Here is a 113,367-nt window from a genome sequence, read left to right as displayed (position 1 = left end):
CGGTCTTGCGCTCGATCTTCTGCGGCGGGGGCGGCGGAGGAGCCGCTACGGCATTCTCGGACTCGGGCTCCGCCAGCCAACCGCTCGCCTCGTCGGCGAAATCCGCGTCGACGCCCGCCTCGCGCCACCAGTCGAGCGCGCCTTCGAGGCTTTCGAGCGCTGCGAAATCGCGCGTTTTCGGGGTGTCGGCGTGCATCATTCCTTGGGTCCGGGTCTTGACCTCTATAGCGCCACCAATCAAGGCATTCGCAACAGTTACGCGACAAAAAGAGAGAGACATGAGCGAACGCGAATCGATGCCCTGCGACGTCGTCATCATCGGCGGAGGCGTAGCCGGCCTTGCTGCGGCGATCCGGCTGAAGCAGATCAACGAGGAACTCGAGGTCGTCGTGCTCGAAAAGGGCAGCGAAATCGGCGCTCATATCCTCTCGGGCGCGGTGGTCGATCCCAAGGCGCTCGACGAGCTGCTGCCCGACTGGCGCAACATGGATTGCCCGATGGCCGAAACGCCGGTCACCGAGAACCACCATTGGGTCCTGTCGGAGAGCGGCAAGTCCGACCTGCCCGAATTCCTCCTGCCGCCCTTTATGGGCAATCACGGCAACTATACCGGCTCGCTGGGTAATCTCGCGCGCTGGCTGGGCGAACAGGCCGAAGGGCTGGGCGTGATGGTCTTCCCGGGCTTCCCTGCTGCCGAAGTGCTGTTCGACGACGTCGGCGCGGTGACCGGCGTCGTGACGCAGGACATGGGCATCGCGGAGGATGGCTCGCAGAAGGGCGATTACCAGTCGGGCATGGAAATCCACGCGAAATACACGCTGTTCGCAGAGGGCGCGCGCGGCAATCTGACCAAGCAGATGAAGGCGAAATACGACCTCGAGGCCGATTGCCAGCCGCAAGTCTACGGCCTCGGCGTCAAGGAATTGTGGGACATCGACCCCGACAAGCACGAGCCCGGCCGTGTGATCCACACGCAGGGCTGGCCGCTTTCGGAAACCGGCACCTGGGGCGGCGGTTTCCTCTACCACCAGGCGAACGGGCAGGTCGCGCTAGGCTTCGTGACCGCACTCGATTACGCGAACCCCTATGTGTCGCCCTACCAGGAATTCCAGCGCTGGAAGCACCATCCCGAGATCGCCGCGATCCTCGAAGGGGGCAAGCGCGTGGCCTATGGCGCGCGCGTCATCAACGAAGGCGGCTGGCAGAGCGTGCCCAAGCTCGCCTTCCCGGGCGGCGCGCTGATCGGCTGCGCGGCGGGCTTCGTCAACGTGCCGCGCATCAAGGGTAGCCATACCGCGATGAAGAGCGGGATGCTCGCGGCCGAAAGCATCGCCGATGCGATCGCCGCTGGCAGCGAACACAGCGAGCTGATGGATTACGATGCGGCGGTGCGGAGCAGCTGGATCGCCGACGAACTCAAGAAGGTGAAGAACGCGCAGCCTGCCGTCGCCAAATATGGCGAGGATCTGGGCACGGTGCTGGCGGGCATCGACATGTGGATGCGGACGCTCAAGATCGGTCTGCCGATCACGATGAAGCACCACCGCGATCACGAGATGCTGCAGCGCGCAGACCTGTTCAAGCCGATCGCCTATCCCAAGCCCGACGGGAAGCTGAGCTTCGACAAGCTGACCAATGTCAGCTTCAGCTACACCAACCACGCCGAGGACCAGCCGGTCCACCTCAAGGTGCAGGACATGGAGCTGCAGAAGGCGAGCGAGCTGGGCATCTATGCCGGCCCGTCGAACCGCTATTGCCCGGCGGGCGTCTACGAGTGGCTGGAAGACGAGGATACGGGCGAGATGAAGTTCCAGATCAACTCGCAGAACTGCGTCCACTGCAAGACCTGCGACATCAAGGACCCGAACCAGAACATCGAGTGGACCACGCCCGAAGGCGGCGGCGGGCCGAATTACCCGAATATGTGAGTGCGTTCCGCGGGTCCCCACAATTTCCCGTCATCCCAGCGAAAGCTGGGATCGCTCGCGGATGATGGAAGGTCCATGATTGGGTGGCTGGGTCTACATATTGTCGAACAGGCGGGACGGTGTGCTGTACATTGGCGTGACGGCTGATCTTGCGGCCCGCATGGTTCAACACCGCAGCGGCAAGGGATCTGCATTCTGTCGTCGCTATGGCCTGACGCGCCTCATCCATGCCGAGGAGTACGAAGATATCTCCGATGCAATCGCGCGCGAAAAGGCGATGAAGGCCTGGAAACGCGCGTGGAAGATCGAACTTGTTGAGCGCGCCAACCCGGAATGGGACGACCTCTTCGAGCGATTCGGCTGAAGGACAGCGATCCCAGCTTTCGCTGGGATGACGAATGAAGGACAGAGTGCCGGCTTATCATGCGTGAAACCGCCTATGCCAAGATCAACCTTGCCCTCCATGTCCGCAATCGGCGTGAGGACGGCTATCACGAACTTGAAACGCTGTTCGCATTCGTCGATGGGGGCGATGTGCTGACGGCGAGCACAGCCACGCAGGATAGCGTGCGGGTGCTCGGCGAATTTGCCGGCGGGCTCGACGACCCGTTCGACAATCTCGTCGCGCGGGCGTTGGGCAAGCTGCCGCGCGCCGATGGCCTCGCGATCACGCTGGAAAAGAACCTCCCCGTCGCAGCGGGGCTGGGCGGGGGTTCGGCCGACGCGGGCGCCGTGTTCCGCATCGTCAAGCAGCGCTACGGCCTGCCCGAGGACTGGCACGTACGCGCCACCGCGCTTGGCGCCGATGTCCCGGCCTGCGTGGAAAGCCGCACCTGCATCGGACGCGGCACCGGGACCGAGCTGGACCCGGCCGACGACAGCCTCGCGGGCACGCCCGTGATGCTCGTCAATCCGCGCGTCCCGCTCTCCACGGGACCGGTGTTCAAACATTGGGACGGCGAGGATCGCGGCGTGCTGCCGCAGGGGGATGCCCGCACAATCGCGCTTGAAGGACGCAACGATCTCGAGGCACTCGCGATTTCGCTCTGCCCACAGATTGCGGGTGTTTTGGAAGCGCTGCGCGGAACTTCGCCCTTTCTCGCCCGTATGTCCGGTTCGGGGGCGACGTGTTTCGCGCTCTACGACAGTGCGTCCGCTCGCGACGTGGCTGCCCAGCAAATAGAAAAGCGCCACCCGGGCTGGTGGCAGATGAAAGGGTTCCTGCGATGATGATCGACAACCTCCCCTATCGCCAGGTCGGCACCGAAGACCTGCGTCCGGGAGGGCTCCTGTGCGTGGCCGATCATGCTTCCAATTACGTTCCCGAGGAAATCGAACTCGGTATCGATCCCAAGCTGCTCGAGGAGCACATCGCGCTCGATGTCGGAGTTGAAGGCATCGCCGAGCGGCTCGCACGGCGCCACAATATGCCCGCGCATATCGCCTGCGTAAGCCGCCTGGTGTGCGATATGCACCGGCGCGAGGACGAGCCCGCCGTGGTCCCGACCGAAAGCGACGGAAGGCTGATCGCGGGCAATATCGGCGCCGATGTCGAAGCCCGGCTCGCCCGGTTCCACCGACCCTATCACAACGCGCTCGCCGATCTGATCGAACAGGCGAAACCCAAGATGCTGGTCGCGCTACACAGTTTCACGCCCGCCCTCGAAACCAGCGACGAGGAGCGCCCGTGGGAAGTCGCGCTGCTTTACAATCAGGACGATACCGCCGCCCGTCATGCGATCCGCCTGTTCGGCGAGCAGGGGCTGACCGTGGGCGACAACCAGCCCTATTCGGGCAAGCAGCTCAACGCGACGATGGACCGGCATGCAGAGGCCAACGGCATTCCCTATTGCACCGTCGAGATCCGCCAGGATCAGATCGAAACCGAGGCAGGGCAGGCGCGCTGGGCGCTGCTGCTGGCCGATGTGATGGGGCGCGTGGCGCTGGAGGTCTAAAGCCCAGCTTGACCCGCCCGGCACCAATCCTCCGTTAGCGAGGGGACCTCTCTCTGCTAGGCTTCGCCCGAAGCCAAGAGAGACCCGCCATGCCCGCCTATCGTTCCCGCACCACCACCCATGGCCGCAACATGGCCGGCGCACGCGGCCTGTGGCGCGCCACAGGGATGAAGGACGACGATTTCGGCAAGCCGATCATTGCCGTGGTCAACAGCTTCACCCAGTTCGTGCCGGGCCATGTCCATCTGAAGGACCTCGGCCAGCTGGTCGCGCGCCAGATCGAGGCGGCGGGCGGGGTGGCCAAGGAATTCAACACCATTGCGGTCGATGACGGCATCGCCATGGGCCATGACGGCATGCTCTATTCGCTGCCCAGCCGCGACCTGATCGCCGACAGCGTCGAGTACATGGTCAATGCGCACTGCGCCGATGCCATGGTGTGCATCTCCAATTGCGACAAGATCACGCCCGGCATGCTGATGGCGGCCATGCGATTGAACGTGCCCGCCGTGTTCGTCTCGGGCGGGCCGATGGAAGCGGGCAAGGTCGTGGTGAAGGGCAAGGAGGTCGCGCTCGACCTCGTCGATGCCATGGTCGCCGCGGCCGACGAAAGCTACACCGACGAGGAAGTCACCGCGATCGAGCAGAATGCCTGCCCGACCTGCGGCTCTTGCAGCGGCATGTTCACCGCCAATTCGATGAACTGCCTGACCGAGGCGCTGGGCCTCTCGCTGCCGGGCAACGGCTCGACATTGGCCACGCATGCCGATCGCAAGAGCCTGTTCGAGCGCGCGGGGCGGCTCGTGGTGACGCTCGCGAAGCGGTATTACGAGGAAGACGACGAAAGCGTGCTGCCGCGCTCGATCGCCAGTTTCGCGGCGTTCGAGAATGCGATGAGCCTCGATATCGCCATGGGCGGGTCGACCAATACCGTGCTCCACCTGCTCGCCGCCGCGCATGAGGCGGGGGTCGATTTCACCATGCAGGACATCGACCGGCTCAGCCGCAAGGTTCCATGCCTCAGCAAGGTCGCCCCCGCGAAAGACGACGTGCACATGGAGGACGTCCACCGCGCGGGTGGGATCATGGCGATTCTGGGTGAGCTGGAGAAAGCGGGGCTCCTCCACACCGCGCTGCCCACCGTGCACAGTCCGACGATGGGCGATGCGCTCGACGATTGGGACATCGGTCGCACGCAGAACAATGCGGTGCGCCAGTTCTACTCGGCCGCGCCGGGCGGCGTGCCAACGCAAACCGCCTTCAGCCAGTCGGCCCGGTGGGACAGCCTCGACCTCGATCGCGAGGCAGGCGTGATCCGCAGCGCCAGCCACGCCTTCAGCCAGGATGGCGGACTGGCGGTGCTCTACGGCAATATCGCGCGTGACGGCTGCATCGTGAAAACCGCTGGCGTCGACGAGAGCATCCTGACCTTTTCGGGCCCCGCCAAGGTCTATGAAAGCCAGGACGATGCGGTGACTGCGATCCTCACCGGCCAGGTTGTCGAAGGCGACGTGGTGGTGATCCGCTACGAGGGACCGCGCGGCGGGCCGGGCATGCAGGAAATGCTCTATCCGACGAGCTATCTCAAATCGAAGGGGCTGGGCGCGGCCTGCGCGCTGGTTACCGACGGGCGCTTTTCGGGCGGTACCTCGGGCCTGTCGATCGGCCATGTCTCGCCCGAGGCGGCTCAAGGCGGCGCGATCGCGCTGGTTGAAGATGGCGACCTGATCGAGATCTCCATCCCCGAGCGCACGATCAACCTGGCCGTGCCGGACGATGTGCTCGCCGAAAGGCGTGCGGCGCAAGAAGAAAAGGGCTTTACCCCCGCCGCCCCGCGCGAGCGCCGCGTGTCGCCCGCGCTCGAAGCCTATGCGGCGATGACGACCTCGGCCGCGCGCGGCGCAATCCGCGATGTCAGCCAAGTGAAGCGACGCTGAGGCTTGCCCCCGCGCTGCGTGCGTGGCAGCGCCGAAGCATGGCACGCGCGTTTTCGTTTATCTTTGTCCCCATCCCGGTCTTGTTTGCGCTGGGAGCATGTGGGATCGCCCCCGATATCGCGTCCGAGGGAGGCACGCCCGTCGCGTGTGCCCTGAATGGCGCGAGCGATTTCGCCAGCGAATGCCGATTGGTCGAAATGGGCGAGGGCGGCTCTACCTATTTCATGATGCGCCATCCCGACGGCGGCTTCCGCAAGCTCGCCCCCGCCGCCACGCCCGCCGGTCTCGTCGAGTTCGATGGTTCGCAACAGGCCGCCAGCACGCGCGAGGGAGACCGGATCACGCTGACGATCGGTGAAGACCGCTATCGCTGGGAGGCGGGTGCCGATGACTGACGCCGTCCTCACCGTCGATCAGATGCGCGCTGCCGAGCAGGCGGCCATGGCTGGCGGGACCAGCGAATGGGCGCTGATGCAGCGCGCGGGCGAGGGGGCGGCGCAATGGGTGATGCGCGTTGCGGCGGGCAGGCCCGTCACGGTTCTGTGCGGTCCGGGCAATAATGGCGGCGACGGCTACGTGATCGCCGAGGCCGTCCATCGGAAGGGCAATCCGGTCACCGTGATCGCGCCGGTCGAACCGAAGAGCGAAACTGCGCAGCATGCAAGGACGCAATTTAGAGGCGAGGTTCTGCGCAGCGGTTCACTCGAGCATCCCGTCGTCGTGGACTGCCTCTTTGGCTACGGGTTGGATCGCGAGGTTTGTGGTGCTTTTGGCGAATTGCTCGAAGAGCTCTCTGCAACCGACTGTTACAAAATAGCAATCGACGTTCCGAGCGCGGTGCAGAGCGATAGTGGATCGGTGCTCGGACCCTTGCCGCACTATGAATTGACGCTTGCCCTCGGCGCGTGGAAACAGGCCCATTTCCTGATGCCCGCCATGGCCTCGATGGGTTTCCGAAGGCTTGTCGAGATCGGCCTCGAACTTACTGATGTTTCTGCGCGTTTCTCCAGCCGACCGCAATTTCACGCGCCTACTTCCGACGCGCACAAGTACCGCCGCGGGCTGCTCGCGATCGTGGCGGGTGCCATGCCCGGCGCGCCTTTGCTGGCAGCCGAGGCGGCGATGCGGGCGGGGGCGGGCTACGTGAAACTGTTCAGCGAGCATTCGCATCCCGATGCGCCCGCCGATCTGGTCGTCGAGCAAGGCGAATTCGCCGAGAGGATCGATGACGAGCGGATTTCCGCCTTTCTCGTCGGTCCCGGCCTTGGGCGCGACGAACTCGCGCGCGAGCGGCTCGCACAGGTTCTGGCGAGGAAGGTGCCGACGGTGCTCGATGCCGATGCGCTGCACCTGCTGGACGCGAAACTGCTCGACGATGCGGACACGGCATCACTGTGCATCACGCCGCATGAAGGCGAGCTCGCCCGGCTGTGCGAAACCTTCGGCATTGCGGGAGAGGGCAAGCTCGAGCGCGCGCGCGGCTTGCACAAGGCCACCGGCCTGACCGTTCTCGCCAAGGGGCCCGACACCATCCTGCAAAGTGACGTCATGACATCATTCTTCCCGCGCGGGTCGAGCTGGCTGTCGGTTGCCGGCACGGGCGATGTGCTTGCGGGCGTTACGGCATCGCGGCTCTCTGTTCATGGCGATCCGGCGCGCGCCTGCGAGGAAGCCGTGTGGCTCCATCACGAAGCGGCGCGGCTCGCGTCCCCGGCCTTCTCGGCGGGAGACCTTGCGCACGCAGTCAGGCCGGCCATGGCGGCATTGCTGTGAGCGGGACCGAAACCATCGAACGGATTGCGGCGCGCGGCGATGGCGTCACCGCATCGGGCAAGCACGTCGTGCGCGGCGTGCCGGGCGATAGGGTCGCAGCGGACGGGACGCTGACGCCTGGGCCGCATCATGTCGAGCCGCCGTGCCGACACTTTCCAGGATGCGGGGGCTGCCAGCTCCAGCACGCCGACGAGGAGGCGCTGCGCCAATTCGTCACCGACCGCGTTGTCCATGCAGCCGAAGCGCAGGATATCACCATGGGCGCGGTCTTGCCCACGCATCTCTCGCCGCCGCATTCGCGCCGCCGCGCGAAGTTGCACGGCCTGCGCACTGCGAAAGGCGCGGTGCTGGGCTTTCGCGAGGCTGGTTCGCATCGGATCGTCGACATGCGCGAATGTCATATTCTGGTGCCCGAATTGCTCGCGCTGATCGCACCCTTGCGCGCGCTGGTCGCGGGCCATGGCGAACGGCAGGCGATCGATATCGAACTGACGCTTGCCGACCAGGGGGCGGACTGCACGATCAAGGGAATCGCAGCCGAAGGGTTGGCGGCGACCGAAGCGATGCTCGATTTCGCGCGCGATCGGGCGCTGGCGCGGCTCTCGCTCGATCGCGGCTATGGCCCCGAAACGGTGTGGGAGCCCGAACCGTTGACCGTGACGCTCGGCGGATATGCAGTCCCTTTTCCGCACGGCAGCTTCCTCCAGCCGACGCGCGACGGCGAGAGCGTGCTTGTCGGGGACGCCGCGGATTTCCTCGAGGGCGCTTCGACCGTCGCCGATCTGTTCTCCGGTCTCGGCACCTTCGCCTTTGCGCTTGCAGGTCCGCGCAAGGTGCTGGCGGTCGAGGCGGCGCGCGATGCGCATCTTGCCTGCAAGGCAGCCGCCAATGCGCGCCAGGCATCCGTCCTGACGCTTCACCGCGACCTGTTTCGCAATCCGCTCCAGCCCGAGGAGGCGAGCCGCTTCGGTGCGCTCCTGCTCGATCCGCCGCGCGCGGGAGCGCGCGAGCAGGTGGCACAGATCGCCGCGAGCACGGCGACCCGCGTCGCCTATGTCAGCTGCAACCCGGCGAGCTGGGCGCGCGATGCGAAGGTTCTGGTGGAGGCAGGCTTTCGGCTCGAGAAGCTGCGGCCGGTGGGCCAGTTCCGCTGGTCGACGCATGTCGAACTGACGAGTTATTTCACCCGCTGAGCGCGCAGCAACTTGAGGATTTGTTGGCGCAGCCAGGCGCGTGCCTCTTCGCTCGAATAGGCATGATCGGCACCGGGGCACCGCATGATGCGCGCGTCATCCGCGTCCCAGCGCTCGACAAAGACCTGCGCGGTGCGATCGCCCTCGGCGAGCAAAATGATCGCATCACCGGCGAACTCGGCCAGTCCGGCCCGCATTCCCTCGGCCAGCGAAGAGGACGCGCTGTGCGTGCGCCCGGCCCGAAGCAGGCCGCGCGCGAGCTTCTTCAGATCGACCTTGCCTGAAACAAGGCGCATAAGCTCTCGTGGATTCTTCAGTTTTTCGGCGTAGCGCGAGCGTATCGCCGAAGGTGGCGGTGCATCGTCCTCGTCATCTTCTATGGTCCAGGGATTGCTCAGCACCAGCGCATCGCAGCCTGCGCCGCTCGCCAGCATCAGCGCGGAGGAGGCGTCGCAATTGCCGAAACCGACGACTCGCTCGACCTGCGGCGCGATCGCTCGGAATGCAAGCAGCGCGGCGGCGATATCCTTGCGGGATTTGCGAAAGCCCCGGTTCTCGCCCTCGCTGTCTCCGATCCCGCGGCGATCGAAGCGGAATACGGGAAATCCCGCCCCGGCGATCTCGGCTCCAAGGCGCGCCTGTCCGTTGAAGGCGCCCGCGCGGATCTCGTTGCCACCGCTGATCAGCAGAAGTCCGGTGGTGCCCGGCGCATTGTCGAGCGTCGCGCCGCAGCGCTTGCCCTGGCATTCGAAGGCGAGATGCAGCCGGGTCATTCGACGCCCAATCCGGCGATCAGGATGGCAGCCAAGGCATCGGCCTGCGCGGGATCGTCGTCGTTCTCCGCGCGCAGCCACAGCGGCTTGCCCCCGACTTCGCCCTGTTCGATCGGGATTGCGGCGGGAGATGCGGCGAATTCACCTTCGTCCAGTTCGCGGATCAGGGGCGCGCCGAGGTCCCATCCGGCGAGCGTGAGCCCCTTCTCGCGTCCCTCGGCCAGCAAGTCCTCGCTGCTTTCGCTGACCCCCGCCTCGCGCGCGGCGAGACTGCGGGCGCGCAACATGCCACGCAACACCTGGCGCGCCTTGACCGGCGCATAGACCCAGCCGGGGAGCGTGTCGGGGACCAGCCATCCGCCCGAGCGCACGGCGAAGACATGCGTCGCCGCGAAATGCGTCGCGGCCGCGGCAGTAGCTGCCCGCCAGCCCGCGATGGTCTGCGCGGGGAGGGGGGCGATGCTTTCGTTGCAGCCGGGCAGGTCGGGCAGAAAGCAATCGATGTCCTGCGCATCAACCCTGCGCATGATTTCAACGATTTGGTGGCGAAACTTGTTAGCTTCATCGAACAGCGGCGGGATCACCAGAACACGTTGCTGGCGGGCCCGATCGAAGCCGAGCACCATTTCCTCGCCCGCAGTGCCGTCCGGCAGCGGGCAAGGCCATGTCGCATACATGCCGGAAATCAGCCCTCGACGATCTTGGCTTCGGTGAAAGCGAGCAGGCCGCCGTAGCTTTCGAGCATCTCGCCATCGACGTCCTCGTCCTCAATGACGATGTCGAGCCGATCCTCGATCTCGGTCAACAGGCCGGCGACAGCCATGGAATCGAGTTCCGGCAGGTGCCCGAACAGCCCGGTATCGCCATCGAACACGTCGACTTGGGCCTGGTCGAGCCCGAGCACATCGCGCAGGATCGCGCGCAGCGTCTGGTCGATGGCGCTGCGGCTCGGCCCGGTCGATGCGGTGCTGGCGGTTTCGGCGGTCATTCCTTCGGCTTCCCCTGCATTTGGCCCTGCTTTCGGAGGCGATGCCCTTAGCTGGGCCGATTGTGCGGTGCAAGCTGGCGGCCCCATGCCTTCACGATGGCGGGCCAGGCGCGGGGTTGGCGCCAGTCGAGGCAGGTCAGGCGATATCGCGGCCGGTTCACCTCCATCCAGTCGCGCTTGTAGGCATCCGATCCGGTGCCGAAATCGACCAGCGCGACCCGGTCCGTTTCGATCACATGCTCGAACAGCGCGGCGCTCAGCGTGGTTCCGGCCGACAGCGGCTTGGCCGCTTCGATATGTGCGAGCTTGTGGATATAGGCGGTGCCGTTTTCGACCGTCCAGAATTGCGCGGCCACCGGCTGCCCCTCAGCGCGGGCGATGCCGAGGCGAATGCGCCCCGCTGCGCCCTCCGCCCGGGCGAAGGCCTCGAGGATGTCGGCGCGCTCCTCCCCCGGTTTCCAGCTTTCGGCATAAACCGCCTGATAATCGCGCCATGCTCGCTCGTCGAAGCGGGTCAGGATCTCGACCTCGACCCTTTTGGCCTTGCGCTTGAGCGTGGTGCGCATCTTGCCCGGGCGCTGCGCCCAATATTCGGCGAAGCTGCGGCCATCGACGGGAAGGACATGGTTCTCGTCGCAGGGCTCGCAAAAGACCAGCCATCCGCCCGAGCGCAGCGCCCGCGCCAGTGCGTCGAGGCTGCCATCCTCGCCCGGGACCGGGTCGAGCACGATGCGGTGCGCCCGATTGCGCAGGTCGCGGGCAAGCGCGGCAAGCAGGCCGGGCGAGCGACCGAGCGGGCGCCAGGTGAAGCAGAACCAGTTGGTCAGGCTGGTCAGCCCGTCGCCCGTGCGTTGCAGGGGCAGCATGGCGCGTTCGTCGCCATGTTCGGCAACGGCGAACAGCGGGTCTTCGAGCAGTGCGAACCATGCGAGCCTGTCGAAAGGGCCATCGGCAGGCCATTCCAGCCCTTGCAGTTTGGTAACCGTGTCGTGATAGCTGACCGCGATGTCCAACGGATTTCCCTCGCCCAGGAGCGTTAATGCCTGATCCCACGCCCTTTCCGCTCGATCAACTGGCCGAGCGCGGGAGTGCACAGGCGCCTGCGCTGGTGCTGCGCGACCGTGTGCTTAGCTTCGATGAGTTGAGGAAACGTGTCGCGCTGCTCGCCGGGTGGCTGGCAGGCCAGGCGCCGAAGGGCGCGCGCGTGGCCAGCTGGGCGGCCAAGGGCGAGCTGACCTGCCTGCTCCCGCTGGCGGCAGCGCGTGCGGGGCTGGTGCATGTTCCGATCAACCCGCTGCTCAAGCGCGCGCAGGTGGCGCATATCCTCACCGATAGCGGCGCGGTGCTGCTGATGGGAACCAAGGCACGCCTCGCAACGCTCGAGGCGGCGGATGTGCCGGCAGGCTGCAAGCCGATCGACGAGGCCGAGGTATTTGCCCTGACCGAAGACACGGGCGCCTCGCTTGCGCCCTCCGACCACGATCCGGAAGATCTGGCGGCGATCCTCTATACCAGCGGATCGACCGGCAAGCCCAAGGGCGTGATGCTCAGCCATGCGAATATGTGGCTCGGTGCGGTCAGCGTGGCGCATTACCTCGGCATGACAAGCGACGACGTGACGCTGGCGGTGCTGCCGCTGAGCTTCGATTACGGGCAGAACCAGCTGCTTTCGACCTGGTATGCCGGTGGGGCGGTCGTGCCTCTCGATTATCTCTTCCCACGCGATGTCGCCAAGGCCTGCGCCAGGCATGGCGTCACGACGCTAGCCGCGGTCCCGCCGCTATGGGTGCAACTGACCGAACTGGATTGGCCCGCCGAAGCGGTGGCCTCGATGCGGCGGCTGACCAATTCGGGTGGTGCGCTGACCGCGGATCTCGTCCGCGACTTGCGCTCTATCTTCCCCGAAACGCGCATCTTCCCCATGTATGGCCTGACCGAAGCTTTCCGCTCGACCTATCTCGAACCGGAGCTGGTCGAAACGCATCCGACCTCGATGGGCCGGGCCATTCCCCTTGCCGAGATCCTCGTCGTGGCCGACGACGGCTCGCTTGCCGAGCCCGGGGAGGAAGGCGAGCTGGTCCATTGCGGTCCGCTGGTGGCGCAGGGCTATTGGCAGGACGCGGAGCGCACGCGCGAGCGTTTCAAGCCGGCACCGGATGTCTCAGAATACGGCGGGACCGCGGTGTGGTCGGGCGACCGCGTGACGCGCGATGCGGATGGCCTGCTCTATTTCGTCGGTCGGCGGGACGCGATGATCAAGAGCGCGGGTAATCGCATCAGCCCGCAGGAAGTCGAAAGCGCGGCGCTCGGCACAGGGCTGGTTGCCGAGGCGGTCGCGCTCGGGGTGAGCGACGAACGCCTGGGCCACGCCATCCATCTCGTCGCGCGCCCGGCGAGCGACGCGACCGACCATGAGGCGGCGCTGCCCAAGGCGCTGCAGAAGGAGCTTCCCAATTTCATGCAACCGCATGTGATCCACTGGCGCGATGCGCTGCCGCTCAATCCCAATGGCAAAATCGATCGCACGGCCCTCGCGGCGGAGATCGGCGCATGAAGCCACTGGGTCCCATTCCCGCCGGCTACGAAGCGATCGACGGCGAACTGGCAATCGGTGGTGCGCCCGCGAGCCACTGGGTCGAAGCGATCGGGCGGACGCCGCTATTCGTTTATTCGCGTGACCGCATTGCGCAGCGCTTTGCCGATTTGCGGGCCGCAATGCCGGATAGATTGAAGATCAATTATGCGATAAAGGCCAATAGCTTCGCACCACTTCTTAAGTTCGTTTCTACACTAGCCGACGGGCTCGACATTGCCTCGGGCGGTGAGCTGGACATGGTCCGCGCCGTCGATTTCGACCTGTCGCGCGTGAGCTTTGCCGGACCCGGCAAGCGCGATTCCGAACTCGAAGCGGCCATCGGTTCCGGGGTTACGCTAAACCTCGAAAGCGAGAGCGAGGCCGAACGCGCGCTGGCGATCGCCGAACGGTTGGGCAAGACGCCCAGCCTCGCCATTCGCGTCAATCCCGATTTCGAGCTCAAGGGCTCGGGCATGAAGATGGGCGGCGGCCCCAAGCCCTTCGGCATCGATGCCGAGCGCGTTCCGGCACTGATCCGCTCGATAATCGGTGCGGGCTGCGATTTCCGCGGTCTGCACATCTTTACCGGCAGCCAGGCGCTGTCGGCCGAGGCGGTGATCGACATGCAGGCCAAGGTGCTCGATTGCGCGGACCGGCTGGCAAGCGAGGCGGGCGTGAACCTGCCCAAGCTGAACATGGGCGGCGGCTTCGGCATTCCCTATTTCCCCGGCGACAAGCCGCTCGATATCGCGGCGGTCGGTCACGCGCTCGACCGGCGTTTCGCGGAACTGCCGGACACGCTGGCCGGGGCGGAGCTGTTCCTCGAACTCGGTCGCTATCTGGTTGGCGAGGCTGGAGTTTATCTGACCCGCATCGTCGATCGCAAGGAAAGCTACGGCGAAACCTACCTAGTCACCGATGGCGGATTGCATCACCAGCTCGCCGCCTCGGGCAATTTCGGCACGGTGGTGCGGCGCAATTACCCCGTGGCGATCGCCAGCCGCTTCGATGCCGAGGCGGAAGAGACCGCGAATGTGGTCGGGTGCCTGTGTACCCCGCTCGACCGGCTTGCCGACAAGGCGCATCTGCCGCGAGCCGAAGTCGGCGATCTGGTGGCCGTGTTCTGCGCCGGAGCCTATGGTGCAAGCGCCTCTCCCAGTGCCTTTTTGGGACAGGGGCCGGCAGAGGAAATGCTGGTCTGAAAACCGCACGCTAAATGCCAAGAATCCCGAGATTTATGCGACTACGCGGCACCATGGCTAACGGTCTGTTCACCTTTTTCGGGCAATGATTGATCCAAATAGGGGATTAGCGGGCGCCTTTCGCGTCCGCGATCGCCTGCGGACGATGCCAGGGAAACCACTTATGCGCCTTACCCGAACTGCCACGCTCCTCGCCGGATGCGCTGCGTCGACCCTCGTGTTGAGCGGCTGTGCGCGCGGTGGCGGTGACGAACTCCCGCCCGCGACATTCGTCGCGATGCAGGAAGGGCCGGGCGAGGAATATGTTATCGGCCCGCTCGACGAGCTGACGATCCATGTCTGGCGCAATCCCGAACTCGGCGCGGAGAACATACAGGTCCGTCCCGATGGGCGTATCACCATCCCGCTGGTCAAGGACATGCCTGCGGTGGGCAAGACGCCCTCGATGCTGGAAGAGGATATCCGCCTCCAGCTGAGCCAGTATATCGAGGATCCGCTGGTCTCGGTTATCGTGAACGAATTTGCGGGCACGTTCAGCCAGCAGGTCCGCATCGTCGGTGCGACCGAGCAGCCCGCCTCGCTGCCCTACCGGGCCAACATGACCGTGCTCGACGCAATGATCGCGGTCGGCGGCTTGTCCGAATTCGCCGCAGGGAACCGCGCCAAGCTGATCCGCTTCGACAAGCAGCTCGGCCGGCAGCGCGAATATGCGCTGCGCCTCACCGACCTGCTCAAGCGCGGCGACAGCAAGGCCAATGTGCTCCTCCAGCCGGGCGATGTGATCATCATCCCCGAAAGCACCTTCTAAGGGAGCGCGGGGGGCATGCAGGAAGTCTTCGACGAATTGCGCAGTGCGCTGCACACGGTATGGAACCGCCGCTGGATCGCGCTCGGCGTGGCCTGGGGCGTGTGCCTGCTCGGCTGGCTTGCCGTCGGCTTCATCCCCAACAGTTACGAAAGCCGCGCGCGGATTTACGTCGAGCTCGAGGACGTGCTTTCCGAACAGCTCGATATCTCGGGCGACGGCAAGCAGGCGATCACCAAGGTCCGCCAAACGCTGGTCAGCGCGGTCAATCTCGAGCGGGTGGTGCGAAGCACAAAGCTCGGCGACAAGGTCGCGACCGACAATGAGATGCAGAATGCGGTCCAGAACCTGACCGACAGCATCGTGGTCGAGAGCGAGCAGGACAATTTGTTCACGATCACTGCCACCATCGGCAAGTCGAGCCTGAGCGATTCAGAAAATGCCACGCTGTCCAAAAATGTGGTGCAGAGCCTGATCGACATTTTCCGCGAATCCAACATTGCCGGCAATCGCGGTGACGTTGCCGATACGATCGCCTTCCTCGACCAGCAGCTCGAAGATCGCAAACGTGAACTCGAAGCGGCCGAACAGCGCCGCCTTGCGTTCGAGGCACAGCACCCCGACCTGATCGGTGGCAGCGGGACAGTGACGGGTCGTCTGCAGGGCATGCGTACGGAAATGCGCGGGATCGATGCGGATATCGCCGCCGCACAAAGCGCGCTGGCGGCCATCAACGGGCAGATTGCCAGCACTCCACCCAGCATCGTGACGGCCGGTAGCGGCGGAGCGCGCGGTGCTCTCCTGCAGGCGCAGTCGCAATTGGCGGCAATGCGCGCGCGCGGCCTGACCGACAGCCATCCCGACATACAGGCTCAGCAACGCCAGATCGCGACGCTGCGCGAACAGGCGGCCAACGAACCCGCCGGTTCGGGTGGCTCGCCCAATCCGGCCTATACCTCGCTGATGTCGATAAGGGCCGAGCGGCAGGCCAATGTCCAGGCGCTCCAGGCACGCAAGGCGGCGCTGCAATCGGATATCTCCGCGCTGATTGCGGCGCAGGCGGACGAGCCCGCCGTCGCTGCCGAAGCCAATCGCATCAGCCGCGACTATGAAGTGCTCAAGGACAAATATGACGACCTGCTCAAGGATCGCGAGGAAATGCGCCTGCGCGGCCAGGTCGAAACCGAGCGCAGCGCGTTCCAGTTCGAAGTGATCGACCCGCCCACCGCACCGCGCGCACCGGCGGCGCCCAACCGCCCGATCCTTCTCCTAGGCGTGCTGATCGTCGGGATCGGTGCGGGCGCCGGTGTGGCCTTCGTGATGGGGCAGCTGAAATCCAGCTTCACCACTGCCGACAAGCTCGAAAGGGTGCTCGATTTGCCGGTCATCGGAACGATTTCACGCTCGATGACCGAAGCGGCACGCAAGCACGAGAAGCTGCGGCTCAAGCAGTTTCTCGCCGGTGCCGGAGGGTTGGCAGGCGTCTGCTTCCTGCTGCTCGTAGTCGAAATGGTCCAGGTCGGCTCGGTGGCCTGAGGGGGGAATGTGTCAGTGAACAAGCCCACCAATATCACGCCGCCTGCGGATGGGGAAAAGAATGGCTCGCAGGATGTCGCGAAGGAGCCGAAACGCGGCTCGCTGCTCGAACGTGCCAGCGGGCTGTTCGGTCTCGACAAGCTCGTTCCGGCGGCAGTGCCGAACAAGCTTGAAGGCGACAAGGCCAAGAAATTCGCACCCAAGCGCCAAGCCGTGCAGCCTGCACCCGGGGAAACCCCGCCCCGGCGCGCCTCCGACTGGATCGGCGAAGCCGCATCCTCCTCGGCCCCGACGCCTGCGGAGCCCACCGCACCGCCCGAACCGAACGATCCTGCCATCACCTTCAGCGGTGCCAGGCACGAGGTGTCGCGTTCGCTCTTGCGCGAGCAGGGTCTGATCGATCCGGACGGCGGCGCATCCACGCTGCTCGAGGAATTCCGGATCGTTAAACGTCAGGTCTTGGCTTCGGCCAAGACCGAGGGAGGGCCGCAGGCGCGCCGCGTGCTGGTCTGTTCGCCGCATCCCAATGAGGGAAAGACCTTTTGCGCGCTCAACCTGTCCATCGCGCTGGCGGGTGAGCGCGATCTGGAAGTGCTGCTGGTCGATGCCGATTTCGGCAAGCCTTCGATCATGGGCAATCTCGGCCTCGAAAGCGGCAAGGGCTTCATGGACGTGCTTGCCGACCCCGCCGCGAATGTCGAGGATGTCGTCGTCGGCACCGATATTCCCGGCCTGTGGGTGCTTCCCGCTGGGAAACGAACGGGACGCGACAGCGAATATCTCGCCAGCGAGCGCACCTGGACGGTGCTCAACAGCCTGACGCGCGGTGCGCCGAATCGGATCATCGTGTTCGACAGCCCGCCAGCGCTCGCTGCGACGCCAGCCGCCGAACTTGCGAAGCATGTCGGCCAGGCATTGCTGGTGGCTCGCGCCGACATGACCGGGCGCGCCGCGCTCGAGGACGCGATCGACCTTCTGTCGGCCTGCCCCGACATCAAGCTTCTGCTCAACGATGCGACATTCAGCCCGAGCGGTCGCAGGTTCGGCAGCTATTACGGATATGGGGAGTAGACCCGTGGCCTATCGTCCAAGAACCCGCCGCCTCGTCGCAGTCGCACTTTCGGCTGCGTTGGTGCAGGGCGCGCCGTTGCAGGCGCAGTCCTATCAGGGCGCCGAAGCCGGCGAGAGCGAAGCCGGGGCCGAAAGCGCGTCCGCGAGCCGAGGCCGGACGAGCATCGATCCCTATATCGAGGCTAACACGATCGCGAGCTGGCAGATCTCGCCGGGCAATGACGTGCTGACCTATACCCAGCTCGCCGCAGGCGTCGATGCTTCGATCGTCGGTCGCAACAATGGCGGTAGCGTTTCACTGCGTTACGAACGCAATTTCGCGCATCAGTCGGACGGTGCGGATTCGGATTCGATCACCGGCGTCGCGCGTGGCTACGCCTCGATCGTGCCACGCGTCCTCACCGTGGAGGCGGGTGCGCTGGCCAGTAGCACGCGCGTGGACGCTCAGGGCCGATCGGTGTTCAATCCGACGGTCGACGACGATCTCTCGACCCAGACCTATTCGGTCTACGCCGGACCCAACCTGCAAACCCGCGCCGGCGACGTCGATGTCAGCGCGAATTATCGAATCGGCTATACTCGCGTCGACGGTCCCGACTTCGTGACACCTGCGGGCACCTCGGCCGACCTCTTTGACGAAAGCGTCACTCACAGCGCTACCGTGCGTGCGGGTACGCGTCCGGGTCAGCCGCTTCCCGTGGGCCTTGCCGTTGGCGCCGGTTATTATCAGGAAGACGTCTCAAATCTCGATCAGCGCGTGCGCGATGCCTATGTTCGCGGCGATGTCACCGTGCCGATCACGCCGACGCTGGCCGTGGTCGGTGGTGCGGGTGTCGAGGATGTCGAAGTATCGAGCCGCGATGCGCTGCGCGATGCAGACGGCAATCCGGTGATCGGCAGCAATGGTCGCTTCGTCACAGACGAAGCCAGCCCGCGCATTATCGCTTTCGAGGCAAGCGGGCTGATCTGGGATGTCGGCGTGGTCTGGACGCCCAGCAGCCGGACGCAGCTCGAGGCGCGTTTTGGTCATCGCTACGACAGCGAGACATTCTACGGCAATTTCAGCTGGCGCCCGAGCAGCCGCAGCAATCTCCAGATCGGCGTCTATGACAGCATCCAGGGCTTTGGTGGACGCCTCAACAACTCCCTGGCCGCGCTGCCCACCGACTTTACCGTTACGCGCGACCCGGTCACGGGTGAACTGACCGGCTGCGTCAACACGCTCGACGGTAGCGGGTGTCTCGACGGACTGCTCGGCTCGGTTCGCTCCTCCGTGTTCCGGGGCCGCGGCGTCGTTGCCAGCTATACCCGCCAGATTGGCCGCATGACGGCCGGCGTCGGCGCGGGCTACGACCGCCGCAAATTCATCGGTGCTCCAGGAACGGTGCTCGCTCTGGCCGATGGTCTGGTCGACGAAAGCTATTACCTGACCGCAGGCCTTTCGGGCCCGGTCGGACCGCGCGGTAACTTCTCGGTCAACACCTATGCCAGCTGGTTCGACAGCGGCACCGCCGGTACGGACGATGTACGCGTGATCGGCGGATCGGCGAGCTATTCGGAACAGGTCTTCCGCAACCTGTCCGCCCGCGCGGCAGTGGCGATCTCCATGCTCGACAGCGACATCGTTGCCGACGACCTGACGACCGCCTCGGCCCTGCTCGGCCTGCGCTACGATTTCTGAGAGGACCCACGCGATGTACGAACAATTCTACGGTTTCAGCGAGCGGCCCTTCCAGCTCACGCCCGATCCGGCGTTCTATTTCGAGAGCGTCACGCACAAGAAGGCCCTGAGCTATCTCGGCTACGGCCTCAACCAGGGCGAGGGCTTCGTGGTCATTACCGGTGAGGTGGGCTCGGGCAAGTCGACGCTGGTTGCGCATCTCAAGCAGAAGCTGGACGACGATCGCATGACCGTGGGCGAAGTGGTCACCAGCGCGCTCGATGGCGACGAAATGATCCATGTCGCCGCACGCAGTTTCGGCCTCGATGTCACGGGCCGCGACAAGGCGGCCGACCTCGCGGCTATCGAGCTGTTCCTGCACGAGGAAGCCCGCAATGGCCGCCGCACGCTGCTGATCGTCGACGAGGCGCAGAATCTGTCCATCGGGGCACTCGAAGAGCTGCGCATGCTGTCGAATTTCCAGCTCGGTTCGCATCCGCTCTTGCAAACGCTGCTGCTCGGTCAGCCCGAGTTCAAGCAGTTGCTCGCGCATTCCGACGAACTCGAACAGCTGCGCCAGCGCGTGATCGCCGCGCATCATCTCGAGCCGATGCAGCCCGGCGAGATCGAACCCTATGTCCTCCACCGCCTCGGTCACGTCGGATGGGACGGCAACCCCAAGCTCGACAAGGGCCTCTGGGTAAAGCTTCACAAAGCAACTGGCGGCATTCCGCGCAAGGTCAACCAGGTTATGACCCGCCTGCTCCTGCTCGGTGCGGTCGAAGAGCGCGACTTGCTCGATACCGACATGCTCGATTCTGTCATCGAGGAAATGAGCGGAGATGCCGCTCCGTCCGACGAAGCCCGGGCCAAGCCTCGCCCCGATCGCGATCTGCCCGCGGCCGAGGCGATCGCCCGCGCCAAGAACGAGGGTCAGAATGCAGCACCCGAGCCCACACTCGAATCCGGTGCGCCCCGGGGCACGGATGCGCGCGACAAGGGCCTGCTCGACCATCAGATCGAAGCGATCGAGGCGGGATTCGCCGAGCGCGACAAGCATTTGGCGGCATTGCGCCGGGAGGTCGCGAAGCTGGCCGAACAACGCGTTTCTGGCGGTCTGCCAGACGATGTCGGCCAGCGCCTCGCATCCATCGAGGCCCGGCTCGACGAACAGGAACGCTCGTTGCGCCACGTGCTGACCATGATGATCGATTATTTCGAATCGCAGGGTTCGCGCGCGGCTGCCTGAAGCCGGGGAGGGGGCGTTGAGCGACAGCAAAATCGTCAACGGCCTTTCGGTCGATGTAGAAGACTGGTTCCAGGTCGGCGCGTTCGAAACCACCATCGCGCGTCACGACTGGGACGGTCTGGAACTGCGCGTGGGCGACAATGTCGCACGGATACTCGATCTGTTCGATCGATCGGGGGTCAAGGCGACCTTTTTCACACTTGGCTGGGTGGCCGAACGCAATAAGGCCGCCATGCGCGCGATCGTCGAACGCGGGCACGAACTGGCGAGCCACGGCTATGACCACACGCGCGTGTTCACGTTCTCGCCTGCCGAATTCGCAGAAGATCTCGCCAAAGCCCGCGCAATTCTCGAGGATGCTGGCGGTCAGGCGATCACCGGTTACCGCGCGCCCAGCTTTTCGATCGATGCCCGCAATCCCTGGGCGCACGAGGTGCTGGCGGAACAGGGCTATACCTATTCTTCCAGCGTCGCTCCGGTGGTGCACGATCACTACGGCTGGCGTGAGGCACCGAGGTTTGCTTTCAATCCTGTGGTGGACAGCGAACTGGTCGAGATCCCGGTGACCACCGCCATACTGCGCGGCAAGCGGCTTGCCGCGGGTGGGGGCGGCTTTTTCCGCGTGCTGCCCTACGGCTTCAGCCGCTGGGCGATCGGCCAGGTCAATCGCGAAGGTCGTCCCGCAGTATTCTATTTCCATCCATGGGAGATCGATCCCGACCAGCCGCGGGTCGCTGGAGCGCCGCTGCGCTCGCGCCTCAGGCACTATACCAATCTTGCGAAAATGGCCGACAAGCTCTCCGTCCTGCTCGGCGATTTCGCGTGGGATCGGATGGACGCGCTTGCGGAGCGCGAAAAGCCGTTCAGCCTAGAGTGGGCAGCATGAATGCGCCTGTAAGCCATGCAGTGACTGTTCGGCAGGCCGATCTGAACGATGCGAGGGAATGCGCACGGATCGAGGAGTTCGTCGCTGAACATGACGCGACGCCGTTCCATCGCCCGGCATGGCTGGCCGCGATCGGGAAGGGCACTCGCCAGAACGCGCTAGGGCTGGTCGCCGAACGCGCGGGCGTGATAGCCGGCTGGCTGCCGCTGACCGAGGTGCGTTCGCCATTGTTTGCGCCTGCTCTTGTTTCGAGCGGTTTTGCCGTCGGTGGCGGCCCGCTGGCCGACAGCGGTGCCGCATCCGAGCTGCTGTGCCGCGCGGCGGAAGAACTGGCCCGGCGGCTGGCGGTGAGTTCGGTCGAATTGCGGGGAGGGACCGCGCCCGATGGCTGGCAGGCTATCACCGGAAAACATGCCACCTTCTCGCGACCGCTGGCAGAAGATCGCGAATCGGAACTGCTGGCTTTTCCGCGCAAGTCCCGTGCGGAAGTGCGCAAGGCGCTCAAATCCCCGCTCGAGATCGTGACCGGGCGCGATCCCGAGCATTTGGTGGCATTCTATCGTTGCTATGCCGACAGCGTCCATAATCTCGGAACGCCTGTATTCCCGCGTAAGCTGTTCGCTGCGGTGCTCGACCACTTCGGTGAGAATGCAAATATCATCACGGCAGTATACGAAGGTCGGGCAGTGTCGAGCGTGCTGTCGCTCTACCACGAGGGCGCAGTGATGCCCTATTGGGGTGGCGGGGGGATCGAGGCGCGTGCGCTCAAGGCAAACGAACGGATCTATTTCGAATTGATGGACCACGGCCGGATGCGCGGTTGCACTCGGTTCGACTACGGTCGATCGAAGGTCGATAGCGGGCCCTACAACTTCAAGAAATGGCAGGGGTTCGAGCCCGTTCCGCTCACCTACTGGACCTGGACCCCGCCCGGTCGCACGGCGCGCAACATCGATCCTACGGACGACGGCTATTCCTCCGGTATCGCCCTGTGGAAGAAGCTGCCGCTGTCGGTAGCGACGCGTATCGGACCCTGGATCGCGCGAGGGCTGGGCTGACATGGGAGGAGTGCTGTTCCTCGCGCACCGGGTGCCCTTTCCGCCAGACCGAGGGGACAAGATACGTTCGCACCATTTGCTCAAGGGCCTGGCCAAGCTCGGCCCCGTCCACGTCGGGACCTTTGGCGAGACGCCGCAGGACTTGGCGCAGAAAGCAGCCTTGGCCGAGATTGCTCGCACGCATGCGCTGATCGAGCGTAACAAGCCACTGCCGCTGGCGGGTCTCGAAGCCCTGCTCAGACGCAAGCCGGTCAGCCTGACCGCGTTCGATCATGCGGCCATGCATCGCTACGTCGCCAAGACGCTCGGCAATCATCGGATCGACACGATTTTCGTGTTTTCGGGCCAGATGGGACAATATGTGCCCGACAGTTTTGCCGGCAGGGTAATCGTCGACCTGTGCGACGTCGATAGCGCGAAGTTCGAAGCCTATGCGCAGGCTGGCCAGCGCGCGTGGATCAATCGGCGCGAAGCGCGGCTGCTGAGGCGCGAGGAAGAACGAATCGCGGCGCGTGCCGATGTCACGCTGTTGATCAGCGAGAACGAGGCCGATCTCCTTCGCTCGCGGCTCGATAGTCCCAACGCGGTTCGCTTGCGCACCTTGGGTAATGGTATCGATGCGCAGGCCTTCGATCCGGAAACTGCTGAACGCCAGCTCGATCTAGACGAGGGCGAGGATCCGCAACTCGTGTTCACCGGGCAGATGGATTACGCGCCCAATGTGGCCGCAGCCGAATGGATGATCGCGCACGTCATGCCGGCACTGCGTCGAACCTATGCCCGGGCGCGCTTCCATATTGTCGGTCGTGCTCCGGTCCGGGCGCTACGGGATCGCCATGGTGAAAATGGCACGCGGGTGTGGGGCGAAGTGCCCGACATGCGACCGTTTCTCAAATCCGCCGATCTCGTCGTGGCACCGCTGCTGATCGCGCGCGGCGTGCAGAACAAGGTGCTGGAAGCGATGGCCATGGCCCGACCGGTGGTGCTGACACCCGGTGCAGCCACCGGCATCGATGCAATCGACGGGCGCGATTTCACGGTGGCGGAAGCGGATCCCGAAGCGATGCTTGCGAAGATCGAGGCCCTGCTGAGTTCCCCCGAGCTCGCGGCCGAAATGGGTCGCTGCGCGCGGCGATACGTCGTCGAGCGGATGAGTTGGGACAGTGTCGAGACCGCGCTTGCCGAATTGGTCGGCGCGGGCGAGAATGCCCGCAATGCCGCCTGAAACCGTCCTGGAGCGGACTTCCGCTCGCCCGGGGATATCACCGGGTGCCCTGCTGACCGTGGTCGCCCTGGCGTTGTTTGCTCTCACATTCGCCGAATGGCGCGCGATGGCGCATCAGTGGTGGAACATCGATACCTACAGCCACATCCTGCTGGTTCCGCCGATCATTCTGTGGCTGGCGTGGATACGCCGCGACGATTTGGCAAAGGTCCGCGTGCCCGGTTGGTGGCCGGGGCTGCTGTGGCTTATCCTCGGCCTGTCGGCGTGGCTCCTCGGCAGGGGTCTCGAGATCAACACCATAGCGCAAGGTGGAACGATCGTCGCCATGCAGGGCGCCGTCGTCGCGATCCTGGGGTTGCGTGCCGCGCTCGTGCTCGCGTTTCCGCTGGCCTATGCGTTTCTATTGGTGCCGTTCGGCGACGAGATCATCCCGCCACTGCAGATGATCACTGCGGAAATCGCCACGGCGCTCACGATATGGAGCGGCATCGAAACCGTGGCACAGGGCATCAACATCGATACGCCCGCGGGCCTGTTCATCGTCGCCGAGGAGTGCTCGGGCGTGAAATTCCTCATCGCCATGTTGGCGCTCGGCCTGCTCGTCGCGCACACTTGCTTTTTCAGTTGGAAGCGACGCGCCTGGTTCCTGCTGGCATGCATCGTGGTGCCGATCGTCGCCAACGGCATCCGCGCCTGGGCGACCATCTTCCTCGCCCAATATGTTGGCGCGGAGGCTGCCGGGAGCTTCGACCATATCGTTTATGGCTGGGTCTTTTTCGGCATCGTCATCGCGCTGGTGCTGGGCGTCGCCTGGCGCTGGTTCGAGCGCGAACCCGAGGAGGCCGGCTGGAGCGCGGGCGAGATCGCTGGAATGCCGCTCGTCCAGCGTTTCGAGGGAACGCTGGCCAATCCGACATTGGTCTTCGGCGCGGTGCTGGTCGCCGCATTGGTCTTTGCCGTGTTGGCACGGCTGGTCTAGGCACCGTCGCCTATGTGCGGGATCGCGGGGATTTTCCATTACGAGACGGTGAAGCCGGTCGATCCCCGCAGGGTCGAGCGGATGAGCGACGCGCTTGCGCATCGCGGGCCCGACGGCAGCGGCGTCTGGACCGCGCCCGGTGTCGGCCTCGGCCATCGCCGCCTGTCGGTCATCGACCTCGAAGGATCGCCGCAGCCCATGCATTCGGCCGATGGGCGCGCGGTGATCGTCTTCAATGGCGAAATCTACAATTACCGCGAATTGCGACGCGAGCTTGAGCAGGGTGGGGCGCAACTGCGCACCGATGGCGATACCGAAACGATCCTCGCGGCGTGGCAGAAGTGGGGCCCCGATTGCTTGTCGCGGCTCGATGGCATGTTTGCCTTCGCGCTCTACGACCTCGACAGGCGTCAGCTGTTTCTAGCGCGTGACCGCTTGGGGGTTAAGCCGCTCTACCTAGCGCCGCTCGAAGGCGGAGCATTGGCCTTTGCCAGCGAACTCAAGGGCCTGCTGGCGCACCCCTTGATGCGGCGCCAGATCGATCCGCTGGCGATCGAGGATTACATGACCTGGGGCTATGTCCCCGATCATCGGGCAATCCTGAAAGGCGTCGAGAAGCTTCCGGCGGGCCACTTCCTACTGCTCGAACATGGGCGCGAGCCCGGCCCGCCGCAGCGCTGGTGGGACGTCGGCTTTACAGAGCGCGAGAAGGGACGGACCGAGGATCTTTCGGCCCAGCTCCTCCATCTGATGCGCGAGGGCGTGACCAGTCGCATGACGGCAGACGTTCCGCTGGGCGCGTTTCTCTCGGGCGGCGTCGACAGCTCGTCGGTCGTCGCTCTGATGAGCGAGGCGAGCGCCGCGCCCGTCACCAGTTGCTCGATCGGCTTCGATGTCGAGAGCGTCGACGAGACCCGCTATGCGCGCCAGGTGGCCGAGCTGTTCGCGACCGACCATCACGAGCGGATCGTTTCGGCCGACCAATTCGGCGAGATCGACCGGATCGCGCGGATCTTCGACGAGCCCTTCGCGGATGCGAGCGCACTGCCGACTTTGCGTGTCTGCGAACTGGCGCGCGAGCATGTCACCGTTACGCTGTCGGGTGACGGCGCCGACGAAGCCTTAACCGGCTATCGCCGTCAGCTTTTCCACGCGCGCGAAGAGCAGGTCCGATCGGTCCTGCCGCATGCGATGCGCAGGCCCGTGTTCGGCACGCTTGGACGGCTCTGGCCCAAGGCCGACTGGGCACCGCGCCCCCTGCGCGCCAAGACGACGCTGCTGTCGCTCGCGGAGAGCGGGGAGGCTGGGTATGCGCGGGCGCTGTCGATCCTTGCGCCCGAACAGCGCCAGGCGCTCTATGGCGAGGCCATGCTGCGCGAACGCGGCGATTACCGCGCCGAGCAGCCGTTCGAAAAGCTCATGCGCGATGCGCCCGCCCGCAGCGGTCTCGATCGCGCGCAATACGCCGATCTGAAATTCTGGTTGCCCGGCGATATCCTCACAAAGACCGACCGCACCAGCATGGCGGTGGGACTCGAAGCGCGCGAGCCGCTGCTCGATCACCGCCTGATCGGATTCGGCGCGCGTCTGCCGCATCGTCAGCGCTTTCGCGGGACGACCGGCAAGTGGCTGATGAAGCGCACGATGGAGCGCTATCTGCCCAAGGAGATCCTCTATCGCCAGAAACAGGGTTTCGTGACGCCGCTGGCAGATTGGTTCCGCGGGCCGCTGGCGAGCGAGGCGAGGGCGGTTGCCTCGAGCGAACTGCTCACCGGCAGCGGATGGTTCGCCCGCAAGGCGCTTTCGCGCCTCGCGGACGACCATATTTGGGGCCGCTCCGATCACGGCCGTGTGCTGTGGCAATTGCTGATGCTGGAACGCTCGCTCCGGCACTTGAGGCCAAGCGCCTAGCGCGCGTCGACCAGCACGATCTCGGCGTCGTCGAGCGCTTCCACCACGATCTCGGTCTCGTCGGTCACGGCAATCCCGTCACGCGGCTGCGCTTCGTGTCCGTTGACCTTCACGCGGCCCTTGGGAGCGACAAGGTACTGGTGCCGCTCGCCCGAGGTAGTCCATGTTGCGCTCTGCCCGGCGGCAAGGGTAGCTGCCGCAACCTTGGCATCGGTCCGGATCGGCAGGGCATCGTCGGCTTCGGAACTGCCGCTGGCGAGAACTTCGAACCCGGCCTCGCGCGTGGCCTTGGGAAACTCCCGCTGGCCCCAGCTGGGCTTTTCGCCGGCGCGATCGGGGATGATCCAGATCTGGAACAGCGTCGTGTCCTCGTCCTCGAGGTTGTATTCGGCATGGGTGATGCCGGTGCCCGCGCTCATCACCTGCACGTCGCCCGCCGCGGTGCGGCCTTCGTTGCCGAGGCTGTCGCGGTGGCTGATCGCGCCTTTGCGCACGAAGGTGACGATTTCCATGTCGCGATGCGGATGCGGCGGGAAGCCGGTCTGCGCCTGAATCGTGTCGTCGTTCCAGACACGGATATTGCCCCAGCCCATGCGGTCTGGATCGTGATAATTGGCGAAACTGAAATGGTGCCGCGCGTCGAGCCAACCGTGGTCTGCATGCCCGAGCGAGGCAAAGGGACGGATATCGATCATAGCAATTTTCTCACATCGGCGGGGTGTTGACGCCGGAAGTGGATGTCATGTGGTTGGCGCTTTTGCGGCTGCAAGAACGCACACCGGTGTGACTACCCAGCCAGCCCGTCAGGCGAGGCCGTGCCCCCGCGCCATGTAGTCGGCGCTCTGCATTTCCCTGAGGCGGCTGACCGTGCGCTCGAACTCGAAGGCGCCGTCGCCTGACGTGTAAAGCTCTTCCGGTTCGGTTGCGGCGGTGACGAACAGCTTCACGCCGTTCTCGTACAGCGCGTCGATCAGCTTGGTGAACCGGATCGCCTCGTTGCGATTGTCGGGCGACATCGCCGGAATGCCGACCACGATCACCGTGTGGTAGGCATGCGCTACGGCGAGGTAGTCGGCAGCGCCGCGGTTTTCGCCGCACAGCCGCTTGAAGCTGAACACGCCGACGCCCTTGAGGCTCTTGGGCACGTGCAACGTGCGGCCCCCGCCAAGCTCGAGTTCGGCGCTCGGCACGTGCTCGGCATCCTCGGGTTTGTAGTCCGTCAGCCGGAAGAAGGCCTCGCGCACCTGTGCCGTGGCAGCATCGCCCAGCGGCGAATGCCAGGTCGCCATGTCGCCAAGGCGATCGAGCCGGTAATCGGTCGGTCCATTGAGCGGCAGCACGTCCATCTCCGCCTCGACCAGGTCGATGAAGGGCAGGAACAGCGAGCGGTTGAGTCCGTCCTTGTAGAGATCGCGCGGCGGGCGGTTGCTGGTGGTCACCACCGTCACACCCTGGTCGCGGATCAGCGCGGTGAACAGGCGCGCCATGATCGCGGCATCGGCGGTGTTGGTGACGACCATTTCGTCGAAGGCCAGACAGCGCACGTCCTGTGCGATATCGCGTGCCACCTTGCCCGTTGGGTCGCCCGGGTCGCTCTCGCGTCGGGCGCGCATGCGGCGGTCGACTTCGAGCATGAATTCGTGGAAGTGTGCGCGCCGCTTTTCCGCGATCCCGAGCGTTTCGACGAAGAGGTCCATCAGCATCGACTTTCCGCGTCCGACACCGCCCCACATGTAGACGCCCTGCGGTCGCGCTTTCTTGGGCCGGAACAGTTGCGCCAGCAGCCCGCCGGTGGTTTCCGCTTCCAGTTCCTTCTGCAGCCGGTCGAGCCGTTCGGCGGCGCGCCGCTGATCGGAATCGGCCTGCAATTCGCCCGCGGCGACGAGCCGCTCGTAGCGGGCGAGCATTCCGGTCATGTGGCGATGCGGCGCTTCATCTTCTTCACGATCCCGGAGAAGCTGGCAACCGTATGGTCCTCCTGCACGACCGTCCCGCGCACGAAGACCATCCTGCCGGTCTCGCGGACGATCTCGCATACCGCGTCGAGCGGTTGATCGGGCTTGCCGCCGCCGACGAACTGGGTCGAGAGCTCCACTGTGACCGATGGCCCGGCATTGCCGCTGCCGATTGTGTGCATCGTCGTGAACAGGCTGATATCGATCAGCGACAGTGTCACCGCGCCATGGACGATGCCTTGCAGGTTCTCGTGCCGCCGTTCGGGGAACATGCGCAGCCGCGCCTTGCCGTCGTCATCGACGCGGGTGATGAGCTTGCCCATCACCGCGCCGTTGAACAGCGACTGGTCTTTCAGGTTCCAGTGGCGCCAACCCGGGTTCTCCGGGTCGGGGCCGTGTTCGAATACGTCGTCGGTCAGACCCATCAGATCGCGCGTTCGGCGATCATCTTCTTGGTTTCGGCGATCGCCTTGGCCGGGCTGAGACCCTTGGGGCAGACATTCGCGCAGTTCATGATCGTGTGGCAGCGATAGAGGCGGAAGGGATCTTCCAACTGGTCGAGCCGCTCGCCGGTCATCTCGTCGCGGCTATCGGCCAGCCAGCGATAGGCTTGCAACAGGATCGCCGGGCCGAGGAACTTGTCGCTGTTCCACCAATAGCTGGGGCACGCGGTCGAGCAGCAGGCGCACAGGATGCACTCGTACAGCCCGTCCAGCTTCTCGCGCTGTTCGGGCGACTGCAGGCGTTCCTTGCCGCTCGGCGTGGTCGAGACGGTCTGCAGCCAGGGGCGGATGCTGGCATATTGCGCGTAGAAATGCGTGAAGTCGGGCACGAGGTCCTTGATCACGTCCATGCTCGGCAGCGGGGTGATCCGGATTTCGCCCTTGAGATCCTCGATCGCGGTTGTGCAGGCGAGGCCGTTCTTGCCGTTGAGGTTCATCGAGCATGAGCCGCAGATGCCCTCGCGGCACGAACGGCGGAAGGTCAGCGTGGGGTCGATCTCGTTCTTGATCTTGAACAGCGCATCGAGGACCATCGGCCCGCAATCGTCGAGGTCGAGCTCGAAGGTGTCGTAGCGCGGGTTTTCGCCGCTGTCGGGATCGTAGCGATAGATTTTGAACTTGCGGATGCGCGTGCCGCCCTCTGCCTTGTGTGCACGGGCCTTGCCGGTGATCTTCGAATTCTTGGGAAGGGTGAAGGTCGCCATTACGCTGTCAGTCCTGTTGCTTAGCGAAACCCATCTAGCGGTTCACACGAGGGGCGCAAGGCCGAGAATGCCGCATTTCCCGCAATGGTGATCCTACACGATCGAACACATGGACCGGGTGTTACACGGTCCAGAGCGAAAAACTGCATCGACTGACAAAAGCCCGGCCTTGCGAGCGTTTCGGAGGAACTTCCGGGCCATCTGGGCGGTCTAGTTGTGTAGGATGGATGTAGGAAAGACATTTCGGCGCGCTGCGATCTTCGGCGCCAGCGGCGGCATCGGCATGGCACTCGCACAGGCCGTCGCGCATCGCGGGGCGCAGGTCTGGGCGGGCAGCCGATCGGGCGTGGAAACGCAGGATTGTACGAGGGCCTTCCGCTTCGATCTTACCGATGAAGACAGCATCGCTGCCGCCGCCGACACGATGCGCGATTCACCGCCCGATCTCGTGATCGTCGCCAGCGGCGTCTTGACGCTGGAGAATGGTGCCGGCCCGGAACGCGCAGCCCGACAAATCGATGGCACCGCGATGGAGCAGGTCTTTCGTCTCAACACGATTGGACCCGCGCTGATCGCGAAGCACATGCTGCCATTGCTGCCCCGCGACAGGCGCAGCGTGTTTGCCGCCCTGTCCGCGCGCGTCGGCTCGATTTCCGACAATGGGCTGGGGGGCTGGCATAGCTATCGCGCCAGCAAGGCGGCGCTCAACATGCTGCTGAAGAATTACGCGATAGAATTGGCGCGCACGCACAAGCAGGCGGTGGTGGCCGGCTTGCATCCCGGCACCGTCGACACCATGCTGTCGCAGCCTTTTCAGTCGAACCTTCCAGAGGGTCAGCTGACTGCCCCGCACGAGGCGGCGGACAATCTGCTGGCCGTGATCGACGGGCTAGAGCCTGCCGACAGTGGCAAGGTGTTCGATTGGCAGGGCGAGGAAATACCCGCCTAGCCGGCCGGGGCCACCAGCCCCTCTCGCCGCCAGCTCTCGGCGAGCAGCGTCTCGAGCAGGTCGGCATGGCTGAAACCGGCCTGGGCAGCGGCCTTGGCCATGACCTTCTCCGACCACAGATTGCAGTTCAGATTGATCTCGATGAAATTGATGTCGCCCGTCTCGAGGTCGAGGCGGAACTCGATCCGGCCGTAATCGAAAGGCACGAATTCGCGCGCGACCTTCTTGGCCATTGCCTCGATCTTCGGTGCCAGCTCGGGATCATCGAACCGCTTGAGGGCGGCCTTTTCGGTGTTCTGCACCAGGTCGCGTTTCTCATAATAGGTCCACAACCGCTGCGTGTCTTCGCGCTCGTACCACAGCATCGGCAGCGCTATGGGCTCGTCATTGATCGTGATGAAGGCGCACTGGACGTCGTAACCGTCGAGATAGGGTTCGACGATCGCATCGTGACCTTCGGTGTGGATGTGCCACACCGCATTAGCGACCTCGGTCCATTCGCGCGCATCGGTGATCCCCCAGCTGGCCGAGGAAGCATTGGGTTTGATGACCCAGCGTCCGGCGTCCTTCGCGGGCAGGTCCTTTTCGAGGACGGGTGCGCCGCGGCGATAGCAGAACCACGGTGCGGTCGGCACGCCGGCGTGGTCGCAAACGAGCTTGGATACCGACTTGTCGTCGCCCAACCCCCGCAGGAAAGGCATCGCGCCGAGATAGGGAATGCCATGCTTGTTGCACAATATGGGGATCAGCATCTCGCTGTTCACGAAACCGCCGCGATTGAGCAGCGGGAAAACGAAATCGACATCGGGCTTCTGGAACAGCACCTCGTAACTGTTGGCCAGTTCCATGTTGAGCCCGAGCTCCTCCAGTGTCGAGCGCACCTCATTGTGGTAGATCGCGTGATTGCCGTCTTCGGGATGCATTCCACCACCGAACAGCGCGTGCTTGGCCATGAACAGCATGCGGATGCGCTCTTTGGCTTCTTCGGGAATGCGGAGAGGTGCGATGGATTTGGTCATGTGGGCCCGTTTGCTGTGCTTTTGCGCCCTTTAGTCGTGTGGTGCATGCTCCACCAGAGCTTTTCGGCGTGCAAGTTTCCGCTTGCTGCCAGTCGAAATGGCGATAGCGTTGAAAAGTCGCGCAATCGGAGGGTCTTGCTCCGTGGGTATAAAAAGCTGGTACGATAGCCACATAATGCCGCGCCTGGTGACGGCCGCCTGCGGACAGGAGGGAATCGAGGAGCGTCGCCACCAGATCGTTCCGCTCGCCGAAGGACGCGTTTTTGAGATCGGCTGCGGCGGCGGCCTCAATCAGGCGCTCTACGATACCGAAAAAGTGACGTCTTTTGCGGGGATCGATCCGCACGCAAAGCTGCTCGATGGCGCTCGGAAGCGGGCGCAGGCCAAGGGATGGGATACCGACATCCGGCAGGGCGTGGGCGAGGATATTCCCTTTCCCGCCGGTTCTTTCGATACCGTGGTGTGCACCTATACGCTATGTTCGGTCGATAATCCGGCCCGCGTGCTGGCGGAGATGCGGCGCATTCTCGCTCCGGGCGGCCGGTTACTCTTTCTCGAGCACGGGCGCGCGCCCGACGCGGGCGTGGCGCGCTGGCAGGAACGGATCGAACCATTGTGGAAACCGCTCGCGGGCGGCTGCCATCTGACCCGGCCAATCGGCACCTCGCTGCGCGCGGCGGGATTCGCGGTCGAGCCGCTGGGCCAGGCCTATCTCAGCAAAGCGCCCAAGGTGATGGGCTGGATGGAATGGGGCGTGGCACGCAAGGCCTGAGGGCCGGCGGGCGTACTGCCCGCCGACCCCTTAAAACCTATTCGTCGCCGAATGTGCGCTGCCACCAGCCGCGCTTGGGCTTGGTCGGTTCGCTTGCTTCCGCAGCAGCCTCGGCGACCGGTTCCGGAGTGGGCTCGGGCGCCGGTTCCGCGGCCGCTTCGCTCCGAGCCTCGGTCTCGGCCTTCTTCTTGCGCGGAGCACGCTTTTTCGGCGCAGGTTTTACCTTCGCGCCAGCATCCGAATCCGCATCCGTGGGTGCTTCGCCGGCGCTGTCGGCCTCGGCCTTCTTCTTGCGTGGAGCCCGCTTCTTGGGCTTGGGCTTCTCCGCCTCTTCGCCATCCGGCGTTTTGTCATCGGCGGCCTTGGCATCCGGTTCGGCCTCGGCCTTCTTCTTGCGCGAGGCGCGCTTCTTCGGCTTGGGCTTCTCGTCGTTCTCGGCTGCCGCCTCGGCCGCTTCTGGCGTGTCCTCAGGTCCGGCGACCACGGCCATATCCTCAACCACGGCCTCGGAGACCTGTTCGAGGTTCTCGGCGTCTTCGGACGTTACGTCTTCGGACTGCTTGCCGCGACCGCGGCCACCCCGGCGGCGACCGCCGCGACGGCGGCGTTTCTTGTTTTTGTCGTCGCCGTCGTCGTCGCCTTCGCCGGCCTCATCCTCATCGGAAGATTCGGCTTCGGCCTGGTCCTGATCGGCGTCGTCGCGCTGGCGGTTCTTGTTCCGCCCGCGACCACCGCGGCGGCGGCGGCGCTTCTTGCGGGGGCGATCGTCGTCGCCATCGTCTTCGTCCGCCTCATCGACGATGTCGTCATCGTCCTCGTCGTCGACTATCGGGTCCAACTTGGGCGCGTCCTTGGGCTTGGGGCCGTGGCTCGAAACGGTCATCTTCGCGCCTTCGTCTTCGCCCTCGGGGACGACTTCGACGGTCACGTTATAGCGCTGCTCGATCTCCATCAGATCGGCGCGCTTTTCGTTGAGCAGGTAGACCGCCGCTTCTGTGCTGGCCGCGAGGCGGATCGTCGAACCCTTGCCCTTGGCCGCCTCGTCCTCGATCAGGCGCAGCGCCGAGAGACCGGCCGATGAGGCTGTGCGCACGAGGCCGGTCCCGTCGCAATGCGGGCAGTCGCGCGTCGTCGCCTCGAGCACGCCGGTGCGCAGGCGCTGGCGGCTCATTTCCATCAGGCCGAAGCTGGAGATGCGGCCCACCTGGATCCGCGCGCGGTCGTTCTTGAGCGCTTCCTTCATCGCCTTCTCGACCTTGCGCGTGTTGGAGTGGTGCTCCTGGTCGATGAAGTCGATGACGACGAGGCCGGCCATGTCACGCAGGCGCAGCTGGCGGGCGATCTCGCGCGCGGCCTCGAGATTGGTGTGCAGCGCGGTCTGTTCGATATTGTGCTCCTTGGTGGAGCGGCCCGAGTTGATGTCGATCGACACAAGCGCTTCGGTCGGGTTGATGACCAGATAGCCGCCCGATTTGAGTTGCACCATCGGATCGTACATCGCCTTGAGCTGGTCTTCCGCGCCATAGCGCTGAAACAGCGGCACGGGATCCGAGTATTGTTTAACTCGCCGGGCGTGGCTCGGCATCAGCAGTTTCATGAACTGCTTGGCCGATTTGTAACCGTCCTCGCCCTCGACCACGACTTCCGTAATGTCGCGATTGTAGATGTCGCGGATCGCGCGCTTGATGAGGTCGCTGTCCGAATGGATCAGCGCCGGTGCGCTCGACGACAAGGTACGCTCACGGATCTCGTCCCACAGGCGGGCGAGATAGTCGAAATCGCGCTTGATTTCGGTTTTGGTGCGGCTGAGCCCGGCGGTGCGGACGATCAGCCCCATGGTGCGTGGCAGGTTGAGGTCGTTGACCACCTGCTTGAGCCGCTTGCGGTCCGAAGCGCTGGAAATCTTGCGCGAAATGCCGCCGCCGTGGCTGGAGTTGGGCATCAGCACGGTATAGCGACCGGCGAGGCTGAGATAGGTCGTCAGCGCGGCGCCCTTGTTGCCGCGCTCTTCCTTGACCACCTGCACGAGCAGCACCTGGCGGCGCTGGATGACGTCCTGAATCTTGTAGCGGCGACGCAGCGCCATGCGCTTGGCGCGCGCTTCGTCGACTTCCTTGGCCCGAGCCCGCCCCTTGCCCTGGCGACGACCGCGTCCGCGGCGGCCCCGGCCCTTGGGCTTGTCTTCGCCTTCTTCGTCGTTCCCACTCTCGTCGTCGTCCGATTCCTCATCGGAATCGTCATCATCGTCCTTGTCGAGATGGCCTTCCTCGATCGTGGCGACGTCATCCTTGTCCGAGGTGTCGACTTCTTCGAGGCCATCCTCGGCGAGATCTTCGGCGAGCGCTTCGGAGCTTTCGTCCTCGGCATCGTATTCTTCGCCGGGCATTTCTCCGCGCTGTTCTTCCTCGTCGCGCAGGCGCGCCTCTTCCTCTGCGGCTTCGGCTTCGGCGGCGAGCAGCGCTTCGCGATCTTCCTTGGGAATCTGGTAATAATCGGGGTGGATTTCGCTGAAGGCGAGGAAGCCGTGGCGATTGCCGCCGAAGTCGACGAATGCCGCCTGGAGCGAGGGTTCGACCCTCGTTACTTTCGCTAGGTAGATATTGCCCTTGATCTGCTTGTGATCGGCAGATTCGAAATCGAATTCCTCAATCCGGTTGCCCTTGAGCACCGCCACCCGGGTTTCTTCCTGGTGGCGCGCATCGATTAGCATGCGCGTTGCCATTGATAAGTCTCCAGCCGCAGCGGGGCAGGAACGAGCCTGCCGGGCTGCGGCGTGTCATGTTGGAAAATCCGCGGCCCGCATCGGGCGTCGCGGTGTTTGCGAACCGGCCATGTCCTGCATGTGAGAGGGGCCGGGTATTCGTGACTGCGGGATCGGCCCTGCGCTGCGTATGCGCTGTCCAGCCCGACATGGCCGCACGGGCAGGCGCCTGTGCTGCTGTTGTCGGGGAAAAACGGGCCATGTCCGGCATCAACCTGTAGTGTCTTGGGCCTGGGCGGAAAGCCGCCGCAGCCTGAAAAGAAACGGTTTTTCCCGATGACCCTCTTCGTCGCGCAGAAATCGCGCCGATCGGAGGCATCCGAAAACCGATAGCATGTCGCTAGCACCGTGGGTTACGCACGGCAACCATATTGCGTCATTCGGTAACAAGGACGTAACCATGCGGGCGATGTCGACCCGCGCGCAAATCTCACTGCTGGTTGTGCTGCCAGTACTGGTGGTTGCAGCGCTGATCGCGACGGCGCAGCGCGTCCCGGTTCCAGAGATCGGGCGCGGTTATGTGCTGCGCGTCGAGCTGCCCTCCGCCGATGCGACGAGCATATTGCCCGAAGTGGCGGGCAGGGAAGGCTTGCCGCTGGTCGTGATCGACCCTGGTCATGGAGGGCACGACCCCGGCGCCTCGGGACAGGGGTTTCGCGAAAAGACCATCGTCCTCGGGCTCGCACGCGCGCTGCGTGACGAGTTGGAGAGGCAGGGCGATGTGCGCGTGGCGATGACCCGCGACGACGATCGCTACCTCGTTCATGCCGAAAGAGTCGAAATTGCCCGGCGGCTCGATGCCGATCTGTTTCTGTCGATCCATGCAGATAGTGCGGGGGATGCCGAGGAGGTGACCGGCGCCAGCATCTACACGCTCTCGAACGAGGCTTCGAGCGAGGCCGCGGCGCGCTTCGCCGAGCGCGAAAATGCCTCCGATCGCCTCAACGGTGTCGATGTGGGGGGGCAAAGCGATGTCGTAAGTACCATCCTCGTCGAGCTGTCGCAGCGCCGCACTCAGGAACAGTCCGGCGAATTTGCCCGCCTGATCCTGCGCGAGGGCGAGGGCACGATCCGCTTCCATCCCCGCGCGCGCAATTCCGCTGCGCTCAAGGTGCTGCGCGCGCCCGACGTGCCGTCGGTCTTGTTCGAAAGCGGGTTCATCACCAACGAGACCGACGCACAGCGCCTTGCCTCCCCGGAAGGCCGCGCTCGTTTCGCCGAGGTGATGGCCCGCGCGATCCGCATCTATTTCGCTCGTCAGCAAGAAAGCTGATCGACCGGCGCTGTTCGTTCTGGCGATTTGCAGAAGTGGCGTGCTAGAGGCTCCCTCAACACCATGTCCGACCAGTCTGCCCTTCACTATTATCGCTACCGCATAAGCCGCGATCCCAAGCGGCTGATCGCGTGGTTCAACGACAATTGGGCGCACAACCGCAAATTGCGCTTTGCAAGCTATCTCGGCGGGGTTGCCGTGGTCATGCTGGTGCTCGCCTGGGCGACGCTGGGGCGGAACCTGCCAGATGCCGAATCGCTGCTCGAATATGAGACGCCATTGCCCACCGTGGTGCGCGGCATCGATGGCGAGATCGTCCACACCTATGCGCGCGAGCGGCGCGTCCAGCTGCAATATGTCGATTTCCCCGACCGGCTGATCGAGGCTTATCTCTCGGCCGAGGACAAGACCTTCTTCAGCCACGGCGGCGTCGACATTACCGGCACCGCCAATGCCGCGATCGATTATGTCACGAAATTCGGCTCTGGCGAACGCGCGGTCGGCGGCTCGACCATTACCCAGCAGGTCGCCAAGAACCTGCTGCTGGGAGACGAATATTCGATAACCCGCAAGCTCAAGGAGATGATCCTTGCGACACGCATCGAAAGCGTGCTGACCAAGGAGGAAATCCTCGAGCTCTACCTCAACGAAATCCCGCTCGGCCGCCGCAGCTTCGGCGTCCAGGCGGCCGCGCGCGCCTATTTCGACAAGGATGTCGGCGATCTCGACCTGCACGAGATGGCTTTCCTCGCGATCCTGCCCAAGGCGCCCGAACGCTATGGCCGCGAACGCTACCGCGATCTGGCGATCGTGCGGCGCAATTTCGTGCTCGACCAGATGGTCGCCAACGATTTCATCAGCAGCGAGGAGGGCGCGGCCGCCAAGCGCATGGATCTGGGGCTGGTCCAGCAGCGCAGCACGCGTTCCGCCGATGCGGGCTATTTCCTCGAGGAGGTGCGCCGCCAGCTGATCGACGAATTCGGCGAAACCGCCGATGATGGCCGCAACAGTGTATATTCTGGCGGCCTGTGGGTACGCACCTCGCTCGATACCGAGCTGCAGGATGCGGCGCGCGATGCGTTGCGCGCGCAGCTCATCAGCTATCACGGCAACCGCGGCTTCACCGGACCGATCGCCACGCTCAACCCCGACAATGGCAATCTCACTTCGCAGCTCGCCTCTTCCAACATCTCGATCAACTACCGCGACTGGCGCGTCGGTGTCGTCACCGCGCCGGGCCGCATCGGCTTTACCGACGGGACGGAATTCGCGCTATCGGGCGGACCTGCATCGCTCGGACCGGGCGATGTGGTGGCCGCGGCGCCGTCGGGCACCGGCTATGCCATTCGCGGCGTGCCCGAGGTTTCGGGCGCGTTCCTGGCCGAAGCGCCGCAGACGGGCAGGATCCTTGCCATGCAGGGCGGTTTCGATAGCCGGCTGGGCAGCTTCAATCGCGCGACGCAGGCGCTGCGCCAACCCGGATCGACGATCAAACCCTTCGTCTATGCGGCCGCGCTCGACCAGGGAATGACGCCCGCGACGCAGGTCCCCGACCAGACCTTCTGCGTGTGGCAGGGCGCCAATCTGGGCGAGAAGTGTTTCCGTAATTTCGGCGGCGGCGGGGGCGGGGTGCACACCATGCGATGGGGCCTCGAACAGAGCCGCAATCTGATGACCGTCCACATCGCCGACGACACCGGTATGGACAACGTCATCAACACGATCGACCGGGTCGGCATCGGCGAATACGAGCCTTATTACTCCTTCGCGCTGGGCGCGGGCGACACGACGGTGGCGCGCATGGTCAATGCTTATGCGGCGCTCGCCAACTGGGGTCGCCAGAACGCAGGCTCGGTGATCGATTACGTCCAGGATCGCGACGGCAGGGTCATCTTCCGCACCGACGCGCGCGATTGTTCGGGCTGCAACATGGAAGAATGGGACGGCCAGCCCATGCCGCGCTTCGATGTTTCCGGCCGGCAGGTGCTCGATCCGCGCACCGCGTTCCAGATGGTGCATATGCTGCAGGGCGTGGTGACGCGTGGCACCGCGGTGCGGCTGCGCAGCCTCGAGCTGCCGCTGTTCGGCAAGACCGGCACCACCAACGGCCCGACCAATGCCTGGTTCGTCGGCGGCTCGCCCGAGATCGTCGCGGGAATGTATGTCGGTTTCGACCAGCCGCGCAATCTGGGTGGCTGGGTGCAGGGCGGCAACACCGCCGGACCGATCATGAAGCGCTTCATCGAGGCGACCAAGGATCGCTGGACGGCGGAGGACTTCGTCGCCCCGCCTGGCGTCCGCATGGTCAAGATCGATCGCCGCAGCGGCAAGCGCGTGTTCGACGGCACGCCTTCGGACGATCCGACCGCCGCGATCATCTGGGAAGCTTTCAAGCCCGATACCGAGCCGCCGCGTGCCACCCGCTCGGACGCGATTGCCGCCAAGCGCAACGAAATCCTCGAGCTCATTCGACGCGGCAGGCAGGGCGCGACAAGCGCTGCCGCCAACGGGCGCGGCGACGAGCCGAGCGACTTCGTCGAGGATCAAGGCGGCATTTACTGAAGCGCGCGCCTGGCGGGCGCTGCACTTTACAATCCGCGCTCGCGCTTTAGGGGCGGACCCAATCCCAATCGAAGGAACTATCTATGCGTGCCGAGGGGCAGGCCCATATTGACAGGATCGAAGCCGCGCTGTCGCTGGTGCGCCAGTCGCTCGACTGGGAACGCGCGCTGCGCCGGCTCGACGAACTCGATGCCCGCGTCCAGGATCCCACGCTGTGGGACGATCCCAAGCAGGCGCAGGCGATCACGCAGGAACAAAAGCGCCTCGAAACGGCGATAAACACCGTCCGCGAGATCGAAAGCGAAATGGCCGACGCCGTCGAATTCGTCGAGATGGGCGAGGCCGAAGGCGACACCGATATCGAGCGCGAGGGACTCGATACGCTGGCGAAACTCGCCGAGCGCGCCGACCGCGACAAGGTGCAGGCGCTGCTTTCGGGCGAAGCCGACAGCTACGACACCTACCTCCAGATCAATGCCGGCGCAGGCGGCACCGAAAGCCAGGACTGGGCCGACATGCTGCTGCGCATGTATGCGCGCTGGGCCGAACGCCGCGGCTTCAAGGTCGAGACGGTCGAGTATGCCGCCGGCGAACAGGCCGGGATCAAGAGCGCGACGCTGCTGATCAAGGGTGAGAACGCCTATGGCTATGCCAAGACCGAGAGCGGCGTGCACCGCCTCGTGCGAATCAGCCCCTACGACAGCTCGGCGCGCCGGCACACCAGCTTCAGCTCGGTCTGGGTCTATCCGGTGATCGACGACGACATCGACATCGAGATCAATCCTTCCGACCTGAAAATCGATACCTACCGCGCATCGGGTGCGGGCGGCCAGCACGTCAACACGACCGATTCGGCCGTGCGTATCACCCACCAGCCCACCGGGATCGTCGTCGCCAGCCAAAATGACCGCAGCCAGCACAAGAACCGCGCCACCGCCATGAACATGCTCAAGGCGCGACTGTTCGAGCGCGAGATGGCCGAGCGCGAGGCGGCGGCATCGGGCGAATACCAGGAGAAGAGCGATATCGGCTGGGGTCACCAGATCCGCTCCTATGTTCTGCAACCGTATCAGATGGTGAAGGACCTGCGCACCGGCGTTCAGTCGCCCACGCCCGACGATGTGCTCGACGGCGCACTCGACCCGTTCATTTCGGCCGCGCTCGCCCAGCGCGTGACAGGCGAAACGGTCGAGGTGGAGGACGAGGATTGAGGCTCCGCTCTGCCTCGATCTCCGCGCTGGCGCTGCTCGCGGCCTGCAATGGCGAAGCGATGAGCGGCGAAGACGCACCGCGCTTCCCCGAGCCCGACCGTCCGGTTTCCGAGCTGGGTTCGAACCAGTTCTCGACCGAAGACCAGCGCGACCGTCGCGGCGAAGCGCAAACCGTGATGGATCTCGCCGAGATCGCCGAGGGCATGACCGTTGCCGATATCGGTGCGGGGAATGGCTATTATACCGTTCGCCTGGCCGAACGCGTCGGCGACACGGGCCGCGTGCTGGCGCAGGATATCGATGGCGATGCGATCAGTCGGCTCGGTCGCCGGATCGAGCGTTACCGGCTCGAGAATGTCTCGATCCGCCTGGGCGAACCTGCCGATCCCATGCTTCCCGAAAGCAGTTTCGACCGGATCTTCATGGTCCATATGTACCACGAGATCGAACAGCCCTATGAATTCCTCTGGCGGATGTGGCCCGCGCTGCGCGATGGCGGGCAGGTGGTCGTGGTCGACATCGACCGGCCGACCGACCAGCACGGCATCGACCCGCTGCTGCTGAGCTGCGAATTCGAGGCGGTCGGCTATGAGTTGATGGCCTTCAAGGACGCGCCCGAACTGGCCGGGTACTATGCACAGTTCAAGGCAGCCGCTACGAGGCCCGCACCTGGAGAGATAGAGCCCTGCCGCGGCGATCGCGCGGCATTGGGCGAGGGGACGGAGCGCCCCGCCAAGAAAGAGAAAGCGTAAACCAAATGAGTTTCAAGGGTCTCGAGCCGATTACCTATGGCGGCAAGGAAGTCTGGCCGCTGGTAGAAGGCGGCAAGGGCGTATCCGCCACCAACCACATGAGTTCGGGTGCCTGGGCGGCTGCCGGTGGAATCGGCACCGTCAGCGCGGTCAATGCCGACAGCTACGACGAGGATGGCAACCCGATCCCGCAGGTCTATCCGCAGGCCACCCGCGTCGAACGCTTCGAGCAGTTGATCCGTTACGCCATCGATGGAGCGACCGAACAGGTGAAGCGCGCGCACGATATTGCCGGCGGCAAGGGCGCGATCAACATCAACGTGCTCTGGGAAATGGGCGGTGCGCAGCGTGTTCTCGAAGGCGTGCTCGAAAACTGCCAGGGTCTCGTCACGGGTGTCACCTGCGGTGCGGGTATGCCCTACAAGCTCGCCGAGATCGCCGCGCGGCACAACGTCCACTACCTGCCGATCATCTCTTCCGCACGCGCCTTCCGCGCGCTGTGGAAGCGCAGCTATTCCAAAGTTCCCGAGCTAATGGCGGCGGTGGTCTATGAAGACCCCTGGCTCGCGGGCGGTCACAACGGCCTGTCCAATGCGGAAGATCCGCGCAGCCCCGAGGATCCCTATCCCCGCGTCAAGGCGCTGCGCGAGACCATGCGCAAGGAAGGCGTTTCCGAAGACACCGCGATCGTCATGGCGGGCGGGGTGTGGTTCCTGCGCGAATGGAGCGACTGGATCGACAATCCGGAAATCGGCAAGATCATGTTCCAGTTCGGCACCCGCCCGCTGCTGACCAAGGAAAGCCCGATTCCGCAGGTGTGGAAGGACATGCTGCGCACGGTCGAGCCGGGTGACGTGCTGCTGCACAAGTTCAGCCCCACCGGCTTCTATTCCAGTGCGGTCAAGACGCCCTTCCTCTACGATCTCATGCATCGTTCAGAGCGACAGATCCCGATCTTCAAGCGCGATGAGGAAGAGGGCACGATACCGCTTCTGGATCACGGCAAGGCGAAGTATTTCTTCGTGCATCCCGGCGATCAGAGGAAGGCGCTCGCCTGGATGCACGAGGGCTTTACCGAACCGCTCAAGACGCCCGATGACACGGTTGTGTTCGTCACCCCCGAGAGCGCCGAACGAATTCGCGCCGATCAGCAGGGCTGTATGGGCTGCCTGTCGCATTGCCAGTTTTCCAGCTGGAAAGACCACGACAACCACACGACCGGCCGCCTCGCCGATCCGCGTAGTTTCTGCATTCAGAAGACGCTCCAGGACATCGCTCATGGCGGCGACCCCGACGAGAACCTCGCTTTCGCCGGCCACGCGGCTTACCGTTTCAAGCAGGATCCGTTCTATTCGAACAACTACACCCCGACGGTGAAGGAACTAGTCGAGCGGATCTTGACGGGGGATTAGGACGCGGCGCTTATCGCCACAGTTGCATCGAGCGGATCGCGGCCGACATTTGCTCGTCGCCGTCGGGGCGGGAAAGGACCCGTTCGACGAGCTTCCATTTTCGCCGAACTTTCGATTTTTGCCACAGGTCGGTAACCCAGCTGTCACCGCTCCAATCGTGATTGCCCATCTTCGCTTCCAAACCCACGCGTGTCGCGAAGACCGCGACGTTGCCGTGCCGACGGACGTAGACTTCGTCGAAGCGATAGCCGGTACAGCGAAAGCGCGTCGTCGCCGCTTCCAGCCAGCTTGCGCGGTCGAGGATGGTGGGATTTTCCGAGCCGAGTAGAAAGATGAAATCGCGGGCAGCAAGGGCTTTCATCTGGTTGCGGTCACGCTGCATCCATGCGCGCATCCACAGATGCTCGAGCGCTTCGATCTTTGCCGAGAATTCGTCCATGGTGCATGCGCTTACAGTATGGCGCGCGGTGGGCAAGTCTCGTTAGCCCAGCCCGGTCAAAACCTGATCGGGCGGCCTGTGCCCGTCTGCCCACATGCGGATATTGGCGATGACCTTGAGACCGCTTTCCTCGCGTCCTTCGCGCGTCGCGCTGCCGATGTGGGGGAGGGTCATCACGTTCGGATGGCGGATGAGCCGGCGATCGACATTGGGCTCGTCGGGATAGACGTCGAGACCCGCACCCGCGAGCCTGCCGCCTTCCAGTGCGGCGATCAGCGCCTCCTGGTCGACAAGGTCGCCGCGCGCAGTGTTGATGAGGCTGGCGCCATCCTTCATCAGGCCGATCCGCCGTTCATCGATCATGTGATGCGTGCCGGGCCCGGCCGGGCAGTGCAGGGTGAGGATATCGGCCTCGCCCATCAATTCGTCCAGGCTTTCGACCCAGCGCGCTTGGAACATGCGCTCGACCGCTTCGGGCAGGCGTTTGCGGTTGTGATAGGCGATCTCGAGCCCGAAGGCCCGTGCGCGATGCGCTACCGCCTGGCCGATGCGTCCCATGCCCACGATGCCGAGTACCTTGCCCGCGAGCTTGGTGCCGAGCAGCGCGGTCGGCGTCCAGCCGCTCCACTTGCCGCTGCGGATCAGCTCGACGCCCTCGCGGATCCGGCGCGGAACGCCGATGATCCCTGCCATGGCGAGATCGGCGGTATCGTCGGTGAAAACGCCCGGCGTATTGGTGACCATGATGCCGCGACTTGCGGCAGCTTCGAGATCGAGATGCTCGGTCCCCGCGCCGAAATTGGCGATCAGGCCGAGGTCTGCGCTCGCCTGCGCGAGCATTTCGGCATCGATGCGGTCGGTGACGGTCGGCACCAGCACGTCGCAGTCCTGCATCGCGGCTACCAGCTGCTCGCGCGTGAGCGGCACGTCGTCGGTATTGAGGCGCACGTCGAAGAGCTCACCCATCCGTTCCTCGACAAAGGGCATGAGGTGGCGGGTGACGACGACGCGCGGCGTGCGCTCGAGGCGCTTGGCGGGGCGGGTTTCGGAACTTTCCATGTTGCGCCAAGCGCTAGGACGCGGGGCGGGGAGCGGTCAAGGATTCGCACCGTGACGGCATGCGCCAAGGGCGTTGACTGTCGGGCTACTTTGGCCGATTCATGACAGGCATGGGTGCACGCCTTTTCATATTTATTCTGTTGTTTGTCGGAATGACCGGTCCGGTCCAGGCGCAGGATCGCGAGGTGCCCTATTGGGCGTCCATTCGCGCCAGCGTGCTGAACATGCGCGTCGGACCGAGCGCCGATTACAAGATAGACTGGGTCTATCGTCGTCCCGGCCTGCCGGTAAAGGTGCTCCGGCTGATGGAAGGCTGGCGGCTGATCGAGGACCCGGACGGTGCGCGGGGCTGGGTCGTCGCGCGCCTGCTCGATCCCGCTCGCGGTGCCATCGTCATCGGCGATGGCCTTGCCGACATGCGCGCGAGCGACAGTCCGCAAGCTCCCCTCAAATGGCGAATCGAGCCGGGCGTGGTGGGTGCCTTGGGCGATTGCGAGGACGGATGGTGTGAATTCGCTGTCGGCAATCGTGCCGGCTACATCCGCGAATCGCGCCTGTGGGGCGCGGGCGAGCCGTAGCGTAGGGTTGCCGCGCTATTCGGTCGCGGCGCTCTCGGTCTCGCCGGTGTCTTGGTCGATTTCGGCATCGATTCGGCGCACGCTAGACTGGACCTCGCCATCCTCGCCGCGCAGTTCGAAAGCGCCGTCTTCGCCCGGGGCTCCGCCCGCATAGCATTCCTCGCCCTCATCGCCCTCGGGGTCGAAGCACATCCGGCCTTCGTCGCCGAGCCGCCAGGCGCCGCCACCCGTGCGGGCGCCTTCGGGCGTGGTTTCGACATAGGTCCCGTCGGCATTGATCGTCTGGAGGATGACGGTGCCGTCGGCCATGGCGATCTCATAGGTGCCGGACAGATCGCCCATAGCCGTGCTCTCGAGCGTCGCGTCGACCGGCTCGGCCGGCTCTTCAGTTTCTTCGGCGCTCCCGCAGGCGGCCAGGCTAACACTGGCCGCCGCGAGGATGATAATCGTCTTCACGGCACTCCCCCTATCCCTGGACTCGAAGCGGCAGGGCTGGGGGATTGCCCGAACCATCAGACGAGCTCGACTGCAACCGCGGTCGCTTCGCCGCCGCCGATGCACAGCGAGGCGACGCCGCGCTTCTTGCCCTGGCTCTTGAGCGCATTGAGCAGCGTCACGATAATGCGTGTGCCGCTGGCGCCGATCGGATGGCCAAGCGCGGTGCCGCCGCCATTGACGTTGATCTTCTCGTGCGGAATGCCGATGTCGCGCATGGCGAACATGGCGACGCAGGCAAATGCCTCGTTGACTTCCCACAGGTCGACCTCGTCGGCTTTCCATCCAGCCGCATCGAGGACCTTCTCGATTGCGCCGATCGGGGCGATGGTGAATTCCGAGGGCTCCTGCGCGTGCGCCGCCATGGCGACGATCTTGGCGACCGGCTCCTGACCGTTGGCCTTGGCCACGCTCTCGCGCGAGAGCACGACGGCGGCGGCACCGTCCGAGATCGACGACGAGGTCGCCGCGGTGATCGTGCCGTCCTTGGCGAAGGCCGGGCGCAGCTGCGGGATCTTGTCGGGGCGGCCCTTGCCGGGCTGCTCGTCATGTTCGACCGTCACGTCGCCCTTGCGGGTCGAGAAACTGACCGGGACGACCTCGCCCGCGAAGGCACCGCTTTCGATCGCGGCATTGGCGCGGCGGAGCGACTCGATCGAATAATCGTCCATCTCTTCGCGGGTCATCTGGTAATCGTTGGCGGTCGCCTGGGCGAAAGTGCCCATTGCGCGGCCTTCCTCATAGGCGTCTTCCAGCCCGTCGAGGAACATGTGATCGTAGGTGGTGTCATGACCGAGGCGCGCGCCCGAGCGGTGCTTCTTGAGCAGATAGGGCGCGTTGGTCATGCTCTCCATGCCACCGGCGACGACGTAGTCTATCGTGCCGCTGGCGAGCGCTTCGGCGCCCATGATGACCGTCTGCATGCCGCTGCCGCAGACTTTGTTGACGGTTGTCGCCTGCACCGACTTGGGCAGGCCGGCCTTGATCGAAGCCTGGCGCGCGGGGGCCTGGCCGAGACCGGCGGGCAGGACGCAGCCCATATAGGTACGGTCGAAATTGTCGACGGGAACGCCCGAGCGCTCGACCGCGGCCTTGACCGCCGTGGCGCCGAGATCGGTCGCGGACACGTCGGCAAGGGCGCCCTGCATGCCGCCCATGGGGGTGCGCGCGTAAGACAGAATGACGACGGGATCGGATGCGCTGAACTGGGTCATGCTTGTGTATGTCCTTCGGTTCTGGAATATCGGTTGCCAATGGCGACCTATCGAGTTGCCCATATCCTACTGCTGCATTGCAGCAATATCAAACGGAGAGAGCGATGGCGGACGACCGGAAGAGCGAAATGGAAGCCGTGCTGCGCAAACAGCGGGCCGCGCACCACCAGATGCGCCCCGAGCCGATGGCGCTGCGCAAGGACCGCATCGAGCGGGCGATGAAGCTGCTCAAGGATCATGGTGACGACCTGTGCAAGGTCATGGCCGCCGATTTCGGCAATCGTTCGCCGCACCAGTCGATGATCACCGACATCGCGGGTACGGTGAATTTCGGGAAGTATTGCCTCAAGCACATGGACAAGTGGGCGAGACCGGATAGGCGCCACGTCCAGTTCCCGCTCGGCCTGCTCGGTGCGAAGGCCGAAGTGCGCTACGAACCCAAGGGCGTTGTCGGCATCCTCAGCCCGTGGAACTTCCCGGTCAACCTCAGCTTCGGTCCGCTGATGCAGATTTTCGCCGCCGGCAACCGGGCCATGATCAAGCCGAGCGAGTTCACAGAAAAGACCAGCCTGCTGACCAAAGAGCTGGTCGAGGAATATTTCACGCCCGACGAATGCGCGGTGTTCACCGGCGGTCCCGAAGTGGCTGCGACCTTCAGCGAACTGCCCTTCGACCACCTTATCTTCACCGGATCGACCGCAACGGGCCGTAAGGTGATGGAAGCCGCGTCGAAGAATCTCGTCCCGGTGACGCTCGAACTCGGCGGCAAGAGCCCGGTCTTCATGGGCGAGAGCGCGGATTTCGCCAAGGCGGGCGAGCGCGTCGCTCTGGGCAAGATGATGAATGCGGGCCAGATTTGCCTTGCTCCCGACTACCTCTACGTCCCCGAAAGCAAGCAGGATGAGGCGATTCACGGCGTATGGCAGGGGACCGCGAACATGTATCCCACGCTGCTCGACAACGAGGATTATGCCAGCGTCGTCACCGACCGGCACTTCGACCGCCTGCAGGACATGGTTGCCGATGCGCGCGACAAGGGTGCCGAGGTGATCGAGGTCAATCCGGGAAATGAGGATTTTTCCAGCACCAATTCCCGCAAGATGCCGCTTACGATCCTCAAGAACGTCAACGAGGACATGAAGGCGATGCAGGAAGAGATCTTCGGTCCCGTGCTCCCGGTAAAGACCTATGGCCATATCGACGAGGCGATCGACTATGTGAACGAGCACGACCGCCCGCTCGGTCTTTATTACTTCGGCCAGGACGGCGAGGAGCGCGAGAAGGTGCTGGCGAGGACAATCAGCGGCGGCGTCACGGTGAACGACGTGATTTTTCACGTCTCGATGGAGGACCTGCCGTTCGGCGGCGTGGGATCGTCCGGAATGGGCAGCTATCACGGAGTCGAGGGTTTCCGCGAGTTCAGCCATGCGCGCAGCGTCTATACGCAGCCCAAGATCGACGTGGCCAAGCTGGGCGGGTTCAAGCCCCCCTATGGGCCGGCTACCGAAAAGGCGATCAAGACCATGATGAAATAGGGCGAAGGCCGGCCCTGCGCGGGTGCGGGCTCCTAAGGCGCGACACGCAACTTATTGTGCAGGAATTGCGCCATGCGCACCCTTGCACCATCCCGGCGAGCCGCCTAGAGGCGGGCGCGAACCAAGCCCGACGCCTAGGAATCATTCGTGGTCGACCTCGAACAATATCTGCCCATCCTGATTTTCCTGTTTGTCGCCGCAGGCCTTTCGGCGCTATTCGTGTTCCTGCCCATGGGTGTTTCGCGGCTTACCGGCGCGCACAAACCCGATGCGGAAAAGCTGAGCGAGTATGAGTGCGGTTTCCCCGCCTTCGAAGAGCCGCGCAGCCAGTTCGATGTGAAGTTCTACCTCGTCGCCATCAGCTTCCTGCTGTTCGACCTCGAGGCGTCGTTTCTGTTCCCTTGGGCGGTCAGTCTGGAGTATACGGGGTGGACCGGCTGGATCGCCATGGTGATCTTCCTCGGCATCCTCGCGGTCGGGCTTGCCTACGAATGGAAGATGGGCGCACTGGACTGGCAGTAAGATGAGCAATTCGACGATCATAACTCCGCCGCAGAGCGTACCCGCCGCGCAAGGTGGCGAGGTGCGCCAGCCCGATGTGGACTATTTCAACGCGCTGCAGACCGAGGTGAACGACAAGGGATTCCTCGTCACCTCGACCGAGGACCTGTTCCAGTGGGCGCGCACCGGCTCGCTCTGGTGGATGACCTTCGGCCTGGCCTGCTGCGCGGTCGAGATGATCCACGTGAACATGCCGCGCTACGACATGGAGCGTTTCGGCGTCGCTCCGCGCGCGTCCCCGCGGCAGAGCGACGTGATGATCGTCGCCGGTACGTTGTGCAACAAGATGGCCCCGGCGCTGCGCAAGGTCTACGATCAGATGTCGGAGCCGAAATACGTCATCTCTATGGGCAGCTGCGCCAACGGCGGCGGCTATTACCATTACAGCTATTCGGTGGTGCGTGGCTGCGACCGGATCGTGCCGGTCGACATCTATGTGCCCGGTTGCCCCCCGACCGCCGAAGCCTTGCTTTACGGCGTGATGCAGCTGCAGCGGAAGATCCGCCGCGCGGGCACGATCGAAAGGTAAGTGGCGATGGCAGTGTTACATTCCGCGCCCCGTTTCACGCAGATCGACGGGCTCGAGGCTACGCTTACCCGGGCATTGGGCGATCATCTGCTCGAAGCGCATGACGAGCATGGCGAACTGCTTCTCACGGTGAAGCGCGACAGTATCGAAGAAGTGTTGCGCATCCTGCGCGACGATCACGCCTACCAGCAGCTGATGGAAATCGCGGGCGTCGACTATCCGTCGCGGCCCGAGCGTTTCGAAGTGGTATACATGCTGCTCTCGCTGACCACCAACAGCCGCATCATGGTGAAGTGTACGGCCTCCGAAGACACGCCCGTGCCCACGGCCACCACGCTGTGGCCCAATGCGGGCTGGCTCGAACGCGAGGTCTTCGACCTTTACGGTGTGCTGTTCGCGGGCAATACCGACCTGCGCCGAATCCTGACCGATTACGGTTTCGAAGGGCATCCCTTCCGCAAGGACTTCCCGCTTACCGGCTATCACGAGCTACGCTATTCGGAAGACGAAAAGCGCGTCGTTTACGAGCCGGTCGAGCTTGCGCAGGACCTGCGCCAGTTCGACTTCATGAGCCCCTGGGAAGGTGCAGATTACGTACTTCCTGGCGACGAAAAGGCGGACATGCCTCCGGTCGACGACCCCAAAACCACCGAGAGTCCAAAGCAGACCGGTGCCGGTGCCAAGGCGGATTACAAGGCGGCCGATAAGGTCAGCGCCGATGCTCCGGCGGAGAAGGATGGCGGCGAGGACGCGGCATCGCCCGAACCGACCGAGGACCAGCCTTCGCGTGCCAAGCGAAAGGGCAAGACGAGCGACACCGCCAGGGCAACCGAGCCGAAAAAGAAGGACGAGAAGTGATGCGTCGTCTATTCCTTCCCCTTGCCGTGCTCGCGCTCGCAGCCTGCTCTTCGGAACCGGCCGAGCAGGAAAGTGCCGAAGATTTCGCCGACCGTATCGGTCAGGCCGGCGAGAGCGCGCAGCTCGATCCGTCGCAGCCCGATCCCGACGCCCCCAACACCGCCAATGATGCGCCGCCCGCCGGGGCCGACCTCACCAGGCTCGCCAAGCTCGGCGATATCGGGGGCGTCAATCTCGGGCCGCGCGACGGCGGCTGCACCCTGATGGTCGGCAGCGAGGAAATGCTGATCGCGGCGGGCATGCGCGACAAGGCGTTGCCCGGCAAGGCCGTGGTGCGGGTCGGCGACAGCCTGACCATGGTCGATGCCGATGTCGGCGGTCTCGATGCGATCAAGAGCGGTACTACCTTCAACGGTGAGGGGTTCACCATCACGGTCGCTCCCGCAGCCGGCGACCAGCAGAGCCGCCCGGCCAACGTCACCGTGCGTGACGCCTCGGGCAAAACCCAAACCTATAGCGGCAACTGGATCTGCGCATGAGCCACGCCATGCATCTCGAAGAGTCGCCGACGACCGGCGACGAGGTGATCACCAACTACACGATCAACTTCGGGCCCCAGCACCCCGCAGCACACGGCGTGTTGCGCATGGTGATGGAACTCGACGGCGAGATCATCGAACGGATCGATCCGCATGTCGGCCTGCTGCACCGCGGCACCGAGAAGCTGATCGAGCACAAGACCTACCTGCAGGCGCTGCCGTATTTCGACCGGCTCGACTACTGCTCGCCGCTGGCGCAGGAATACAGCTACGTCCTCGCGATCGAAAAGCTGCTCAATGTCGAGGTGCCCGAACGCGGCCAGTACCTGCGCGTGCTGTTCGCCGAGCTGACCCGCATCTGCAACCACATGCTCAACATCGGTGCGCACGTCATGGACGTGGGCGCGATGACGCCGAACCTGTGGGTGTTCGAACTGCGCGAAGACTGCATGAACTTTTTCGAGCGGGCGTCGGGCGCGCGTATGCACGCGGCCTGGTTCCGCCCCGGCGGTGTCCACCAGGACGTGCCCGAAAAGCTGCTGGTCGATATCGGCGAGTGGGTCGATGGACGCCTGCAGGAACTGTTCGGCGATGCGATGAGCCTCGTGCTCGACAATCGCATCTTCAAGCAGCGCAACGTCGATATCGCGGTCGTCGGCAAGGACGACGCGGTCGCCTGGGGTTTCTCCGGCCCGATGATCCGCGCCGCCGGCATTCCGTGGGACCTGCGCAAGTCGCAGCCCTACGACGTCTACGACCGGATGGAGTTCGACATTCCCGTCGGCACCAATTCGGACTGCTACGACCGTTTCGTGGTGCGCGTGAAGGAAGTCTACGAAAGCGCGAAGATCATCAAGCAGTGCCTCGCGCAGATGCCCGGAGGGCCTGTCGCGAGCGATGACCGCAAGGTCGCGCCGCCGAAGCGCGCCGAGATGAAGCAGTCGATGGAAGCGCTGATCCACCACTTCAAGCTTTACACCGAGGGCTTCCACGTGCCCGCAGGCGAGGTCTATGTCGCGACCGAAAGCCCCAAGGGCGAGTTCGGCGTCTACCTGGTCAGCGACGGATCGAACAAGCCGTATCGCTGCAAGATCCGCCCGACGGCGTTCAGTCACCTTCAAGCGATGGATTTCATGTCCAGGGGCCACATGCTGCCCGATGCGACCGCCATCCTCGGCGCGATCGATGTGGTGTTCGGGGAGTGCGACCGCTAATGGCGCGTGAACTGTTCATCCTCGTCGCCGCGTTCGCGGCGTTTGCCTCGGCGGTCGCGGCCTATCTGGCTGCCTTCCATGGCGAGGCTTCGCTCAAGGAAATTCTCTCGACGGCCTTCGCTGCCGTCATCGGCCTCTATGTGGGCCGTTATCTGCAACACAGGCTGATCAATGGCTGACCGTTCCCCCGCACCCGATACTCCCGAGCTGCGCGAACGCTGGGGCGCTTTCGAGTTCACCGAAAGCTACCGCGCGAAAGCGGACAAGGCGATCGCCCGCTATCCCGAGGGGCGCCAGCGCTCTGCCGTCATGCCGCTGCTCGATCTTGCGCAGCGGCAGGTTGGCGAGGAAACCGATACGCAGGGCTGGCTGCCGCTGCCGGTGATCGAATATGTCGCCGATTATCTCGACATGCCGGTGATCCGCGTGCTCGAGGTCGCGACCTTCTATTTCATGTACAATTTGAAGCCGGTGGGTAAGTACCATGTGCAGGTCTGCGGCACGACGCCCTGCATGCTGCGCGGGTCGGACGGGCTGTTCGAAACTTGCAAGCAGCGCGGCATGAAGAAAGGCCACGTCTCCGAAGACGGGCTGTGGACCCTCACCGAGGTCGAGTGCATGGGCAATTGCGCGACCGCGCCGATGGTCCAGATCAACGACGACAATTACGAGGACCTGACGCCCGAGCGGCTCGACGGCATCCTCGACGCTCTGGCCAAAGGCGAAAGCCCCAAGACCGGTACGCAGGAGCCGGGCCGTCACACCAGCGAGCCGGCGAATGCGCTGAGCTCGCTGCCCGAAATGGTCGACGCCAATCACGACTACCGGAAGGACTGGTGATGAGCATCGCCACCATTCTCATCGCGCTGATCGTCGGCTTCATTGCCTGGAAGCTGCTCGTCGGCCTCGTGAGATTCGGCGTGCTCGCGGTGATCGCGGTCGCCGCCATCTATATCCTCTCGCAGGGGGGTGCATTCTGATGCTCGCTGACAAGGATCGCATCTTCACCAATGTTTACGGGTTCCAGGATTGGGGCCTGAAGGCAGCGCAGCAGCGCGGCGACTGGGACGATACCAAGTCGCTGATCGCGCGCGGTCATGACAATATCATCGAAGAGATCAAGGCTTCGGGCCTGCGTGGCCGGGGCGGGGCGGGCTTCCCGACCGGCCTCAAATGGTCGTTCATGCCGAAGGAATCGAAGGACGGCCGTCCCAGCTTCCTCGTTGTCAATGCCGACGAATCCGAGCCTGGTTCGTGCAAGGACCGCGAGATCATTCGCCACGATCCGCACAAGCTGATCGAAGGCGCACTGGTCGCCGGCTATGCCATGCGTGCGCGGGCCGCCTATATCTATATTCGCGGCGAATACATCCGCGAAGCGGAGGTACTCCAGGCGGCGATAGACGAGGCCTACGATGCCGGGCTGATCGGCAAGAACGCGTCGAAATCGGGCTACGATTTCGACGTCTTCCTGCACCGCGGTGCTGGCGCCTATATCTGCGGCGAAGAAACCGCGATGATCGAAAGCCTCGAAGGCAAGAAGGGCCAACCGCGCCTCAAGCCGCCATTCCCGGCAGGCGCGGGCCTCTATGGCTGCCCCACCACGGTCAACAACGTCGAATCGATCGCCGTCGTCCCGACCATCCTGCGCCGTGGCGCGAATTGGTTCGCGAGCTTCGGGCGCGAGAACAACAAGGGCACCAAGCTCTTCCAGATCAGCGGCCATGTGAACAAGCCCTGCGTGGTCGAGGAAGCGCTTTCGATCCCGTTCAGCGAGCTGATCGAAAAGCATTGCGGCGGCATCATCGGCGGCAAGGACAATCTTCTCGCCGTGATCCCCGGCGGGTCGTCGGTTCCGCTGGTTCCGGCCGAGCAGATCTGGGACGCTCCGATGGATTTCGACGGTCTGAAGGACCTCGGCTCGGGCCTCGGCACGGCAGGCGTCATCGTGATGGACAAGTCGACCGACATCGTCCGCGCGATTTCGCGTATCAGCTATTTCTACAAGCACGAGAGCTGCGGCCAGTGCACGCCCTGCCGCGAGGGCACGGGCTGGATGTGGCGCATGGTGGAGCGCCTGCGCAAAGGCGATGCGGCAATCGAGGAAATCGACATGCTGCAGCAGGTCACCAAGCAGGTCGAAGGCCACACCATCTGCGCGCTGGGCGATGCGGCCGCCTGGCCGATCCAGGGCCTCATCCGCCACTTCCGCCCCGAGCTCGAACGCCGGATCGAAGAGCACAACGCCAAGTTCGCGGAGGCGGCCGAGTAATGTACATTGCACAGCTCAATATCGGGAAGTTCCGATACGCTACCACGGACGAGAGAATGTCCGGCTTCATGCAGAATCTGGATTTGGTGAACGGCATCGCCGAGCGAAGCCGGGGGTTCATTTGGCGGCTTAAGGACGATAGCAACAACGCAACCAGCTTTCGCGTTGGCGACGACATGGCGGTGAACCTGTCGGTCTGGGAAGATGCCAAAGCGCTCGAAAACTTCGTTTTCAATACGCTCCACGTGAAATTTTACCGCAACCAGGAAAGATGGTTCGAAGCGTCACAGGGCGTGCATCTCGTGTTCTGGCATGTTCCAAAAGATCATCAACCCACGCTCGATGAGGCGTGGGGACGACTGCAAGACCTTGAGAAGAACGGGCCAAGCGAGCGCGCATTTGGCTGGGCGGAGATTATGGACATTGAGCGCATGCGCGCTGTGCGATGCGCGGTGGGGGGTTAAATGCCTAAAGTCACCGTAGACGGACAGGAAATCCAGGTTCCGGACGGCGCGACCGTCCTCCAGGCCTGCGAGCTTGCGGGCAAGGAAATCCCGCGCTTCTGCTATCATGAGCGGCTGAGCATTGCCGGCAACTGCCGCATGTGCCTGGTCGAGGTGAAACCCGGGCCGCCCAAGCCGCAGGCATCGTGCGCGCTTCCCGCGACCGAAGGCCAGGAAATCCGCACCGACACCGAGATGGTGAAGACCGCGCGCGAAGGTGTGATGGAGTTTCTGCTCATCAATCACCCGCTCGATTGCCCGATCTGCGACCAGGGCGGCGAATGCGACCTGCAGGACCAGTCGATGGCCTATGGCCGCGGCGCGACGCGCTACGAGGAGAACAAGCGCGCCGTCACCGAGAAATACATGGGCCCGCTGATCAAGACGGTCATGACCCGCTGCATCCACTGCACACGCTGCGTGCGTTTCTCCGAAGAAATCGCCGGTGTCGATGAAATCGGTGCGGTGGGACGCGGCGAGGACATGGAGATCACGACCTATCTCGAACAGGCCGCCGAACACGAGTTGAGCGCCAATGTGATCGACCTGTGCCCGGTCGGCGCGCTGACCTCGCGACCCTATGCCTTCGAGGCGCGTCCGTGGGAGCTCAAGAAGACGCTCAGCATCGACGTGTCGGACGCGGTCGGCGCAAACATCCGCCTCGACAGCCGTGGCCGCGAGGTCATGCGCGCGCTTCCGCGCATCAATGACGACGTCAACGAGGAATGGATCTCGGACAAGGCGCGCTATCAGGTGGATGGCCTGTCCAAGCGTCGCCTCGACACGGTTTTCATGCGCAAACGCGGCAAGCTGCAGGCTGCAAGCTGGGACGAGGCGTTCAAGGCGATTGCGAGGGCGAAGCCGGGCAAGGACATTGCTGCCATCGCGGGCGACATGGTCGATTGCGAAACTATGTTCGCCGCCAAGGCGCTGCTCAAGGCCTGCGGTTCGAACCTGATCGAAGGCCGCCAGACCGGCATGGATTACGACGTGTCGAACCTTGCCGCGGTCAATTTCAACTCGACCTTCGCGGGTATCGAAACCGCCGATGCGATCCTGATCGTCGGCAGTCATATCCGCTGGGAAGCCCCGCTGGTCAATGTGCGAATCCGCAAGGCGGTGAAGCGCGGCGCCAAGGTCTTCGTCATCGGCTCGCGTTGGGACACGACCTACCCGGCCGAATTCCTTGGCGAGGACCTGTCGGTCCTGTCCAAGCTGCCGAAGGAAGCCGCCGAAGCATTCAAGGGCGCCGAGCGTCCCGCCATCGTCATGGGCGGCGCGGCTCTCGCCAAGGGCGCGCTGGGGGCAGGCCTTGCCTTCGCCGAGACTTACGGTCTCGCGAAGGATGGCTGGAACGGCTTCAACGTCCTCCACTTCAGCGCCGCGCGCATGGGCGGTCTGATGCTCGGTTTCGCGCAGAAGGGCGGGATGAAGGATATTGCCGCGGCCAAGCCCAAGGTCGTCATCAGCCTCGGTGCGGACGAGATGGATTTCGAACCCTTCGCCGACGCGCTAAAGGTCTACATCGGCCACCACGGCGACCGCGGCGCCCATGCGGCGGACATCATCCTGCCGGGCGCGAGCTATGCCGAGAAGGACGGGACCTACGTCAACACCGAAGGCCGCGTGCAGTTTGCCGAGAAGGCCGTCTTCGCGCCGGGTGACGCGCGCGAGGACTGGACCATCCTGCGCGCGCTGGCCGATGCGCTGAAGGTGGAGGTCGGCTTCGACAGCTTTGCGCAGCTGCAGGCGGCAATGATCGCCGAAGTGCCCGCGCTGGGAGAGGAAGGCCTTGCCGATTACGGTGCATTGCCCAAGGCAGATGCCAAGACCATGGCGGAAGGCACGATCAGCGCCTACCCGATCAAGGATTTCTATCTCACCAATCCCATCGCCCGCGCCAGCGCGGTGATGCAGCAGTGCTCGAGCGAATTGCTCGGAAGCGGCGAGCTGGCGGAGGCCGCGGAATGACCGAATTCTTCCAATCCCTCGGCATGACCTACGAGCTCGCGTGGTTCACGGCCACGATCGCGGGTATACTGCTGATCGCCTTCCCCCTGATGGCGGCGGTGGCGATGGTCATCTATGTCGACCGCAAGGTCTGGGCGGCGATCAACCTGCGCCGCGGGCCCAATGTGGTCGGCCCTTTCGGCCTGCTCCAGAGCTTTGCCGACGGCATCAAGGTATTCCTGCAGGAAACGATCATTCCTTCGGCCGCGAACAAGGGCATTTTCCTGCTCGCGCCGATCATCACCTTCACCGTCGCGCTCGCAGCCTGGGCAGTCGTGCCCTTCAGCGCAGAGGCGGTACTGGCCGACATCAATATCGGGCTGCTCTACATTCTAGCGATCAGTTCGCTGTCGGTTTACGGCGTGGTGATGAGCGGATGGGCGAGTAACTCGAAATATCCGTTCTTCTCGGCCATGCGCGCGGCCGCACAGATGATCAGCTACGAAGTCTCGATCGGCTTCATTGTGGTCTGCGTCGTGCTGTTCGCGGGAACGTTCAACCTGAACGATATCGTCCGTGCGCAGGAAGGCTTCGGTCTCGGGGTGATCAACGCCTATATCGTGCATCCGCTTCTGTTCCCCATGTGGGTTATGTTCTTCATCTCCTGCCTCGCCGAGACGCAGCGCGTTCCCTTCGACCTGACGGAGGCGGAGAGCGAACTGGTCGCCGGCTACCAGACCGAATACTCCTCGATGAGTTTCGCGCTGTTCTGGCTGGGTGAATATGCCAACATCCTGCTGATGTGCATTCTCAACGCGCTGCTGTTCTTCGGTGGCTGGCTGCCGCCGATCGACTGGGCGCCGCTCTATGCCGTGCCCGGCATCGTCTGGCTGTTGCTCAAGACCTTCTTCTTCTTCTTCTTGTTCAGCTGGGTCATGGCGACCGTACCGCGCTATCGCTACGACCAGCTGATGCGCCTGGGCTGGAAGGTCTTCCTTCCCATCAGCCTCGGCTTCGTCGTCGTCATTTCCGGCTATCTGATGGCCACGGGACATTACGGATGAGTATCGCGCAAACCATCAAGGCGTTCACCCTGTGGGAATTCGTGAAGGCGCACGCCCTCACGCTGAAATACTTCTTCAAGCCCAAGGTGACGATCAACTATCCGTTCGAGAAGAACCCGATTTCGCCCCGGTTCCGCGGCGAGCATGCGCTGCGCCGCTATCCCAACGGGGAAGAGCGCTGCATTGCCTGCAAGCTGTGCGAGGCGGTGTGCCCTGCGCAGGCGATCACGATCGAGAGCGAACCGCGCGAGGACGGCAGCCGCCGCACCACGCGTTACGACATCGACATGACCAAGTGCATCTATTGCGGTTTCTGCCAGGAAGCCTGCCCGGTCGATGCGATCGTCGAGGGGCCGAACTTCGAATATGCGACCGAAACGCGCGAGGAACTGCTCTACGACAAGGCGAAACTGCTGGCCAACGGGGACAAGTGGGAGCGAGCCATTGCCGCGAACCTTGAAGCCGATGCGCCGTATCGCTAACCGCCGCGCCAACGAGACACAGGGGCCATGATTCAGACTTTAGCCTTTTACCTGTTCGCTGCGCTTGTCATCGCCAGCGCCGTCATGGTCATCATGGCGCGCAACCCGGTGCATTCCGTGCTGTGGCTGATCCTCGCCTTCTTCAACGCCGCGGGCTTGATGGTGCTTGTCGGCGCCGAGTTCATCGCCGCGTTGATGGTGATCGTCTATGTCGGCGCGGTCGCGGTGCTGTTCCTGTTCGTGGTCATGATGCTCGACATCGACTTCGCCGAATTGCGCGCCGGTTTCATCAAGAACTTCCCGCTCGGAATTGCGATTGCCCTCGTGCTGCTGGCCGAGCTGGTGCTGGGTATCGGCGCTTATCAGGCGGGTACCCTGGAACTCGGCGTGCCAAGCGGCGCGGCTGCTCCCCTTCTCGGCGATTCGAACACCGCCAGCATCGGCGCGATTCTCTATCGCGACTACATCTTCCTGTTCGAGGGGGCCGGTATCATCCTGCTCGTCGCGATGATCGGCGCGATCGTGCTGACCCATCGCAAGCGCCCCGCCGGTTCGCGCAGCCAGCAGGATATCGGCAAGCAGAACCGGCGCAATCCGAACGAAGCCACCGTCATGAAACAGCCCCAAGTGGGCGAAGGGGTCGAGCTGTGATCGGCATCGAACACTATATCGTCGTCAGCGCGATCCTCTTCGTGCTCGGCGTGCTCGGTATCTTCCTCAACCGGAAGAACATCATCGTCATCCTGATGGCGATCGAACTGATCCTGTTGAGCGTGAACCTCCAGCTGGTGGCCTTCAGCGCCTTTCTCGGCGACCTCGTGGGGCAGGTCTTCGCAATGTTCGTCCTGACCGTCGCTGCGGCCGAAGCCGCCGTCGGGCTGGCAATTCTCGTGATCTATTTCCGTGGCCGCGGCACGATCGCGGTGGACGATGTCGACCGGCTGAAGGGGTAAGCCACGGTGGAAATTCTTGTTATCGTTTTCTTGCCGCTGGTCGCGGCAATCGTCGCGGGGCTGACCAACAAAGCCGCGCCGCCGGTTTTCGCCAAGGCGATCACCACCGGTGCGTTGTTCGTCAGCGCGGCGCTGAGCTGGCCGATCTTCCTTAGCTTCGTGAACGGCACTGCCGAACCCTCGGTCGTGCCCGTGTTGACCTGGGTGCAATCGGGCACGCTGGCGTTCGACTGGGCGCTGCGCGTCGACACGCTGACCGCGGTCATGCTGGTGGTGATCAACACCGTCTCGGCGCTCGTTCACCTCTATAGCTGGGGCTATATGGAGGAAGACCCGGACCAGCCGCGCTTCTTCGCCTACCTCTCGCTGTTCACCTTCGCCATGCTGATGCTGGTGACCGCCGACAACCTCGTCCAGATGTTCTTCGGTTGGGAAGGCGTGGGCCTCGCCAGCTATTTGCTGATCGGTTTCTGGTTCAAGAAACCCAGCGCCAATGCCGCCGCGATCAAGGCCTTCGTGGTCAACCGCGTGGGCGACCTCGGCTTCATGCTCGGCATTTTCGGCACCTACCTCGTGTTCGACACGGTCTCGATCAGCGAGATACTGGCGGCCGCGCCCGGCATGAGCGGCGCGACGATCGGTTTCCTCGGTTACACCGTCTACACGATGGACGTGCTGTGCATCCTGCTGTTCATCGGCGCGATGGGCAAATCGGCGCAGCTCGGCCTGCACACCTGGCTGCCCGACGCGATGGAAGGCCCGACACCGGTATCGGCACTGATCCACGCTGCGACCATGGTGACCGCAGGCGTATTCATGGTCTGCCGCCTGTCGCCGATGTTCGAGACCGCGCCCGTCGCGCTCGCCATGGTGACCTTCATCGGTGCCGCGACCTGTATCTTCGCCGCAACTGTCGGCACGACGCAGTGGGACATCAAGCGCGTCATCGCCTATTCGACCTGCTCGCAGCTCGGCTACATGTTCTTCGCTGCAGGCGTCGGCGCATACGGCGCAGCCATGTTCCACCTGTTTACGCATGCCTTCTTCAAGGCGCTGCTGTTCCTCGGTGCAGGCTCGGTCATCCACGCGATGCACCACGAGCAGGATATGCGCTATTACGGCAATCTGCGTAAGCACATCCCGCTGACCTTCTGGGCGATGATGGCCGGTACGCTCGCGATCACCGGTGTGGGCATCTACCACCTGGGCGCTGGTTTCGCAGGCTTCTGGTCGAAGGATGCGATCATCGAAGTGGCCTATGGCCGCGGTACGGAACTCGGCCAGTTCGCCTTCTGGATGGGTGTTTTCGCCGCCCTGCTGACCAGCTTCTATAGCTGGCGCCTGATGTTCCTGACCTTCTGGGGCAAGCCCCGCTGGGCCGACAGCGAGCATATCCAGCACGCGGTCCACGGCCAACACGAAACGCCCGACGAGGAACACGGCGACGCCGCCCATGAGGACGTGCATCCCCACGAAGGGACTGCAGGCTATCATCCGCACGAAAGCCCGCTGACGATGCTGATCCCGCTGGGGCTGCTATCTATCGGAGCGGTATTCGCGGGGCAGCTCTTCGCGCCGACATTCCTCGATGACGCGGCCTTCTGGGGCAGCTCGATCTTCTACAACGCACCGCTGATCGACGCGATGCACGCCGTGCCTTACTGGGTTAAGTATTCGGCGCTGATCGTGATGTTGATCGGCCTGTTCGTCGCCTGGCTGGCCTACGTCAAGGACACCAGCATCCCCGGTAAAACCGCAGAACAGCTCGGCCCGATCTATCGCTTTCTCTATAACAAGTGGTATTTCGACGAACTCTACCACTATCTCTTCGTGGTGCCGGCCTTCTGGCTCGGACGCCAGTTCTGGAAACTCGGCGATATCGGCATGATCGACCGTTTCGGACCCAATGGCATCGCCTGGGTGGTCGAGAAGGGCTCGGTCGGGGCGCGCAAGTTCCAGACCGGATATCTCTATAGCTATGCGCTGGTGATGCTCCTCGGGCTCGTCGCCGCGATCACCTGGGTACTTTTCTGATGGAATTCCCCATCCTTTCGCTGATGCTCGCCGTTCCGCTGGCGGGCGCCATCGCCTGCCTGTTTCTTGGCGCGCAGTCGGCTCGCATGGTCGCGCTGGTCGCGACGCTGATCGACCTCGCGCTGGGGGTCGTGCTGTGGATGAACTACGACATCGGCGGCGCCCAATGGCAGTTTACCGAGCGGGCCGAGATTTTCGCCGGGTTCAGCTATGCGCTGGGCATCGACGGTATCGCTCTGATGCTGATCATGCTCAGCGTCTTCCTGATGCCGATCTGCATCCTCGCCAGTTGGGAAGCCATCGACAAGCGTGTGGGCGAGTACATGAGCGCCTTCCTGCTCATGGAAGTGCTGATGATCGGCGTGTTCGCCGCGCAAGACCTGTTCCTGTTCTACATCTTCTTCGAGGCAGGCCTGATCCCGATGTATCTGATCATCGGCGTGTGGGGCGGCGACAATCGCATCTACGCTTCGTACAAATTCTTCCTCTACACGCTGCTCGGCTCGGTGCTGATGCTGATCGCAATGATGTGGATGGTGAACGAGTCGGGCACCACCGACATCCCGACGCTGCTCAATTACGATTTCAGCCCGGCGGCACAAACCTGGCTGTGGCTGGCCTTCTTTGCCAGCTTCGCGGTGAAGATGCCGATGTGGCCGGTGCATACCTGGCTGCCCGACGCGCACGTTCAGGCGCCCACCGCCGGTTCGGTCATCCTCGCGGGTGTGCTGCTCAAGCTGGGCGGCTACGGTTTCATCCGTTTCAGCCTGCCGATGTTCCCCGAGGCTTCCGAACAGTTCGCCTGGCTGGTCTACATCCTCTCGATGGTTGCGGTGATCTACACCTCGCTCGTCGCGCTGGTGCAGAACGACATGAAGAAGCTGATCGCCTATTCCTCGGTTGCCCACATGGCTATCGTGACGGTCGGCCTGTTCGCCTTCAATGTGCAGGGGATCGAAGGCGCGATGATGGTCATGCTCGGCCACGGCCTCGTCTCGGGCGCGCTGTTCCTGTGTGTCGGCGTGATCTACGACCGGCTGCATACGCGTGAGATCGCGCGCTACGGCGGGCTGTCGATCAACATGCCGAAATATGCGCTGTTCTTCCTGCTGTTCACCATGGCCAGCATCGGCCTGCCGGGCACCAGCAACTTCATCGGCGAATTCCTCGCGCTGGCCGGGATCTACAAGGTCTCGACGCTGGTGACGCTGGTCTGCACCACGGGCATCATCCTGGGTGCCGCCTATATGCTCTATCTTTACCGCCGCGTGGCGTTCGGCGAACAGAAGAACGCCGATGCAGCGGCCATGCTCGACCTCAATGCCCGCGAATGGGCCATGCTCGCCCCGATCGCAGCCGCCGTGCTGTGGATGGGCGTCTATCCGGAAAGCTTCCTTGCCCCCATGCGTCAGGACATTGCCGCACTCGAGGCCCGCATCGCACGTGCCGCGCCCGATTTCGATGCCGACAACGTGATCGGCACCCCGCGCGAACGGCACGCCAATTTCGTCGAGGCCACGCATGGCTCAGCCCATGGTGAGGAGGGAGCGCACTGATGTCCTACGCAACCTCGCTCTACCTGACCGGTGCCGAAATCGGTCTTTCGCTGGCTGGCCTGGTTTTCCTGCTGGTCGCCGCCTGGGGTGGCCCCCGATCCGCCCGTATGCTCACCAGTCTCACGGTGACGGCGCTGATCGTCGCGGCCATTTTCAGCGCGCAGCTGTTTGAGCAGGCGACCGGGGAAGTCGCCGGACGGGCCTTCGGCGATCTCTACCGTGCGGGTGCCTTCGGCAGTTTCGCCAAGATCCTGATCTACCTCGCCGCTGCCGCAGTGCTGGTGGTCACACCGAGCTTCTTCGAGCAGCGCGGCGCCTATCGCGGCGAATATCCGGTTCTGATGCTGTTCAACGCGGTCGGCATGGGCATGATGGTCTCGGCGACCGACCTGATGACACTCTACATCGGTCTCGAGATGTCGAGCATTGCCAGCTATGTGCTCGCCAGTTTCCTGCGCAACGATGACCGATCGGCCGAGGCGGGCCTCAAATATTTCGTCCTCGGGGCGCTCGCGTCGGGCATCATTCTTTATGGCGTGAGCCTCGTCTACGGTTTCACCGGTACGACCAATTACGAGGGCGTCCGCGCGGCATTTGCTGCCGATTTCGCGACCGGCGCGCTGTTCGGCGTGGTCTTCGTGCTCGCCGGGCTCGCCTTCAAGGTCAGCGCGGTCCCGTTCCACATGTGGACCCCCGACGTCTACGAAGGCGCGCCCACGCCGGTCACCGCCTTTTTCGCCAGCGCCCCCAAGGTCGCGGCGATGGGCATGCTGGTCCGCATGGCGATGGATCCCTTTGCGGGCGAGGTCGACAGCTGGCGCCAGATCGTGATCTTCGCCGCGCTAGCCTCGATCGTGGTCGGCGCGCTGGGCGCTATCGGGCAGCAGAACCTCAAGCGCCTGCTCGCTTACTCCTCGATCAACAATGTCGGTTTCATCCTGATCGGCCTGGCTGCCGCGACCCCCTCCGGCATTTCCGGTGTGATGACCTATCTCGCGATCTATGCGGCAATGGTCGTGGGCAGCTTTACCGCGCTGCTGATGCTGCGCGATCCGGAAGGCAATAACCTCGAAACCTTCGCCGATATCTCGGGCCTTTCGACCCGGCGCCCGGCGTTGGCCTGGTCGCTGCTGGCGCTGATGTTCAGCCTCGCCGGGATTCCGCCGCTGTTCGGCTTCTGGGGCAAGTTCGTTGTTTTCCAGGCCGCGGTGCAGGCCGACCTCGTCGCGCTGGCGGCAATCGGTATCGCCGCCAGCGTCATCGGCGCGTTCTATTACATCAAGTTCATCAAGGTGATGTTCTTCGACGAGCCGGTCCGCGAAGTCGAGGCGACCAGCCCGATGAGCCACTGGGTGGTGCTGGCGATCTGCGTGGCGATCATCTCGCCGCTGGGGTACCTGCTGACCATTCCGTTGGGTGAATGGACCGCACAGGCCGCCGCTTCTTTCGTCGCGGCGATGTGATCCGCTTCGTTACCGAGACCGGTTCGACCAATTCCGATCTCGCCGCGCAATTGCGCGCGGGCGAGTCCGTACCCGAGGGGCAATGGCTCGTCGCCGACCGTCAGGTTGCAGGACGGGGGCGCCAGGGGCGTAATTGGTCCGACGGCAGCGGCAATTTCATGGGCTCGACGGTCGTGCATATCGCCCCGCGCGATCCGAACCCTGCTACGCTCGCGCTTGTTGCTGGAGTGGCTGCCTACGAGGCTGTCTCGAAGATCCTCGCTGATCCCAGCCAACTCCGCCTCAAATGGCCCAACGATCTCATGCTCGGCGATGCCAAGCTGGCCGGCATACTGCTCGAGCGCGAGCGCGACACGATCATCGTCGGCATGGGGGTGAATCTCGCCGCAGCGCCCGAACTGCCCGATCGCAAGACCATCGCGCTATCGGCGCTTGGTCCAGCACCGGACCGGGACCACTTTGCGCAATCACTGGCAAGCGCCTTCGATCTCGAAGTCGAGCGCTGGCGCACCTACGGGCTCGAACCGCTCACGCGGCGCTGGACTGCGGTCGCGCATCCGCCGGGGACACCGCTGGTCGTGCAGCCTCCCGGAGAAGACCGGATACAGGGCGGTTTTGCCGGCCTGACCGTCGATGGTGCTTTGACCCTGCGCTTGGCGGACGGCTCCACCCGTGCCATCCACGCGGGCGATGTAATGCTCGTGAACGAGGAGAGCTGAGCCATGCTGCTCGCAGCCGATGTCGGAAATACCAATGTCGTCTTCGCCCTGTTCGAAGGGCGCGAGATCAAGGCCCGCTGGCGGATTGCCACCGACCCGCGGCGAACCGGCGACGAATATGCCGTCTGGCTGTTGCAACTGGCCGAATTCCAGGGCTTCGACAGTGCCGATATCGACCAGGTCATCATCGGTTCGGTCGTGCCTCGGGCGATCCACAACCTCACCGTCCTTTCGGAAAAATATCTCGGCGTTACGCCGCTGATCGCGGGGCAGGGCAGGGCCGAATGGGGGTTCGAACTCGATATCGAGCAGCCCAGCTCGCTCGGCGCCGACCGCGCGCTCAACACGCTTGCTGCGCATGCGAAGTATGAAGGTGATCTGATCGTGGTCGACTTCGGCACCGCCACGACGTTCGATGCGGTCGATTTCACCGGCGCCTACAAGGGAGGGATCATCGCGCCTGGTATCAACCTTTCGCTCGATGCGCTGGTCGGCAATACCGCCAAACTTCCGCGGATCGCGATCGAGCGGCCGGAAAGCGACAGCGTGATTGGACGCAATACCGAAGACCAGATGCTGGTCGGTGTGTTCTGGGGCTATGTCTCGCTGATCGAGGGCCTGATCGCGCGGATGAAGGACGAGATCGGCCGGCCGGCCAAGGTCGTGGCAACGGGCGGTCTGGCGATTCTGTTCGATGAACACACCGCGCTGTTCGACGCGGTCGATACCGACCTCACGCTCGAAGGGCTTGCGATCCTTGCGGAGCGCGCAGCTTGAAGAAGGACTTCACTCCCGAAGACGAACTGCTCTTCCTTGCGCTGGGCGGGTCGGGCGAGATCGGCATGAACGTCAACCTCTACGGTTGCCAGGGCCGCTGGCTGATGGTCGATCTAGGGATGACGTTCTCGGGCGACCAGTATCCCGGCGTCGACCTCGTCTTTGCCGACCTCGAGTTCATCGAGGACCGCGCGGACACACTCGAGGCGATCGTGCTGACGCACGCGCATGAGGACCATATCGGCGCGGTCCCCTATTTCGCGGCCGAGCTGGACGTGCCGATCTACGCAACGCCGTTCACGGCCGAGCTGGTCCGCCGCAAGCTGCAAGAGGCAGGGCTGGAAGACCAGATCGACCTGCATGTGATCCCCGACGACCACGGCAGCTTTGCGGTCGGCCCGTTCGAGGTGACCTATATCCCGCTCGCGCACTCGATTGCCGAAGGCAATGCGCTGCTGATCGACACGCCGCACGGTCGGATCTTCCATACCGGCGACTGGAAGCTCGACGAGGATCCGATCATCGGCGAGCCGACCACCGAAGAGGAATTGACCGAGATCGGAGACGAAGGCGTGCTCGCGCTGGTCTGCGACAGCACGAATGTGTTCAATCCCGCGCCGAGCGGCTCGGAAGGTGCCGTGCACAAGGGCCTGCTCGAAGAAGTCCAGCGACATCAGGGCAAGCGCGTGCTGGTGACGACCTTTGCCAGCAATGTCGCCCGGCTGCAGACACTTGGCGATGTCGCGCGCGAAACCGGCCGCCAGATCTGCGTCGCAGGACGGTCGCTCGATCGGATTATCGAGGTCTCGCAAGACAATGGCTATCTGGAGGACTTCCCTGAGCCGGTGGATTTCGACACGGCCATGGGCCTGCCGCGCGGCGAGCTGCTGATCCTCGCCACGGGCGGGCAGGGCGAACCGCGGGCAGCGCTGGCGCGTATTGCCGACGAGAACCATCCGCTCGAACTGGTCGGCGGAGATGTCGTGCTGTTTTCGAGCCGCCAGATCCCGGGCAATGAGATTTCGATAGGCGCGGTCCAGAACAAGCTCGCCGCGCGCGGAATCACCATGGTCACCGACCGGCAGAGCATGATCCACGTTTCCGGACATCCCGGCAGGCCCGAGCTCGAGGCGCTCTATGGCTGGCTGCGGCCCGAGATCCTCGTGCCCGTCCATGGCGAGATGCGGCATATGCAGGAGCAGGGCAGGCTGGGCAAGGCCAGCGGGATACCCGATCAGGTCGTACAGCAGAATGGCGATCTTGTGCGGCTCGCACCCGGTGCACCGGGCAAGGTGGCCGAAGTGCGGGCGGGGCGCCTCGTGCTCGATGGGGACATCATCGTGCCTGCCGATGGCGAGGCGATCGCCATGCGGCGGCGGATCATGCGCGAAGGCGTGGTCATCGTGGCGCTGGATGGCGATCTCAATCCGCGCCTCGACAGTCTCGGCCTCCCGCTGGACGAGGATTACGAGGACTTCATCGCCGAGGCGAGCAGCGACATCCGCGCGGCAATCGCCAAGCTACGGGGACGCGATCGTCGCGATGAAGCCAGCATCCACGAGGCCGCGCGTCTCGCCGCCCGCCGCGCCGCGCAGCGCTGGTCGGGCAAGCGCCCGCAGGTGCGGGTGATCCTGCCCAATCTTTAGGAGCCAGAGCGATGGAATGGACCAGTATTCTCGCGATCTACTTCCTGTTTTTCGTCTTCAGCGCTTTTCTGCTGCTCCCGTTCGGGGTGCGCACGCATGACGAAGCCGGCGTCGAGAAAGTGCCCGGTCAGGCCGATAGCGCGCCGGTCGAATTTCGACCAGGTAGGCTGCTACTGCGCGCGGTGATCCTGGCGGCCGTCGTGACCACCGCCTATGTGCTCAATTACATCTATGGCTGGATCACGGTCGATCACCTGATCCTGTGGGGACCCGACGCCTGACGCGCTATTGACGCAGCCGTTCGAGTGCTTGCGCCAGCACGACGTACAGCTTCCCCATGTCGCTGCTCAGCAGTGTGACGCTGACCGCATTTCCGTCGCGCGTCGAGAGCATGGTGCGCAGCATGGACTCGAAATCGTGAATATAGCGGCTGACATGCTCGCGGAAATCGGGATCGACATCGTAGAGTTCGGCGATTTCGCGCGCCTCGGTGTTGTCGATCAAGCGCACTGCGCGGCGGGTGAAGATACCGCGATCGCCGCGAAGATAGCTCGCCCAGGCCGTATCGGTGACCTCGGTCGAAAGCGCCTTGGCGATGTCGATCGCGTTCGAATTGAGGCTTTCGGTTATCAATGCGACGCGGCGCGAGAAATCGTTGTCGACCTCCTCGCTAGCCCGCTCCCGCGCATGCGCAATGCGGTTTTCCAGATTACCGGTAAGTTCGTTGACCTTGGCCAGTTGGTCGCGCAGCTGGCGCATGACCTCGCGGCCCGCCTCGGCCGACCGTTCGGTCGCGCGATCGAGTGCTGTGATCGCTTCCTGTGTATGGTCGCGCAGGGCCTTGTCGATCGCCTCTGCGCTCTGTTCGCCGACCTTGCCGGCAATCCCTGCGATCCGCTCGGCCTGTTCGGTCTCGATTGCGGCAAGCGCTTCGCGGGCACTGGTTTCGAGCGCGGTAATCGCGTCGCGCAATTCGCCCTGCGTACGCTCCGAAACAGTGGCACTTTCATCGCCCAGCGCAGCCACGCTGGCGCGCAGACGTTCGATGCCGTCTACCTGGGCGCCTGCCGTTTCGCCGAAACGCGCCTGAAATTCGTCGACCTCGGCCATCGCCTCGCGGCTGCGGGTGCCAGCTTCGTCCATGCTCGCGGTGAGCGCTTTGCCCGCTTCCTTTGCCTGGTCGAGCAGGCTTTTCACATCCTCTGCGCGCCGCTCGATTTCGGCGAGGCGTGCCTCGCTCGCCTCCATCGCCACCGGCAATTCGTCCCGGCTGTGCTTGGCACTCGCCTGGATGAGTTCGAGCAATCGAACGCTGGCGTCGGTTAGCGCGGAGACAGCGGCATCCGTTCCCTCCAGAGCCTCGCGGCTCTCCCCCAGTTTGGCATCGAGAGTAGCGATACCTTCGGACAGTTCGTCGCGGGCCATTCGACCCTGAGCGGCAACGGAATCGAAAGTCGTGCCCAAGGCGGCGATCCGTTCGCCCAGCTCTTCACCTTCTGCCGCCATGAGCGAGAGCTGCTCCGCTTGTGCGGCCCGTCGCTCGGCGATTACGTCGTCGAGCGCGGCAAGCCGGTCTCTCATGCTGGAATGCGCCGCATCTTCGGCTTCTGAAAGCTCCGCCTGTCGCCGACCCGTCTCTTCCGCAAAAAGGCGGTTCCGTTCGGCCAGGCGGGCGTCCACCGTCTCCGCCTCGGCGAACAGCTCCTTGAGCTTGGTATTGGCCGCAGCTAGCGCCGCTTCGTCGATCCGCGTGACCTCGGCAACGGCTTCACGCAACCGCTCCTGCATCGCATCCACCTGGCTGGCCCAGGCGGTCAGTGCGTGCGCTTCGCCATCGCGGATTGTCTCTGCGGCTTCGGCGGTTTCCCTGCGAAGGGTTGCAAGGCGTTCCTGCAAGCTATCCATCGCGGTCTCACGTTCGGCAGCCGCTTGGGTCTCGGTCTCGTCGAGTTCGCTGCGTAACTTCTCGAAGCGGTTCCGGATCGAGGCGAGCGCCTCGACTTCGCGACTGTCGAGATCGCCGCGAAACGCCTCGCTGTTCTCGCGCAGTTCGGCGAAACGTCGTTCGGTTATCGCGCCCAGTTGCTCGGCCTGCTTGGTAAACGCTTCGAGCGCCGCGTCGACACGTTTGCGCAGCGAGGCCACCTGTCGCTCGCTCGCCGCGCCGAATTCATTGAGTCGCTCGAACCCATGGACCAGCTCGTCGAGCTGGGCTTGTGCTTCACGGCCTGCCCCGCCGATTTGGTTCGATACGTCTTTTGCGGAATTGGCGATAACCGGGAGATTGTCCCGCAATTTATCCATGTTTTCCAGCGCGGTAACGCTGACTCGTGCGATCGATTCGACCTGTTCGCCATTCGCTCCGATGAGCGATTGCAACCGATCGGCATTTTCCGATAGCCGATCTGTTGCGGTCCGGCCCAGATAATCCAGCTCTTTCGTCTGCGCGGTCAGAAATTCGCGGGCGAGGCTCAGTTCGCGGTTTACCACGGCGAGGCGGGTCTCGAGTTCGGCCGATTGCGCCGACAGATTTTGCGCGACCTCGGCGAAGCGCTTTGCCTCGCGTGTCGAATTGCGCATGGCAAGCAGCCAGATACTGACAACGAGCAGCACCGGGATCGCCCATTGTGCGATCAGGCCCGTCAATTCGCGCGGAGTGGGTTTTGCGAGGATTTCGCTCTGGTGCGCCCAGCCGAAGAAGCCCGTCCAACCGAGGATCGCCAGCACTGCCAGAAGCGGGAAAACCCAGGCAAAGCTGCGTCCGGGCTGTGGTTCCTCGTCCCACTCCTCCTCGATATCCTCTTCAGGATCCTCCGAGATATGTTCGACAACCCCTTCGGAAACTTCAGTTTCCGGTGGGGTTTCATCGGCCGTTTGGTCGACGGCCTGGATCAGCGGGCGCTTTCTCATAGGTTTGAAAGCTATCACCAAAGCGGTTGGGCTTAAACAGCAATTAACCGCTTTGGTGGCAGGCTGTGGCCATGGCGTATCACTCTACCAGCTTCGATGCCGCACTTGCCACTGCGGCAGGCGACGATCCGTCGCTCAGGCTTGAGCTGCGCGCGGCCTTCACCGACAGCGTCGCTCGCCAATTGGACCTGTTGCGTCGCGCCCGGTGCGACGGCAATTGGGAAGTCGCCGCCAGCAGGTTGCACGCCATTGCGGCGAGTTTTCACGCCCCGGAACTGATGGACCTTGCTGAAGAAGCGCGTACCGCTGCGCCAGGTGAGCCCACGGTTCTCCAGCGCATAGACACTTTCGTCGAAGCTCTGTCCTGAGGGAAAATAGGGCTCGCGACTTGGCGGGCGGTGGCAGACAGCCCTAGAAGCCGGGTTCGATCAACCCTCGCAATCGGAGTTCAGCGTGCGCGTCGCCCTGCTGTCAGTCCTCGATGGCCCAGCCGAACCGCGCAAGATCCCTGCGCCGTTCCGCATGCTCGCGGGTGCGCGCCTGGTCGAACGGCAACTCGATATCGCGCTGGCCGCGGGCTGCGAGAGCATCGCCTGCCTCGCCACCACGGTCGGCCGCGAAGTCATCGATCTGCAGCACCGCGCGGAGGCGGCAGGCGCGCGGTTCATCGCGATCCGCGAGCCGCGCAAGCTGTCGGGTATCGTCACTGCGCAGGACGAACTGCTGGTCCTCTCTTCCGGCGTCTTGCCCGACGAAGATTCGATCGTGCGGCATCTGGCCAAACCAGGCGTGCTGGTCTTCCCGGAGGACCCGGCGGTGCAGCGCGGTTACGAGCGGATCGACGCGCATTTCGCCTGGGCCGGTGCGTTACTGGTGCGTGGTAATGCGGTCGAGAAACTCGCTCAGCTGCCGACGGATGTCGATACGCCCTCGGCGCTGTTGCGCATCGCCCTCCAATCGGGGGTACGAACGCATCCGCTCGAAACGCGCCTGCTCGATGAACATATCTGGCTGCGCGATCCGACAACCGAGGAACTCGCCATGCGGGAGCGGAGCTGGGTGGCGGGCCATGCCGACGTCGCGCCGTTTAGCGCACCGGGTCTGGCGATTGCCGAGCGTATGGGCGCGCGCCTCGCGCAGGACACAATGGGCGGACGACTGCCGCGTTTTCTTGCGCTCGGAGCCGCAGCAATGGGCCTTCTCGCCCTGTCGCTGGGTCTTGCCGGGTGGATATTGCCCGGCTTCGGCCTTGCGGCACTGGCGGTCTTGCTCTTTGCGATGGAAGAAGTGGTTCGCCGCATTTCCAATGCCGGCCAAGTACGCCCGAGCGTACCGGTTCTGGTCCAGGCGCTTGGGATTCTGCTGGACCCACTGCTGGTCGTGCTCGTCGCCATGGCATCACCCGAAGATACCACTTGGCTGCGACTGTTCGTGCCTGCGGTGTTGTTCGGCTTGCTGCATCTGGGGGAACGACTGAGTACGGCGCGCTGGCGTCGCAGCTACGCCGATCGCGTGCTGCTGACGCTGGGGCTATTGCCGGCCGTGCTCTTCGGCGTCGCGCAACCGTTTGTGGCGGTGCTATCGCTGGCGGTGCTGGTGACGCTTTTCCTCACGTCGGAACCAAGGGACTAACGCGCGCTTAACCATGTCGATGCTAAGCCCGAGCCATGCTGATGCCTGACGCTGCATCCCCCGAGGCCGCTGCCGATCGGGAACCCCTGCGCGACGCGATCGCGCGCGGCAATGCGATGCTTGCCCGGATTGCTCCCATCCTGTCGCATTTGCTGGCTACCCCCGACCATTCGTTGTTCAGCGACGAGATCGTCGCGCGGATCCGCGGCATGTGCCACAATCTCGCATGGCAGGTCCTGCGCGCGCAGGCCGAGGCTGCGGGGCAGGCGGGCAGCGAAGCCTTCGCCGAACGCCATGGCGAAGCGCTGGCCGAGCATTTTTTCGGCAGTCCCGCTCTGCTCGCGCATTGCCATGCGCTGGCGCTGGAATGGCAGCTGACCGAACGGCTCGAGGCCCAATACGGCATCGACCCGGTGCTTTCCCCGCTGGTGCAGGAACTGATCGCTTCCGATGATAGCGCCCTTGCCAGCGCCGCGATGTCAGCGCTTACCGCGCAGGCACGCTTTGCGCAGACCCAACGCAGGATGGAATTGCCGCTGGGTGAGTTGCCCGGCGACCTGTTTCACGATTTGCTGATGGGCTGGCGCGCCTTTAGCGGACAATTGCGTTCCGATGCGATGATCCGCGCGGAAGCCAAGCTTCGCAACGCTTATGACGAGGGAGCCGGACGACTATCGCTGCTGGGGCGGGTTGTCACCGGAATGGGCAATGCGGCGCTGCGGGCGCTCGATGTCGATCAGGCAGGTCCGGCGCTGTTTCTTTCTGCGCTGGCGGCACGCTCGGGGCAGTCGCGCGTCGCTGCGGTGCTCTCGACCCACCATCAGCAGACCGCGCGCCTTGCGCTGGGGTTGCGCGGGGCAGGGCTCGACAGCGCCGATGTCGAGCGACAGGTGCTGCGGCTCAATCCGCAAGCGATCCCGCTGCGGGAGATCGCCGGCATGGCTGCCGAGGAGGCGCGCGGCCTGCTTTCTCAATCCACGCCGGTCGGAGCAGGCTGACGATGGCCACCGTCGGAACCCGATACATTGCACGGGCCAGAGCGGATGCGGACCGCAAGCTTGTCGAAGCCGACGACCCGCTGGCGGAGCTGCAGCAGGCCTGTGGCGGCTCGATCGGGTCGCGGATTGCGATTCCCGAGCTTCTGGCGCTCGTCGAAGAGGCGCAGCGTTACGGACTGCGCCTTGCGCGCCAGTTCGAGGCCATCGACGGCGAGAAGCGGATTACGGCCTGGGTCGAGATTTCCCCGATCACAGACGAATCGGGCGAGGCTGACGGCTGCGCGATCGACGTGGTGAGCTGGCATAGTGAGGAACTGCCGCCCGAAAACGATATCGATGCAGCGCGGCGCCGCCTCGAGATCAATCGTCACCTTGCCGACTGCACCGCAAGGCTCGACTCAAACCAGCGTCTGCTGTCGATCGACACCGAAGCCGCCGACCTTGTCGATTTCGCCGAGAAGGCGCAGGCCAACGTCGGCAAGCCGTGGACCGACTTGGTACGCCTGCCTGGCAATACGCATCGGCAACCGCTCCATTGGCGGCTGCTCGACGGCGCCAGGTGCGAAATCGATGGTTCGGGCCGCAGCTGGACCGCACATCTTGAACCGCTCGGCCAGCCGCAGCCGGGCAGTGCCGGTTTCGTCCTCTATCTCACCGCCGACAGCCCGCTCGCGGAGGATGGTTCGGGCGCTGACAGCGATAGCGAAGACGGACCATCCTTTGGCCGCGACCTCACGCCGGTCCTGCGCCAGCCGATCAATCGCATCATCGCCAATGCCGAAACGATCCGGACCAAGCTGGCGGGGCCTTTGGCCGATGAATACAGCTCCTATGCGTCCGACATCGCCACCGCGGCACAACACCTGCTTGCGCTGATCGACGATCTTTCGGATCTCGAAGTGGTCGAATCGGAGGATTTCGCGACCGCTCCCGACCGGATCGAACTGGCCGACGTCGCCCGCCGTGCCTGCGGTATCCTGGGTGTGCGGGCGCGCGAGAAGGGCATTACGCTGGTCGCGCCGCCGGAAGGGGAAAGCCAGCTGGCCATCGCCGAGTTCCGCCGGGTGCTGCAAATCCTGCTCAATCTGGTCGGCAATGCGATCCGCTATTCACCCGATGACAGCCAGGTGTGGATCCGGCTCGACCGGATCGGCAATCGCGCCTTGATCACTGTGGCCGACCAGGGTCACGGGCTCGAGGAGGAACAGCAGCAGCAGGTGTTCGAGAAGTTCGAACGGCTCGGGCGCAGCGGTGATGGCGGCTCTGGCCTTGGACTCTACATTTCGCGGCGGATTGCGCGCGCGATGGATGGCGATCTGACGGTGGAGAGCGCGCCGGGACAAGGCGCGCGCTTTACCCTGTCGGTTCCGGCAGCCGAGGATCTGCGCGAAAAACCGCGCTGATCAACCGCGGCGCGATCCGCTGCGAAACAGGAACAGACCGACCATAAAGGTTATCGCGCCATAAAGCGCCCATTCGCGTTCCGCGAGCATGAAGCTGTCGGCGGGCCACATAACGAGGCCCAGACCCTGGAGCGTCCACAGGCCTCCGGAGAGCATCAATGCCGCTCCGAAGGCCATGAGGACGAAACCCATGTCAGCGCTGGCCGATGGCTACGTAGTCGCGCTCGGTCGGGCCGGTATAGAGCTGGCGCGGACGGCCGATCACCTGCGCGGGGTCCGAGATCATCTCGTTCCACTGTGCGACCCAGCCGACCGTGCGGGCGAGGGCGAAGAGCGCGGTGAACATGGTCGTCGGGAAGCCGATCGCCGAAAGGATGATGCCCGAATAGAAGTCGACGTTCGGGAAAAGCTTCTTTTCCTTGAAGTAATCGTCGTTGAGCGCAAGCTCTTCGAGTTGAAGCGCGGTCTCGAACACCGGATCGGTGACGTTGAGCGCCTCGAACACCTCGCGCACGGTCTTCTGCATGACCGTCGCGCGCGGGTCGTAGTTCTTGTAGACGCGGTGGCCGAAGCCCATCAGGCGGAAGGGGTCGTTCTTGTCCTTGGCGCGCTCGATATAGTGCGGGATGCGATCGGGCGTGCCGATCTCCTGCAACATGTTGAGCGCGGCCTCGTTCGCGCCGCCATGCGCCGGGCCCCACAGGCAGGCGATGCCGGCCGCGATGCAGGCGAACGGGTTGGCACCCGACGAGCCGGCAAGGCGCACGGTCGAGGTCGAGGCATTTTGTTCGTGGTCGGCGTGGAGGATGAAAATCCGGTCCATCGCCTTTTCGACTGCCGGGTGCAGCTCGTATTCCTCGGCCGGAACGCCGAACGTCATGCGCAGGAAATTACCCGTATAGCTAAGCGAGTTGTCCGGCTGCATCATGGGCTGGCCGACCGAGTACTTATAGGCTGCGGCGGCGATCGTCGGCATCTTCGCGATCAGGCGGTGGCTGCTGATCTTGCGGTGCTCGGGATCCGAGATATCGGTGCTGTCGTGATAGAAGGCCGACAGTGCGCCGACCACGCCGCACATGATGGCCATCGGGTGCGCATCGCGCCGAAAGCCCTGGTAGAACTGGCGCAGCTGGTCATGCAGCATGGTGTGCCGCGTGATCGTATAGGTGAAATCGTCCAGTTCGGCCTGCTGCGGCAGCTCGCCGTTGAGTAGCAGATAGGCGACTTCCATGAAGCTCGAATTTTCAGCCAGCTGGCCGATCGGATAGCCGCGGTGCAGAAGGACGCCTTCCTCGCCGTCGATATAGGTCAACGCACTTTCACAGCTGGCGGTGGACTTGTAGCCGGGGTCGTAGGTGAACTTCCCGGTCGTACCGTACAGCTTGCGGATGTCGACCACATCGGGCCCGACGCTGCCCTGCAGCACGGGGAATTCCTGGGTCTGACCGCCCAGATCGAGGGTTGCCTGCTTGTCGGCCACGCGTTTCTCCTACTCGTTCTCTTCGGTGCCTGAGGGCGAGGCCTGCGCATCGATACGCAGGAGCGACTCTTCCTTGCCCAGCAGGACCAGCACATCGAAAATGCCGGGCGACGTGGTCGTGCCCGTCAGCGCTGCGCGCATGGGTTGCGCGAGCTTGCCAAGACCCAGTTCGAGCTGCTCGGCATACGATTTCGTAGTGGCTTCCAGCGCCTCGATTGTCCAGTCATTTTGCACATGCAGCATTTTTGACAATCCGGCGAGGCGCGCACGTGCGTCGTCATCGAGAAGCTTGGCGGCCTTCTCCGTCATTTCCAGCGGGTGTTCGGTAAAAAGAAAGGCTGCGCCCTCAGTGAGTTCGTTGACGGACTTCGCGCGCGTTTTCAGCACGGGCATGGCCTCGGTAAGCAGTTTTGTGTCTGCTTCCGGTCCCATCCTGGCGGCGACGATTTCCGCCAGTCGAGCATCGTCCGCCTCGCGAATGTAGTGGCCGTTGAGATTCAGCAGCTTCTTGCTGTCGAAGCGCGCCGGTCCCTTGCCAACGCCGTCGAGGTCGAACAGTTCGATGGCTTCCCGCTTCGTGATCTCTTCGCGGTCGCCATGGCCCCAGCCAAGACGCAAGAGGTAATTGAACAGCGCTTCGGGAAGGATGCCTTCCTCGTCACGATAGGCTTCGACGCCGACAGCGCCGTGCCGCTTCGACATTTTCGCGCCGTCGGGCCCGTGGATCAGGGGGACGTGGGCGTAGACCGGATCCGGCCAGCCACCCTCTATCTGGTCCATCGCCCGTATGATCGGCAATTGACGGAAGGCATTGTTGAGATGGTCGTCGCCGCGGATGATATGGGTGACGCCCATGTCGTGATCGTCGACCACAACGGCGAGCATGTAGGTCGGCGTGCCATCGGCGCGGAGCAGGACGTAATCGTCGATCTCGGCGTTGTTTACCGTGACCTTGCCCTGAACGGCGTCCTCGATCGTCGTCTCACCTTCGGTCGGCACCTTCAGCCGGATCACGAAGGGCGCGCCGTCGGGCGCTTCGCTCTCGTCGCGGTCGCGCCAGCGCCGGTCGTAGCGCATCGGCTGCTTGTTCGCGCGTTGCTGGGCGCGCATCTCCTCGAGTTCCTCGGGCGTGGCAAAACATTTATAGGCATGGCCCGCCTCGAGCAACTTATGTGCGACTTCGGCATGGCGTTCGGCGCGGTCGGACTGAAAAACCGGTGCCTCGTCGAAATCGAGGCCCAGCCAGTCGAGCCCGTCGATAATCTTTTCGATCGCATCGGGGGTGCTGCGCTTACGGTCTGTGTCCTCGATCCGCAGCAACGCGCGGCCGCCATGATGCCGCGCATAGAGCCAGTTGAACAACGCCGTTCGCGCCCCGCCGATATGGAGGTAGCCGGTCGGCGAGGGAGCGAAGCGGGTGACGACCTGCCGGGTCTTGCTGCCACTAACGCTTGCCATTGTCTCTCGCTTCCTTTCAAACACTTGCATGGCGACACGGGGGACGCCTTCGATACCGATGGGGGAGGCGGGCGACGAGGCCCGCAATATGGTGCCGCGCCCTTGGCGCATGAGCGCTCTCTTGTCCAGTTTTGCGCGGCGTTTCGAGGCATTTCTCGCCGCTGCGGAATTCGATCGCGGACCGTGGCTGGTGGTCGCCTTTGCAGCCGGGATCGGGTTCTGGTTCTATCTCGGTACCCCCTGGCAATGGCTGGCGGTCATGGCAGGCGGAGTCGCCGCGGTGATGCTGGCGCTGGCCACATGGCGGAGCGACGAGCGCCGCGTCTACACGCTTGCTGCGGTGCTCTCGGTCGGGCTGGCCTTGGCGGCAGGGACCGCGCTGGTTTGGGCGCGTTCGGGAATGGTCGGTGCGGAACCGATACCCCATCCGCGCTTCGAACTAATCGATGGTCGCATCCTGGAACGCGAGGAGCAACCTGCAGAAGACCGCGTGCGCCTCGTCCTTGCGGCGCGCGATGCCGAGAGCGGGCGCGCGGTTGCCTATCGCGTCAACCTTCCGGTCGATGCGGATCGCAGGATTTTCCGCGAAGGCGCCCGTATCCGCCTTGCGGCGCGCCTGATGCCGCCATCGCCGCCGATCGTGCCAGGCGCCTACAATTTCGCGCGGCGTGCTTGGTTCGAGGGGCTGTCGGCAACCGGTTCGGTGGTGGGCGCGGTAGAATTGGTGGAGCCGCCACCGCCGGCGGAGTTATCTCTAGCGTCGATCCAGCGGCGCCTGTCTGCGCATGTGCGCGCCAACCTCGGAGGCACTTCGGGTGCAATCGCCGCGACACTGGCCAGCGGCGACCGCGGCGCGATCCCCGAAGCCGACGAGGAGGCGATGCGCGATTCCGGGCTGACGCACCTGCTGTCGATCAGCGGTTTGCACGTCAGCGCAATCATTGCGGCGACCTACCTCGTCGCGCTCAAGTTGCTCGCGCTGTGGCCTTGGCTGACCTTGCGCGTGCGCTTGCCCCTGGTCGCGGCGGGCGCGGCGGCATTGGCAGGGATCGGTTATACGCTGCTGACCGGCGCCGAGGTTCCGACCGTGCGCAGCTGCATCGGAGCCTTGTTGGTGCTTGTCGCCCTGGCGCTGGGGCGCGAGCCGCTGTCATTGCGAATGGTCGCGATCGCTGCGGGCGTGGTGCTCGCGCTGTGGCCGGAATCCCTGGTCGGGCCGAGCTTCCAGATGAGTTTCGCTGCGGTGATCGCGATCGTAGCGTTGCATAATGTCCAACGGATAAGGGACTTTCTGGCGCCGCGCGAGGAGAGCTGGGTGCGGCGCTTTGGCAGGCGGGCAGCCATATTGTTCCTGACCGGGCTGGTGATCGAGCTGGCGTTGATGCCGATCGTGCTTTTCCATTTCCATCGTGCCGGTGTCTACGGCGCGGCGGCCAACCTGATCGCCATTCCGTTGGTGACTTTCGTATCCATGCCGTTGGTAGCGCTGGCCTTGCTCCTCGATCTCGCAGGCGCGGGAGCCCCGGCATGGTGGCTCGTCGGACACTCGCTCGACCTCTTGCTTGCCATTGCGCACTTCTTTGCCGAGCAGCCGGGTTCGGTAAAGCTTGCCCCGCGGATCGGTATGGGGGCGATGGTGCTCTACTTAGCTGGGGCGCTTTGGTTGGCTTTCTGGCAGGGCGGAGCCAGGCTTTGGGGATTCGCGCCGGTTGCGGTCTCTGCAGGAATGATGGCGACGGCGCCCGTGCCCGATATTCTAATTACCCGTGACGGGCGCGATATCGGCGTTGCGAACGAAGACGAACGCTTGCTGGTCTTGCGCGACAGCGAAGGCGGTTATGCGCAGGACAACCTTCTCGAGCTGGCAGGGACCGACCTTGTACCGATCCCGCTATCGCAATGGCCACGCAGCAAATGTAGTGCCGAATTCTGCACGCTATCGATCGCTCGGGAAGGGCGCGACTGGTCGATTCTGGTAGCCCGCAACCGCGATCTCGTCGCCGAACGTGCTTTGGCGGCGGCCTGCCGACATTCCGATATCGTGATTGCCGACCGTTTTCTGCCGCGAAGTTGCAAGCCGCGCTGGCTCAAGGCCGATCGGCGGTTCCTCGATCGCGAAGGCGGTACGGCGATCTATCTGGATGAACCGCGCATCGAAACCGTTGCACAGGACGAGGGCGAGCATGGCTGGTGGCGCGCATCCGCCCGCTGAGAACCGCGGGGCGCAATGCCCGTCAGTGATAGCGCCGCAGCAGCCCTGCGAGCTTGCCCTGAACCTGCACGCGGTGCGGTTCGTAGACTTGCGGCTCGTAAGCGCCATTGGCGGGATCGAGCACGACCCGTCCACCATCCTTGCGCAGATACTTGAGCGTCGCTTCCTCATTATCGACCAGTGCCACTACGATCTCGCCGTCGCGTGCGCTGTCGGCGCGCTTCACCAGCGCGTAATCGCCATCGAAAATGCCCGCCTCGATCATCGAGTCGCCCGAGACCTCGAGCGCATAATGTTCGCCGGGGCCGAGCAGGGCGGCAGGAACCGGCATGCTCGACTGCCCTTCGATCGCCTCGATCGGCGCGCCGGCGGCAATCCGGCCATGGAGCGGTACGTCGATTATGTCGTTCGCAGGATCAGGCGCGACGGCTTTCGCGGGCATGGCGGCGCTGACAGGATCGTTCGCCGGAGCAGGCCTCGGCGTGCCCATCACTGCATCCTCGGGCAGTTTGACCACTTCGAGCGCGCGGGCGCGATTGGGCAGGCGGCGAATGAAGCCGCGTTCCTCGAGCGCGGAAATCAACCGATGAACACCCGACTTGCTCTTGAGATCGAGCGCTTCCTTCATCTCCTCGAAACTCGGCGAAATGCCGGTCTCTTCCAGCCGCTGCTGGATGAAGCGGATCAATTCGTGCTGCTTGGCGGTCAGCATGGTGCGCACTCCCGTTTCGCCTGTTCACAAACCTGTGAACGAATGCGGAACAAGTAAGCAACCTGATTCGCCAAGTCAAGCAATAGCGTGATTTTCGAACGGTTTGCGGTGGAACAATTGTTCCCGGTTCGGTCCGGCGTGGAGAGTTCAACCGCCAAGCAGCGCTCGCGTCGCTGCCTCGACATCGGCCTGGCGCATCAGGCTTTCTCCGACGAGGAAACTGCGCACTCCCGAGCGTGCCAGACGCTCGCAATCGGCATGGGTGGCAATTCCGCTTTCGCCGACCAGAAGGGCATCGTGTGGCGCGATCGCGGCCAGCGTTTCGGTGGTCGCGAGATCGGTGGTGAAGGTCTTGAGATCGCGATTGTTCACCCCGATCAATCGCGACTGGAGACAGGTTGCACGTGCCAATTCGGTGCGATCGTGAACTTCGACCAGCACGTCCATCTTGTGTTCGATCGCCGCCGCTTCGATCTCGACCATGGCGCCGTCCTCGAGCGCGGCAACGATGATCAGGATCGCATCGGCACCGATTGCCCGGGCTTCGGCGACCTGCCACGGATCGACCATGAAATCCTTGCGCAGGACGGGCAGGGCGCAAGCCGCGCGGGCCTCGACCAGATAGTCCTCGTGCCCCTCGAAATAGGGCGCATCGGTCAGCACAGAGAGGCACGCGGCGCCGCCCGCTGCATAGGCGTGGGCATGGTCGGCGGGGCGGAAATCTTTGCGTATCAGACCCTTGGAGGGAGATGCTTTCTTGATCTCTGCGATCAGCCCGAAGCCGTTCTCCTGTGCCTGCGAGAGCGCGGTCTGGAACCCGCGGGGGGCGGTTTGTTCCTTGGCTAGGGCTTCGAGATCGGCAAGCGAGCGGCTCGCCTTGCGAGCAGCCACTTCCTCGCGCTTGGTCGCGCAGATTTCTTCCAGCTTGTTCATGTCACGCGGCCATTGCGATCCAGTTGTCGAGCAGAGCCTTGGCCTTGCCCGAATCCAGCGCTTCTGCAGCGATTTCGGCGCCTTCGGTCCAGTCGTCGGTGCGATCGGCGACAATCAGCGTGGCAGCGGCATTGAAAAGAACGGCATCGCGATAGGGACCCGGAGTACCGCTGAGCAGTGCCTCCAGCGCGCGCGCATTGTGGTCCGGATCGCCGCCGCGAATGGCTTCGACAGGTGCGTGCGGCAGGTTGGCCTGAACCGCGACCACCCGACGCATTTCGAATTCGTTGCCCTTAACATCGGCCAGTTCATTACCGCCTGCTAGGCTCAACTCGTCGAGCCCCTCGTCGCCCGAGGCGATAAAGGTGCGATCGGTTCCCAGCTTGGCCTTGGCCGCCGCGTAGATCGGAACATAGGCGGGCCGCGCGATGCCGATGAGCTGGCGACGCACACCGGCAGGGTTCGACAGCGGACCCATAAGATTGAAGATCGTACGCACGCCCAATTTCTGGCGAATGGGCTGGATCCGCCCCATCGCCGGGTGATGGTTCTTGGCGAAAAGGAAACAAATCCCCAGTTCCGCCAGGGTCTTCTCGGCGCTTCTTCCCGCCGCTTCCATGTCGAGACCGAGCGCCTCCAGCGTGTCGGCCGCGCCCGATTTGCTGCTGGCCGCGCGATTGCCGTGTTTGGCAACGGGCACGCCGCAGGCAGCGACGACCAGGCTGACCGCCGTCGACACATTGAGCGTGTGATGGCCGTCGCCGCCGGTGCCGCAGCAATCGACCGTTCCCTCGGGCGCATCGACCGGGATCAGCCGCGCGCGCAACGCTCGCGCCGCCCCGGCGATTTCGTCCGAAGTTTCGCTCCGCGCCGACATGTCGACGAGAAACCTCGCGATGTCCTCGTCTGACGTTTCGCCGTCGAGGATCCAGCCAAAGACCTCTTCGGCCTCCTGCTCGCCAAGGTGCTGCTTTGCGTCGGGAAGTCGTTTCATGCCGGGACCTTGGCGGCGATACCGCAGATGTCGAGGAAGTTGGCGAGCAGCGCGTGACCGTGCTCGGTGGCAATGCTTTCTGGGTGGAACTGGACGCCGTGGATCGGCAGCTCGCTGTGGCGAAAGCCCATCACGCTGCTGCCGTCGAGGCCGGGCGTCTCGCTGGTGGCGTTGATTTCGAGGCAATCGGGAATGTTCTCGACCACCAGCGAATGATAGCGCGTCGCCGTGAAGGGCGAGGGCAGGCCGGCAAAGACCCCGCTGGCATCATGCGTCACCGGTGACGTCTTGCCGTGCATCAGCCCACCACGGACGACCCGCCCACCGAAATGCTGGCCGATGGACTGATGGCCGAGACACACGCCGAGTAGCGGCTTGCCTGCATCGGCGCACGCCGCCACGAGGTCGAGGCTGACCCCCGCCTCGTTCGGCGTGCAGGGGCCGGGCGAGATCAGAAAGCCCGCGTGATCTGCGGCCAGCGCCTCGCTCGCCGAAATGGCGTCATTGCGCACCACCTCCACACGCGCGCGCATTTCCATGAGATAGTGGACGAGATTGAAGGTGAAGCTGTCGTAATTGTCGATTACGAGGATGGTGCGAGTGTCGGTCATTCGTGGCGTCAATGAAGCCCTGGCGCTGTGCTTTCAAGCAAGGAAAGCTGCGAAAGGCGAAACGTCAGCGTGGCGTTACGCCCGCTTGCCCGCCAACTGGTCGGTCGCGCGAACCAGGCCGTCGACGATACCGGGTTCGCTGGCGCTGTGTCCGGCGTCGTCCACCATCCACAACTCGGCTTCGGGCCAGGCCTTTTTCAGAGCCCAAGCAGCACTCGGCGGAGTGCAGATGTCATGGCGGCCCTGCACGATGATTCCGGGAATACCGGACAGCCTCCCGACCTTCTCGAGCAACTCGTTCTCCTCGAGGAAGAACCCCTCGAGAAAGAACTTGGCGCAGATCCGTGCGAAGGGAACCGCCTTGGCCGGATCGCCGAAGCTTTCGAGCAGGGACTCGTTCGGCAGCAGCGTGGCGACATGGCCTTCCCACAGCGACCATTCGCGCGCCGCCGCCAGCCGGGTGGCCTCGTCCTCGCTGGTCAGGCGATTGTAGTAAGCGCGCACCAGATCGCCGCGTTCCGGTTCGGGGATGAGGCCGATGAACTCGTCCCACTGCTCGGCCATGATTTCGCTTGCGCCGTAGCCATAGAGCCAGGTCTTTTCCTGCTCGCGCGCTAGGAACACGCCGCGCAGCACGAGTTCGCTGACACGTTGGGGATATTTCTCCGCATAGGCCAGGGCAAGGGTCGAACCCCAGCTGCCTCCGAATGCCTGCCATTTGTCGTGACCGCACATGTCGCGCAAACGCTCGATGTCTTCGACGATCCGCCAGGTATCGTTGTGCTCGATCTCGGCGAAGGGTAGCGACTTGCCGCAGCCGCGCTGGTCGAACAGCAGCACGTCGTAGAGCTCCGGATCCCACTGGCGACGATGGTCGGGCGACATGCCGCCGCCGGGACCTCCGTGGAGGAAAACCGCAGGCTTCGCGCCCCTGGTGCCGACCCGCTCCCAATAGAGTGAATGGCCTTCGCCGACATCGAGCATGCCGGTCTCGAAGGGTTCGATCTCGGGATAGAGCGTGCGGCGGGCTTCGGTCATTCGGAGGCCTTCTTCTTGACGACGACGATGGGACCGATGGGCGCCCCCGTGTCGAGCCGGTCGGTGGAAGGGTTCCACATCAGCGAGACGTTTCCGTCGAGGAACAGCGCGTTCTTAACGTCCAGCTCGTCCTTGTAGAACCGGGCGAGCTTGCCGAAAGAGATCGGCGCGTTCGATATCACGAAATGCGCTCGGCCATCGTCATCGACGCCGACGGCGTTGCGGACCAGGCGAGAAGGCCCGTCATGCGTAATCGTGGGGTGAATTTTGCCGTCGATAACAAGCATCGGTCCCGACTGGGTGCCGAATTCCGGGCGGTCGGTGACATTGGCCAGGAAGCTGTCGGTACTGCGGACAACCCATTCGCCGCCGCTGCCGTAGAACACGCCATTGGGCTTCATGTGGAAATTGCCCTCGCCATCGGCGGTGTTGAGCGTTTGCAGGCGCTGCGAGTTCTCGACGAAATACCCGATAGGCTTGCCTTCATCGTCGAACATGCCCGCGTTCATCGCAAAGGCGATGGAGTCAACTTCCTGGGCGCGGGCGAAATCCGTCAGGCTTCGAAAGGGTGCAGCGCTATCTGGCCCGAGCTCCATGGCGATGCTGTGCCGCGAGGGAACCGCCAGGCAGTGGCTGAGCGGCGTGTCCTCGAAAATGATCGATCGGCAGGCGCTCTCGACCTGGCTCGCAAGTGTTGCGGTCGGGCTTGGTTCGGGAGTGGGTGACGCGGTGGGCTGCTTCCCGTCGATGCGCGCACGCGCGACGGGTTCGCCTTCGGGCTGTGCTTCACAGGCTGTCAGCGCAAGCAGAACCAGCGCAACGATAGTTGTTCTCATTGACCGAACCCGGGCTCCATCGCGAGGCGTACGGCTTCCTTTGCCGCAGCGAGCAGCGCGCCCGCCTTCGCTTCGCATTCTCTCTGTTCATAGGCTGGATCGCTATCGGCGACGATCCCGGCGCCTGCCTGCACATGCATCGTACCGTCTTTGACCACGGCGGTTCGCAGGACGATGCAACTGTCGACAGAGCCGTCTGGCGCGAAATAGCCCACACCGCCGGCATAGGGGCCGCGGGTGGCCGGTTCGAGTTCGGCTATGATCTCGCACGCACGCACCTTTGGCGCGCCGCTTACGGTGCCTGCCGGGAACCCGGCGAACAGCGCGTCGATCGCATCCTTCGATGGATCGAGCCGTCCGGTGACATTGCTGACGATATGCATGACGTGGCTGTAACGCTCGACGGTGAAGCTCTCGGTGACGGTAACGCTGCCCGATTCAGCCACCCGACCCACATCGTTGCGCCCCAGGTCGAGCAGCATCAAGTGCTCGGCCCGCTCTTTCGGGTCGGACAGCAGCTCTTGTTCGGCGAGCCGATCTGCAGCCTGCGTTGCGCCGCGCGGACGGGTGCCGGCAATCGGCCGGATCGTCACTTCGCCGTCGCGCACGCGGACGAGGATTTCCGGGCTCGATCCGACGATGGCGAAGCCGGGCATGTCGAGGAAATAGAGGAATGGTGACGGATTTACGCGCCTCAGCGCGCGATAGAGCGCCATCGGTGGCAGCGCGAAGGGCGAGGTGAAGCGCTGCGAGAGCACGACCTGGAAGATGTCGCCCGCCTCGATGTAGTCCTTCGCGCGCAGGACCATGGCCTCGTAATCGGCTGCCGGCATGGTGGGGTCGAGCGCCGGTTCGGGATGGTCGGCAAGGTGGTCGCCCGCATCCGCATGGGGCTGGGCCAGCTTGCGCAGAACTTCGTCGATCCTGTCGCCTGCTCGCTCGATCGAGCCGCCCTGCCACACCGGTGCAATGCAAAAAAGCGCATCGCTGAGCCGGTCGAAAACCAGCAAGACGGTCGGGCGCACGAACAGCATGTCCGGGAGGTCGAGTGGACCTTCGGATGGGCGCGGCAGCTTTTCGACCAGTCCGATGGTTTCATATCCGAAATGGCCGACAAGGCAGGCCAGCGCCGGCGGCAGTTCCTCGGGCACGGAGCAGCGGCACGAGTCGACCAGCGCGCGCAGGCTGTCGAGTGTTCCGTGCTGGCAAGGCTCGAAGCCATCGCGCGCGAATTGCCATTGCGGATTGATCTCGGCGCGGTCGCCGGTGGCGCGAAACACCAGGTCGGGATCGAGCCCGATGAGGCTGTAGCGCCCGCGCACCTCGCCGCCCTCCACCGATTCGAGCAGAAAGTCGCCGCGACCGTCCTCGAACAGCTTGAGCGCAGCGCCAACCGGTGTTTCGGTATCGGCTACGATTTCGCGCCACACCAGCGCAGGAGTGCCCCGCGCCAGCGCTTCGTGCGCCCGTTCGACGCCCTTCAGGCCGCTGCCCAAGCGCGCCTCAGTTGCCGGTGAGCTGTCTGCGGACAGCATCGATGGCCGTCTGATTGCGCGACACGCCCAGTTCCTGCCGCATCGCCAGCCCGAGCTGTTCGGCATATTCGTCGCCCAGCAGGGGACCCATCTGGCGCCGAGCCTGGGCGATCAGCGGGTCGTCCTGGGCGATGTCGTCCATCGCGATCTCGTCGACCTTGACCACGAAGAAACCGGCATTCCCTCCCGCGTCGAGCTTCTTGACCGTGCCTTCGGCCATGCTGAAGAGCAACGCAATTGGCGGTGGAATGCGCCGCTCGCGCTGGCGCGCGAGGTCCTCGCGGGTCATGTCGATCGACTGGGCCGGGGGCACCCGGCGATCTTCCGCAGCCAGAGCATCGGCGATCGAGTCGCCATTGCGGAGGCGGGCAATCACGCGGTCGGCCGCTGCCTGTGCCGCCTTCATCCCTTCGCTGGCCCGCCAGCGCGCCTCGACCAGTTCCTCGATTTCTGCATAGGGAGCCACGGCAGCAGGAGTGATGTCGCCGACTTCGTAGACCAGATAGGTTTGTCCGCCGTTGACCGGAGCGATCTCGGGTTCTTCCTCATCCATCTGGAATGCCGTTGCCAGCGCCGGCTGCAAGACTTCGGGAACCGTTTGCTGCGGATTTTCGAACAGGCGGCCGTTCGCGAGCGCCGGGCCGACGGTCGTCAGCTCAAGGTCGATTTCGTCGGCCACCTCGGCCAGCGTGGCGCCGTCGGCGAGCTGATCCTCGATTTCGGTCGCGAGGTCGGCGAGGCCGCGAACGCGTTTTTCCTCGCGCAAGCTGTCGGCGATCTCGCCGCGAACTTGGGCGAGGCTCTGGGCGGGTCGTGAGTCGATCGAATCGATTCGTGCCAGGTGCCAGCCGAGCGGGCTGCGTGCCGGTCGGGTCATCTCGCCACGTGCGGCGGAGAAGTAGGCGGCGGCGACAGCTGGCGAGGCCTGCGCGGCCAAGCCTTCTCGTGCAACATCGACGACCGGCGCAGCGCGCAGTCCGGCTTCGCGGGCAACCTGTTCGAAGGGTGCTCCGCCCTCCACCCGTTGCCGGATCGAGTTGGCCGCGGCTTCGGTGGGCACGATCAATTGGGTGAAATCGCGTGTCTCGCTAGCCGCATATTGCTCGGCGTCGCGCTCGTAACGTGCAGCGATCTCGGCAGCAGTCGGTTCGATGCGGTCGCCCAACGCAGCCGAATCGAAGGTCGCGTAGCGGATCGTACGACGCTCCGGCCGGACGAAATCGTCTCGGTTGTTATCGTAAAAGGCGCGTAGCACTTCCGCATCGGGCTCGCCCGAGGGAGCATAGGTTGCCGCGGGGAGGAGCGCGATCGAGCCTTCCCGACGTTCCTTGAATAACTGCGCGTAGCGATAGGCCAGCTTGTCCGGCACGGTCGCGCCGAAGCCTGCCGGAAACAACATCTGCTGCGAAAGGAGGCCGATTCCGAGATCCTCACGCACCTGTGCATCGGTAATGCGCTGTTGCGCCAGCGCCTGGCGATAGGTGTCTTCGCTGAAATTGCCATCGGGCCCGCGGAAGGCCGGGATCATCCGGATCTCGCTGTTGACCAGATTGTCGCCCGCACGAATGCCATGCTCGTCGGCATAGGCCTTGATCGCAGCCCTATTGATCAGGGCCTCCAGAGCCGAGTTCAAACCGCCGTCGCGAAGAAATTCCCGCATTGTCGCAGTGGGTTGTTCCTGCCGTACCCGGTCAAGGCTGTTGTTCGCGCCGCGCAACAGGTCCGAAGTCGAGATTTTTTCGTCGCCGACCACCGCGACGCGATCGCCGCCGGCAATACCACCGAAGGTTCCGGTGCTCGAAACATCGGCGCTGGCAAAGGCAAGAGCGATCAGACCGAGGAACGCCAGCGCAATGGCAAGGCCGAGCTTCGTCTTGAAGAAATTGCGGAAAAACTGGAACATGGCGTGCGGGCGATCCCGTTGGCTGGCTGCTGTCGTTCAGGCGGTGCCTGGATGGGTTGGGGCGCTTTATCCCCCCTGCGACCCGTCGGCAACAGGTTGCAAAGGGTTTTGACGTGGGAACAATCCTTCTCTAGCGGAGCGCAGCTCAAGCCCCATATAGCGGGCCATTCAACCAGACATATCGCAGGATCTACCCATGGCCGAACGGCCCTACATCGTCGGAAACTGGAAAATGAACGGCACGCGCGCAATGCTTTCCGAAGCGCGCGCGATCGACCGTGCTGCGCAGCGCTATATGAAGGTCGAAGTAGCTGTGGCGCCTCCCTACACGCTGATCCATGCCGTGCATAAGGAGGCCGAGCAGATCGGTGTCGGGGCGCAGGATTGCCACCCGGGGGTAGAAGGCGCACATACGGGCGACATCAATGCTTCGATGATCGCCGACGCCGGTGCGAAGTTCGTAATCCTCGGCCACAGCGAGCGGCGCCAGGGACACGGCGAGTCCAACGAGCTGATCAACGCGAAGATCGAATCGGCGCTCGAAGCAGGCCTGCGCGTGATCCTGTGCTGCGGGGAAACGTTGGAGACGCGCGATGCCGGAGATGCCGAGAGCTTCGTACTGAATCAAATAAAGGCGGCTCTGCCGCTGTTCGGGGAGCCGGCCGAGCGGCTGACGATTGCCTACGAACCGATCTGGGCAATCGGCACCGGTCGCACCGCCACCTCGGAAGACATCGAGGCGATGCATCGTTCGATCCGCGAACTGCTTAACGAGACATACGGTGAAGAAGCTTCCGCGGCGGTCCGGATACTCTATGGCGGATCGGTAAAGCCCGATAACGCGCCCGAAATTCTTGCGACGCCCGAAGTGGGCGGGGCGCTCGTCGGCGGGGCCAGCCTCTCTGCCGAGACTTTTCTCGGAATTGTCGTCGGCGCCTCGGAATCCGAAGAGGCCTGATCGCCAGCCGCTTGCCGTTTTGCCGAGGCGCGCCTAAATGCGCCTCAGCCCGTTGATACCAGTCCCAAGAGTACCCGCATGTTCCTCTTCCTCACCGTCCTCCAGGCGATCGTCGCCGCCGCGCTTGTCGGCGTCATCCTGATGCAACGCTCCGAAGGTGGCGGTCTGGGTATCGGCGGCAGCCCCTCGGGCATGCTGAGCGCGCGCGGTGCGGCGGACTTCCTGACCCGTTCCACAAAATGGCTGGCGGTCCTGTTCGTGATTCTCTCGATTGCGCTGGCTGCCGTCGCGGTGGACACGACGGGCGGCGATGCCATCGAATCGACGCTCGATCGATCAGTCGCTCCGGCGGCGCCCGTCGATCCGCTCGGCCCGGCAACCACTGGTGAAGAGGCCCCGGCAAGCGACGATCCGCTTGCCGACGTCACCCCGTAACTCACACCCCAATCGCTGGTGCTTTCGATTGCGCCGCCCGCGCGGTGCGATTTGCGGTGCTTTGCGCTTGCCCCGACTCAACGAATAAGCTTAAGGCCCGACTCCCATGGCGCGGTATATCTTTATCACCGGCGGCGTGGTCTCCTCGCTTGGCAAAGGTCTCATGGCAGCATCGCTTGCTGCCCTCCTCCAGGCGCGTGGCTACAAGGTCCGCATTCGGAAATTCGACCCCTATCTCAACGTCGATCCGGGCACGATGAGCCCGTATCAGCACGGCGAGGTCTATGTGACCGACGACGGGGCGGAAACCGACCTCGATTTGGGCCATTACGAACGCTTCACCGGTGTTTCGGCGCATCAGGGCGACAACATCACGAGCGGAAGGATCTACCAGGACATCATCGCCAAGGAGCGCCGCGGCGATTACCTCGGTGCGACGGTTCAGGTGGTCCCGCACGTGACCGACGAGATCAAGGCTTTCGCGCTGGCGGGCCAGGGCGACCACGATTTCATCCTGTGCGAGATCGGCGGCACGGTGGGCGACATCGAAGGCCTGCCCTTCATGGAAGCCATCCGCCAACTGCGGAACGAGCTCGAGCCGTGGCAGACGCTCAGCGTCCATGTGACATTGGTGCCCTACATCGCTGCAGCAGGCGAGCTGAAGACCAAGCCGACCCAGCACTCGGTGCGCGAACTCGCCAGCCTGGGTATCAAGCCGGACGTGCTGCTGTGCCGCGCCGAGCATCCAATTCCCGATGGCGAGCGCCAGAAGATCGCCAACTTCTGCAACGTGCGCAAGGAAGCGGTCATTCCAGCGCTCGACGCTCCGTCGATCTACTCGGTGCCGCTGCAATATCACGGCGAAGGCCTCGATACCGAGGTGCTGCGCGCCTTCGGCATCACCGATGCACCCGATCCCGATTTGTCACGCTGGTACGATGTGGTCGATCGGCATTCCAATCCCGAAGGCGAGGTCACGATCGGTGTGGTCGGCAAGTATGTCGGCCTGCAAGACGCGTACAAATCGTTGAACGAGGCGCTTGTCCACGGAGGTATGGCGCACCGCGTCAAGGTCAACCTCAAGTGGATCGACGCGGAAGTCTTCGAAGGCGACGACGCGGAAATCGTCGCCAAGCTCGAGCCGATGCACGGCATCCTCGTTCCCGGCGGCTTCGGCGAGCGTGGCAGCGAAGGCAAGATCGCGGCGGTGCGCTTTGCGCGCGAACGCAAGGTACCCTTCCTCGGTATCTGCCTCGGCATGCAGATGGCATGTATCGAGGCGGCGCGTTCCGCAGGTTACGAGCAAGCCTCGTCGACCGAATTCGGCGAGACCGAGCAGCCTGTCGTCGGGATAATCACGGAGTGGATGACCGAAGAGGGCCTCCAGACCCGCGAAGCCGGTGGCGACCTGGGAGGCACGATGCGGCTTGGAGCCTACGACGCCAAGCTGGCTGGTAACAGTCATGTGTCGGGCATCTATGGGGGTGAGACGACGATCTCCGAACGACACCGCCATCGTTACGAAGTCAACGGCGCCTATATCGAACCGCTAGAGAAGCAGGGCCTGATCTTTTCGGGCATGTCGCCCGATGGCCTTCTGCCGGAGATTGTGGAGCGTCCCGACCATCCCTGGTTCGTCGGCGTGCAGTTCCACCCGGAGTTGAAGTCGAAACCGTTCGATCCGCACCCCTTATTCGCCGGATTCGTCGGAGCTGCGCTGGAACAGGCGCGCCTGGTCTAGCAGCCCTGAAAACCCGAAAATCTCTAAGATTATGATATTGTTGAGTTCCGTGAGCCGGAACTTGTAAGCACGCGACAAAATCCAATCCGGCCCGCGCAGCGGGTTTATCTTTTGATACATGTCGGGCACTATGACGTTGTTTCCCGGCGGATTTGCGCGGGTTTTCGAGACAGACGCTTCGCCAGCAAGCGGTGGGGCTTGCCTCGATGACGGTTGTCTTCTGCGACCCGGACGGCCGATTTCGGGGTAGGGCGGCGTACAACGTCGCGGGGGCGGAACCAGGTTCCGCCCCCTTTTCGTGTTCAGTCTGTGTGTTGGAAGAGGCTCAAGCAGCCTTGCTGTCGCCGCCCTGGTCTTCGTCCTTGACCACTTCGAGCGGCTGCTGGCCGCCGATGGCGATCTTCTTGGGCTTCATCGCATCGGGCACTTCGCGTACGAGGTCGATCACCAGCAGGCCATCGGCCAGGTCGGCATTGGCGACCCGCACGTAGTCGGCCAGTTCGAAGCGACGCTCGAAACCGCGATTGGCGATGCCGACATGCAGCATTTCGCCTTCGTTCGACTCGTCGCGCTTCTTGCCGGTCACGACCAGCAGGTTCTGCTGCGCGACGATATCGAGATCGCCCTCGCGGAACCCGGCCACGGCCAGCGTGATGCGATAGTCGTCATCGCCGCGGCGCTCGATATTGAAGGGGGGGTAATTGTCGCCGCCGGCGTTGCGCGCCTGGCGTTCCATCAGGTCGAACACGCGGTCGAATCCGACGGTTGAGCGGCGGAATGGGGTAAGATCCATACGGTTCATCGAAACAAATCCTCTTGTGAGCGATTCTATCAGGGCGGGGCCCGTGATCGGCACCCCGTCGCCGCCACACCCATTGTGGCGACACACTCGAGATAGGAGCGCCGAAATCGCTTTCAAGTGGTCCGACGGCGCGCTAGCTTGATCGCTGAAAACAAGGGAGTTTCGATGAGCCAGCCCCAGGTCGACATCTATACCAAATTCGGCTGCGGATACTGTTTCCGCGCCAAACGCCTGCTCGATGAGAAAGGCGTGGATTATGCCGAACACGATATCACCATGGGTGGCCCGAAGCGCGAGGAAATGCTCCAGCGCGCGCCCAACGCGATGACCGTACCGCAGATATTCATCGGTGAAACGCATGTCGGCGGTTCGGATGAGCTCGCCGCGCTCGAGCGTTCGGGCAAGCTCGACACGCTGCTGACGGGCTGAATGCCGAAAATCGCCGTCCTCCAGATGACCTCGGGCATCGATCCCGAGGCGAATGCCGACGTGCTTGCCGAAGCGGTCGAGCGCGCTGCGGGCGAGGGTGCCGAAATGCTGTTCACGCCGGAAATGTCGGGCCTGCTCGACCGCGATCGCAAGCGCGCTGCGGCCTCGATCCAGCGCGAAGAGGATACTGCTGCGCTGACAAGGGTCCGCAATGCCGCGCACAAGGCGGGGATCTGGGTTTCGCTTGGTTCGCTTGCCGTGGAAAGCGAAGGAACACGCTGGGCCAATCGGGCTTTCGTGATCGATCTGCTAGGACAGATTGTTGCGCGTTACGACAAGATACACATGTTCGATGTCGACCTCGCCAGCGGCGAGAGCTGGCGCGAATCGAATGCCTACAAGTCCGGCGCGCATGTCGTCACGGTCGACGACACGCCGGTCGGCAAGCTTGGGCTCACAGTCTGTTACGACATTCGCTTCCCGGCGCTGTTCGAGGCGCTAGGCCGGGCCCGGTGCGATTCTATTGCGATTCCCGCAGCCTTCACCGTGCCCACGGGCAAGGCGCACTGGCATGTACTCCAGCGCGCCCGCGCCATCGAGGCGAGCGCTTTCGTGGTGGCCGCGGCACAGGTTGGCGAACATGCCGACGGGCGGCGGACCTATGGCCACAGCCTGGTGATCGATCCCTGGGGCGAAGTGTCGCTCGACATGGGCGGTGAGAAACCGGGATTGGGCTTTGCCGATATCGACCTCGCACGCATCGCCGAGGTGCGGGCACAGGTTCCGAGCCTTGCCAACCGGTGCGAAATCCCCAAATAGGCCGCAGCAATGATCGTATTCGACCTCTCCTGCAGCGAAGGCCACCAGTTCGAGGGCTGGTTCGGTTCCTCGGACGATTTCTCCGAACAGAAGGCCGCCGGCCTTTTATCGTGCCCGCAATGCGGCTGCGCGCAAATCGGCAAGGCGCCTATGGCCCCTTCGGTCCCGGCGAAGGGCAATGCCCGCACGATCGAGCGCACCGAAACCACGCAGATGGCCACGGGCGAAATGCCTGCAGCGGTCAAACAGGCGCTCGAAACGCTTGCAAAAGCGCAGGCCAAGGCGCTGGAAAGCAGTACGTGGGTCGGCGACAAATTCGCGGAGAAGGCGCGTGAAATGCACTATGGCGAGGCCGACGAAGCCCCGATCCATGGCCGCGCCACGCGTGACGAGGCCGAGGACATGGTCGCCGAAGGGATCGCGGTGGCTCCGCTTCTGGTGCCCGTCGCCCCGCCGGAAGAACTCAACTGATTGCCACGCGTTTTCGAAGCGCTATACGGGGGCGGGAAGCGCCCGTAGCTCAGTAGGATAGAGCATCAGATTCCTAATCTGGGGGCCACAGGTTCGAATCCTGTCGGGCGCACCATTACCTTCCATAGCGACGCCCCACCATGGCAAGGCCGCTGAGCACCAGCGAGCACGCGCCCAGCAGGATACAGGTACCGGCCCAGCCGAAGGCATCGTAGGCGGCGGTGCCGGCCCAGCTTCCGAGCCCGCCGCCAATGAACATGATGACGACATAGACCGTGGTCAGGCGCGTCCTGATCGCGGGATCGAGCGCGAGGAAGGTCATCCGTCCCGTGACGTCGACGCCCGGCCCGACGAGGTTGGCGATGAACAGCGGCACGAGAAGGCCCCATAGCGACCCTCCCAGCGGCCATAGGAGGAGGATGCCGATGAGCTGGACGACCGCAAAAATGGTACGCGCCTTTCGCGGGCCGACATGGTCTGCCCATCGCCCCAGTCGCGGGGTCGACACGATGCTGACTGCGGCGAGACCCGCCAGATAGCCCACCGTATCCGTACCGTAGCCCATCTTCGGCGAGGTCAGGTAGAGCGCGAGTCCGAGCCAGACCGCGATGAATTGCGCAAAATTCAGCCCCTGGATGGCGCCCGACAACAGGATCTCGCGGTTGCGGGTGACCAGCGGAAAGACCGAAAGAAGCAGGCTGCCGTAGGATTGCCGGTCGCCGGCCGAACGTTCGCCGCCCTCCATCAGGCGGGGGAGGGCGAGGGTGACGGACAGCATCAGCGCTGTCGCGATCCAGTATACGGCGCGCCAGCCATAATATTCTGCGACGACACCGGCGCCAACCCGCGCAACCAGAATGCCGAGAATGACGCCGGCGGCGAGTTTGGCCGTGACCTGGCCGAGCCGTTCCGGCGCGACGCGTTTTGAGGCGTAGGCGGGCAGGAGATAGGGCGCGATGGTGAAGTAGCCGAGCAGGGTGGAGCCGATCACGAACAGGGTGAAGCCCTTTGCCAGCGTCATGATAGCCAGCGAGGCGGTCTGGCCGGTGGCGAAGGCGATCGTTAGCCGGCGGTTGGAAATCCGGTCGCCCAGTGGCAGCAGCATGAAGATGCCGACCGCCAGCGCGAGCTGGTTGAGCGCGGGCACGAGCCCGATGCGCGCATGGCTCACGCCGAAATGGTCGGCAACGTCGCCGATGATCGGATGGATATAATAGGCGTTCGCGGTCACCACCGCGGCTGCGATGGCGAGCGATGTCTCCTGCGCTTCGGTCAGTCGCGCGGGGTGGTTCAAGCCAGATGGCCTGCCTTGCGCGCCATCTCGATGACGCCCTGGGCAAGCGCTTCTGGTTGGTCTTCCTGACAGAAGTGCCCGCATGTCGGGAGGGTGCGATGGGGCTGGCCTTGCGCCCCGGCGATCCGCTCGATCAAAAGTTTCTCGCTGCCCTTGGTGATCGGATCGTCTTCGCCGAACAGGGTGAGAAAAGGTTTGTCGTAAGCCGCCAGCGCTGGCCAAGCCCGCTTGTTGTCCTCGACCCCGGGCATGCCCTCCTCGACCGGGACGAGCGCGGGGAAGGCGCGCGCTCCGGCCTTCGAGGGTTCATCGGGGAAGGGCGCGTCATAAGCGGCGATTTCAGCTTCGCTGCGCGACGTGGCCGTGGCGCGATCGAGCAGCGGCCCGATGTGGAAATCTGGCGAGCTCTTGGCAAATTCGCGCCAGGCGAGGAACGCCTGGCTCGGCGTCCCGCCCGCAGGCAGGAAAGTGTTGCTGGCAACGACGCAGGCGAAGAGATCCGGATCGTGGGCGACCATGCGCAACCCAAGCAATCCGCCCCAGTCCTGACAGAACAATGCGGCGGGCCGCGGTTCGACTGCCGCGCGCCACTGCTTGAGCCAGTCGACGTGGCGAGCATAGCTGTAAAACGCAATGTCGTCCGGCTTATCGCTTTTGCCGAACCCGATGAGGTCGGGTGCGAGGACGCGGAAACCGGCGTCGGCGAGGATCGGGATCATCTTGCGATAGAGAAAGGACCAGCTGGGTTCGCCGTGGAACAGCAGCACCGGCGGGGCATCCTTCGCGCCCTCGTCCACATAATGCTGCCGCGCCGTCAGCCCGTCGCCGAGATCGACCTCGAACCAGTTCTCGGCAAAGGGGTAGTCGGGAATATCGGCAAAGCGTTCGGCGGGTGTGCGCAGGATCTGCATCGGTCTCTCCTCCCAAGAGACCGAAAAACCCGGTCTCGATTCGAAACCTTAAGGTGTCTTGCGACTGGTGTCACCCAATTGGCTGACCGGGACGGTCTCCTTGAAGGTGTGGGTGACATAGGGGAAGGGGATTTCGATTCCGGCTTCGTCCAACGCGGCCTTGATCGCGCGAACCACCTTGTCCTTGCTCTCCCAGCCGTCACGCGGGGTCGAACCCGCCCACCAGCGGACGAGGAAATCGACCGAGCTGGAATTGAATTCCTGCGCGAAGATATCGATGCCCTTGCTCGCCAGCACATCGTCGATGTCCTCGACCGCGCGGCGGATGACGTCGGCCGCATGATCGAGTTGCGTGTCGTAGGAGACGCCAACCACCACTTCGTGGCGCCTTTGCTCTTCGTCGGTGAAGATCTCGACCGGGTTCTTGAACAGGATCGAGTTGGGCACGACGGTCAGCTCGCCCGACAGCTTGCGCACATGCGTTTCGCGCAAAGTGATGTGTTCGACCTTGCCGGTGATGCCCTCGCACTCGATCACGTCGCCGATGCGCATCTTCTCGCGCACCATTATGAGCACGCCGGCGAGGAAGTTTTCGAAGATGTCCTGGAAGGCGAAGCCGATCGCCACTGCGCCGATGCCGAGACCTGCCAGCAGGCTGGCGGGTGTCATGCCCGGCATCACCACGATCAGCGCGACCATCAGCCCGATGATCCAGATCGTGAGGCGCACGATGGTGTCGATCAATTGCTTGAGGCTGGGGCGGATTTCCGAGCTGCCGATGAGCCGGTCCGCGATCCGGACGGCGAATTTGGCCACGATCCAGGTCAGCAGCAGGACAAGCAGCGCGATCACCATGCCAGGAACCGCGCGCACGACCCCTTCGGCCATGTCGACCAGCTGGTCCTGCAATGTCGAGAAGGTGTTGACCGTCTGGTCGTAGGTTTCGCCGGCCGGCGTGGTTTGCGTCGCTTGCATGAAACTCCCCGCTTGTTCCGATCTCAACGGGACAGGCGGGGCCGGGTTCCGGCGTAATTAACCCTTTGCCTTTTCGGCGTGTTCCTTGCGCGCGATCTCATGCAACCAATCGGCATGGCGCGGCGCTTTCTTGGTCTCGCTCCATTCGTCGAGCATCAGCGGCGCGACGCGTTTCAGTTCGGCATATTGCTCGTCGGTTCCGATGTCGGCCGCCAGTTCGACGCGGTGGCCGTTGGGATCGAAGAAGTAGATCGACTTGAAAATGCCGTGATGCGTTGGGCCGAGGACGTCGATGCCGAGGCTCTCGATATGCTCCTTCGCGGCGACAAGGTCTTCCTCGCTTGCGACGCGAAAGGCCAGATGCTGGACCCAGGCGGGCGTGTTCTCGTCGCGGCCCATATCCTTCTGGTTGGGCAGCTCGAAGAAGGCGAGGATATTGCCGTTACCCGCGTCGAGGAAGACATGCATGTAGGGATCGTATTCCCCGGTCGAGGGCACGTGGTCTTCGGCAAAGGCGGTGGTGTAGTCCATTCCCAGCACCTTGCCGTACCACTCGACGGTCTCTTTCGCGTCCTTGCAGCGGTAGGCGGCGTGGTGGACCCCGCCCAGCTTTACGGGATGGTCGGCAACGTCGCTCATTCGGCAGGCTCCGCTTCGACCGTTTCCGCGTCCTCGACATTGAGCACGCCGCGGCGAACCTGGTCGCGCTCCATGCTTTCGAAAAGCGCCTTGAAGTTGCCTTCGCCGAAGCCTTCGTCACCCTTGCGCTGGATGAATTCGAAGAACACCGGACCGACCTGCGCCTCGGCGAAAATCTGCAGCAGCAGGCGCGGATGGCCGCCTTCGGTGGTGCCGTCGAGCAGGATGCCGCGCATCTTGAGTTCGTCGACGTTCTCGCCATGGCCGGGCAGGCGTTCGGACAGCATCTCGTAATAGGTTTCGGGCGGGGCGGTCATGAAGGGCACGCCCAGTTCCTTGAGGTTGTCCCAGCACTTGACGAGATCGTCGCAGATCAGCGCGATGTGCTGGATGCCTTCACCGTTGAATTCGCGCAGGAACTCTTCGATCTGGCCCTTGCCACCTTCGCCTTCCTCGTTGAGCGGGATGCGGATCTTGCCGTCGGGCGCGGTCAGCGCCTTAGATGTCAGGCCGGTGTACTCGCCCTTGATGTCGAAGAAGCGGATTTCGCGGAAATTGAAGAGCGTTTCGTAATAGTCGGCCCAGTATTTCATGCGACCGTTGTAGACGTTGTGCGTCAGGTGATCGATCACGTTGAAGCCTGCACCTTCGGGCCACTTTTCGACGCCGTCGAGATATTCGAAATCGATGTCGTAGATCGACAGGCCTTCGCCTTCATCGTCTGCATAGCGATCGATCAGATAGACGATCGCGCCGCCGATACCGCGGATGGCGGGGATGCGCAGTTCCATCGGGCCGGTCTCCACCGCCACCGGCTCTGCGCCGCGCTCGAGCAGTTCGTCGTAGGCCTTCTTGGCGTCGCGGACGCGGAAACCCATACCGCAGGCCGAAGGACCGTGTTCGCGCGCGAAGAACCATGCCGCGCTCTTGGGTTCGTAATTAAGGACCAGATTGATCTGACCCTGACGCCACAGATGCACGTCCTTCGAGCGGTGCGTGGCGACATGGGTGAAGCCCATAGCTTCGAAAACCGGCTCGATGACGCCCTTTTCGGGTGCGCAGAATTCGACGAATTCAAAGCCGTCGAGGCCGATGGGGTTTTCGAAGAGATCAGGCATTTCAATCCTCTGGGATTACTGTTTGGTTTCAATGGAAACTAGTTACGCCTCAACCGTCGCCCTGTCAAGGAACCAACGGGTCGATACCATGCGATGTTCCGCGTATGAGACGAGTCGTTCGAGCGAACAAGAATTGGCTTGCGCGAGGGGTTTAACTGTGATTCTGTGCCGTCATGAGGCGTTTGGGTTCCATGGCTGCGATTCAGAAGGGGAAGGCCACCCAGCATGCGGCGCTGGCGGTACTGCTCGTCATGGGCGGCTTTGCCATCGCCGGTCCCTCTGGCCTTCTCGCGTGGAGCGAGAATCTGCGATTGCTCGATCAGCGCGAGGCCCAGCTCGCCGAACTCGAGGCTGAGCGCAAGGCACTCGCCAACCGCGTGGCACTGCTCAATCCCGATGCGGCCGATCCCGACATGGTCGGCGAATTGCTGCGCAAGCAGCTCAATGTCGTCCATCCAGACGAAGTGGTCATAAAGCTCGAGGACTGAAGCGGGCGCAACCTTCGCTTTCCGTAAGGGTTTTCGTATGCACACGCGCTCTGCCGTTGCGCGTGGCCCGCGCCTGTGCCTATAGGCGCAACCGATATTCCTCCCCGGAAGAACAAGGACAGAAGTCTTGGCCAAAGCCCCCCGGAGCAAGAAGAAGCCCGCGAAGTCGCCTGCAGAGGATATCGACTTCGTTCTCCACTCGCTGCAAGACGCGCTGGAGAAGGACAGGCGCTACGATGCGACCAAGGAGCAGATGCTCCATTTCTACGAGCAGATGCTGCTCATCCGTCGCTTCGAAGAGCGTGCCGGCCAGCTCTACGGCCTCGGCCTGATCGGAGGCTTCTGCCACCTCTACATCGGCCAGGAAGCGGTCGCGATCGGCCTGCAATCGGCGCTCGACGGCGACAAGGACAGCGTGATCACCGGCTATCGGGACCATGGCCACATGCTTGCTTATGGCATCGATCCCAAGGTCATCATGGCCGAGCTGACCGGTCGCGAGGCCGGCATTTCCAAGGGCAAGGGCGGGTCGATGCACATGTTCTCGACCGAGCATAAGTTCTACGGCGGCCACGGCATCGTCGGCGCGCAGGTCGCGCTGGGGGGCGGGCTCGCGCTGGCCCACCAGTACAACGAGGATGGCGGGTTGTGCCTCGCCTATTTCGGGGACGGTGCGGCAAATCAGGGGCAGGTCTACGAAACGATGAACATGGCCGCTCTTTGGAAGTTGCCCATCGTCTTCGTGGTGGAAAACAACCAGTACGCCATGGGCACCAGCACCGCCCGTTCCAGCGCGGAAACCGAGTTCCACCGCCGCGGTACCGCCTTCCGCATCCCCGGCATGGATGTGAACGGCATGGACGTGCTCGAAGTGCGGCAGGCTGCTGAAATCGCGTTCAAGCACGTGCGCGACGGCAAAGGCCCGGTGCTGATGGAATGCAACACCTATCGCTATCGCGGCCACTCCATGTCCGATCCCGCGAAGTATCGGACGCGCGAAGAGGTGCAGGATGTGCGCGAGCACAAGGACCCGATCGAAGGGCTCAAGAAAGTCTTGCTCGAAAAGGGTTCGACCGAAGACGAGCTCAAGGCCATCGACAAGGATATCCGCAAGGAGGTGACCGAGGCTGCCGACTTCGCCGAGAATTCGCCCGAGCCGGAGGCATCCGAACTCTACACCGATGTTCTGGTGGGGGAGTATTGAGCCATGGCTATCGAACTCAAGATGCCCGCGCTGTCGCCCACCATGGAGGAAGGCACGCTTGCCAAGTGGCTGAAATCCGAAGGTGACGAGATCGTCGCGGGCGATATCATTGCCGAGATCGAGACGGACAAGGCAACGATGGAATTCGAAGCGGTCGACGAAGGCACGCTCGGCAAGATTATGGTGGAGGAAGGCACCGAAGGCGTGAAGGTCGGCACGGTCATCGCCATGCTGGCGGGCGAGGGCGAAGACGCGTCCGATGTGGAGGCGCCTGCCGCAAGCGAGCCGGTCGAGGACGTTCCCGGCGAAGGCAAGGACGTTGGCCGACCCGACAACTCGGGCGAGGGCAGCGAAGCGGATATCGCCAAGCCTGCACGCAAAGCTGACGTGAAGGACCCGGACGTTCCGGAAGGCACGGACTTCATCTCGACCACGGTCCGCGAAGCCCTTCGCGACGGCATGGCCGAAGAGATGCGCAAGGACGAACGCGTATTCGTCATGGGTGAGGAAGTCGCCGAGTATCAGGGAGCCTACAAGGTCACGCAGGGCCTGCTCGACGAATTCGGTGCCAAGCGTGTGATCGACACGCCGATCACCGAATACGGCTTTGCCGGTATCGGCACGGGTGCGGCGATGGGTGGCCTGCGCCCGATCGTCGAGTTCATGACCTTCAACTTCGCCATGCAGGCGATCGACCACATCATCAATTCGGCGGCGAAGACCAATTACATGTCGGGTGGCCAGATGCGCTGCCCGGTGGTCTTCCGCGGACCCAATGGCGCAGCGAGCCGGGTCGGCGCGCAGCACAGCCAGAACTACGGCCCGTGGTATGCCAGCGTGCCCGGCCTGATCGTGATCGCCCCCTATGACGCGGCCGATGCCAAGGGCCTGATGAAGGCCGCGATCCGCTGCGAGGACCCGGTGGTTTTCCTTGAGAACGAGCTGGTCTACGGGCGCAGCTTCGATGTCCCCGACATGGATGATTACGTCTTGCCGATCGGCAAGGCCCGGATCATGCGCGAAGGCTCGGATGTGACCATCGTGGCCTATTCCATCGCCGTCGGCCTGGCGCTGGAAGCGGCCGAGGAATTGGCAGACGAGGGCATCGATGCCGAGGTTATCGACCTGCGCACGCTGCGCCCGCTCGACAAGGAAGCAATCCTGACCTCGCTTGCCAAGACCAATCGACTGGTGATTGCGGAAGAAGGCTGGCCGACCTGCTCGATCGCCTCGGAAGTCATCGCGATCTGCATGGAGGATGGCTTCGACCATCTCGATGCGCCGGTTCTGCGGGTGACCGACGAGGACGTGCCGCTGCCCTATGCCGCCAATCTCGAAAAGCTCGCGCTGATCGACACGCCGCGCATCGTCAAGGCCGCGAAAAAGGTCTGTTATCGCGACTGACGCGCAAGAAAGCGGGGCGGGCGCCGGCAACCTGCTGGACGAATGTCCGGAGGTAGCGCGCGTCGCTTTCGCCAGCGCGCGGCCCAACCCGGATATCTGGCTCGGCGCGCTTGCGCTCGACGGGCGGATCGGGCGCATGGTGCTTGGCGCCAGCGAACCTTTGCTCGGCCAGATGCGCTTGGCATGGTGGCGCGACCAGCTTGGCAAGACTGTTTCGCAGCGACCACGCGGAGATGTCCTTCTCGACCTGCTCGGCCAGGCCTGGGAGGGCGGCGAGCCTGCCTTGCTGGCGCTGGTCGACGGTTGGGAAGCCCTGCTTTCGCCGCGGCCGCTGGAGGATGCCGCGATGGCCCGGTTCGTCGATGGCCGCGCGGCACTCGCGACGGGTCTGGCCGAACGAGCGGGGCAGTCAGCAAGCCGACCAGAGGCCCAGCGCGCCGGTAAGCTGTGGGCATTCGCCGACTTGGCCATTCGCGCACAGGACGAAAAAGAACGGGACGCCGCGCTCGATCACGGGATCCGACTCGCCGAGCAGCGATTGGCGCTGCCAGGCGAATTACGCCCGCTGGCCGTGCTCGGCGGATTGGCGCGCCGCTCTCTACGTTCGGGTGGTCGTGAGATGCTCGGCGACCGATTCAGCCCACTTGTGGCCTTGCGGTTGGGACTGTTCGGACGCTAGGTTAAGCGCTTGGGGTTACAGGGGTTTGTCCGATGAACCGGATCGTGCTCGGAGCATTGGTGACGCTTGCGCTGGTCGGGCTGGGGGGCTTCTGGTGGCAGGGCAGGGCCGCGATCGAACGCGGCGCGCCGCCTCCCCAACCCATCGAGACCAGCGAACCCTTGCCCGAGATCCCGGCTTCCGACCCGGGCGACATGGTCGGCCCCGAGCCGCCGACCGCATCCGAATTGACCAAGGAACAGCGCCGCTTTTTCCGCTACGATCGCAACCGCGACTGGCGTATCACGCGCACGGAAATGCTTTCCAGCCGGACTGCCGGGTTCCGAAAGCTCGACAAGGACGGCAACAACCTTCTCGATTTCGAAGAATGGGCCGTGGCCACGGTCGAGAAATTCGAGGGTGCCGATGCCGATGGCGACAACCAGCTTACCCCTGGCGAATTCGCGACCACCGCGCCCAAGCCAAAGAAAAAGCGGCGCTGCGCCTGCTAGGCGGGCTCTGCCTCCATTCCCGTCAGCCATTCGCCGAAATCGGCCTTGGCGCGGGTCGTATAGGCTTCCTTGCGAACCTTCTTGCTCACATCGTGCAGCGGCGGGAAGAGGCCGAAATTGACGTTCATGGGCTGGAAGGTGTCGGCTTGGGCATCGCCGGTGATGTGCGCCAGCAGCGCACCGAATGCGGTCGTGCGCGGTGGTGCGGCCCAGTTACGGCCCGACAATTCGGCAGCGGCCATGAGACCGGCCATCAGTCCGACCGCCGAGCTTTCGACATAGCCCTCGCAGCCGGTGATCTGGCCGGCGAAGCGGATATGCTCCGCCCCACGCAGGCGGAGCTGGCGATCGAGCACGAGCGGAGAATTGATGAACGTATTGCGATGCAGCCCGCCGAGCCGGGCGAATTCGGCATTCTCCAGCCCGGGAATCGTCCGGAACAGCTCGACCTGCGCGCCATATTTCAATTTGGTCTGAAAGCCGACCATGTTCCACAGCGTGCCAAGCTTGTTGTCCTGGCGCAGCTGGACCACGGCATAGGGCCAGCGGCCCTGCGGATGCTCATCGGTTGTGTCGTAGGGATTGTCGAGCCCCACGCCCTTCATCGGACCGTAGCGTAGCGTTTCGACCCCGCGCGCCGCCATCACCTCGATCGGCATGCAGCCATCGAAATAGGGGGTGTCCGCCTCCCATTCCTTGAACTCGGTCTTCTCGCCGTCGATCAGCCCTTGGTGGAAGGCGAGGTATTGCTCCCTGGTCATCGGGCAGTTGATGTAATCGCCGTCCTCGTTGCTGGCTTCGGTCCGCTTGTTCCAGCGTGACTGAATCCAGCACTTGCTCATGTCGATGCTGTCGCGATGGACGATGGGCGCAATCGCATCGAAAAAGGCGAGGCGGTTCTGACCCGTCGCGCCGACGATGCTTTCGGCCAGCGCCTGCGCAGTCAGCGGACCGGTTGCGACGATGGCGGAGCCTTCGGTTGGCAGCGCATCGACCCGCTCACGTACCACCGTCACATTGGGATGCTCTTCCAGCGTCCGCTGAACTTCGGCGGAGAAGATGTCGCGATCGACCGCCATCGCCGAACCGGCGGGCACGCGTGCGACTTCGCCGGCGCGCATGACGATGCTGTCCAGCCGCCGCATCTCGTGATGCAGCAGGCCGACGGCGTTCTTGGTGTCGTCGTCGGAACGGAAGCTGTTGGAGCAGACGAGCTCGGCCAGCCCATCGGTCTGATGGGCAGGGGTCATCTCACCGCTGCCGCGCATTTCCGACAGGCGCACCGTAAATCCGCGCCGGGCAAGCTGCCACGCCGCCTCGCTGCCAGCCAGGCCGCCGCCGATTATGTGGATATCATGGGTCATTGCGCGCGCCCTAATGCTTGCATGGGCCATTCGACAAGGCCTAGCGAGAGATCATGCCGCACGCTGCCCTTGCCAAACATCGCCCTTGGCTGTTTGTCAGCCTCGTCGCGGGCGTCAGTTATTTCTTCGTCTCCGACGACCCCATCGGAGGCGCCTGGCTGATGCTGTGGAAGGGGGCGGGCGTGACCTTCCTCGCTATTTACGCGGCGTTTCGTGGACATGGGCTCGATGGGCTTCTGATCGCAGGCGTCCTGACCTTCGGGGCGCTCGGCGATGTCGCACTCGAAGTCAGTTTCCTGATCGGAGGGGCATTCTTCGCGCTGGGCCACCTCGTCGCGATAGCTCTCTATGTGCGCAATCGGCGCTCGCGGGCCAGCGGCAGCCAGACGATGACGGCGCTGTGCCTACTGCTCCTCACCCCCTTGATCGCGGGACTGATGACCTATCCGCTGGACAACTGGCTCCTTGCGATTGCCTATTCGGGCCTTGTCGGAGCCATGGCGGCGGCGGCATGGACCAGCCGTTTCCCGCGATATCAGGTAGGAGTGGGCGCGGTATTGTTCGTGGTCAGCGACCTTCTGATTTTCGCCCGCGAAGCGACGGCGCTGCCCGAGGCGATCACGGGCTGGCTGATCTGGCCTCTCTATTTTGGGGGGCAGTTCCTGATTGCGGTCGGCGTCGTACAGACGCTCCGCATGGACAGGAACCGGATACCTGCCTAGCCCTGCCAAGCAGCGATGGTGGTCCGGTGCAGTTCCCTGCGATGCCCCTCGTACCCACCGGTAGCCTTGTGCAAGACCGAACGATTGTCCCACATCACCAGCATGTCGGGCTCCCACTTGTGTCGATAGACGAACTCGTCGCGCGCCTGCCACTGCGCGAGTTCGGATAACAGGGCGAATGCTTCGGCCTGCGCCATGCCCTCGATGCCGACGATGTAGCCGAGCGTCGAATAGAGGCATTCGACCCCGGTTTCGGGATGGCGCTGGACAAGCGGGTGGGGTTGCGTGGCTCGCGCGCTGCCATCGGTCTTGATCGCCATGGACCGACCCACGTCGCGTTCGCCATAGGTGCCTTCGGGTGCGTAGGCGAGCTTGGCACTATGGATGGCCGTCAGCGTACGCAGATAGTCTTGTCTTTCTTCAGGTAGGGCGGCGAAGGCGGCGGCCTGATCCGCGAACAGCGTGTCGCCGCCGGATGGCGGTATGTCGATCGCCAGCAGACAGGTTCCGGCAGGCGGGCGCTCCAGAAAGCTCCAGTCGCTGTGCCAGTTTTCCGCGAAGAGCGGACTTTGCTCGTCCGCTTCGCGCAGGATCGCGGCGACATGCTCACGCCCCTCGATCGGAGCGAAGAAGGGGTCGTGGCCGAACCCGCCCATCGCCTGGGTGAAGGCTTCGAGCGCGTCATCGTCCATGGGCTGTCTCGGAAAGGCGAGCACCTTGTGTTCGAGCCAGATCGAACGAATTTCCGCTGCTAGTTCATCCGTTATCGGTCGCGACAGGTCGAGCCCCGTGACGCGTGCACCGCATGCGTCGCCACTGGGCTCGACCAGCAGACTCATCCGCCGGCTTCCCCATCGATGTTCCGGTCAGAATGCTTGGTTGTATAGGGTTCGGTCCTGTCGAGCCCGCCCCGTTTGGCGATCTCTTCGGCCACCGCGGCTTCGGCTTCGTTTTCCGGTTCTTCTGTCTCGTCGATTCGCGCCGCTTTGACGATCTGCTCGCCCTTGGCGACATTGAATATGCGGACGCCCGAGGAAGTGCGGCCGGAGATCGAAAAACCCTCGTGGCTCTCGAAACCGCCTTCGATCAGATGGCGAAAAGCGAGCGGCAAACGGATGAGCTTCGCCTGGTCGGTGACCAGCATCAGCTGCATCCCATGCCGGACCGGGAAGCTCGCAACCACATGACCGTTGCGTTCGGGATTGCTCGACGGTTCGCCGATATTGGTCAGGCCCTGGCCGCCGCGTCCGGTGGTCCGGTATTCGTAAGCCGAGGAAATCTTGCCGTACCCATTCGCGGTGAGCGTGAGGATGAACTCCTCAGCCTCGGACATTTCAGCGACCTTTGCGGGGTCGAGCGTCGGCTCGTTCTCGTTGTTTTTCCACTCAGCTGCGCGCAGATAGGCATCGCGCACCTCGGTATCGCGTTCGCCAGCATCGAGCACTGCCATGGAGACGACCTGCTCGCCGTCCTTCAGTCTCATCCCGCGCACGCCAATGCCCGTGCGGCTCTTGGTTTCGCGAGCGTCGGTGGCAGAGAAGCGGATTGCCTTGCCGGCGTCGGACGCAAGGAAAATCTCCTGGTCCTCCGTCAGCAGGCGCACACCGATAAGCCGGTCGCCGCTACCTTCGACGAAGCCCATCGCATATTTGCCGTTGCTCGGAACATTGGTGAATGCATCCATCGAATTGCGGCGCACCATGCCCTGCTCGGTCGCGAAGACGATATTGAGGTTGGACCACTCGCCTTCGTCCTCCGGTAGCGGGAGCACGTTGGTTACGCGTTCATCGTCCCCCAGCGGCAGCAGGTTGACCATCGGCCGGCCCTTGGTCTGCGGGCCACCTTCGGGCAGCTTCCACACCTTCAAGCGGTAGACGCGGCCGGTATTGGTGAAAAACAGCACGGGATTGTGCGTCGAGGTGACGAACATCTCGACCACGGCGTCTTCTTCCTTGGTGGCCATGCCGCTGCGGCCCTTGCCGCCGCGTGCCTGCGCGCGGAAGGCGTCGAGCGGGGTGCGTTTGATGTAGCCGCCATGGGTCACGGTGACGACCATCTCCTCGCGCTCGATCAGGTCCTCGTCCTCGATCCCGTCCCAGGCCGGGGCGATCTCGGTTATGCGCGGAGTAGCGTAGGTGTTGCGAATCTCCTCGAGCTCTTCGCGCAACACGCCATAGAGCTTCACACGATCGGCGAGGATCGAGAGATATTCCTCGATTGCGAGGCTGAGCTCCTTGAGTTCGTCGCCGATCTCGTCGCGGCCGAGCGCGGTGAGACGATGGAGACGGAGGTCGAGGATGGCCTTCACCTGTCGTTCCGACAGGCGATAGGTTCCGCCGGCCTGTTCGTCGGTCGGCTCGATCGCTTCGACCAGCGCGATATATTGCGCGATGTCGCCGATCGGCCATTCCTTGGCGAGTAGCTTGGCGCGCGCATCGGCCGGATTGGACGAGCCGCGGATCATCGCCACGACCTCGTCGAGGTTCGAAACCGCGACCACGAGACCGAGCAAGATATGCGCCCGCTCGCGCGCCTTGTTCAGTTCGAATTTGGTACGGCGGGTGATGACCTCCTCGCGGAAGCCGATGAAGGCCTGCACGAAATCGCGCAGGGTGAGCACTTCGGGCCGTCCGCCGCGGATTGCCAGCATATTGGCCGGGAAGCTCGCCTGCGCCGGCGAGTACCGCCAGATCTGATTGAGCACGACTTCTGGTGAGGCATCGCGCTTGAGGTCGACAACGACACGCACGCCCTCACGCGAGGATTCGTCGCGGATGTCGGAAATGCCCTCGATCCGCTTCTCCTTCGCCGCTTCGGCGATCTTCTCGACCAGGCCGCTCTTGCCTACCTGGAAGGGGATCGAAGTGAGTACGATCGACTGGCGATTGCCTTTGGTTTCGACCTCGTGACGGGCGCGCATGAGAATGGAGCCGCGGCCCGTGGTATAGGCAGCGCGCGCGCCCGACTTGCCGAGGATCAGCGGGGCGGTGGGGAAATCGGGCCCCGGGATGATCTCGAACAGCTCTTCCGACGTGATCGCCGGATTCTCGATAAATGCCAGGCAGCCGTCGATCACTTCGCCGAGATTGTGCGGCGGGATATTGGTCGCCATGCCGACCGCGATACCGCCAGCGCCATTGACCAGCAGGTTGGGGAAGCGGGCAGGCAGCACGGTCGGTTCCTGACGCGAACCGTCGTAATTGTCGGCGAAGTCGACCGTGTCCTTGTCGAGATCGTCGAGCAGGGCATTGGCGACCCGGGCGAGGCGCGCTTCGGTGTAGCGCATCGATGCCGGCGGGTCGGGGTCCATCGACCCGAAATTCCCTTGACCGTCGATCAGCGGCACACGCAGCGACCAGTCCTGCGTCATGCGAGCGAGGGCATCGTAGATCGCAGCGTCGCCGTGGGGGTGGTAGTTACCCATGACATCGCCGACGATCTTGGCGCTCTTGCGATAGGGGCGACCGGCGACGAAGCCGCCTTCCTGGCTGGCGAAAAGGATGCGGCGGTGGACCGGCTTCAGCCCGTCGCGCACATCGGGCAGTGCGCGGCTGACGATCACGCTCATCGCGTAATCGAGGTAGCTTGTTTTCATCTCATCGACGATGTCGATGCGTGCATATTCGTGACCGCCGGGGGCGGGGGTATCCAGGATGTCGGTATCGTCGGACAAAACGTATAATTCCGTATTGCGAACTGCTTATGTTCTGGTCGGATGAAGCTTAGGCGAAAGGGGGGGGCAACGCCACTCGGGGGCGGGAACCAAACCCCTCTATCGCGCGCTTTTCCACATATGGGTAGCCATCCGACGGATAGTAACCATGAACCGCGGGCGGGGTAGGCATTCAATGGCCGTTCAGCCCGGTACCGCTAGAAGAATTTGCAATGAGAGCCCGCACGCGGCATGTGCCGCCCGGACAAGTCCGAACCGGAGCCGGGAGCGCTCGATCCCCCCTTTCCACTCTTGGGAGTTCAATACATGATTTTCACTAATCTCGCCCGCAAGAATGGTGCGGCCTCGACCCTTGCTCTGGCTATAGCCCTGGCCACTGGTGGTGCGCTTGCAGCGACTGCGCTGGAAACACCCGCTTTCGCGCAGAAGAAGGAAGAGGAATCGAAGCCTGAATATTCTTCGGGTTTCATCGAGGCCTACAAACCGCTCGAAGCCATCGCGGGGACGGAGCCCCTCGACTACCCAACGCTCAAGGCCGGTTTCCCGGGATTGAGCGCGGCCATCGAGAACGATGACGATCGCTATGCCGCCGGCAGCTTCATTTACTCGAATGCAGCAAGGCAGCAGGACCAGCCTGTCGCGCTGCAGGGCATGGAAATGATGCTTCAGAGCGGCAATGTGCCCCAGGAAAAACTCGGTCAGTTCAACTTCGTGGCCGGCCAGCTGGCTTATTCGCTCAACGATTACGCGAAGGCGCGCACCTATCTCCAGACAGCAGCCGACGCCGGTTACACGGACAATGACCCGCTCATCTTCGTTGCCGAAAGCTACTTCGCAGAAGGTCAGCCGCAACAGGGCCTGACTTACCTCAGCGAACTCATCAACGCCAAGGTCGCGGCAGGTGAGACGGTTAGCGAAGAATGGCTCCGCCGCGGTCTGGCCCAGGCCTACAACAACCAGCTGGCCTCGGAGGCGAACAAGTATTCGAGCTGGTATGTCAGCCAGTATCCGGGGGCGGACAGCTGGGGCGATGCAGTCGCCATCCTGCTCAATACCGGCGGATACGAAAATCCCGAGATCCTCGACCTTCTGCGCCTCGGTCAGCGCGTAGGCGTGCTGCGCGACGACCAGCTCTATCTCGAATATGTCGAAGCTGCCGACTATCGCCGCCTGCCGGTGGAAGTCGTCTCGATTATCGACGAGGGCTATGCTGCGGGCAAGCTCGACAGGACCGATCCCTATGTAATCGATACGCGCCGCCAGGCGGCGGAACGTGCCGCGCAGGACCGTGCGGACATCGACGGCCTCATCGCGGATGCCAATGCGGCGGGTGCATCGATCAACACGGTGCTTGCGGCAGGGGACACGCTCCTCGGTCTGGAACGTCCCGCCGATGCGGAAACCTTTTATGCCAAAGCGCTCAACATGCCTGGTGTGAACACGCCGATGGTCATGACGCGCCTGGGCATCGCGCAGTTCGACCAAGGCAATTATGCCGAGGCCGAAGCGACCTTCAACAAGGTCGAGGGCGCGCGCAAGGCGATCGCCAACCTCTGGGCCATCTACGCGACCCAGCAGGCTGCCGAAGCCACCATGTAAGGGCTGAAAGCCTGTCTCGAAACGAAGGGCGCGGACTGCGGTTCGCGCCCTTTTTTCTTAGCGCAGTCGCTTGACGAAGCTCTGCCCGTTGGCACGCCGTTCAACCGAGAAATTGGGGATCGCCTCGATCAGGTCGGTGAGGCGCGCGAAGCCGTAATTGCGCGTATCGAAGCTGGAGCGGTTGCCCGCACGCTGACCGACCTCGGCGAGCTTAGCAAACCCGTTCTCGTCGCGCTTGCTGGCGGCATAGGCGTCGAACAGCAGGTCGAGCAGGTCCTGATCGAGCACGTTTGAATCCTTGCTCGGGCCGCTCTTGCCGTTGCCCTCCTTCTCTGCCCTGACCAGCGCGTTGACGTCGATGAAGCGGGTGCAGGCTTGGCGGAAAGCCTCGGGCGTCTTGGCTCCTCCAAAGCCATAGACGGGTAGGCCGTCCTGTCGGATGCGCATGGCGAGCGGCATGAAATCGCTGTCCGAGCTCATGATGCCGAAGCCGTGGACCCGCCCGCGATAGAGCATGTCCATGGCATCGATGGTCATCTTCATGTCCGTCGCGTTCTTGCCCTTGGTCATGTCGAACTGCTGCTGCGGCTCGATACCATAGCGGTGCATCAGGTCGATCCATCCCTTGAGGCTCGTTTTGCGCCAATTGCCGTATGCACGCCGGATGTTGACCTGGCCGAGTTCTGCAAGGACGGTCAGGACCGGATCGATACCGGCCGGGCTCGCATTGTCGGAGTCGATCAGGAGGGCGATGTTGCGCTGTTCGAATTCTGCCATAGGCGCGCTACATGGCCGTGCGAACGGGGCGGGGCAAGGCCATTGTCCAGCGTTTCAATCTTCGGGCAGGAACTCGCCGGTTTCTTCGTCGAGTGAGTAGAGCACGCCTTCGTAGATCGAGAAATGCGCGCCGCGCAGCTTGAGGTCGCCCGCCTGCTCCTTCTCGGCAAGCCACGGGAAAGTCCGCAGATTGGCAAGACTCTGTCGAATTGCGGCGAATTCCATCGCCATTTCCGCTTTGCGACCGTTGGTACCATACTTGCGAGCCACCGGCTCGCGCGCCCCGGACAGCAGGTTGATCCAGTTGGCCACGAAGCCGCCTTCACCCGGAGCTGCGCTCGAGAAATTCTGTGTAAGCGCCGCCTTGCACCCGCCGCAGCGTCCGTGGCCCATGACGACGATCTGCCTCACCTCGAGCATCTGCACCGCGAATTCGACTGCGGCGGAGACGCCATGCAGGCCCGGCGTCGTCTCGAACGGCGGGACGAGCGCCGCGACATTGCGCACGACAAAGATATCGCCGGGATCGACGTCGAAGATCTGCGCGGGATCGACACGGCTGTCCGAACAACCGATCACCATCAGCTTCGGGTGCTGGCCCTCCATCGCAGTTTCTTCGAACCGTGCGCGCTGGCGTGGATATGTATGTTCGCGAAAGCGCTGATACCCCTTCAGGAGCTCGGCATATTCGGGCATCAGAATCGCTCGCCGCGGATCACCTGAACATCCCACATCGACAAGAGCAAGCCATGGCTGGTGAGGATGGGGGCAATGTCCTCGGCCAAGGCCATCGCCTTGTCTTCGGGCGCGATGGTCAGGACGAGGACCTTGTCCGTCCCCATCACCCGCTCCTCGCGCCAGTGGCCGTCGCGGCCCTTGCCCGATTGCACCGGCGTGATCGTCCAACCTGTGATATCGGCACGGTCGATCGCGTCGGTCACGCGGCGTACCAGAGCTACGTCGGAGAGGATTTCGATCCGCTTGCGGATTACCGTTTCGATCATGGGACGAGACCTCCCTGGCCGGCGATCATCGATGCGAAGGCGCTGATCAAGCCGATATTGACGAGTACGTTGAAGGGGAAGGTGATGCTCAGAGACATCGTCAGATAGATGCCGGGATCCGCTTCGGGCAGGGCAAGCCGCATAGCGGCCGGGACGGCAATGTAGCTGGCGCTGGCGCACAGCACGCCCAGCGCGGCGGCCGAGCCGACGTCCAGTCCCACAACGGTGCCCAGGATCGTACCCACCGCGCCGTTCACCAGCGGCAGGAAGATCGCGATCGCGCCGAGGCGCCAGGTCACGGCGCGCGAATCCATCATCCTGCGCGCGGCGATCAGGCCCATGTCGAGCAGGAAGATGCACAATACGCCCTTGAAGCCAGCCTCGAAGAAGGGGCTGACATCGGCAAAGCCATCGGTTCCCCCGATGAGCCCGATCGCGAAGGCGCCGAGCAGCAACACCACCGAGGAATTGAAGAACACCTCATGCAGCATCTCGCGCATGCTCTGGCCGTTCTCGGCACCGAAGCCGCGCGCCAGCAGCAACCCGGCAAGGATCGCGGGACTTTCCATCGTGGCCATCACCGCCACCATGTAGCCCGCCGACGGCTTGCCCTGGAATTCGAGGATTTCGACTGCGGTGACGAAGGTCACGACGCTGATCGAGCCGTAATGGGCGGCAACGGCACCGGCGTTGATCCGATCCAGCCGTCCGAAACCGCGGATCAGCCAGAACGCGAGAATCGGAAGAATAAAGCCGGCGGCGATCCCGGCTACCAGCGCGATGACGACGGTTACGCTGAACCCTGATTCGGATACCGCTACCCCGCCTTTCAGCCCGATCGCGGCCATCAGGTAGAGCGACATGCCTTTGGCGATGGCTTCGGGAATGGCAAGGTCGGATCGGGCAAGGGCTGCCAGAATGCCGAGCACGAAAAACAGAACCACGGGCGAGGTGAAGGTCTGTAGCGTTGTCGCGTCCATGGCGGGGCCGTAGCGCGGGGTCACAGGCCCGGCAAGAGCGGTGCGAATAGCTATGCCGCTTGCCCGCGGGCGGGTGGCCCCCTAGATGGGCCTCGACATGAACGATCTCTCCTCTGCACCCCGACCCGATGGCGAACGCCCCAAGATGCAGCGCAAGCCCGACTGGATCCGCGTCAAGGCTCCGGTCAGCAAGGGCTATCAGGAAACTCGCAAGCTGATGCGCGAGCTGAACCTGCACACCGTGTGCGAGGAAGCCGCCTGCCCCAATATCGGCGAATGCTGGACAAAGAAGCACGCCACGGTGATGATCCTCGGCGACACCTGCACGCGCGCCTGCCGGTTCTGCAACATCAAGACGGGCATGCCGATGCCGGTCGATCCGCTCGAACCCGAACACACCGCTGCCGCCGCGGCCGCGATGGGCCTCGAACATATCGTCATCACCAGCGTGGACCGCGACGATCTACCCGATCGCGGAGCGGGACAATTCGTCAAGGTCATCAACGCACTGCGCCGCGAAACACCTGACACGACGATCGAAATCCTGACCCCCGACTTCAAGGGCCGGATGAAGCAGTCGATCGCCGAGATCTGCGAAGCGGGGCCCGACGTCTTCAACCACAATCTCGAGACGGTGCCGCGGCTCTACCCGACGATCCGCCCGGGTGCGCGCTACTATGCCTCGCTGCGCCTGCTCGAAGAGGTGAAGGTGCACAAC

Annotated in this window: 110 protein-coding genes and 1 tRNA gene (2 of these 111 running past the window's edge); 71 read left to right on the top strand and 40 right to left on the bottom strand. The window is 63.8% G+C overall.

Going from position 1 to position 113,367, the window contains the following annotated elements; translation table 11 throughout:
• Positions 1-199 carry the beginning of a hypothetical protein gene (locus ASS64_RS02695; RefSeq protein WP_067689448.1) on the bottom strand. Its footprint begins 587 nt before the window's first position, so 199 of the gene's 786 nt are visible here — the first part of the coding sequence; its start codon is at positions 197-199; its stop codon lies beyond the left edge, outside the window.
• A gap of 79 nt (positions 200-278) precedes the next feature.
• Here ASS64_RS02695 and ASS64_RS02690 point away from each other — a divergent pair, with 79 nt between their 5' ends.
• The 8 genes from ASS64_RS02690 to ASS64_RS02655 all read left to right on the top strand — a co-directional run bounded on the left by ASS64_RS02690 (position 279) and on the right by ASS64_RS02655 (position 8,786).
• On the top strand, positions 279-1,928 hold the full coding sequence (locus tag ASS64_RS02690) for an electron transfer flavoprotein-ubiquinone oxidoreductase (RefSeq protein ID WP_067689444.1): 1,650 nt from the start codon (positions 279-281) through the stop codon (positions 1,926-1,928).
• Positions 1,929-2,007: 79 nt separating this feature from the next.
• Positions 2,008-2,292, top strand: coding sequence for a GIY-YIG nuclease family protein (locus ASS64_RS02685; RefSeq protein WP_067689441.1), 285 nt, complete (start codon positions 2,008-2,010; stop codon positions 2,290-2,292).
• Positions 2,293-2,351: 59 nt separating this feature from the next.
• Positions 2,352-3,158 carry a 4-(cytidine 5'-diphospho)-2-C-methyl-D-erythritol kinase gene (locus ASS64_RS02680; RefSeq protein WP_067689426.1) on the top strand — a complete coding sequence of 269 codons (807 nt, stop codon included), beginning with the start codon at positions 2,352-2,354 and terminating at the stop codon, positions 3,156-3,158.
• The gene (locus ASS64_RS02675; RefSeq protein WP_067690350.1) at positions 3,158-3,883 is read left to right on the top strand and encodes an N-formylglutamate amidohydrolase; all 726 of its coding nucleotides are present in this window, start codon (positions 3,158-3,160) and stop codon (positions 3,881-3,883) included. The genes ASS64_RS02680 and ASS64_RS02675 overlap by 1 nt, the downstream gene beginning before the upstream one ends.
• Before the next feature lie 89 nt (positions 3,884-3,972).
• Positions 3,973-5,820, top strand: coding sequence for a dihydroxy-acid dehydratase (gene ilvD / locus ASS64_RS02670; RefSeq protein ID WP_067689423.1), 1,848 nt, complete (start codon positions 3,973-3,975; stop codon positions 5,818-5,820).
• A gap of 38 nt (positions 5,821-5,858) precedes the next feature.
• A complete protein-coding gene (locus tag ASS64_RS02665; protein WP_067689420.1) occupies positions 5,859-6,215 on the top strand; it encodes a hypothetical protein in 357 nt (118 codons plus the stop codon).
• Positions 6,208-7,593: a bifunctional ADP-dependent NAD(P)H-hydrate dehydratase/NAD(P)H-hydrate epimerase gene (locus ASS64_RS02660; protein WP_067689417.1), complete on the top strand. Its 1,386-nt coding sequence runs from the start codon at positions 6,208-6,210 to the stop codon at positions 7,591-7,593. Before ASS64_RS02665 ends, ASS64_RS02660 begins: the two co-directional genes overlap by 8 nt.
• A complete protein-coding gene (locus tag ASS64_RS02655) occupies positions 7,590-8,786 on the top strand; it encodes a class I SAM-dependent RNA methyltransferase (protein WP_067689414.1) in 1,197 nt (398 codons plus the stop codon). Before ASS64_RS02660 ends, ASS64_RS02655 begins: the two co-directional genes overlap by 4 nt.
• Here the strand turns inward: ASS64_RS02655 and ASS64_RS02650 are convergent.
• From ASS64_RS02650 to ASS64_RS02635, 4 genes are read right to left on the bottom strand one after another with little or no spacing between them, the layout of a single operon-like run.
• Positions 8,771-9,559, bottom strand: coding sequence for a hydrolase 1, exosortase A system-associated (locus ASS64_RS02650; protein ID WP_067689411.1), 789 nt, complete (start codon positions 9,557-9,559; stop codon positions 8,771-8,773). The two genes, ASS64_RS02655 and ASS64_RS02650, sit on opposite strands and share 16 nt — an antisense overlap.
• Positions 9,556-10,236: a hypothetical protein gene (locus ASS64_RS02645; RefSeq protein WP_067689408.1), complete on the bottom strand. Its 681-nt coding sequence runs from the start codon at positions 10,234-10,236 to the stop codon at positions 9,556-9,558. The genes ASS64_RS02650 and ASS64_RS02645 overlap by 4 nt, the downstream gene beginning before the upstream one ends.
• Before the next feature lie 8 nt (positions 10,237-10,244).
• On the bottom strand, positions 10,245-10,547 hold the full coding sequence (locus tag ASS64_RS02640; RefSeq protein ID WP_083508122.1) for an acyl carrier protein: 303 nt from the start codon (positions 10,545-10,547) through the stop codon (positions 10,245-10,247).
• A gap of 47 nt (positions 10,548-10,594) precedes the next feature.
• Complete coding sequence (locus tag ASS64_RS02635) at positions 10,595-11,560, bottom strand: GNAT family N-acetyltransferase (protein WP_234002291.1); 966 nt, start codon at positions 11,558-11,560, stop codon at positions 10,595-10,597.
• Between the two features lie 26 nt (positions 11,561-11,586).
• Here ASS64_RS02635 and ASS64_RS02630 point away from each other — a divergent pair, with 26 nt between their 5' ends.
• From ASS64_RS02630 to ASS64_RS02575, 12 genes are all read left to right on the top strand, one after another.
• The gene (locus ASS64_RS02630) at positions 11,587-13,101 is read left to right on the top strand and encodes an acyl-CoA ligase (AMP-forming), exosortase A system-associated (RefSeq protein ID WP_067689405.1); all 1,515 of its coding nucleotides are present in this window, start codon (positions 11,587-11,589) and stop codon (positions 13,099-13,101) included.
• On the top strand, positions 13,098-14,324 hold the full coding sequence (locus ASS64_RS02625) for a pyridoxal-dependent decarboxylase, exosortase A system-associated (protein WP_067689402.1): 1,227 nt from the start codon (positions 13,098-13,100) through the stop codon (positions 14,322-14,324). Before ASS64_RS02630 ends, ASS64_RS02625 begins: the two co-directional genes overlap by 4 nt.
• Before the next feature lie 163 nt (positions 14,325-14,487).
• Positions 14,488-15,132: an XrtA/PEP-CTERM system exopolysaccharide export protein gene (locus tag ASS64_RS02620; RefSeq protein ID WP_067689400.1), complete on the top strand. Its 645-nt coding sequence runs from the start codon at positions 14,488-14,490 to the stop codon at positions 15,130-15,132.
• Positions 15,133-15,147: 15 nt separating this feature from the next.
• On the top strand, positions 15,148-16,665 hold the full coding sequence (locus ASS64_RS02615; RefSeq protein WP_067689397.1) for an XrtA system polysaccharide chain length determinant: 1,518 nt from the start codon (positions 15,148-15,150) through the stop codon (positions 16,663-16,665).
• A 15-nt stretch (positions 16,666-16,680) separates the two neighbouring features.
• Positions 16,681-17,736, top strand: coding sequence for a capsular biosynthesis protein (locus tag ASS64_RS02610; RefSeq protein ID WP_369815338.1), 1,056 nt, complete (start codon positions 16,681-16,683; stop codon positions 17,734-17,736).
• Between the two features lie 4 nt (positions 17,737-17,740).
• The gene (locus ASS64_RS02605; protein WP_234002289.1) at positions 17,741-19,417 is read left to right on the top strand and encodes a preprotein translocase subunit YajC; all 1,677 of its coding nucleotides are present in this window, start codon (positions 17,741-17,743) and stop codon (positions 19,415-19,417) included.
• 13 nt (positions 19,418-19,430) lie between these two features.
• A complete protein-coding gene (locus ASS64_RS02600) occupies positions 19,431-20,645 on the top strand; it encodes an AAA family ATPase (protein WP_067689391.1) in 1,215 nt (404 codons plus the stop codon).
• 16 nt (positions 20,646-20,661) lie between these two features.
• Positions 20,662-21,531, top strand: a complete 870-nt coding sequence (locus tag ASS64_RS02595; RefSeq protein WP_157075054.1) for an XrtA system polysaccharide deacetylase — start codon at positions 20,662-20,664, stop codon at positions 21,529-21,531.
• Positions 21,528-22,589 carry a FemAB family XrtA/PEP-CTERM system-associated protein gene (locus ASS64_RS02590; RefSeq protein WP_067690339.1) on the top strand — a complete coding sequence of 354 codons (1,062 nt, stop codon included), beginning with the start codon at positions 21,528-21,530 and terminating at the stop codon, positions 22,587-22,589. The genes ASS64_RS02595 and ASS64_RS02590 overlap by 4 nt, the downstream gene beginning before the upstream one ends.
• Position 22,590: 1 nt before the next feature.
• Positions 22,591-23,814: a TIGR03087 family PEP-CTERM/XrtA system glycosyltransferase gene (locus tag ASS64_RS02585; protein ID WP_067689385.1), complete on the top strand. Its 1,224-nt coding sequence runs from the start codon at positions 22,591-22,593 to the stop codon at positions 23,812-23,814.
• Positions 23,804-24,793 (top strand): exosortase A, encoded by a 990-nt coding sequence (gene xrtA / locus ASS64_RS02580; protein ID WP_067689382.1) that lies wholly within the window; start codon positions 23,804-23,806, stop codon positions 24,791-24,793. The genes ASS64_RS02585 and xrtA overlap by 11 nt, the downstream gene beginning before the upstream one ends.
• Positions 24,794-24,805: 12 nt before the next feature.
• Positions 24,806-26,704, top strand: coding sequence for an XrtA/PEP-CTERM system amidotransferase (locus ASS64_RS02575; RefSeq protein ID WP_067689379.1), 1,899 nt, complete (start codon positions 24,806-24,808; stop codon positions 26,702-26,704).
• Here the strand turns inward: ASS64_RS02575 and ASS64_RS02570 are convergent.
• From ASS64_RS02570 to ASS64_RS02555, 4 genes are all read right to left on the bottom strand, one after another.
• Positions 26,701-27,399, bottom strand: a complete 699-nt coding sequence (locus ASS64_RS02570; protein ID WP_067689376.1) for a pirin-like bicupin family protein — start codon at positions 27,397-27,399, stop codon at positions 26,701-26,703. The two genes, ASS64_RS02575 and ASS64_RS02570, sit on opposite strands and share 4 nt — an antisense overlap.
• Positions 27,400-27,507: 108 nt before the next feature.
• On the bottom strand, positions 27,508-28,620 hold the full coding sequence (zapE, locus tag ASS64_RS02565; protein ID WP_067689373.1) for a cell division protein ZapE: 1,113 nt from the start codon (positions 28,618-28,620) through the stop codon (positions 27,508-27,510).
• Positions 28,617-29,084, bottom strand: a complete 468-nt coding sequence (locus ASS64_RS02560) for a PaaI family thioesterase (RefSeq protein ID WP_067689370.1) — start codon at positions 29,082-29,084, stop codon at positions 28,617-28,619. The genes zapE and ASS64_RS02560 overlap by 4 nt, the downstream gene beginning before the upstream one ends.
• Positions 29,084-29,866 (bottom strand): succinate dehydrogenase iron-sulfur subunit, encoded by a 783-nt coding sequence (locus ASS64_RS02555; RefSeq protein WP_067689367.1) that lies wholly within the window; start codon positions 29,864-29,866, stop codon positions 29,084-29,086. The genes ASS64_RS02560 and ASS64_RS02555 overlap by 1 nt, the downstream gene beginning before the upstream one ends.
• A gap of 223 nt (positions 29,867-30,089) precedes the next feature.
• Here ASS64_RS02555 and ASS64_RS02550 point away from each other — a divergent pair, with 223 nt between their 5' ends.
• A complete protein-coding gene (locus ASS64_RS02550; RefSeq protein WP_067689365.1) occupies positions 30,090-30,815 on the top strand; it encodes an SDR family NAD(P)-dependent oxidoreductase in 726 nt (241 codons plus the stop codon).
• On the opposite strand, the gene ASS64_RS02545 is transcribed toward ASS64_RS02550, so the two are convergent.
• Positions 30,812-31,834 (bottom strand): phosphoribosylglycinamide synthetase, encoded by a 1,023-nt coding sequence (locus ASS64_RS02545; RefSeq protein ID WP_067689362.1) that lies wholly within the window; start codon positions 31,832-31,834, stop codon positions 30,812-30,814. The genes ASS64_RS02550 and ASS64_RS02545 overlap by 4 nt on opposite strands.
• A gap of 142 nt (positions 31,835-31,976) precedes the next feature.
• Here ASS64_RS02545 and ASS64_RS02540 point away from each other — a divergent pair, with 142 nt between their 5' ends.
• Entirely contained in the window at positions 31,977-32,606 is a 630-nt protein-coding gene (locus tag ASS64_RS02540; RefSeq protein ID WP_157075053.1) for a class I SAM-dependent methyltransferase, read from the top strand.
• A gap of 37 nt (positions 32,607-32,643) precedes the next feature.
• Here the strand turns inward: ASS64_RS02540 and ASS64_RS02535 are convergent, their stop codons facing one another.
• Positions 32,644-35,328 (bottom strand): ribonuclease E/G, encoded by a 2,685-nt coding sequence (locus ASS64_RS02535; protein WP_067689355.1) that lies wholly within the window; start codon positions 35,326-35,328, stop codon positions 32,644-32,646.
• Between the two features lie 373 nt (positions 35,329-35,701).
• On the opposite strand from ASS64_RS02535, the gene ASS64_RS02530 reads away from it, so the two are divergent.
• The 5 genes from ASS64_RS02530 to ASS64_RS02510 all read left to right on the top strand — a co-directional run bounded on the left by ASS64_RS02530 (position 35,702) and on the right by ASS64_RS02510 (position 42,577).
• Positions 35,702-36,640, top strand: coding sequence for an N-acetylmuramoyl-L-alanine amidase (locus ASS64_RS02530; RefSeq protein ID WP_369815337.1), 939 nt, complete (start codon positions 35,702-35,704; stop codon positions 36,638-36,640).
• Between the two features lie 63 nt (positions 36,641-36,703).
• Positions 36,704-39,202: a penicillin-binding protein 1A gene (locus tag ASS64_RS02525; RefSeq protein ID WP_067689351.1), complete on the top strand. Its 2,499-nt coding sequence runs from the start codon at positions 36,704-36,706 to the stop codon at positions 39,200-39,202.
• A gap of 83 nt (positions 39,203-39,285) precedes the next feature.
• A complete protein-coding gene (gene prfB, locus ASS64_RS02520; RefSeq protein WP_067689348.1) occupies positions 39,286-40,413 on the top strand; it encodes a peptide chain release factor 2 in 1,128 nt (375 codons plus the stop codon).
• 59 nt (positions 40,414-40,472) lie between these two features.
• Complete coding sequence (locus ASS64_RS02515) at positions 40,473-41,165, top strand: class I SAM-dependent methyltransferase (RefSeq protein ID WP_083508167.1); 693 nt, start codon at positions 40,473-40,475, stop codon at positions 41,163-41,165.
• A 5-nt stretch (positions 41,166-41,170) separates the two neighbouring features.
• A complete protein-coding gene (locus tag ASS64_RS02510) occupies positions 41,171-42,577 on the top strand; it encodes a nitronate monooxygenase family protein (RefSeq protein ID WP_067689341.1) in 1,407 nt (468 codons plus the stop codon).
• 10 nt (positions 42,578-42,587) lie between these two features.
• Here the strand turns inward: ASS64_RS02510 and ASS64_RS02505 are convergent, their stop codons facing one another.
• Together ASS64_RS02505 and ASS64_RS02500 are read right to left on the bottom strand one after the other, a co-directional pair.
• Positions 42,588-43,016 (bottom strand): nuclear transport factor 2 family protein, encoded by a 429-nt coding sequence (locus ASS64_RS02505; protein ID WP_067689338.1) that lies wholly within the window; start codon positions 43,014-43,016, stop codon positions 42,588-42,590.
• Positions 43,017-43,058: 42 nt separating this feature from the next.
• Positions 43,059-44,075, bottom strand: a complete 1,017-nt coding sequence (locus tag ASS64_RS02500) for a D-glycerate dehydrogenase (RefSeq protein ID WP_067689334.1) — start codon at positions 44,073-44,075, stop codon at positions 43,059-43,061.
• Positions 44,076-44,185: 110 nt separating this feature from the next.
• Here ASS64_RS02500 and ASS64_RS02495 point away from each other — a divergent pair, with 110 nt between their 5' ends.
• A complete protein-coding gene (locus ASS64_RS02495; protein WP_067689331.1) occupies positions 44,186-44,653 on the top strand; it encodes an SH3 domain-containing protein in 468 nt (155 codons plus the stop codon).
• Between the two features lie 15 nt (positions 44,654-44,668).
• On the opposite strand, the gene ASS64_RS02490 is transcribed toward ASS64_RS02495, so the two are convergent.
• Together ASS64_RS02490 and ASS64_RS02485 are read right to left on the bottom strand one after the other, a co-directional pair.
• Positions 44,669-45,109 (bottom strand): hypothetical protein, encoded by a 441-nt coding sequence (locus tag ASS64_RS02490; RefSeq protein ID WP_067689326.1) that lies wholly within the window; start codon positions 45,107-45,109, stop codon positions 44,669-44,671.
• A 56-nt stretch (positions 45,110-45,165) separates the two neighbouring features.
• Positions 45,166-46,362 carry an acetyl-CoA C-acyltransferase gene (locus tag ASS64_RS02485; protein ID WP_067689323.1) on the bottom strand — a complete coding sequence of 399 codons (1,197 nt, stop codon included), beginning with the start codon at positions 46,360-46,362 and terminating at the stop codon, positions 45,166-45,168.
• 104 nt (positions 46,363-46,466) lie between these two features.
• Between ASS64_RS02485 and ASS64_RS02480 the strand changes: the two genes are divergently transcribed.
• From ASS64_RS02480 to ASS64_RS02375, 23 genes are all read left to right on the top strand, one after another.
• The gene (locus ASS64_RS02480; RefSeq protein WP_083508120.1) at positions 46,467-47,897 is read left to right on the top strand and encodes a coniferyl aldehyde dehydrogenase; all 1,431 of its coding nucleotides are present in this window, start codon (positions 46,467-46,469) and stop codon (positions 47,895-47,897) included.
• Positions 47,898-48,044: 147 nt separating this feature from the next.
• Positions 48,045-48,419, top strand: a complete 375-nt coding sequence (gene ndhC / locus ASS64_RS02475) for an NADH-quinone oxidoreductase subunit A (RefSeq protein WP_067689320.1) — start codon at positions 48,045-48,047, stop codon at positions 48,417-48,419.
• Position 48,420: 1 nt separating this feature from the next.
• Positions 48,421-48,987 carry an NADH-quinone oxidoreductase subunit B family protein gene (locus tag ASS64_RS02470; RefSeq protein WP_083508119.1) on the top strand — a complete coding sequence of 189 codons (567 nt, stop codon included), beginning with the start codon at positions 48,421-48,423 and terminating at the stop codon, positions 48,985-48,987.
• A gap of 6 nt (positions 48,988-48,993) precedes the next feature.
• The gene (locus tag ASS64_RS02465) at positions 48,994-49,845 is read left to right on the top strand and encodes an NADH-quinone oxidoreductase subunit C (RefSeq protein ID WP_067690327.1); all 852 of its coding nucleotides are present in this window, start codon (positions 48,994-48,996) and stop codon (positions 49,843-49,845) included.
• Positions 49,845-50,384 (top strand): hypothetical protein, encoded by a 540-nt coding sequence (locus tag ASS64_RS02460; RefSeq protein WP_157075052.1) that lies wholly within the window; start codon positions 49,845-49,847, stop codon positions 50,382-50,384. Before ASS64_RS02465 ends, ASS64_RS02460 begins: the two co-directional genes overlap by 1 nt.
• Entirely contained in the window at positions 50,381-51,598 is a 1,218-nt protein-coding gene (locus tag ASS64_RS02455; RefSeq protein ID WP_067689316.1) for an NADH-quinone oxidoreductase subunit D, read from the top strand. Before ASS64_RS02460 ends, ASS64_RS02455 begins: the two co-directional genes overlap by 4 nt.
• Positions 51,598-51,777 (top strand): hypothetical protein, encoded by a 180-nt coding sequence (locus ASS64_RS02450; RefSeq protein ID WP_067689313.1) that lies wholly within the window; start codon positions 51,598-51,600, stop codon positions 51,775-51,777. The genes ASS64_RS02455 and ASS64_RS02450 overlap by 1 nt, the downstream gene beginning before the upstream one ends.
• Positions 51,770-52,438, top strand: coding sequence for an NADH-quinone oxidoreductase subunit NuoE (nuoE, locus tag ASS64_RS02445; RefSeq protein WP_067689310.1), 669 nt, complete (start codon positions 51,770-51,772; stop codon positions 52,436-52,438). The genes ASS64_RS02450 and nuoE overlap by 8 nt, the downstream gene beginning before the upstream one ends.
• Positions 52,438-52,578 carry a hypothetical protein gene (locus ASS64_RS16590; RefSeq protein ID WP_157075051.1) on the top strand — a complete coding sequence of 47 codons (141 nt, stop codon included), beginning with the start codon at positions 52,438-52,440 and terminating at the stop codon, positions 52,576-52,578. Before nuoE ends, ASS64_RS16590 begins: the two co-directional genes overlap by 1 nt.
• Positions 52,578-53,870, top strand: a complete 1,293-nt coding sequence (gene nuoF / locus ASS64_RS02440) for an NADH-quinone oxidoreductase subunit NuoF (protein WP_067689307.1) — start codon at positions 52,578-52,580, stop codon at positions 53,868-53,870. Before ASS64_RS16590 ends, nuoF begins: the two co-directional genes overlap by 1 nt.
• Entirely contained in the window at positions 53,870-54,334 is a 465-nt protein-coding gene (locus tag ASS64_RS02435) for a DUF3291 domain-containing protein (protein ID WP_067689304.1), read from the top strand. Before nuoF ends, ASS64_RS02435 begins: the two co-directional genes overlap by 1 nt.
• Positions 54,335-56,344, top strand: a complete 2,010-nt coding sequence (gene nuoG, locus ASS64_RS02430) for an NADH-quinone oxidoreductase subunit NuoG (protein WP_067689300.1) — start codon at positions 54,335-54,337, stop codon at positions 56,342-56,344.
• The gene (gene nuoH / locus ASS64_RS02425; RefSeq protein WP_067689297.1) at positions 56,341-57,387 is read left to right on the top strand and encodes an NADH-quinone oxidoreductase subunit NuoH; all 1,047 of its coding nucleotides are present in this window, start codon (positions 56,341-56,343) and stop codon (positions 57,385-57,387) included. The genes nuoG and nuoH overlap by 4 nt, the downstream gene beginning before the upstream one ends.
• The gene (gene nuoI / locus ASS64_RS02420; RefSeq protein ID WP_067689294.1) at positions 57,384-57,869 is read left to right on the top strand and encodes an NADH-quinone oxidoreductase subunit NuoI; all 486 of its coding nucleotides are present in this window, start codon (positions 57,384-57,386) and stop codon (positions 57,867-57,869) included. The genes nuoH and nuoI overlap by 4 nt, the downstream gene beginning before the upstream one ends.
• A 27-nt stretch (positions 57,870-57,896) precedes the next feature.
• Positions 57,897-58,520, top strand: coding sequence for an NADH-quinone oxidoreductase subunit J (locus tag ASS64_RS02415; RefSeq protein ID WP_067689291.1), 624 nt, complete (start codon positions 57,897-57,899; stop codon positions 58,518-58,520).
• Complete coding sequence (gene nuoK, locus ASS64_RS02410) at positions 58,517-58,822, top strand: NADH-quinone oxidoreductase subunit NuoK (RefSeq protein ID WP_067689288.1); 306 nt, start codon at positions 58,517-58,519, stop codon at positions 58,820-58,822. The genes ASS64_RS02415 and nuoK overlap by 4 nt, the downstream gene beginning before the upstream one ends.
• A 6-nt stretch (positions 58,823-58,828) precedes the next feature.
• Positions 58,829-60,856 carry an NADH-quinone oxidoreductase subunit L gene (gene nuoL, locus ASS64_RS02405; RefSeq protein WP_067689285.1) on the top strand — a complete coding sequence of 676 codons (2,028 nt, stop codon included), beginning with the start codon at positions 58,829-58,831 and terminating at the stop codon, positions 60,854-60,856.
• Positions 60,856-62,412: an NADH-quinone oxidoreductase subunit M gene (locus tag ASS64_RS02400; RefSeq protein ID WP_067689282.1), complete on the top strand. Its 1,557-nt coding sequence runs from the start codon at positions 60,856-60,858 to the stop codon at positions 62,410-62,412. Before nuoL ends, ASS64_RS02400 begins: the two co-directional genes overlap by 1 nt.
• Positions 62,412-63,875: an NADH-quinone oxidoreductase subunit NuoN gene (nuoN, locus tag ASS64_RS02395; protein WP_067689279.1), complete on the top strand. Its 1,464-nt coding sequence runs from the start codon at positions 62,412-62,414 to the stop codon at positions 63,873-63,875. The genes ASS64_RS02400 and nuoN overlap by 1 nt, the downstream gene beginning before the upstream one ends.
• Positions 63,872-64,594, top strand: coding sequence for a biotin--[acetyl-CoA-carboxylase] ligase (locus ASS64_RS02390; RefSeq protein WP_067690324.1), 723 nt, complete (start codon positions 63,872-63,874; stop codon positions 64,592-64,594). The genes nuoN and ASS64_RS02390 overlap by 4 nt, the downstream gene beginning before the upstream one ends.
• Positions 64,595-64,597: 3 nt before the next feature.
• Positions 64,598-65,371 carry a type III pantothenate kinase gene (locus tag ASS64_RS02385; RefSeq protein WP_067689276.1) on the top strand — a complete coding sequence of 258 codons (774 nt, stop codon included), beginning with the start codon at positions 64,598-64,600 and terminating at the stop codon, positions 65,369-65,371.
• On the top strand, positions 65,368-67,017 hold the full coding sequence (locus tag ASS64_RS02380; RefSeq protein ID WP_198147616.1) for a ribonuclease J: 1,650 nt from the start codon (positions 65,368-65,370) through the stop codon (positions 67,015-67,017). The genes ASS64_RS02385 and ASS64_RS02380 overlap by 4 nt, the downstream gene beginning before the upstream one ends.
• Positions 67,018-67,028: 11 nt before the next feature.
• Positions 67,029-67,298, top strand: a complete 270-nt coding sequence (locus tag ASS64_RS02375) for a DUF1467 family protein (protein ID WP_067689273.1) — start codon at positions 67,029-67,031, stop codon at positions 67,296-67,298.
• A 4-nt stretch (positions 67,299-67,302) separates the two neighbouring features.
• On the opposite strand, the gene ASS64_RS02370 is transcribed toward ASS64_RS02375, so the two are convergent.
• Complete coding sequence (locus ASS64_RS02370) at positions 67,303-69,927, bottom strand: hypothetical protein (protein ID WP_067689270.1); 2,625 nt, start codon at positions 69,925-69,927, stop codon at positions 67,303-67,305.
• Between the two features lie 71 nt (positions 69,928-69,998).
• Between ASS64_RS02370 and ASS64_RS02365 the strand changes: the two genes are divergently transcribed.
• The 4 genes from ASS64_RS02365 (at position 69,999) to ASS64_RS02350 (ending at position 73,960) form a co-directional block, all read left to right on the top strand.
• The gene (locus tag ASS64_RS02365; RefSeq protein WP_067689267.1) at positions 69,999-70,295 is read left to right on the top strand and encodes a hypothetical protein; all 297 of its coding nucleotides are present in this window, start codon (positions 69,999-70,001) and stop codon (positions 70,293-70,295) included.
• A gap of 85 nt (positions 70,296-70,380) precedes the next feature.
• Entirely contained in the window at positions 70,381-71,559 is a 1,179-nt protein-coding gene (locus ASS64_RS02360; protein WP_067689263.1) for a hypothetical protein, read from the top strand.
• A 41-nt stretch (positions 71,560-71,600) separates the two neighbouring features.
• Positions 71,601-72,557, top strand: a complete 957-nt coding sequence (locus ASS64_RS02355) for a hypothetical protein (RefSeq protein ID WP_157075050.1) — start codon at positions 71,601-71,603, stop codon at positions 72,555-72,557.
• A 2-nt stretch (positions 72,558-72,559) separates the two neighbouring features.
• Positions 72,560-73,960, top strand: a complete 1,401-nt coding sequence (locus ASS64_RS02350) for a sensor histidine kinase KdpD (protein WP_067689258.1) — start codon at positions 72,560-72,562, stop codon at positions 73,958-73,960.
• Here ASS64_RS02350 and ASS64_RS02345 read toward each other — a convergent pair whose 3' ends face one another.
• Genes ASS64_RS02345 through gltX form a run of 3 tightly spaced genes read right to left on the bottom strand, consistent with a single transcriptional unit; the run spans position 73,961 to position 76,898 of the window.
• Positions 73,961-74,152, bottom strand: coding sequence for a hypothetical protein (locus ASS64_RS02345; RefSeq protein WP_067689255.1), 192 nt, complete (start codon positions 74,150-74,152; stop codon positions 73,961-73,963).
• 1 nt (position 74,153) lies between these two features.
• Positions 74,154-75,440: a citrate synthase gene (locus ASS64_RS02340; protein WP_067689252.1), complete on the bottom strand. Its 1,287-nt coding sequence runs from the start codon at positions 75,438-75,440 to the stop codon at positions 74,154-74,156.
• A 9-nt stretch (positions 75,441-75,449) separates the two neighbouring features.
• Positions 75,450-76,898: a glutamate--tRNA ligase gene (gene gltX / locus ASS64_RS02335; RefSeq protein ID WP_067689249.1), complete on the bottom strand. Its 1,449-nt coding sequence runs from the start codon at positions 76,896-76,898 to the stop codon at positions 75,450-75,452.
• A 28-nt stretch (positions 76,899-76,926) separates the two neighbouring features.
• Between gltX and ASS64_RS02330 the strand changes: the two genes are divergently transcribed.
• Positions 76,927-79,110, top strand: a complete 2,184-nt coding sequence (locus tag ASS64_RS02330) for a ComEC/Rec2 family competence protein (RefSeq protein ID WP_067689246.1) — start codon at positions 76,927-76,929, stop codon at positions 79,108-79,110.
• A gap of 22 nt (positions 79,111-79,132) precedes the next feature.
• On the opposite strand, the gene lexA is transcribed toward ASS64_RS02330, so the two are convergent.
• The 8 genes from lexA to ASS64_RS02290 form a co-directional block, all read right to left on the bottom strand.
• The gene (lexA, locus tag ASS64_RS02325) at positions 79,133-79,822 is read right to left on the bottom strand and encodes a transcriptional repressor LexA (RefSeq protein WP_067690318.1); all 690 of its coding nucleotides are present in this window, start codon (positions 79,820-79,822) and stop codon (positions 79,133-79,135) included.
• A gap of 147 nt (positions 79,823-79,969) precedes the next feature.
• Complete coding sequence (trpC, locus tag ASS64_RS02320; RefSeq protein WP_067689243.1) at positions 79,970-80,755, bottom strand: indole-3-glycerol phosphate synthase TrpC; 786 nt, start codon at positions 80,753-80,755, stop codon at positions 79,970-79,972.
• Between the two features lies 1 nt (position 80,756).
• Positions 80,757-81,749 carry an anthranilate phosphoribosyltransferase gene (gene trpD / locus ASS64_RS02315; RefSeq protein WP_067689239.1) on the bottom strand — a complete coding sequence of 331 codons (993 nt, stop codon included), beginning with the start codon at positions 81,747-81,749 and terminating at the stop codon, positions 80,757-80,759.
• Positions 81,746-82,360: an aminodeoxychorismate/anthranilate synthase component II gene (locus tag ASS64_RS02310; protein ID WP_067689235.1), complete on the bottom strand. Its 615-nt coding sequence runs from the start codon at positions 82,358-82,360 to the stop codon at positions 81,746-81,748. The genes trpD and ASS64_RS02310 overlap by 4 nt, the downstream gene beginning before the upstream one ends.
• Positions 82,361-82,435: 75 nt before the next feature.
• Positions 82,436-83,398: a prolyl aminopeptidase gene (gene pip, locus ASS64_RS02305; RefSeq protein ID WP_067689233.1), complete on the bottom strand. Its 963-nt coding sequence runs from the start codon at positions 83,396-83,398 to the stop codon at positions 82,436-82,438.
• Positions 83,395-84,234 carry a phosphodiester glycosidase family protein gene (locus ASS64_RS02300; protein WP_067689230.1) on the bottom strand — a complete coding sequence of 280 codons (840 nt, stop codon included), beginning with the start codon at positions 84,232-84,234 and terminating at the stop codon, positions 83,395-83,397. The genes pip and ASS64_RS02300 overlap by 4 nt, the downstream gene beginning before the upstream one ends.
• Positions 84,231-85,769: an anthranilate synthase component I gene (gene trpE, locus ASS64_RS02295; RefSeq protein ID WP_083508118.1), complete on the bottom strand. Its 1,539-nt coding sequence runs from the start codon at positions 85,767-85,769 to the stop codon at positions 84,231-84,233. The genes ASS64_RS02300 and trpE overlap by 4 nt, the downstream gene beginning before the upstream one ends.
• A complete protein-coding gene (locus tag ASS64_RS02290) occupies positions 85,738-87,672 on the bottom strand; it encodes a peptidylprolyl isomerase (protein WP_067689227.1) in 1,935 nt (644 codons plus the stop codon). The genes trpE and ASS64_RS02290 overlap by 32 nt, the downstream gene beginning before the upstream one ends.
• A 196-nt stretch (positions 87,673-87,868) precedes the next feature.
• Here ASS64_RS02290 and tpiA point away from each other — a divergent pair, with 196 nt between their 5' ends.
• The 3 genes from tpiA (at position 87,869) to ASS64_RS02275 (ending at position 90,806) form a co-directional block, all read left to right on the top strand.
• On the top strand, positions 87,869-88,630 hold the full coding sequence (tpiA, locus tag ASS64_RS02285; RefSeq protein WP_067689224.1) for a triose-phosphate isomerase: 762 nt from the start codon (positions 87,869-87,871) through the stop codon (positions 88,628-88,630).
• Between the two features lie 78 nt (positions 88,631-88,708).
• Positions 88,709-89,065 (top strand): preprotein translocase subunit SecG, encoded by a 357-nt coding sequence (gene secG, locus ASS64_RS02280; RefSeq protein WP_067689221.1) that lies wholly within the window; start codon positions 88,709-88,711, stop codon positions 89,063-89,065.
• Between the two features lie 106 nt (positions 89,066-89,171).
• Positions 89,172-90,806 carry a CTP synthase gene (locus tag ASS64_RS02275; protein WP_067689218.1) on the top strand — a complete coding sequence of 545 codons (1,635 nt, stop codon included), beginning with the start codon at positions 89,172-89,174 and terminating at the stop codon, positions 90,804-90,806.
• Positions 90,807-91,131: 325 nt separating this feature from the next.
• Here the strand turns inward: ASS64_RS02275 and ASS64_RS02270 are convergent, their stop codons facing one another.
• Complete coding sequence (locus ASS64_RS02270; RefSeq protein ID WP_067689215.1) at positions 91,132-91,608, bottom strand: Hsp20 family protein; 477 nt, start codon at positions 91,606-91,608, stop codon at positions 91,132-91,134.
• A 165-nt stretch (positions 91,609-91,773) separates the two neighbouring features.
• On the opposite strand from ASS64_RS02270, the gene grxC reads away from it, so the two are divergent.
• The 4 genes from grxC (at position 91,774) to ASS64_RS02250 (ending at position 93,442) form a co-directional block, all read left to right on the top strand.
• On the top strand, positions 91,774-92,037 hold the full coding sequence (gene grxC, locus ASS64_RS02265) for a glutaredoxin 3 (RefSeq protein ID WP_067690313.1): 264 nt from the start codon (positions 91,774-91,776) through the stop codon (positions 92,035-92,037).
• A complete protein-coding gene (locus tag ASS64_RS02260) occupies positions 92,038-92,856 on the top strand; it encodes a carbon-nitrogen hydrolase family protein (protein WP_067689212.1) in 819 nt (272 codons plus the stop codon).
• Positions 92,857-92,865: 9 nt separating this feature from the next.
• Positions 92,866-93,327: a DUF1178 family protein gene (locus tag ASS64_RS02255; RefSeq protein ID WP_067689209.1), complete on the top strand. Its 462-nt coding sequence runs from the start codon at positions 92,866-92,868 to the stop codon at positions 93,325-93,327.
• 38 nt (positions 93,328-93,365) lie between these two features.
• A tRNA-Arg gene (locus ASS64_RS02250) sits at positions 93,366-93,442 on the top strand.
• On the opposite strand, the gene ASS64_RS02245 is transcribed toward ASS64_RS02250, so the two are convergent.
• Genes ASS64_RS02245 through hppD form a run of 5 tightly spaced genes read right to left on the bottom strand, consistent with a single transcriptional unit; the run spans position 93,443 to position 98,264 of the window.
• Positions 93,443-94,621: an MFS transporter gene (locus tag ASS64_RS02245; RefSeq protein ID WP_067689206.1), complete on the bottom strand. Its 1,179-nt coding sequence runs from the start codon at positions 94,619-94,621 to the stop codon at positions 93,443-93,445.
• Positions 94,618-95,532: a haloalkane dehalogenase gene (locus ASS64_RS02240; protein ID WP_067689203.1), complete on the bottom strand. Its 915-nt coding sequence runs from the start codon at positions 95,530-95,532 to the stop codon at positions 94,618-94,620. The genes ASS64_RS02245 and ASS64_RS02240 overlap by 4 nt, the downstream gene beginning before the upstream one ends.
• Positions 95,533-95,580: 48 nt before the next feature.
• Positions 95,581-96,507 carry a mechanosensitive ion channel family protein gene (locus tag ASS64_RS02235; RefSeq protein WP_067689200.1) on the bottom strand — a complete coding sequence of 309 codons (927 nt, stop codon included), beginning with the start codon at positions 96,505-96,507 and terminating at the stop codon, positions 95,581-95,583.
• A gap of 57 nt (positions 96,508-96,564) precedes the next feature.
• Positions 96,565-97,146: a VOC family protein gene (locus ASS64_RS02230; protein ID WP_067689197.1), complete on the bottom strand. Its 582-nt coding sequence runs from the start codon at positions 97,144-97,146 to the stop codon at positions 96,565-96,567.
• Positions 97,143-98,264 carry a 4-hydroxyphenylpyruvate dioxygenase gene (gene hppD / locus ASS64_RS02225; RefSeq protein ID WP_067689194.1) on the bottom strand — a complete coding sequence of 374 codons (1,122 nt, stop codon included), beginning with the start codon at positions 98,262-98,264 and terminating at the stop codon, positions 97,143-97,145. The genes ASS64_RS02230 and hppD overlap by 4 nt, the downstream gene beginning before the upstream one ends.
• 191 nt (positions 98,265-98,455) lie before the next feature.
• Between hppD and ASS64_RS02220 the strand changes: the two genes are divergently transcribed.
• The 5 genes from ASS64_RS02220 (at position 98,456) to ASS64_RS02200 (ending at position 102,530) form a co-directional block, all read left to right on the top strand.
• Positions 98,456-98,752 (top strand): septum formation initiator family protein, encoded by a 297-nt coding sequence (locus ASS64_RS02220; RefSeq protein ID WP_234002287.1) that lies wholly within the window; start codon positions 98,456-98,458, stop codon positions 98,750-98,752.
• Positions 98,753-98,879: 127 nt separating this feature from the next.
• Positions 98,880-99,956: a pyruvate dehydrogenase (acetyl-transferring) E1 component subunit alpha gene (gene pdhA / locus ASS64_RS02215; protein ID WP_067689188.1), complete on the top strand. Its 1,077-nt coding sequence runs from the start codon at positions 98,880-98,882 to the stop codon at positions 99,954-99,956.
• A gap of 3 nt (positions 99,957-99,959) precedes the next feature.
• The gene (locus ASS64_RS02210) at positions 99,960-101,360 is read left to right on the top strand and encodes a pyruvate dehydrogenase complex E1 component subunit beta (RefSeq protein WP_067689185.1); all 1,401 of its coding nucleotides are present in this window, start codon (positions 99,960-99,962) and stop codon (positions 101,358-101,360) included.
• 136 nt (positions 101,361-101,496) lie between these two features.
• On the top strand, positions 101,497-102,039 hold the full coding sequence (locus tag ASS64_RS02205; RefSeq protein WP_067689182.1) for a hypothetical protein: 543 nt from the start codon (positions 101,497-101,499) through the stop codon (positions 102,037-102,039).
• A gap of 32 nt (positions 102,040-102,071) precedes the next feature.
• Complete coding sequence (locus ASS64_RS02200; RefSeq protein WP_067689179.1) at positions 102,072-102,530, top strand: EF-hand domain-containing protein; 459 nt, start codon at positions 102,072-102,074, stop codon at positions 102,528-102,530.
• On the opposite strand, the gene trmFO is transcribed toward ASS64_RS02200, so the two are convergent.
• Entirely contained in the window at positions 102,527-103,894 is a 1,368-nt protein-coding gene (gene trmFO, locus ASS64_RS02195; RefSeq protein WP_067689176.1) for a methylenetetrahydrofolate--tRNA-(uracil(54)-C(5))-methyltransferase (FADH(2)-oxidizing) TrmFO, read from the bottom strand. The genes ASS64_RS02200 and trmFO overlap by 4 nt on opposite strands.
• Before the next feature lie 53 nt (positions 103,895-103,947).
• Between trmFO and ASS64_RS02190 the strand changes: the two genes are divergently transcribed.
• A complete protein-coding gene (locus ASS64_RS02190) occupies positions 103,948-104,616 on the top strand; it encodes a lysoplasmalogenase (RefSeq protein WP_067689170.1) in 669 nt (222 codons plus the stop codon).
• On the opposite strand, the gene ASS64_RS02185 is transcribed toward ASS64_RS02190, so the two are convergent.
• Both ASS64_RS02185 and gyrA read right to left on the bottom strand, forming a co-directional pair.
• Positions 104,613-105,455, bottom strand: coding sequence for a TauD/TfdA family dioxygenase (locus tag ASS64_RS02185; protein ID WP_067689130.1), 843 nt, complete (start codon positions 105,453-105,455; stop codon positions 104,613-104,615). The genes ASS64_RS02190 and ASS64_RS02185 overlap by 4 nt on opposite strands.
• Positions 105,452-108,289, bottom strand: a complete 2,838-nt coding sequence (gene gyrA / locus ASS64_RS02180) for a DNA gyrase subunit A (RefSeq protein WP_067689128.1) — start codon at positions 108,287-108,289, stop codon at positions 105,452-105,454. Before gyrA ends, ASS64_RS02185 begins: the two co-directional genes overlap by 4 nt.
• A 306-nt stretch (positions 108,290-108,595) precedes the next feature.
• Between gyrA and ASS64_RS02175 the strand changes: the two genes are divergently transcribed.
• The gene (locus tag ASS64_RS02175) at positions 108,596-109,888 is read left to right on the top strand and encodes a hypothetical protein (RefSeq protein WP_067689125.1); all 1,293 of its coding nucleotides are present in this window, start codon (positions 108,596-108,598) and stop codon (positions 109,886-109,888) included.
• A gap of 57 nt (positions 109,889-109,945) precedes the next feature.
• On the opposite strand, the gene ASS64_RS02170 is transcribed toward ASS64_RS02175, so the two are convergent.
• The 4 genes from ASS64_RS02170 to ASS64_RS02155 are packed head-to-tail and all read right to left on the bottom strand — an operon-like array spanning position 109,946 to position 112,649.
• Positions 109,946-110,665 carry an NYN domain-containing protein gene (locus ASS64_RS02170; protein WP_067689122.1) on the bottom strand — a complete coding sequence of 240 codons (720 nt, stop codon included), beginning with the start codon at positions 110,663-110,665 and terminating at the stop codon, positions 109,946-109,948.
• Between the two features lie 54 nt (positions 110,666-110,719).
• Positions 110,720-111,361, bottom strand: a complete 642-nt coding sequence (locus ASS64_RS02165; RefSeq protein ID WP_067689119.1) for a carbonic anhydrase — start codon at positions 111,359-111,361, stop codon at positions 110,720-110,722.
• Positions 111,361-111,669, bottom strand: coding sequence for a transcriptional regulator (locus ASS64_RS02160; protein ID WP_067689112.1), 309 nt, complete (start codon positions 111,667-111,669; stop codon positions 111,361-111,363). The genes ASS64_RS02165 and ASS64_RS02160 overlap by 1 nt, the downstream gene beginning before the upstream one ends.
• Positions 111,666-112,649 (bottom strand): sodium-dependent bicarbonate transport family permease, encoded by a 984-nt coding sequence (locus ASS64_RS02155; protein ID WP_067689109.1) that lies wholly within the window; start codon positions 112,647-112,649, stop codon positions 111,666-111,668. The genes ASS64_RS02160 and ASS64_RS02155 overlap by 4 nt, the downstream gene beginning before the upstream one ends.
• Before the next feature lie 97 nt (positions 112,650-112,746).
• Here ASS64_RS02155 and lipA point away from each other — a divergent pair, with 97 nt between their 5' ends.
• On the top strand, positions 112,747-113,367 hold the 5' portion of the coding sequence (lipA, locus tag ASS64_RS02150; protein ID WP_067690310.1) for a lipoyl synthase. The gene runs 321 nt beyond the window's last position; 621 of the gene's 942 nt are visible here — the first part of the coding sequence; the start codon lies at positions 112,747-112,749; its stop codon lies beyond the right edge, outside the window.

This window comes from Erythrobacter sp. AP23 (assembly GCF_001542855.1).
Taxonomy (GTDB): Bacteria; Pseudomonadota; Alphaproteobacteria; order Sphingomonadales; family Sphingomonadaceae; genus Qipengyuania.
This window is presented reverse-complemented; position numbering and strand designations above follow the sequence as displayed.

Coding starts and splice junctions, on each gene's coding strand:
- grxC (WP_067690313.1), top strand. CDS start 91,774: ATGAGCCAGCCCCAGGTCGACATCTATACCAAATTCGGCTGCGGATAC.
- trpD (WP_067689239.1), bottom strand. CDS start 81,749: ATGAAACGACTTCCCGACGCAAAGCAGCACCTTGGCGAGCAGGAGGCC.
- ASS64_RS02510 (WP_067689341.1), top strand. CDS start 41,171: ATGAGTTTCAAGGGTCTCGAGCCGATTACCTATGGCGGCAAGGAAGTC.
- nuoG (WP_067689300.1), top strand. CDS start 54,335: ATGCCTAAAGTCACCGTAGACGGACAGGAAATCCAGGTTCCGGACGGC.
- ASS64_RS02650 (WP_067689411.1), bottom strand. CDS start 9,559: ATGACCCGGCTGCATCTCGCCTTCGAATGCCAGGGCAAGCGCTGCGGC.
- ASS64_RS02530 (WP_369815337.1), top strand. CDS start 35,702: ATGTCGCTAGCACCGTGGGTTACGCACGGCAACCATATTGCGTCATTC.
- ASS64_RS02400 (WP_067689282.1), top strand. CDS start 60,856: ATGGAATTCCCCATCCTTTCGCTGATGCTCGCCGTTCCGCTGGCGGGC.
- ASS64_RS02545 (WP_067689362.1), bottom strand. CDS start 31,834: ATGACCAAATCCATCGCACCTCTCCGCATTCCCGAAGAAGCCAAAGAG.
- ASS64_RS02660 (WP_067689417.1), top strand. CDS start 6,208: ATGACTGACGCCGTCCTCACCGTCGATCAGATGCGCGCTGCCGAGCAG.
- secG (WP_067689221.1), top strand. CDS start 88,709: ATGTTCCTCTTCCTCACCGTCCTCCAGGCGATCGTCGCCGCCGCGCTT.
- ASS64_RS02435 (WP_067689304.1), top strand. CDS start 53,870: ATGTACATTGCACAGCTCAATATCGGGAAGTTCCGATACGCTACCACG.
- ASS64_RS02600 (WP_067689391.1), top strand. CDS start 19,431: ATGTACGAACAATTCTACGGTTTCAGCGAGCGGCCCTTCCAGCTCACG.
- ASS64_RS02450 (WP_067689313.1), top strand. CDS start 51,598: ATGGCGCGTGAACTGTTCATCCTCGTCGCCGCGTTCGCGGCGTTTGCC.
- ASS64_RS02230 (WP_067689197.1), bottom strand. CDS start 97,146: ATGAGCGACGTTGCCGACCATCCCGTAAAGCTGGGCGGGGTCCACCAC.
- ASS64_RS02200 (WP_067689179.1), top strand. CDS start 102,072: ATGAACCGGATCGTGCTCGGAGCATTGGTGACGCTTGCGCTGGTCGGG.
- ASS64_RS02680 (WP_067689426.1), top strand. CDS start 2,352: ATGCGTGAAACCGCCTATGCCAAGATCAACCTTGCCCTCCATGTCCGC.
- ASS64_RS02470 (WP_083508119.1), top strand. CDS start 48,421: ATGAGCAATTCGACGATCATAACTCCGCCGCAGAGCGTACCCGCCGCG.
- ASS64_RS02575 (WP_067689379.1), top strand. CDS start 24,806: ATGTGCGGGATCGCGGGGATTTTCCATTACGAGACGGTGAAGCCGGTC.
- ASS64_RS02330 (WP_067689246.1), top strand. CDS start 76,927: ATGGCGACACGGGGGACGCCTTCGATACCGATGGGGGAGGCGGGCGAC.
- ASS64_RS02355 (WP_157075050.1), top strand. CDS start 71,601: ATGCCTGACGCTGCATCCCCCGAGGCCGCTGCCGATCGGGAACCCCTG.
- ASS64_RS02480 (WP_083508120.1), top strand. CDS start 46,467: ATGGCGGACGACCGGAAGAGCGAAATGGAAGCCGTGCTGCGCAAACAG.
- ASS64_RS02175 (WP_067689125.1), top strand. CDS start 108,596: ATGATTTTCACTAATCTCGCCCGCAAGAATGGTGCGGCCTCGACCCTT.
- ASS64_RS02645 (WP_067689408.1), bottom strand. CDS start 10,236: ATGTATGCGACATGGCCTTGCCCGCTGCCGGACGGCACTGCGGGCGAG.
- ASS64_RS02350 (WP_067689258.1), top strand. CDS start 72,560: ATGGCCACCGTCGGAACCCGATACATTGCACGGGCCAGAGCGGATGCG.
- ASS64_RS02375 (WP_067689273.1), top strand. CDS start 67,029: ATGGAATGGACCAGTATTCTCGCGATCTACTTCCTGTTTTTCGTCTTC.
- trpE (WP_083508118.1), bottom strand. CDS start 85,769: ATGCTGTCCGCAGACAGCTCACCGGCAACTGAGGCGCGCTTGGGCAGC.
- ASS64_RS02300 (WP_067689230.1), bottom strand. CDS start 84,234: ATGAGAACAACTATCGTTGCGCTGGTTCTGCTTGCGCTGACAGCCTGT.
- ASS64_RS02495 (WP_067689331.1), top strand. CDS start 44,186: ATGGGTGCACGCCTTTTCATATTTATTCTGTTGTTTGTCGGAATGACC.
- ASS64_RS02365 (WP_067689267.1), top strand. CDS start 69,999: ATGGCGTATCACTCTACCAGCTTCGATGCCGCACTTGCCACTGCGGCA.
- ASS64_RS02345 (WP_067689255.1), bottom strand. CDS start 74,152: ATGGGTTTCGTCCTCATGGCCTTCGGAGCGGCATTGATGCTCTCCGGA.
- ASS64_RS02535 (WP_067689355.1), bottom strand. CDS start 35,328: ATGGCAACGCGCATGCTAATCGATGCGCGCCACCAGGAAGAAACCCGG.
- ASS64_RS02275 (WP_067689218.1), top strand. CDS start 89,172: ATGGCGCGGTATATCTTTATCACCGGCGGCGTGGTCTCCTCGCTTGGC.
- ASS64_RS02560 (WP_067689370.1), bottom strand. CDS start 29,084: ATGGGTCTGACCGACGACGTATTCGAACACGGCCCCGACCCGGAGAAC.
- tpiA (WP_067689224.1), top strand. CDS start 87,869: ATGGCCGAACGGCCCTACATCGTCGGAAACTGGAAAATGAACGGCACG.
- ASS64_RS02625 (WP_067689402.1), top strand. CDS start 13,098: ATGAAGCCACTGGGTCCCATTCCCGCCGGCTACGAAGCGATCGACGGC.
- nuoH (WP_067689297.1), top strand. CDS start 56,341: ATGACCGAATTCTTCCAATCCCTCGGCATGACCTACGAGCTCGCGTGG.
- ASS64_RS02235 (WP_067689200.1), bottom strand. CDS start 96,507: ATGCAAGCGACGCAAACCACGCCGGCCGGCGAAACCTACGACCAGACG.
- gltX (WP_067689249.1), bottom strand. CDS start 76,898: ATGGCAAGCGTTAGTGGCAGCAAGACCCGGCAGGTCGTCACCCGCTTC.
- ASS64_RS02525 (WP_067689351.1), top strand. CDS start 36,704: ATGTCCGACCAGTCTGCCCTTCACTATTATCGCTACCGCATAAGCCGC.
- ASS64_RS02620 (WP_067689400.1), top strand. CDS start 14,488: ATGCGCCTTACCCGAACTGCCACGCTCCTCGCCGGATGCGCTGCGTCG.
- ASS64_RS02220 (WP_234002287.1), top strand. CDS start 98,456: ATGGCTGCGATTCAGAAGGGGAAGGCCACCCAGCATGCGGCGCTGGCG.
- pip (WP_067689233.1), bottom strand. CDS start 83,398: ATGACCGAAGCCCGCCGCACGCTCTATCCCGAGATCGAACCCTTCGAG.
- ASS64_RS02415 (WP_067689291.1), top strand. CDS start 57,897: ATGATTCAGACTTTAGCCTTTTACCTGTTCGCTGCGCTTGTCATCGCC.
- ASS64_RS02190 (WP_067689170.1), top strand. CDS start 103,948: ATGCCGCACGCTGCCCTTGCCAAACATCGCCCTTGGCTGTTTGTCAGC.
- ASS64_RS02570 (WP_067689376.1), bottom strand. CDS start 27,399: ATGATCGATATCCGTCCCTTTGCCTCGCTCGGGCATGCAGACCACGGT.
- hppD (WP_067689194.1), bottom strand. CDS start 98,264: ATGCCTGATCTCTTCGAAAACCCCATCGGCCTCGACGGCTTTGAATTC.
- ASS64_RS02310 (WP_067689235.1), bottom strand. CDS start 82,360: ATGACCGACACTCGCACCATCCTCGTAATCGACAATTACGACAGCTTC.
- ASS64_RS02505 (WP_067689338.1), bottom strand. CDS start 43,016: ATGGACGAATTCTCGGCAAAGATCGAAGCGCTCGAGCATCTGTGGATG.
- nuoN (WP_067689279.1), top strand. CDS start 62,412: ATGTCCTACGCAACCTCGCTCTACCTGACCGGTGCCGAAATCGGTCTT.
- ASS64_RS02615 (WP_067689397.1), top strand. CDS start 15,148: ATGCAGGAAGTCTTCGACGAATTGCGCAGTGCGCTGCACACGGTATGG.
- ASS64_RS02240 (WP_067689203.1), bottom strand. CDS start 95,532: ATGCAGATCCTGCGCACACCCGCCGAACGCTTTGCCGATATTCCCGAC.
- ASS64_RS02255 (WP_067689209.1), top strand. CDS start 92,866: ATGATCGTATTCGACCTCTCCTGCAGCGAAGGCCACCAGTTCGAGGGC.
- ASS64_RS02205 (WP_067689182.1), top strand. CDS start 101,497: ATGGTGCTTGGCGCCAGCGAACCTTTGCTCGGCCAGATGCGCTTGGCA.
- ASS64_RS02160 (WP_067689112.1), bottom strand. CDS start 111,669: ATGATCGAAACGGTAATCCGCAAGCGGATCGAAATCCTCTCCGACGTA.
- ASS64_RS02155 (WP_067689109.1), bottom strand. CDS start 112,649: ATGGACGCGACAACGCTACAGACCTTCACCTCGCCCGTGGTTCTGTTT.
- trpC (WP_067689243.1), bottom strand. CDS start 80,755: ATGAACAAGCTGGAAGAAATCTGCGCGACCAAGCGCGAGGAAGTGGCT.
- ASS64_RS02665 (WP_067689420.1), top strand. CDS start 5,859: ATGGCACGCGCGTTTTCGTTTATCTTTGTCCCCATCCCGGTCTTGTTT.
- trmFO (WP_067689176.1), bottom strand. CDS start 103,894: ATGACCCATGATATCCACATAATCGGCGGCGGCCTGGCTGGCAGCGAG.
- ASS64_RS02460 (WP_157075052.1), top strand. CDS start 49,845: ATGCGTCGTCTATTCCTTCCCCTTGCCGTGCTCGCGCTCGCAGCCTGC.
- ASS64_RS02165 (WP_067689119.1), bottom strand. CDS start 111,361: ATGCCCGAATATGCCGAGCTCCTGAAGGGGTATCAGCGCTTTCGCGAA.
- ASS64_RS02185 (WP_067689130.1), bottom strand. CDS start 105,455: ATGAGTCTGCTGGTCGAGCCCAGTGGCGACGCATGCGGTGCACGCGTC.
- ASS64_RS02385 (WP_067689276.1), top strand. CDS start 64,598: ATGCTGCTCGCAGCCGATGTCGGAAATACCAATGTCGTCTTCGCCCTG.
- ASS64_RS02370 (WP_067689270.1), bottom strand. CDS start 69,927: ATGAGAAAGCGCCCGCTGATCCAGGCCGTCGACCAAACGGCCGATGAA.
- ASS64_RS02210 (WP_067689185.1), top strand. CDS start 99,960: ATGGCTATCGAACTCAAGATGCCCGCGCTGTCGCCCACCATGGAGGAA.
- ASS64_RS16590 (WP_157075051.1), top strand. CDS start 52,438: ATGAGCATCGCCACCATTCTCATCGCGCTGATCGTCGGCTTCATTGCC.
- ilvD (WP_067689423.1), top strand. CDS start 3,973: ATGCCCGCCTATCGTTCCCGCACCACCACCCATGGCCGCAACATGGCC.
- prfB (WP_067689348.1), top strand. CDS start 39,286: ATGCGTGCCGAGGGGCAGGCCCATATTGACAGGATCGAAGCCGCGCTG.
- ASS64_RS02640 (WP_083508122.1), bottom strand. CDS start 10,547: ATGACCGCCGAAACCGCCAGCACCGCATCGACCGGGCCGAGCCGCAGC.
- ASS64_RS02590 (WP_067690339.1), top strand. CDS start 21,528: ATGAATGCGCCTGTAAGCCATGCAGTGACTGTTCGGCAGGCCGATCTG.
- ASS64_RS02675 (WP_067690350.1), top strand. CDS start 3,158: ATGATCGACAACCTCCCCTATCGCCAGGTCGGCACCGAAGACCTGCGT.
- ASS64_RS02555 (WP_067689367.1), bottom strand. CDS start 29,866: ATGGCGACCTTCACCCTTCCCAAGAATTCGAAGATCACCGGCAAGGCC.
- ASS64_RS02170 (WP_067689122.1), bottom strand. CDS start 110,665: ATGGCAGAATTCGAACAGCGCAACATCGCCCTCCTGATCGACTCCGAC.
- ASS64_RS02465 (WP_067690327.1), top strand. CDS start 48,994: ATGGCAGTGTTACATTCCGCGCCCCGTTTCACGCAGATCGACGGGCTC.
- ASS64_RS02485 (WP_067689323.1), bottom strand. CDS start 46,362: ATGACCCAGTTCAGCGCATCCGATCCCGTCGTCATTCTGTCTTACGCG.
- nuoI (WP_067689294.1), top strand. CDS start 57,384: ATGAGTATCGCGCAAACCATCAAGGCGTTCACCCTGTGGGAATTCGTG.
- ASS64_RS02500 (WP_067689334.1), bottom strand. CDS start 44,075: ATGGAAAGTTCCGAAACCCGCCCCGCCAAGCGCCTCGAGCGCACGCCG.
- ASS64_RS02515 (WP_083508167.1), top strand. CDS start 40,473: ATGAGCGGCGAAGACGCACCGCGCTTCCCCGAGCCCGACCGTCCGGTT.
- zapE (WP_067689373.1), bottom strand. CDS start 28,620: ATGACCGGAATGCTCGCCCGCTACGAGCGGCTCGTCGCCGCGGGCGAA.
- ASS64_RS02630 (WP_067689405.1), top strand. CDS start 11,587: ATGCCTGATCCCACGCCCTTTCCGCTCGATCAACTGGCCGAGCGCGGG.
- ASS64_RS02455 (WP_067689316.1), top strand. CDS start 50,381: ATGAGCCACGCCATGCATCTCGAAGAGTCGCCGACGACCGGCGACGAG.
- ASS64_RS02290 (WP_067689227.1), bottom strand. CDS start 87,672: ATGTTCCAGTTTTTCCGCAATTTCTTCAAGACGAAGCTCGGCCTTGCC.
- ASS64_RS02585 (WP_067689385.1), top strand. CDS start 22,591: ATGGGAGGAGTGCTGTTCCTCGCGCACCGGGTGCCCTTTCCGCCAGAC.
- ASS64_RS02260 (WP_067689212.1), top strand. CDS start 92,038: ATGCCGAAAATCGCCGTCCTCCAGATGACCTCGGGCATCGATCCCGAG.
- ASS64_RS02690 (WP_067689444.1), top strand. CDS start 279: ATGAGCGAACGCGAATCGATGCCCTGCGACGTCGTCATCATCGGCGGA.
- xrtA (WP_067689382.1), top strand. CDS start 23,804: ATGCCGCCTGAAACCGTCCTGGAGCGGACTTCCGCTCGCCCGGGGATA.
- nuoF (WP_067689307.1), top strand. CDS start 52,578: ATGCTCGCTGACAAGGATCGCATCTTCACCAATGTTTACGGGTTCCAG.
- ASS64_RS02270 (WP_067689215.1), bottom strand. CDS start 91,608: ATGAACCGTATGGATCTTACCCCATTCCGCCGCTCAACCGTCGGATTC.
- lexA (WP_067690318.1), bottom strand. CDS start 79,822: ATGCTGACCGCCAAGCAGCACGAATTGATCCGCTTCATCCAGCAGCGG.
- ASS64_RS02550 (WP_067689365.1), top strand. CDS start 30,090: ATGGATGTAGGAAAGACATTTCGGCGCGCTGCGATCTTCGGCGCCAGC.
- nuoE (WP_067689310.1), top strand. CDS start 51,770: ATGGCTGACCGTTCCCCCGCACCCGATACTCCCGAGCTGCGCGAACGC.